Origin of the sequence: Commensalibacter sp. M0268 (assembly GCF_016101925.1) — a bacterium.
Classification (GTDB): Bacteria; Pseudomonadota; Alphaproteobacteria; order Acetobacterales; family Acetobacteraceae; genus Commensalibacter; species Commensalibacter melissae.
Map to the genome: position 1 here is coordinate 519,042 of NZ_JACFPQ010000001.1, position 115,343 is coordinate 634,384.

The following is a 115,343-nucleotide window of genomic DNA, read 5'->3' on the forward strand; positions in this document are numbered from 1 at the left end:
GACAAAAACGTATTCAGCTAAGCAAGCAGCAAGCTGAAGCTTTTTATTCAGTTCATAAAGAACGTCCTTTTTTCAATGATCTGGTTGAATTTATGATAAGTGGTCCTGTCGTGGTTCAGGTTTTGGAGGGCGAAAACGCTGTTCAAAAAAATCGTGATATCATGGGTGCAACAGATCCTAAAAAAGCTCAGGCACATACGATTCGTGCTCAATTTGCTGAATCAATTGAGGCCAATTCAGTTCATGGTTCTGATTCTGCCGAAAATGCAGCTATTGAAATTCGTTTCTTTTTTTCAGACATTGAAATCTGCGTATAAAACCAAAGGTTGGAGATCTTTATCTCCAACCTTTTTAAATTTATCCATTAATCAGGGTATCAGAAGTCGAATCAGCTTCAAATCCCAATAGAAAATTCTTTAAAACTCTTGGATAAAGAAGATGTTCTTGGTCCAATACACGTTTTGCCAAGGTGTTTTCTGTATCATCGGGAAGAACAGGAATTGCTGCCTGACCTAGAATAGGACCATCATCCATTTTTTCTGTTACGATATGAATGGTGCAACCATGTATCTTTACCCCTTTTTTAAGGGCTTTTTTATGGGTATCTAAACCAGGAAAAGCTGGTAAGAGACTTGGGTGAATATTTAGGATTTTACCTTTCCATTCATTGATCAAAAACGGGCTTAAAAGTCGCATATAACCTGCAAGACAGACTGTTGCAACATGATGGGCTTGAAGGGCCGCATTAATTTGGCGTTCATGAGCTTGTCTGTTATTGCCAAAATCATAGTCATCAATGACTTGAGTGGAAATTCCCGATTTGCGGGCGATTTCCAATCCTTCTGCATCTGGGTTATTACTAATGATCAACTCAATTGATGCTGGGAAAGAGGGCTTGGCACATGCATCAATAAGGGAACGCATATTTGAACCACGTCCGCTTATCATGATCGCTATACGTTTTTTCTTCGACATTTAAAGGGTTCCCACCTTGTTAATCAATTTCAGGAATAAAGGTAAAATCGGGTAGGTCGCTGAAGAATACCTGTTGATCATTATCGAGTTCTGTTTTTGGTTCAATTTGGCCAATGATATAGGCTTGGACATCGGTATCATTAAGTAGTTTATTCACGGCTTCAAAATCTGATGTGATCAATATCATACCAATACCGCAATTAAATACTTTCAGCATTTCCTCTGGTTGAACGTTGCCAGCGTGGGCCAGCCATGAAAATACTGGTGGCATGGGCCAGCTTTGTCCGTCAACAACAGCCACAAGATTGTCTGGTAAAATACGTGGAAGATTGCCGACAATTCCACCGCCTGTAATATGGGCAGCCCCGTTTAGAAGACCAGCCTCATGAAGTTTTAGTACAGGTTTTACATAAAGCTGTGTCGGGGCGAGTAATGCCTCTCCAAGAAACTGGTTGGGATCGAAAGGTGCCACATCTTCCCATGACAGGTTTTGGGCTTTTACGATTGAGCGTACCAACGAAAATCCGTTAGAATGAACACCATTTGATGTCAAAGCGATAATTTTATCACCGCTAGTGATATTTTTGGGTAAAATCTGATCTCTTTCAACTGCTCCAACGGCGAATCCGGCTAGATCATAATGCTTTTCCTTGTACATCCCTGGCATTTCCGCTGTTTCGCCACCAATTAAGGCACAGCCACTTGCTTCACAGGCCTTACTGATACTTTGTATGATACGTTGTGCCTGATCAAGCTCTAATTTTCCGGTAGCAAAATAATCGAGAAAAAACAAAGGTCTTGCACCTTGCACAACGATATCATTCACACACATTCCAACTAGATCAAATCCGATATTGTCGCACAGCCCTGTTTCGATTGCGGGCAAAAGCTTTGTTCCAACCCCATCGGTTCCTGAAACAAGAATTGGATCTTGATAGCCGGTTGCTTTTAAGTCAAATAACGCACCAAATCCGCCCAGACTACCCATAACACCATTATTATGAGTTTGGGAGACAACCGGTTTTATAGCTTCGATCAATGCATCCCCTGTGGCAATACTGACACCAGCATTTTCATAGGTGATTTCATCCTGCTGGTTATTTAGTTCTGTATTCTCAGAAAAATCTGACTTCATTATTAAGCAGCCTCTATTCTTGCTTTATAGGTTTATCTTGAAATGGTTATAGGATAATTTTACACCATAATAGGGTTTATAGGATAGATTGAATTTTGGTAAAGTAGTAATGCAGGAAAAAAATAAACAAAATTGTTTTTTTAATACGTCAAGGCAGCTCGCTTTACCCTTTACCTATCAGCCTCGTTTTATTTCTTCAGATTTTATAAATTCACCTTCAAATTTTGCTGCACGGACCTGGCTTGGGATCAGTAAAACAACCTACAATGTGCCAGATTGGCCAGATCGACGTTTGGCAATATGGGGAGATTCAGGAACAGGTAAAACGCATTTATTGCAAATATGGGCGGAAAGGGAACAGGCATTATATATTCCAGCTTCTGCTTTACAACAAACCTCTTCTGTATATTGGTCGGAAAAATTACAAAATAAAGAAATAAAAGCCATTGTTATAGATGATGCTGATCTAGTCACTGATTTTCATTCATTGTTGCATATTTTAAACATGACCAAAGAGTTGCGGATCGTAACTGTTTTAGGAGGGCGTTCCCCACCAGCTCGATGGGAAGTTGAGTTGCCCGATTTGGCTAGCCGATTACGGTCGATCATAGCGATTAAAATTGAACAACCTGAAGAGGAATTATTACGGCTTTTATTTCTTCGGTTAGTAGCTGACAGGCAATTGGTTATTCCAACGTCCATTATGGATATTATTCAGTTACGATTACCAAGAACAGCTTTTGCTGTACGTCAGTTTATTGAACGGTTAGATGAAATAACCCTTGTTGAACAGGGGGGAATGACCAGAAATCTGGTCACGAAAATTCTTGATGAATTGTCAATTTCATAATGAAATGGAAATAATATGTTATAATTAAACGTGATTTTGAATTATTTGAAAAAACTAGAGAAAATTGTGTTAAAATTGATAAATTAATAAAATAATTTTTAATGCAAATAATTCAGTATAAAGTAATATTACATGATCCAAAAAAATCGTAAAAATATATCGAATATCAATCATTTGACACAAAATAAAATTGCTGTGAAACAGTCGGGTCGCAAAATTAAGCAGCGAAACAGTATTCAGATATCTAATAATATCAAAATGGATTATGAGCGTTTTATTAATCGGGAATTATCATGGCTTGATTTTAACCAAAGGGTCGTAGAGGAAGCCGAAAACAAACATAATCCACTTTTGGAAAGAGTACGTTTTTTATCCATTAGTGCAAGCAATCTTGATGAATTTTATTCCGTACGTGTTGCGGGACTGACCGGTCAAGTGAGAGAGGGGTTGATAGCACTTTCTCCTGATGGTTTAACACCTGCAGAACAATTAGTTGCCATTCAGGAAAGGGTTAAGGGACTATTTAGTGACCAGCAACGGATCTATCATGAACTTATAAAATTATTGAGTGACTCAGGTATCATTGTTTGTAAGGCAGAAGAGTTGAACAAGGAAGATCTGGCCTGGTTACATCAATTTTTTATGGAGCGTATTTTTCCAATCCTGACCCCTATTGCCTTGGATCCTGCCCATCCCATTCCATTTATACCGAATTTAAATCTCGCAATTGCTTTAAGATTGATTAGCCAAAATAGCAGCCGCAAATATGTGATGATTTTATTGCCGTCGCAGCTGTTGCGTTTTATACCTTTGCCTTTATCGTTATGTAGCAATAAAATTCAAAGGTTTGTTTTATTGGAGGATTTGGTTAGGATATTTATTTCATCGATCTTTCCTGGATACAAAATTGCGAATTATGGCTTGTTACGCGTTATTCGTGATACAGATGTCGAATTTGAAGAAGAAGCGGAGGATCTGGTGAGATCCTATGAAACAGCCTTGAAAAGAAGAAGACGCGGGGTTGTGATTCATTTGGATATCGATGAACATTTCCCTCCAAAACTTGGTGAAATAGTTGCCCATGCTCTTGAAGTGCCTCCGGAAGAGGTGACGGTTCATAAGGGAATACTGGGATTGGTGGATGTTAAGCAACTCATTGTTGATAACAGGCCAGATCTCCTTTTTCCATATTATTCACCTCATCTTCCCGCGCGTATTCGGGAAAGTGCCGGGGACTGTTTTGCCCTGTTACGCTCAAAAGATTTGTTGGCATACCATCCTTTCGAGAGTTTTGATGTTGTGATTCAGTTTTTGCGTCAGGCGGCTCAAGACCCTCAGGTTTTAGCCATTAAACAAACTTTATATCGAACATCCCGGGACAGTCCCATTGTCAAAGCTTTAATTGAGGCGGCAGAAAATGGAATTTCCGTAACAGCCATTGTTGAATTAAGGGCTCGTTTTGATGAAGAAGCCAATATTCGTCTTTCACGGGATTTGGAGGCAGCCGGTGTGCAGGTTGTTTTCGGTTTTGCCGATTGGAAGACCCATGCAAAATTGAGTCTTGTTGTTCGAAGAGAGGGGGGAAACATACGCTCTTATGCCCATTTTGGCACTGGCAATTATCATCCGATTACAGCAAAAATTTATACTGATTTATCCTATTTTACCTGTAATGCCGAATTAACGCGTGATGCGGCCAAATTATTTAATTATGTCACGGGATATGCACGTCCTGACAAAATGGAAAAAATTGCGTTTTCGCCTCTAACCATCCGTAAAACCTTAAATGAATTGATTGATGATGAAATTGCTTTCGTAAATGCAGGCAAACCGGGTGCGATTTGGCTTAAAATGAATTCTCTTGTGGATCCACAATTAATTGACAAATTATATGAGGCGTCTTGTGCAGGTGTAAAAATAAATATAATTGTTCGAGGAATTTGCTGTCTTCGTCCGGGTATCAAAAATCTTTCTGAAAATATATTTGTCAAATCAATTGTTGGCCGTTTTCTTGAACATGCCAGAGTTTTTGTATTTGGAAACGGGTACGAGCTTCCTTCAAGATCGGCTAAAGTCTATATGTCTTCTGCAGATTGGATGGAAAGAAATATGGATCGTCGGATCGAGGAAATGATACCTATCTTGCCAGAAGATATTCATTATAAAATTTTAAATCAGTTAATGGTTGCAAATCTGAAAGACAATATGCAGTCTTGGCAATTGGGGAGGGATAAAAAATGGAAACGTCTTGAATCTTCGGAACCTCCTTTTTCCGCACATAACTATTTTATGGAGAATCCCTCGTTGGATACAAGGCCTTTGGATTAGACTATAATCTATTATAATTTTTTGCCTCAAAGGAAATAATAATGATCCATTCCTCTTCCTCAATACGATCAGCAATTGTTGATTTGGGCTCGAATTCCGTTCGTTTAGTTGTTTTTGAAGGAAGGGAGCGTAATCCCGTAATTATCTTTAATGAAAAAGCCACACTTAGATTGGGAAGCGGGTTGGAAAAAACAGGTAAACTCAATCCGCAAGGTGTCTTGTTAGCTGAAGATGTTTTTAAAAGGTTTTATGCAATTGCCACGACAATGAAGGCATATCCATTTGTTGTCCTAGCGACTGCAGCGGTTAGAGATGCAGATGATGGACATGAATTTTTAAAAAAATTGCATAAATGGATGCCTTGTGTACCTGTTCAAATATTGACTGGCGAACAGGAGGCAGATTATGCCGCTGCGGGTGTAATGTGCAGTATTCCGAATGCGGACGGTGTTGTTGCGGATATTGGTGGTGGCTCTATGGAGCTGGTGCAAATTTCAAATCAGCAGCGATATAATGCACAAACCTTGTCTTTGGGTGTTATTCGCCTGATGGATCGTGCAGGCAAGAAAATTCCAAAAGCGAATGTTATTGCGGGTAGGGATATAAAATCGGTTAAATGGTTGCATGAATCCAAAAAGAAAAAATTATATTTGGTCGGTGGCGCTTTTCGAGCAATGGCACAATTATATATGGAATACACTTCTTATCCGATTTGTATCGTTCATTATTATACGCTTTCTTATAGTGAAGCAAAAATTCTTGTGGATTGGATTTTACTTAAGCTAAAAGATGGAAATTTAAATACACAGGCCTTAATTCATAAAAGGTTAAACGATTTACCATATGCCGCCACGGTGTTGAAACAGTTATTAATGATTTTGAAACCGTCAAAAATTATTTTTTGCGCAGAGGGGGTTCGGGAAGGTTGGTATATGCGAAATGTTATTGCCGAAAATAATCGTAATCAAAACCCACAAGAAGCTGCAGCTTTAGATATTTGTAAACGATTGGGTCGTGTACAGGAATTTCCTTCCGCTCTGATCAAGTGGACAGATTCACTTTTTAATAATGAAGATCAGGATATGCAGCAAAAACGTTGGGTAGCCTGTATGATTTCTGATTGTGGTTGTCATGACCATCCAGCCTATCGTAAAGAGCAGGCTTATTATCGTATTTTACGAATGGCCGGCATGGCGTTTGACCATCAGTTGCGAGCCTTCTTGGCTTTGACAATTGCGATACGTTATGATGCCACCATGAATGATAAATTCCTGTCTGCTTCCAAGAAAATTCTTTCTCCTAAACATTATGAACAGGCCGTGATATTGGGACTGGCATTTCGATTGGCATATACATTATCAGGAAATCTTCCCAACCTTTTGTTGAGAACACGGTTAAAAGTTGGGAAAAAGAAACTTACATTATATTATTATCATCATCTGGATGCTGTTATCAGTGAGACAGTCTCACGCCGTTTGTCCCGATTAGGTCAATTGATGGGTCTTGATACGAAATTACTGCCTGACCGTAAATGAATAAATTTATATAGATGCTTGCCTGACTATGAATCAAATATAGAATGAAATTTGTCATTCCATTTTAAAAAAAATTGAGGAAAGTAACTTATCACGATAGTGACCGCAAGCGCATTGATGGAAGTCAGGTTGACCCCAATTATCCAGCCTATCTTCCTCCAACATAAATGACAAAGTATAAAGCTGCAAAATATAAGCAACACACTGATAATTTTATAATAATATTTTATTTGTTCGTTTGAATACTGGTTTGGTAGTTTATCTTGAAATTTCTTCAGACTGCCAGCAAAAACGAATATGCCAAGAATATTTAACGTTATAATAAGTATGATCATGATAGATAAGATTTTTTATTTAAATATGAGCAAAACAATAATGAAACAATACCTAAAATAAAAACTGTGCCATCCATTTTTATAAAAAGGAAATTTCCATTCAGTAACGAGGCTTTTATCAGGATATTATTGAATAACAGATCCACAATAGGAAGAAGTAGACAGAGATAGCTGAATATTGTCATTAATTTTTTTAAGGCATGATTTGTATAGTTAAAATATGCTGATAAAAAACCGTAAATGCAGACAAGAAGACATATTGTGAAAAATAAAAAAATTTCATTATGGATTCTGTTTGGAAAATCAAAGGGAATAAATCGATTGATCCATAAAAGGGATATGAATCCTATAAGAGTTCCCATAATGACGCTAGTATTAATTCCTTCAATTGTTTTATATCCAATATAGGTTATTTTGTTTGTAAAAAGTTTATTTTTATGGCGATTAGAATAATATAAAAGACCAAAAGCTATGCAAAACGCACTGCCCAATCCTAATATAAAATTGATAGTTCTGAATATGGCTCCACCTGCCCTGGCCATATGAATGCCAAAAATAACTTTTTCAGGATAACCAAACATGGGGGATAAGGAAGAATGTGATGTTAATTTTCCTGTAGTTTTATCAAAACCGACTAGATTTTTAAAACTGGTTAGATGACTATTGTTCGCTTCACTTATTTTTATTTCTTTAGGAGTAAAAAAAATGAATCCTGCAGGATTATTAAAATAACGTTCAGTTTCATTAATTAAATTGAGTAAATTTTGTTTAGATAATGTGTTCAGATTGTCTTTATATATATTTTCAGGTTTTGATTGAGGATGAGGAGAAGGTAGATAATGAGGAATGATGAATAAAAAACCGCTTAATGCTATTATAAAAAGAAATGGCAAGAAAATTATTCCAATGGACGTATGATAATTAAGTTGTTGTCGAAGGGGGGCAGCCTTGACCTGAAGGTTAAAAAGCATTTTGATAAAGGGTTTATAATGTAAAATCACACCAGTAATGATTGAAAGAATAAAGAAAAAAGCGACAATAAGTAAAATAAATTGTCCATATCTAGGATTCATATATAGTTTTTTATGAATGGAAACGATAAATGAAGCGCCTGCTGTATTTCGGACTGGAATAATATTCCCTTCATGAGGGTCAAGAACAATATTGCGTTTTATATTGTCCTTTAAATAGGAAACATATAGATAGGGATCGCGAGAAGAGGGAAGTTTAATTAAATTTTTGGGCATATTTTGGCTATATGTCCAAATTTTGTAGGCATTATTCAGTGCCTTGGAGGAAAGGGGGGCCGGTTTGACCCGTGCAAGTTCTGGCCGCATCCATTGATTGATTTCACTATCAAATAAGGTTAGGCTGCCTGAAATAATAATTATAAAAAGAAACCATCCACCTGCCAGCCCTATCCAGCGATGAATGGATTTTATCAAGAATAAAGTTTTTTGATGCATAATATGATTTGTAACGCTTAATGATAATAATTATTATTATCAGAAATAATAAAAAAGCAATAGTCTTGACATTATTATAGAGGAATTTAAATTTTTTATATATAAATAATAATTATAATAATAATGAAACATTTATATATAAAAAAGAATTCAGATGGCTGATAAGTAATAAGTTAGGTATTTTCAACAATTGTGATGGAAGCCTCGGGAACTCTTTGCAATTGGATAATATCCTTGTCTATATTTTCAAGAGATGTTGTGTCTGTATTATTGATTTGTCTTATGGCATGAAAATTGATGCGTGAATTTTTAAGGGAATATCTTATTTTTATGACCTTCCATAGTTGATCAAGATAAAAAATGATATTTCCACAATTAATGTTTTGTACGGGGATATCTCTTACATTTATTTTAGAAGGCATAGTATTTCCTATCATAGTGTAAGTATAAGATTTGTGTTTTGTTTTATAAAGGTTGTTTGTAGTTTTAATTTAGTTATATTTGTTTTCTTTTAATAAAGGTATTTATTTAATAAAATTAAAGAGTATATTTGAATATTTTAAATAAAATGAGTAGATAAAAATATCAGCAAAATCTATTGTAATTTTTAGAAACAAAATTTTTTATTTTAATTGAAATGGGTTATTTTATTTAGAAAATATTATAACTTGTAAAAAACTGTAGAATTTAAGTTATGACAGTAGAGATGGCTCTTGGAATATTCCCGTTATTTGTTTATGGATTATTAGTCGTAATAATGATCTTGATAATTATTTTTCAATTTTTTTTAAAAAGGAGAAAGTAATCCTAATCAAGTTTGACGTGAATAGATTCTATTAAATTTTCAAACATTTCCGTCGTTAATAATCTGGTACTCGTATTATATTTTGATACATGATAGCTGTCGACCAGCGATATTTTTTCATTTAGTTGAATATATTGTCCATGCTTGAATTTCACTTTAGAATTTGAAATGTTAAAACATGACAAAATATTTTTATGTGCAATTACACCCAACGCCAAAATAATTTTTAAATTCATCATATTTTCAATTGCTGATTTCAAATAAGGGCGACAGTTTTTTTCCTCTTGCGTTGTGGGTTTATTTTGAGGTGGCACGCAACGAACGGCATTCAAGATTTTACAATTGATCAGGGTCAAACTATCATTGGGATCAGCCTGATAGGTTCCAGAGGCAAATTTGTATTTGATAAGAGTATTGTAGAGTAAAATGCCTGCATAATCTCCTGTGAAAGGACGCCCGGTTAAGTTCGCCCCTTTTAATCCCGGAGCTAGACCAACAACAAGTAATTCTGAATCAATATTCCCCCAGGTTGGAACAGGTGCATTCCAGCCAGTGGGAAATTTTTCTTTATTTTCTTCTCTAAAATTTTTAAGACGAGGACAAATGCTACAATTTATGTCAGGTGTTAAATTTATCATGAAATTAAATATTTTTTGAAAAAATAGACTGTAATAAAATTGGATATAAAGATTATGTATAGTTATTGTTGGGCTTCATTTGGCCGTCGAGTGAACTCGGGTGCAATGCTTGTTAATTCAATAAATTGATCGGCTTGTCTTCTTAATTCATCACCAATCATGGGTGGGTTGGTTTTGATAGAAGATACGACAGAAACACGTACCCCCTGTCGTTGAACGGATTCAACAAGGCGTCGTAAATCGGCATCACCACTGAATAATATGGCATGATCAATTTTTGGAGCAATTTCCATCATATCGACAGCCAATTCAATATCCATGCTTCCTTTTACCCTTCGCCGACCATTTTGGTCTGTAAATTCACGGGCATTCTTGGTAACCAGAAGAAACCCATTATAGGCTAACCAGTCAGTCAGGGGTTTTAATGGAGAATATTCTTCTGTATCTAGGACGGCAGAATAATAATAGGCACGAATGACGTTACATTGTTTTTTAAAAAAATTGAGTAAATTTCTGTAATCGACATCAAAATTCAGATTACGTGATGCGGAATAAAGGTTTGCTCCATCGATAAATAAGCAGACCTTTTCATTATTTTTAAGAAACATTTATAAGCACCTTAAAATTTTTGAAAGCAGGAGTTAAATAAGAATAAAAATCGTTATACATAATTTGTTTTATCAGTTATATCAACATTTTATAGGTTATATCAATTTTACATTAAAAGGCGAGATATTTTGTATCCTTTTGATGTAAATTTATTTATTTAGGTAATTATTACAAAACTATGATTATTATTTCAGTAGGTAGCAACCTTCCAGGAGCATGGGGAGACAACCCTTATGAAATGTGTCAAAAAGCATTTTATTATTTGGGTAAAAAACTTAATGATACCTCCATGATCGTTTCTCCAATGTACCAAACTACACCAATTCCGCCGTCATCTCAACCTTTATATATAAATGGTGTCATATTATTTGATAGTCAAATTCCATGCAAAGATTTACTTTCAATTTTAAATGAATTGGAGGACAAAGCAGGTAGAATACGTCAAAAGATAAATGAATCTCGCCCGCTTGACCTCGATATAATTGCATATCATGACAAAATCATCAAAGATTCATCACGATTGATCGTGCCGCATCCCCGGGCACATTTAAGGGCTTTTGTTTTATATCCCTTAAGAGATGTATTGCCAAATTGGGTTCATCCCGAAAGCAAGAAATCACTTGATGAATTAATATCAGAACTACCACCTGATCAGGGTATTGAACCTTACATTTGATTTCTTGATAAAAATATGATATTGGTGAAATCCTTTTGAATCTGGAGATTAATTTGAATGGCACGCGTTACTGTAGAAGATTGTGTTGAAAAAATTCCTAATCGTTTTGAATTGGTGCTTTATGCTTCACAACGAGCACGCAACATTTCAAGAGGTGAGGCGTTAACTATAGATCGTGACAATGATAAAAATCCAGTGGTTGCCCTAAGAGAAATTGCAGATGAAAAAATTGATCTTGCAACAATTAAAAATGATATTATCCGTACCCTGACTCGTGCTCCTGAACCTGAACCGGTGGAGGAAGAGGTTGCAGATCTGATCCCAGCGGAAAAAAATATCTTTGGCCTTCAAGATGTTTCAATCGAGGAAGAACAGGCCAAACCGACAAATTCCTTTGAGAACATTAATCAGATCATGCATGAATTGGATCGTCGTCGTATGGCTTCTGAAAATAAAGAGGAATAATTTAATTTTATTTTTCAGTTTTATAATCTATAAAATTAAATAAGAGTGTCATTTAATTTTTGGATTATAAGTGGAAAATATCAGCTTTCCCATAGCCTTGAGTGAAAGCAATCAAATTGATTGCTCTGGATTAATTGATCGTATTCGGAAATATGAGCCGGAGGCGAATGTTGCTTGTGTAGAGAAAGCTTTTAGAATTTCTGTTCAAGCACACGAGAAACAGTATCGTGACAACGGGGCTCCATATATTACACATCCTTTGGCTGTGGCAAATATTTTGGCTCATATGAAAGTTGACATTGCCTCTATCGTAACAGGTCTTTTGCATGATACGATAGAAGATACAGAAATTACCCGAGAATTTATAGAAAAAGAATTCAGCAAGGTTGTTGCAGATTTGGTGGATGGCGTTACCAAACTGACAAGGCTTGAATTACAATCTGATAAGACAAAACAAGCTGAAAATTTTCGTAAACTTGTCTTGGCGATGTCCAAGGATATACGTGTATTGATTGTCAAGCTTGCTGATCGTCTGCATAACATGCGTACTTTACACTATGTTCAAAGACTGGATCGTAGGCAGCGTATTGCTCGTGAAACAATGGATATTTACGCGCCATTGGCTGAACGTATCGGAATGGATAATGTGAAAAGGGAATTGCAAAATATTGCATTTTCTGTTTTGGAACCTGAGGCAGATGCTTCTATTAAAGCGCGTTTAAATTTCTTGCGTGGACAGGGTGCAGATATTATTGAGGAAGTCTGTGCCGAGCTTAAGGCAATCTGCCAAAAGGGTGGGTTGAGGCAGGTCGAGGTAACGGGAAGGGAAAAATCTTGTTACTCTATCTGGGAAAAAATGCAGCGAAGGCAGGTTACCTTTGAACAGCTTTCCGACATAATGGCATTTCGAATTGTGGTTGAAACCAAAGAGGATTGTTATACTGCCCTTGGTATAGTGCATAGTCATTACCCTGTTGTAGCCGGACGTTTTAAAGACTATATTTCAGCGCCCAAGGCCAATGGTTATCAGAGTATTCATACGGGGGTAACCTTGCGTTTTCCCCGCAATCAGAAAATTGAAATTCAAATCCGTACAAGAGAGATGCATGATATTGCTGAAAATGGTGTTGCGTCTCATTGGATATATAAACAGTTGCCGATTATTAACAAAAACAGTAAAAATAATGACCAGGTTATTGGCATTGCTGCCAAGATGAAAAAATTACGCTGGGTTCAGGATCTTCTTGAAATTCTTGAAGATTCAACAGCCCCAGATGAATTTTTGGAAAATACGAAGCTGGAATTATATCAGGATCTCGTTTTTTGTTTCACACCGAAAGGGGAATTGATCCAGCTACCAAGAGGAGCGACACCTGTCGACTTTGCCTATGCGGTTCATAGTCAGGTTGGGGATCGTTGTGTTGGTGCAAAAGTGAATGGACGACTTATCCCCTTGCGCCAAAAATTAAAAAATGGCGATCAAGTGGAAATTATGACTGCACGGGAAGGTAACCCTTCTCCATCCTGGGAAAGATTTGTAGTTACTGGAAAAGCGAGAGCTCGAATTCGTCATTTTGTCAGTAATCAACAAAAAGAATTGAAAATGGAAGCTGGACGCGTTGCGTTGGCTAAGGCTTTTCGGCAGGAAGGTGTTGATGGATCACAAAAAATTCTTGAAACTGTTTTAAAGAATTTTAAACAAACCTCTCTTGATGAATTATATATAGCGGTGGGTAGCGATAATATTTCTGCCAAAGATATAGTATATGTTGCTTACCCAGAATTAAAACCTATTAAACGTGCCCCTCGTTTTGTGCCCGGGTTAAGCGATAAAGGCCGTATTAGCCAAAATAAAAATAAAGACGATCATAAATTCTCTTCCCCATTGAAAGGTATGGATAAGGGAATTGTGGTTCATTTTGCGGGTTGCTGTCATCCAATTCCCGATGATGCCATTGTTGGTATTGTTGCAACAGGCAAGGGGATCACTATTCATCGCAAGGAATGTTCAACATTAAACAGTTTTTCTGCTACCCCAGAACGTTTTATGAGTCTGGATTGGGACTATGATATATTAAACCAGGTGAATAGACAGAAAAATTATACAGCGCGTATTAAAATTGTAGCGGAAAACGACAACGTCATTCTGGCAACTATTGCCAATCGTATTGTTCAGTATGATGGCTCTTTGATAAATTTGAAAATTGTTAACCGACATATGGATTTCATCGAAATTCTTTTGGATGTGGAAGTTAAAGACCTTACACATTTAAATCAGGTTATCAATGGTTTGCAAATGGTCAAGGGGATTGTCCATGTTGAACGATCATGTTCATGATTAATGGAGAAATAAAGTGATTATTGGTATTGGGTCAGATTTATGTGACATTCGTCGTATCGAAAAAGTCATTACACACCATAAGGAACGTTTTCTTCATCGTATATTTACTGATAAAGAGATAAAAAAGGCTGAAATGCTATCAGACAAACTTAAGTCTGGAACTTATGCCAAACGGTGGGCAGCAAAGGAGGCCTGTGCCAAGGCATTGGGTACGGGATTTACAGAAGAGGTTTTTTACAAGGATATTGAAATTGTCAATAACGAAAAAGGTAAACCGACATTAAGATTATATAATGGCGCTTTCAGATCTTTACAAAAATTAATTGATAAAAATAAAAAAACGAATATTTTACTGACCATGAGTGATGAATATCCTTATGCATTTGCGCAAGTTATTATTGAAATGCTTCCAATAAATACCGTAAATGAACAGTGATCGTGAAACTTTGAAATACCGCATCTAAATCGGGCACCTATTAGGAATTTAACAAGATAGATTGTTTATATGGAAAATAATCAGGATAAGATAAATAAACCTGTAAAAGATACAGGAAATAATGAAAAACATGTTTCAATATGGCATCAGATCAAGGAATTGATTTATACTATCTTTTGGGGTGGTCTTATTATTCTTGTTATACGCATTTTACTATTCGAGCCCTGCAATATCCCATCTGGTTCAATGATCCCGACCCTTTTGGTTGGGGATTATATTTTTGTTAGTAAATACAGTTATGGGTATTCTCGCTATTCCTTACCTTTCTATCATCCGGATCTTAAAGGCAGGCTATGGTATAAAGCTCCGAAAAGAGGAGATGTAGCTGTTTTCAGAAGTACTAAGCCTCCCTACGATTATTACGTAAAAAGAATTATCGGTTTGCCGGGAGACACTGTTCAGGTAAAAAATAGTGTTTTATACGTAAATGGCAAGGCCGTTGAACGTCAATTTAGAGGAGAATATCACTATAAAGAGAATTCTTCTGTTCCTGTTGAAGTGGATCATCGATTTACTGAATTCCTACCAGCCAATAGTAAAATTGTTAAACACGATATTCTGCAAAAAGATTTTGATGAATATGAACAATCTCCCTATTTATGGAATGGGGAATTAAACGTAAATAATACTGTTATCTACAAGGTGCCTCAGGGACATTTTTTCGCTATGGGTGATAATCGTGAACATAGTGCGGACAGTCGATTCACAGATCCTAATTCGCCAGATTATCTTGGATATGTCCCAATTGATCACTTAATCGGGAAAGTGCAGTTTATTTTTTATTCTTATGATAGTCAGCATCCAGTTTGGCAATTTTGGTATTGGCCAGTTGAAATACGTTGGGATAGATTGTTTAAAGCGGTAAAATGACAAAAATAACTATTAACTCCCTGAATTCTTCTGAAAAAGAACTTGAAAATAAACTGGGATATGAATTTGTAAAAAAGTCATTGTTCCGAAAGGCTTTAACCCATCGTTCCGCAGTGTATGAACAAAAATATGCACATAAAAAAAGGAAAAGAGCCCGGTCAAATGAACGGTTAGAGTTTATTGGTGACCGTGTTTTAGGATTGGTGATGGCGGAATGGTTATTGGAACGTTTTCCGGATGAGCAGGAAGGTGATCTTGGACCTCGTCATGCCAATCTTGTGTCCAAAACAGTTTTGGCAAAAATAGCATCAAAACTTGAAATTCATAACAGTATTCATGTTGCGTCACATGAAGAAAAAGCCGGGGTCAATTATACCGAAAGTGTTCTGGCTGATGCTGTAGAGGCTATTTTGGGGGCGATGTATCTTGATGGAGGACTTGAACCTGTCAGAAAATTCGTCCGTAAATTATGGGTTGATATTATGAAAGCGCAGGCGCTGCCTCCCAAAGATTCAAAAACAGCATTGCAAGAATGGCTGTTGACAAGAGGATTGCCTTTACCAGTATATGAATTGGTTTCCCAGGAGGGTCCGTCCCATACGCCTGTATTTATTATAAACGTCAAGGCACAAAATATGGAGGGACAAGGTAAAGGGGGAAGCAAAAGAAGTGCACAGAGTGCGGCAGCCAAGGATTTGCTGGGCAAACTAAATAAGGTTAATAAAATCAAGAGACAGGGTAATAAGTGATGCGTTGCGGTTTTGTTGCATTAATAGGCGCACCAAATGCTGGTAAATCAACTTTGTTAAATCAAATGGTAGGGGCGAAATTGTCAATTGTCAGCCCCAAGGCACAAACAACAAGAATGAGGATATTGGGAATTGTTATGCATCAGCAATCTCAAATTCTTTTGGTCGATACACCAGGTATATTTAAGCCTAAAAGACGTCTGGACGAATTGATGGTTTCAAATGCCTGGACCGGTGCGGTGGATTCAGATATAACCCTTTTTATTCTGGATGCACATAATGGATTAAATGAAGAGATTAACCTTATAATTCAAAAATTGAAGGAAACTAGCCGCCGTATTTGGTTGGTATTAAATAAAATTGATAAAATTATCCCCCAGAAACTGTTACCTCTTGCAGATCAGGTTAATAGTTTACTTTCAATAGAACGTAGTTTTATGGTGAGTGCGAAAAAGGGGAATGGTGTAAATGATTTAATGGAAGCACTGGCAAAAGAGGTTCCTGAAGGGCCATGGCTATATCCAGATGATGATTTGACCAATTTGCCAGACCGGTTGCTTGCTGCCGAGTTGGTGCGTGAACAAATTTTTATGAAGACTCATGAAGAAATTCCTTATGCAATAACCGTTGAAACAGAAAGTTTCAAAGAAAAATCTGATCATTCAATACGGGTTGATTTGGTAATATATGTCTCTAAACCCAATCACAAAGCGATTATAATTGGGCATCAAGGACAAAAAATACGAATGATCGGTGAACGAGCCCGAAAAGAACTTTCTCGTTTATTGGAACGGCCATGTCACGTTTTTTTAACAGTTAAGGAAAGAAAGAATTGGGATAGTGAAAATAATCGATTAAAAGCCATAGGGCTTGATCTTTCATAGGATAAGCATTGTTTGTTAATCAATTAAAATTTATTTTCATTCTTTCAAAATTTTAATGGCTGATATAATATCTTTAACCACTTAAAAAAACTTTATTTACAATGTGAATTTATAATGGTTTCTTCAGAAAAAATTGTTCCTAAACGAGTTTTATTGAAAATTTCAGGTGAGGCTTTACTGGGTGAAGGTAGTTATGGTATCGATCCCAAAGTTGCAAACGCTATTGTAAGCGATATCGCCAATGTTGTTAAGTCTGGTGTGGAAGTTTGTTTGGTAATCGGTGGTGGCAATATTTTTCGTGGCATGACTGCAGCCTCCAAGGGAATAGATCGTGTTCATGGTGATTATGCTGGAATGCTAGCTACAGTGATTAACGCAATTGTTTTGCATAATGTTTTGGAACAGCATCATATTGAAAGCTGTATCATGTCGGCGATTGATATTCCTCAGATTGCAGAAAATTATGTAAGAAACAAGGCTATTTCACATATAAAACAGGGACGGGTGGTTATTTTTGCGGCGGGTACGGGAAATCCCTATTTTACTACGGATACAGCTGCAGCGTTGCGAGCCATTGAGATGGGATGTGATATTATGCTGAAAGGGACACAGGTTGACGGTGTCTATGATAGCGACCCCAAGAACAATCCTGATGCCAAAAGATATGATACAATCACCTATTCTGAGGCTCTCATCAAGGAATTAAATATCATGGATGCGACGGCTTTCAGTCTGGCTCAGGATAATAAGTTGCCAATGATAGTGTTTAATGTACACAAAGAGGGCAATTTTGAAAATGTGTTGTTGGGTAATGGTGTTTGTACCAGAGTGGTTGCTTCTTCTTCAAATCATAAGTAAAAGATAAATTAAATAATCTTAATAATTTTAAAAGGTGTTGATGTGGTTGATGATATTAATAGTTTAAAGCAGGATCTGACACGACGTATGCAGAGCGCTATTGAATCTTTTAAGCATGATCTGGCAGGGTTGCGTTCGGGACGTGCAACTCCGGCCTTGCTGGAGCCTATTCGCGTTGATGCTTATGGAAGCATTACACCAATTACTCAGGTCGCTTCCATTACAGCGCCAGAATCACGAATGTTATCTGTTCAAGTATGGGACAAGACGCTAGCATCCGCTGTAGACAAGGCGATAAGGGAAAGTGGGTTGGGATTGAATCCTATTCCTGACGGGCAATTAATTAGAGTGCCTATTCCACAGTTAACCGAAGAGCGACGTAATGAAATGGTTAAGGCTGCAAGCCGGTATGCTGAAAATGCAAAAATTGCGGTGAGGGGTGTTCGTCGTGATGGAATGGACAAAACCAAAGCTGCTGAAAAAAAAGGTGAAATCAGCCAAGATGATGTAAAAGATTGGTCTGATGAAATTCAGAAAATAACAGATCAGTATGTTAATAAAATTGATGAGGTTTTTGCTGAAAAAGAACGTGACATTAAACAGGTATAGATCATAAACATCAGGTTGATAATTAATGGTTTTACCTACTGTTCATGATAATGTCAAAATATCATCAACAATGGATGATTGTGAAATACCCCAACATGTTGCGATCATTATGGATGGCAACAGTCGTTGGGCGGCTGCAAGAGGATTGCCGAGAATTGCCGGACATCGTGCAGGTGCACAGGCGGTTAAACGAAGTATAGAATTTGCTATTGAAAAAAAGATAAGATGGTTGACTCTTTATGCGTTTTCTTCTGAAAATTGGCAAAGAACACCAGAGGAAGTATCAGATTTAACCGGACTTTTGAAATTTTACCTTAAAAGCGAAGTTAAAAAGCTTCATAAGCAGAATATTCGTATTCGTATAATCGGTGATATTACACGTTTTGACCAAAATCTTCAAAACGATTTGCATGCAGTGGAATATTTGACAAAGAATAATGATGCGCTTGTCCTGACTTTGGCTCTTTCCTATGGAGGGAGAGGAGAAGTTATTCAGGCAGTTAAGAGAATTTGTCAGGATCGGGTTGATAAGTTGCTTGATTCACGGGACATAACAGAAGATTTATTTGCATCATATCTTTTTACGGCAGATATACCAGATCCAGATCTTATTTTACGAACAAGTGGTGAAAGCAGATTATCAAATTTTCTTTTATGGCAGGCCGCTTATGCTGAATTAATTTTCATTGATACGCTTTGGCCAGATTTTGACAAAAAGGATTTTGATAGGGTTATAGATATTTATATTCGTCGGGAACGACGTTTTGGTGCCAGACCGGGATTAGAAGATAGTGAATAATAATCAGCAAGCTTCCTGGCAGGATTTGCCTGTACGAATTGTTTCTGCAGTGATTATTGTTCCTGCTGCTTTGATTTGTATCGTATGGGGTGAATGGTATTACATCGGTATGATTTCCATTATAAGTATCGTAATGGTATATGAATGGGAAAATCTTTTTAAAATTAGTTATAAAAATTTTAAGGGGTGCCTGTTTTTATTTTGGCCTGTTATAGCCTATTGCGCCGCCCTTGAAGGAATGTGGACACAATCGCTTTATATCATATTGGGGTTTGCCTTTATTTTTGGACCACAATTATGGTTGGGATCAGTGATTATCGGTGGCGCTGGTTTATCTTTATTGTGGCTACGGTTTATGACAGGCTTTCAAACCTGGATGATCATCTGGATTGTTTCGGTTGTTATTGCAAGTGACAGTTGTGCCTATCTTGTTGGAAAGCTTGTTGGTGGACCCAAACTCATTCCTTCTGTCTCTCCTGGAAAAACCTGGTCGGGGGCTATAGGTGGATTGATTGGTGCCGGGTGCATCGGCGCCTGTATCATTGGATATTTGAATCAAGGAATAGGACATTCCTATCTTATCGGATGTGTTTTGAGTGTTCTTATCGGTATTATGGCGCAAATTGGTGATTTGCTTGAAAGTAAACTTAAACGTATTTTAGGTGTTAAAGATTCAGGCAAAATCATTCCCGGACATGGGGGGGTTCTGGATCGTTGCGATGCTTTGTTGACAGTATCAATTTTGGTCGCTCTTCTTACTTTTTTCCTGCCATCTGAAATAGAGGGTGTCAAATGGAATGGTGGATCACTAGCTAATAATCAATTAATATTTAATATAAAACCTAATATACCTTTATATTTGTTTAAATAATCAAGGGAGCATTCTGGTTTTGGACATGAAGAGGATTTTCAGGAAATGAAGACGGTTTCAATATTGGGTTGTACAGGAAGTATTGGGTGTTCGACAGTTGATCTCTTGTTGCAAGATCCCCAGGCGTTCAAAACGGTTGCCTTGATTGGAGGCAAGAATTTTAAAAGACTTGCTGAACAGGCAATTAGGCTTAATGCTGAATATGCTGTTATTGCAGATGATCAATTTTTACCAGAATTGAAAGAATTGCTGAATTCTTTCCCTGTAAAGGTAATGGGAGGACGTCAGGCTGTCTTGGAAGCGGCAGCTATTCCTGTTGATTGGACAATGGCGGCTATTACCGGTGCCATTGGCTTGGAACCAACTTTGGCCGCCGTTAAAAACGGTCGTTATGTTGCCTTGGCTAACAAAGAGGCCTTGGTTTCAGCTGGAGATGTGATGTTAAAGGCCGTGAAAGAGGCTGGCGCGACATTACTTCCTGTTGATTCCGAGCATAATGCCGTTTTTCAGTCAATGGCGGATAAACAATATAATGCAATCGAAAAAATCATTCTAACCGCTTCTGGTGGGCCATTTCGAAAATTTTCCCTTGAAGAGATGAAAAATGTTTCACTAGATCAGGCATTAAAACATCCGACATGGACGATGGGTGCCAAGATTACCATTGATTCAGCAACAATGTTTAATAAAGGGTTGGAAATTATTGAGGCGGCCAGGTTGTTTTCCGTAAGCGAGAATAAAATTGATGTTTTAATCCACCCCCAATCCATTGTACACAGTATGGTACAATATGAGGATGGAAGTATCTTGGCACAACTTGGTTCTCCAGATATGAGAATTCCAATTGCTCATACTCTGGCGTGGCCAAAGAGAATGTATTCAAATGTTGAACGATTGAATCTTGCCAAGGCAGGAAAGTTAGATTTTGAAGCACCTGACGAAACAAGATTTCCAGCTTTAAGATTGGCACGTGAATCTCTGAAAGCTGGTAAATGTGCGCCAACCATTCTATCAGCAGCCAATGAAGTGGCAGTTGATGCATTTCTTCATGAAAAAATTCGTTTTCTCCATATAGCGGTTCTAGTTGAAACCGTCATGCAAAAACTTGATGCACCGACGGCGAATTCACTAGAAGATGTGTTGCATTGGGATATGGAAGCTCGTCGTTGCGCAAAAGAGTGGCTGAACAATTACAATAACTAATCTAAGAAATATAGGGTAAGACTGGATGCATGCGTTTATAGTAACAATTATCTCTTTCATATTTGTATTAGGAGTGCTTGTATTCATTCATGAACTTGGTCATTATTTCGCTGCACGTTGGCGTGGGGTTCATGTCGACGTATTTTCAATTGGTTTTGGCAAACCGCTATATAAATGGCGTGATAAGGTTGGAACCGAATGGCGATTATGTCCTATTCCGTTGGGTGGTTACGTAAAACCGCATGGATTTGAAGATCCGGAAGATGCCACGGATGAACAAAAAGCAAATTGGATTCCGGGGAAGACATTTCATGCAAAACCTGTAATGGATCGTTCAATCGTTATTTTTGCAGGACCTTTTTTTAATTTTGTTTTAGCCGTGATCCTGTTTGCCGGTGTATTCGCAATTTCAGGTAAACCTTTTATTAAACCAGTGGTAGAAAATATTGTTCCCAATAGTGCTGCCAGCCAAGCTGGTATGAAGCCTAATGATATTATTATTCAAATTGACAGATATAAAAATCCTGATGCTCAATCCCTGGCTTTATTTGCGAAAAAGCATCCGGGAATGATGACAACGGTGATTGTGAAGAGAGAAGGTAAGGAAGTTTCATTACCGATCACAATTAGTTCAAAATTAATTGACCATAAATCAGTAGGGCAGTTGGGGATTGTCATGGGCAGAATTTTTGTTGAAAAACATCGATTGTCAATCGAAGATTCTGTCGTATATGCATTCCGAGAAACATGGAATATAACCGCTGACACTGTTATTGGACTGGGGCAGATGGTTACCAGACAACGTTCCTTGAGTGAACTGGGCGGACCAATAAAAATAGCCCAGATTTCTGGTCAAGTTGCTGAAAAAGGTTTTGATCAATTAATCTTAATGATGGCAGTCTTATCCATTAATTTAGGCCTTATAAATTTGTTTCCGATTCCAATGTTGGATGGAGGACGGTTATTATTTTATGTTATTGAAGCTGTATGTCGTAAACCTGTGCATAAAAAAATTCAGGCATGGGCATTTCAAATCGGTTTCGGATTGATTTTGTTGCTTTTTTTATTTTCAACATATAACGATATTTCACAATTAGGTTTGATAAGCTGGTTTACAAGCCACAGTAAATAAATTCTATTCAATTTCTGTAATCAAAAACTTGTAAAAAGGATTAAAAATCGTTACCCCTTTAGTTTAAGAAATAAAATTTGATTTAATTGTTGTATTTCTTGTGATATTGAATTGAATGGATTTGTTTTGGTAATAAAGGGTGGCTGATTTGTCCGGTAAACGTTCGGCGTTGTTTGCTTCTGTATGCATATTTCCTTTTATGTGCGTATCGTTACATGCTCAAACAACAAGTAAAACTTCTTATGCATCTCATCATAAAAAAGCGGATTATCGTCGAAGTTCTATAAAAAAATCCCGTAATAAAAAGCGTTCTGTTGATAATCAAATAACGAAACAGGGCGGCATTATCCAATCAATTGAAGTATATGGAAATGATCGAGTTGAAACCCCGACAGTTCTTTCTTATATGCTGGCTCAACCAGGTGATCCATTTAATAAGGATTTATTGGATCGTTCTTTAAAAACACTTTATGCCACAGGTTTATTCAAAGATATAAGTCTGCATCGTTCCGGCAGTACGTTACAAATCAAGGTTATAGAGAATCCGATTATCAATCGTGTAGCTTATGAGGGTAATTCCAAACTCAAGGATACGGATATTCAGAAATACACTTCCTTGAGGGCGCGTTCTGTTTATTCCCCTTCACTGATTGCTTCTGATCGTCAGCGTATCCTTGCCATGTATGGTGCAAAAGGACGTTATTCAGTAACTGTTACGCCACAAATTATCAACCTGTCTCATAATCGTATTGATGTTGTTTTTAGAATTGATGAGGGTCCTAAAACTTTAATTAAAAAACTTACTTTTGTTGGTAACCATGCATTCAGTGAGGCACGTTTAAGTCAGGTAACCTCTTCAAAAGAAGCTGCGTGGTATCGATTCTTTTCCTCTTCCGATCAGTATAATCCGGAACGTGTCCGTTATGATGCGGAATTGATTCGAAGATTTTATTTACGTAACGGTTATGTCGATTTCAAAATGATCAATGCTACGGGTGAATTATCACCTGACCATAAATCTTTTTATATCACCTATACAATGGAAGAGGGGCCTCAATATCGTCTGGGTAAGGTTGATGCCCGTTCAAATGTTGAAAATGTGACAGCTGAAAAAGTTCAACGGATGATTCCAATACGTAAAGGGCAAATCTATGATGGCAAGGAAATTGATGACTTAGCTAAAGATATTCAGGAGACATTGCAGTCACAGGGGCATCCTTTTGCCGTGGTAAGACCTGAAATTGCGCGTAACCCGGAAAAAAAGATTGTTGATCTGCTTTTTGATGTTATGGAAGGGCCGAGGGTTTATGTTGAGAGAATAGACATTAACGGTAATACGGTGACTCAGGATAAGGTTATCCGTCGTGAGTTGCCTATAGCTGAAAATGATCCTTTTACTGATACAACCGAAAAATATATAAAGCAATCAGTTGAGGATTTGGGATATTTCAAAACTGTCAAAGTAGAAAAAAGTAAAGGTTCCGCTCCTGATAAACGAATGGTTTCTGTAAATGTTCAGGAAAAACCAACAGGTGAATTCTCACTAGGGGGAGGATATTCCACGGATTCCGGTGTGTTGGGAAATATAGGGTTAAGGCAGCGTAATTTCCTTGGAACAGGGGTTGATGCGGGAATTAACGGTACGATGGCCTATTATGCTCGACAAGCTGATTTTTCGATAACAGATCCATATTTTCTGGGTAAAAATATGGTTGCGGGAATTGATATATTCTATCTTGAAAATAATTATCAGACTTATCAGAACTATGCCGAAAACAGGTATGGCGCAACTTTCCGTATCGGATACGCGTTTAATAACGTTCTGTCACAGCAATGGACATATTCGATTATGGAAAGAAGGGTTCATGATATTTGGAGCCATTCATCTTTCTATATTCTTGATCAAAAAGGCTATTCATTCTTGTCGCAAATTGGTACGACGATTACTTATGACACGAGAGATTCGAGAATGAATCCTCACAGTGGAACCTTGGTTCGCCTGGGTGGTGATTTTGCTGGTGTCGGTGGTGACACGAAATATGTTCGCGGTAAAATTGATGCTGCCCAGTATTTCCCCCTGGATGATTTTACCGGTAATCGTGATTGGACATTGAGTATCAGTGGTGGTGCAGGGTATATAAGCGATATTTCAGGACATAATCATAGAAGTGTTATTGATAACTTTTATCTTGGTGGTAACAATCTGCGTGGTTTCTATGATGGTGGAGTTGGACCAAGAACCCATCCAATCAGTCATGTGGTTGAGGGTAAATCCCATGGTGAGGAAGATTTCCTGGGAGGTCGTTTCATGTACACGGCTTCAGCACAAATTAATTTTCCCATGCCCGCTTCACGTGATCTGGGTTTAATGGGTCGTTATTTTGTGGATATGGGTGCTTTGGGAGGAATGCGTGTCAAACGTCGTTATACCAATAAAGCGACTGATGGAGATCGTTATACACCGATTTGGGGAAATTCAATGACACCGCGTGTAAGTACTGGTGCTGGTATCTCATGGAAAAGTCCTTTCGGTATGTTGAATGTTGATGTTGGTATACCTATTGTCAAACAGAGACGTGACCGGGTACAACTATTAAGGTTTGGTTTTGGACAACAGTTTTAAGGATTTATAATGGCAAAAAATTTAAAGCTTTTTTTGGCAGTGACAGGGTTAATGATTATTCCTTCATTTTCTGGATTTAATAATTCTGTTCATGCCGCAGACGAGAATAATGGATGGTTCATTCCTAAAGGGAGCCAGACAAAACCTGTTATCAATACGCCAAAAACAGTAAAGCATTCCACTGCTAATGTTAGTAAAGCTGTACCGGTTGCTTCTGTTCCTGACACGGATGATTCCGATGAAACCGATATGCAGAATCAAAATCAGCCTGTTTTGCCATTACCGCCAATTCCGACACCAGCTCCTATTGCAAAATCCAACCCACCACCACAGGCTGTAATTGGGGTAATCAGTGTTCCGGATGTTATGCGTCAATCAACCGCTTATCTTGAAGCCTCAAAATTATTGGAAGCCCGTAGGGACAATCTGCAACAGGATGTTCAAAAAGAACAAAAAGTTTGGCGTTCGGAACAGCAGCAAATTCAGGCAAAAGCTAGAACAATGACTTCTGAACAAATTCAATCGCGTGCACGTCAGTTACAGGCACGTGTTTTAAAGGCACAAAAGGATTTTCGCAATCGAAGCAGAATTATTCAAGAGGCGGCACAAGTTTCTTTTGGACAGATTGAACGTGAATTGATTCAGATTATTCAGAATGTGGCTTCCAGTCATAATATGAATTTGGTACTACATCGTGAGCAAGTCGCATTAAGCGTTAATGAGCTCGATATTACAAATGATGTTTTAAAAGAGCTTAATAAAAATCTACCATCTGTTTTTGTGCCTGCGGCAAATGTCGATCCTGAAGAATTGGCAAAAAGTGGAACAATGCCAACAACAGCGAATCCTGAACCTCAAAAACCTCAGACCAAAGCGGTTGAACCAAAGAAAACAACTAAATAATTAATAAAATCAGGTGTTATTATAAAGTGAATCTGAATACAATTAATAATTGTCCTGGTGATTCTCGTTTTTTTAAAAAATCTGCGCCTATTGCCCTGGAACAGATTATTGGGACTTCTGAAGCCAAATTTGTTCCGGCATACAATGGTCGAGATAAATCTTTTGATTTAATGGGAATTGCACCTTTGCAATCAGCCACGCAAAATGAGGTTAGTTTTCTTGATAATAAACGATATATTGACTTGCTATCTCAAACAAAAGCCGGATTAATAATTGTTTCACCTGCTTTTGCAGATAAAATACCCCATCATTCTCATGCATTGGTAACAAAAAACCCGTATTTGGAATGGGCGAGAATAGCATCTTTGTTTTATCCTAAAAGTTCGGTTCAAGCCGGTATTCATTCTTCTGCCTGTATTGACTCAACTGCCCAGATTGATGATGAAGTTGAAATCCAGGAATTTGTAGTGATAAAGGCAAACGTGAAAATTGGAAAGGGTTCAATTATTGGGTCACATACTGTCATTGAACAGGGTGTGGAAATTGGTGAAAACTGTCGAATTGGAAGTCATGTTTCTTTGAGCTGTGCAATTCTGGGGAATAGAATTACGTTATATCCAGGAGTTAGGATAGGACAGGATGGATTTGGTTTTGCCATTAGTGAACATGGTTTTTTAAGTGTACCTCAAATAGGTAAAGTTATCCTGAAAGACGATGTTGAAATTGGTTCTAACTCAACAATTGATCGGGGATCGGTAAGAGATACGGTTATTGGTGAGGGATCGAGAATAGATAATCTAGTTCAAATCGGGCATAATGTCCAAATGGGAAAGTGCTGCATTGTGGTAGCCCAGGCTGGAATATCCGGCTCGACCCGATTGGAGGATTTCGTTACAATTGCTGCACAGGCAGGTTTGATTGGACATATCCATATTGGGGAACATGCCCGAATAGGTGCACAATGTGGTGTAATGTCGGATATTGATGCTAAATCCGATGTAATTGGTAGTCCGGCAATGCCTTTTCGAGAGTTTTTCAGAAATGTTGCTTTTTTAAGGCGTCTTGTTAAGTCGTCTTCAAAAGAAAAAGAATGAACATTCTTGTTTTGCAATAATAATTAATTTTTTCGTTCTTATAATGGTTTGAAAACGTGAATAAAAATCTAGAAAATTCTACAGTTCAATCAGATACAATAAATAGTGAAATCGATATATCTGTTATTGATATCGAGGGAATAATGAAGGCTATTCCGCATCGATATCCATTTTTGCTTATTGATCGTGTAGTTGATGTAAAATTGGGAAGCTCTGCAACAGGAATTAAGAATGTTACGGTAAATGATCAGTTTTTTATTGGGCATTTTCCGGGACATCCTGTTATGCCTGGTGTTTTAATAATTGAAGCTATGGCTCAGACGGCAGCGGTTTTGGTTGTAAAAACACTTGGAAGTGAATTCGAAGGTAAACTTGTATATTTTATGACTGTGGATAGCGCGAAATTCAGAAAGCCCGTTGTTCCAGGGGATCAATTGCATATTCATGTGGAAAAAGAACGTAACCGTGCAAATGTCTGGAAATTTCGCGGTATAGCAAAAGTTAATGGAGTTTCAGTGGCTGAGGCAATTTTCAGTGCCATGATTGTTGGCTAAAAATTCATTTATGGAAATATTTAAAATATAAACTTAATTTTATCATAATTATAGATATTGAGTTATTTTTAAAGTATTTTAAGGGGATGGAGGAAACTCTGACAAAAAATATACAAAAAAATCGTTCCTCTCGTGATTGTTATATCCATCCATCGGCAATTGTGTCTGAAAAAGCTAAGTTGGGACAGGGAATACATATTGGTCCATGGTGTATTGTTGGTGATGATGTTGTTGTTGAAGATGGTGCAAAACTTATAGCAAATGTCATTGTCGAGGGAAAAACTGTTTTGGGTAAAGATTCAGTCTATTATCCATTCTCTACAATTGGTCTGGCCCCGCAAGATTTGAAATATAAAGGTGAGTTGACAAGCTGTATCATTGGTGCCCGTACCATTGTTCGGGAACAAGTGACAATTCATCGCGGAACAGCTATCGGAAATGGGGTGACCCGCGTAGGTTCCGATTGTCTGATAATGGTTAACTCTCATATTGCACATGATTGCTATTTAGGAGATAGAGTGATCATTGTGAACAATGTTGTCCTAGGGGGGCATGTTCACATAGATGATGATGCCCGAATTATGGGATGTGCAGCTATTCATCAATTCGTAAGAATTGGTAGAGGGGCCCTGGTAGGGGGTGTAACAGGAGTTGAATCTGATGTCATACCCTATGGTAGTGTAATAGGTAATCGGGCCCGTTTGGTGGGAATGCATTGGATTTGGCTGAAACGAAATGGGGTTAAAAATCAGGAGTTGCATGCTTTAAGAGGCGTTTATCGAATTCTTTTCCCGAAAGAAAATGAACAAGAAATGGTTTTTGATGAACGGTTGAAATTAGTGCACGAAAAATATGGACATATTGAGCGTGTAAAGGAAATACTGGATTTTATTCAGAATCCGAGCCGACGTGGATTGGTTAAAGTTGGACGCATGATTTCCTCTTCTGAAAATGATGATTAAATATTAGATGGATAAAAACCGACAACAGCCTGTTTTAGGTATCTTGGCAGGAGGAGGACCTTTGCCAGGAAAGGTTGCAGAAGCTGCAAAGAAAAAAGGATATTCTATTTTTATTGTGGCTTTTAAGGATTTTGCAGAACCTCATATTGTCAGCTCTTGGCCACATGAATATGTAAGATTAGCCGCTGCAGGACATATTCTAAATATTTTACGCCAGAATAATTGTAAAGAGCTTGTCTTGATTGGACCAGTAAAACGACCATCATTTTTTGATCTTCGTCCAGACTCGGAAGGGGTAAGAATATTAGGAAAAATAGGTAAGGCCCTTTTTGCTGGAGATGATGGATTGCTTGCCTCCCTTGTTCGTGTGCTAAATGAGGAAGGGTTTACAGTACGAGGAGCTCATGAATTTTTACAGCCTGTATATGAGGGAATTTTAGGAGATGTTATTCCAGATAAATTGGCTTTACAGGATATTGCTAAAGGAATTAAAATTAATAAAGTTATAGGAGAGCTTGATATTGGACAGGCATGTATTGTTCAAAATGAATTGGTTATTGCTGTAGAAGCCATGGAAGGAACTGATGCCATGTTAAAACGGGCGAAAGACTGTCAGCAACCAGGTTTGGGCGGCATTTTGATCAAACAGGTCAAACCGAATCAGGAACGAAAAGCCGATATGCCAACCATTGGTCCAAAAACGGTATATAATGCCCATTATTCCGGATTAAGAGGTATCGCCTTCGAGGCAGAGGGAACATTATTAATCCACAAAGACGAAATGGTTGCAATTGCAAATCAAAAAGGCCTGTTTCTGTTAAGCTATAATCCTGTGACATTTGAACAAAAATATTTGCGTAAGGAAAATTGAATGTCAATGTTTTTACATACAATGCTTCGGGTTTTCGATCTTGACAAGTCCATTTCATTTTATAAAAAGCTGGGGCTTCATGAAGTGCGTCGTAAGGATGTGCCAGAGGGTAAGTATACATTGGTTTATATGGCCTATCAAGGTAATGACAAAGGTGAGGCAGAACTCGAACTGACCTATAATTGGGGATGTGAAACGCCCTATAATGTGGGAACAGGATTTGGTCATCTTGCTTTTGGTGTTGATGATGTTACCCAATTGGTTGAGAAAATTAGACAATCGGGTGGCAAAATTACTCGTGAACCAGGACCCGTTAAATTTGGGAAAACATTCATAGCTTTTGTGGAGGATCCAGACGGTTACAAAATTGAACTCATTCAAAATGATTAGAATAAATTATCAATCTTTTTTGTGGAATTTAGATAATCAGAAGTTTTTTCAATAGAACTGGCGATTGATTCTGCTGATTGAATAATTTTTTTATCAGCAGACTTATTGAGGATGATGCGATCGGCCTGTAATAAGGCTGGTGATAACAAGCCCTTAACATCATGTCTTAAAAGTGAAAGTTGTCGATAATGATTGTTTTTAACTTTATATATTTGCGATTGAAACAAGAAATTCATTAGAAAAAGAGTTGCACAAAAAATCAGGCAACCAGATAGCAAAATCAGCTTTATATCTAAATTGTATTTATAGAGTAACATTAAAATTAAATAAACAAAAACGCCTTCAAGCAAATAGACAACATAATTTAATAAATTTTTGCATAAATGGAATTGATTTTTATGAAATGTCATTTTCAAGCATTATATATATTGATTAATTCTCTTAAAATATCATAAAAAACATTTTATGGCTATTGAGTTTGATTGACGATTTCCCATAATCAGATTATAAACAGCTTTTTAAGAGTTATTATTCTGTTGACCTTTAATGGCTTATTCTGGAATAAATACAATTTGTAATATTTTTAAGGAGAAATTTCGTGAAGCGTACCTATCAACCTTCCAAAATTGTTCGTAAACATCGCCACGGTTTTCGTGCACGTATGGCTACTGTTGGCGGTCGCAAGGTTATTTCAAGTCGTAGGGCCAAAGGTCGTAAACGTCTTTCTGCGTAAGATCTGCTTTGTCAGAACGACTTTTTAGAAAGATAAGGTTACAAAGGGTTCAGTCAATTCAATCAGATTTTAAGCTTTTACACTTGAAAAAAAGAGTGCACTTTTTGAAAGTGGCTGCTCAAGGGCAAAAAATCCCTACATCCAGTTTGGTATTACAATTCTTGAACAGGCATGATAATCAACCGGGAAGGGTAGGGTTTACCGTGACAAAAAAAGTAGGAAACGCGGTTGTACGAAACCGTATAAAACGCCGATTGCGAGCCGTGATTTATCAAGCTGGAAAAGAAATATGTCTATGTGGGGTTGATTTGGTTCTAATAGGACGTAACAAAACTTTTTCAAAACCTTATCCCCATATCGTCCACGATTTTTACCATGCTTTAAAGAAGGCTGGCATGAAATTTGATGCGTAAATGAAAAAATTGCTTATTCATTCAATTGATTTTTATCGGTTGTGTATAAGCCCATTTTTGGGACATAATTGTCGTTTTAATCCAAGTTGTAGTGAATATATGAAGATAGCTATAGAACAACATGGTGTTGTAAAGGGCATTTTATTTGGTGGATGGCGCATTTTGCGATGTAACCCTTGGAATGCGGGTGGAAATGACCCTGTTCCTCCAAAAAAAACAAGTTATTAGTTTTCTAAAACAAAGAATGATTGGCTGGCTTTGAATGGATAATAAGCGCTTTTTTCTGGCGACTTTACTTTCTGTTTTAATTCTTTTTGCATTTGAATATTTTACGCCTCAAACGTCTTCAGTGCATGAAAATGAAAAACAGGTGACTCAACAAACTGGAACCGGACAGTCCCAGTCCAATATTCCTCATGAAATTAAAACAATAGCAAAAGTGACTGGTCCTGAAGTGAGAATTCCTTTTGAGGCAAACGCTGTAAAAGGATCAATCAATCTTCGGGGTGCTGTTTTCGATGATTTGGTTTTAAAAAACTATCATGAAACGGTTAAAGCTGATTCACCATTGGTTAGAGTCCTTGACAAGGCAGATAGTAAAAAACCCAATTATATTGAAACAGGTTGGTTTAATACGGATAATACGTCTGTTAAATTTCCTGATTCAACTTCTGTATGGAAGGCGGATGAAGAAAAATTAACTCCTGGCCACCCTTTAACCCTGACTTGGGATAATGGTGCAGGAATTGAATTCCAGAAAATTATTTCACTTGATAAGGAATATCTTTTTCATATTGAGCAAAAGGTTAAGAATAAATCAAGTCAACCCGTTCATTTTGTTTTTTACGGACGTGTTAATCGTGGATATGCACCAAAAGAGGTTGGTGGCTATTTAATGCATGAAGGGCCATTAGGAATTATAAATGATCGTCTGGAACAAAATTCCTATAAATATCTGCGGGAAAATTCCAAAGGGGAACATCATATTGCCTGGAGTCAGAACAGTAAAGGGGGCTGGGCGGGTATAACCGATAAATACTGGTTAAATGCCATTGTTCCACAACAGGATAAGAATGTAACAGTTCATTATGGATTTGTTCCAGAAGATCATGCGAATAATTCAGGAGATTCAGAAAATCAAAAAGGGACATACCAGGTTGGTTTCACTTCACAACAGCCAATTTCTGTAGGACCTGGTGAGGTTGTCGTAACGGATGGAAATGTATTTTCTGGTGCGAAGGAACTTCACCTTCTTAACCGCTATGAAAAAGAATATCATATTCCCAATTTCTGGAAATCTGTTGATTTCGGGTGGTTTTCATTTCTTACCTATCCAATTTTTATCGTTCTGGATTGGTTAAATGGTTTATGGGGTAATTTCGGTCTTGCTTTATTAACATTTACCTTGATTGTAAAGCTTGTTTTTTATCCTTTGGCTTCAAAACAATTTCATTCGATGGGCAAGATGAAAGATTTGCAGCCAAAAATGAAAGAAATTCGTGAACGCTATAAAGGCGACCAGGCACAGATGAATCAGCAGATGATGCTATTATACAAGGAGCAGGGGGTAAATCCTGCCAGTGGTTGTTTGCCGATGTTAATTCAGATTCCGATTTTCTGGTGTTTGTATAAGGATTTGTACGTCACAATTGAAATGCGACATGCGCCGTTTTTTGGATGGATTCATGATTTGTCAGCACCGGATCCAACGAATATACTGAATTTATTTGGTCTTATTCCTTTTGATCCTTCTGTTATTTCACCTTTGTTGCATGTCGGTATCTGGCCTTTGTTATTCGGGGCAACAATGTTCTTGCAGCAAAAATTGAATCCTGCAGTAATTGATCCTGTCCAGAAGAAAATGTTTCAATTGATGCCAGTTATTTTTACGGTAGTACTGGCTACGCAACCTGTTGGATTAGTAATTTATTATAGTTGGAACAACCTGTTAACAGCAATTCAGCAGCTTGTTATTCAAAAACATATGGCAATCAAGGAAAAGCAAGCCATTTCTAAATCAAAAAAAGGATAGGTGGCCATGTTTTCAAAAGATGGCATATCCACTCATCAAAATGATGAAAATGCCCAGTTTATTGAAGCTGGGCGGCTTCTTTTTTCTCGAGAAGCAAAATTTTTCTTTGGTGCACAACGGTTAAATCAGCTTGAACCCTCCTTATTACCGGAAGTTGCTTTTGCCGGACGTTCAAATGTAGGTAAATCGAGTTTGATTAATGCGTTAACAGGACAAAAAATGCTGGCAAGAGCTTCTTCAGAGCCAGGAAGAACTCAACAATTGAATTTTTTCAATATTGGTGGTTGTTTGGTCTTTGTTGATATGCCAGGCTATGGTTATGCCAAGGCCTCTCAATCCGTTAAAAAAGATTGGCAAAAGATGATGTTTTCCTTTTTAAGGGGAAGACCAACGCTTTTAAGGGTTATGCTTTTGCTTGACGCTCGTATAGAGCTTAAAGAAAGTGATCATCAGATTATGAATTTATTGGATAGAGCGGCTGTTACATTTCAGATTGTAATGACAAAATGTGATGGTTTGAGCTCGGTTCAATTTTCACAAAAAGAACAAGAGATAAAGGACTTGATTGCAAAACATACTGCTGCCTATCCTTATATACGTTTTACAAGCAGTCTAAAAAATATAGGTATTCAAGAACTTCGGGCTGATTTGGCTCAGCTTATCTAAGAGAATCATCAGGATTTAACTATTATGGGTAATCATCAATCGTTAGAGTCAGTTAAGGAAGCTGCCAAAGAGGCGCATGAACAAGCCAAGACGCTTGCAAGAGCCTTGCCATATTTAAGACGCTATACGGGTGATACGATTGTTATCAAATATGGTGGTCATGCCATGGTTGACAATCACTTGTCAAACGATTTCGGTCATGATATTGCGCTTTTGAAACAGGTTGGAATCAATCCAATAATTGTTCATGGGGGAGGTCCCCAAATAAATCAAATGCTGAAGCGGATGGAAATTGAATCGAATTTCATTGATGGTTTGCGTATTACGAGTGAGGCTATAATTGATGTGATTGAAATGGTTCTGGCCGGGACAGTCAACAAGCAGGTTGCGACCCTCATTAATCAGGCTGGCGCTTTGGCAGTGGGTATATCAGGTAAAGACGGCGGCTTAATCGAGGCGCACAAGCTTGTTAAACATGTCTGGGATGAAACTCTCAAGTGTGAGAAAACAATTGACTTGGGACTGGTTGGTGAACCTGTTCATATTGATCCTAGGGTTTTATATGCTTTATCTGGTTCTGGACTAATTCCTGTTGTCGCACCTATTGGAACCGATAAACAGGGGCAAACCTATAATATTAATGCCGATATTGCCGCAGGGTCAATTGCCGGGGCAGTCAGGGCATCAAGATTATTTATGTTAACTGATGTACCGGGTGTCTTGGATAAAGGTGGAAATCTTATTTCTGAATTAACGGAAGAGGAAGCCAAGGAAGCAATAGCATCAGGAATTATAACAGGTGGAATGATTCCAAAGATTGAAACATGTTTAGAGGCAGTTAAAGCTGGCGCCCAAGCTGCAGTAATTATGGATGGACGAGTACCACATGCTTGTTTACTGGAATTATTTACTGAAGGTGGATCAGGGACCTTAATTCGTTCTGGTAGAGTATTATAATATAAATTATTTTATAATTGATAAGGGAAAAAATTTATGACAGATATAGATGCCTTGCAAAATGAAATTGATAAATTATGGGAAAATCGGGCCCAATTATCGCCCACAACACAGGGAGTTGCAAGGGAAACGGTCGATCAAGTATTAAATCTTCTTGATATTGGCAAGTTACGGGTTGCAACACAAGCCGATCAAAAATGGACAATACATGAATGGATTAAAAAGGCGGTACTCTTGTCTTTTCGTCTTTACGATAATCATGCCATGAAAAGTGAAATTGGCATTGCCGCTTATGATAAAGTTTCATTAAAATTCAACAACTGGGGGGATGCCGATTTTGCAAAAGCCGGTTTTCGTGCTGTTCCAGGATCAATTGTACGTCGTTCAGCCTATATTGCTTCAAATGTTGTTTTGATGCCAAGTTTTGTCAATGTGGGTGCCTATGTGGATAGTGGAACCATGATTGACACTTGGGTAACGGTTGGGAGCTGTGCACAAATCGGTAAAAACTGTCATATCAGTGGTGGTGTGGGTATTGGTGGAGTATTGGAACCCCTGCAGGCTGCTCCAGTCATTATTGAAGATGATTGTTTTATCGGAGCCCGCTGTGAAGTGGCAGAGGGAGTTATTGTTGAAAAAGGCAGTGTCCTTTCAATGGGTGTATTTTTAGGTGCGTCAACGAAAGTAATTGATCGTAATACCGGAGAAGTGTTCATGGGACGGGTACCAGCTTATTCAGTTGTTGTTCCCGGAACCCTTCCGCCTAAAAAAGCGGTAAGTGAAGACGGCAATACTTTACCTGGATTGGCTTGCGCGGTTATTATCAAACGTGTAGATGAAAGGACACGCTCAAAAACTTCAATCAATGAGCTGTTAAGAAGTTAAATACTGAAAAAGATTGGTTCCATTTAATATGCACGATCCCGTGAAGCTATTGCAAGATCTGATTCGTTGTCCGTCAGTTACACCACAAGATCTTGGAGCGCAGGATATTTTAAAAACAAGACTGAAAAAGATCGGTTTTGAAATATATGATTTGCCTTATGGTGAAGGTAATGACAACGTTTTGAATTTTTTTGCGCGTTACGGGACAGGAAAGCCACATTTATGTTTTGCTGGTCATACAGATGTTGTTCCTGCGGGGAATAATTATTGGCAACATAATCCTTTTCAAGGCGTTATTGAAGATAATATCATTTACGGACGTGGTGCCTGTGATATGAAAGGTGGCATTGCTGCATTTGTGACAGCTGTTGAGAATTTTCTATCTCTTCAAGCTAATTTTACTGGGTCATTAAGTTTTTTGATTACTGGAGATGAAGAAGGGCCCGGTGTTAATGGTACTGTTAAAGTGCTTGAGTGGATGAAGGAAAAAAAACATATTCCTGATTTTTGTCTGGTGGGTGAACCAACATCAGCACAGGAGTTGGGTGATGTAATTAAAGTTGGGCGTCGGGGTAGTTTGAATGCGGTTATTACTGTTGAAGGTATCCAAGGACATGTCGCCTATCCTCATCTTGCAGATAATCCAATTCATAAATTGATGGAAATATTATCCTCTTTAACAACATTACCTTTGGATAAGGGGAATAAATGGTTTCAGCCTTCATCTGTTCAAGTGACATCTATTGATGTAGGGAATAAAACGACAAATTTAATCCCTGCCACTGCGACGGCGCGGTTAAATATTCGTTTTAATCATTTACATAATGGGAATTCTTTAATAGGCTGGATTGAAACTCAAGCCAGACGTGTTGCAGAACATTGTCAAATAGATATAGTTGTATCTGGTGAGGCTTTTTTGACTGAACCAGGAAATGAAGTGCAGGCAATTCGTTTGGCAATTGAAGAAATATCATCTGTCAAACCACGTCTGGATACAGGGGGGGGAACCTCCGATGCTCGGTTTATTTCAAATTATTGTAATGTTGCTGAATTTGGTCTTGTCGGGCAAACTATGCATAAAGCGAATGAATCTGTAACTACTGAAGATTTAAAAAAATTAAGTTCAATTTACACACAGTTTTTGAAAAATTATTTCCTATGACACTTAATTCAAATAATCAAAAAAAATCTTCTGATTCAAAGCTCAAAGATATTTTCAAGGGAATGCTTGCTCTGGGTGGTGGTAAGGAAGAAGGGATAAATTTGTTTCCCTCTTCAACAGATGGAGTGTTAAGTGCTCTGGCACCGTGGATAGCATTATTAGTGGTCATTGATGGTTTTAATATATTAAGTGTTGTTCAGGCAAAAAAAGCATATTTATTTATTTTTACCATATCATTATTTTTATATAAATTATGTACAGTATTACTTATACCGATTTTGATTCATTCTTTTTCTGTTCTTTGGCATAAGGAAAGATTTTGGAAAAGAACAGTTTCAAGTTATTGTTGGTGTCAATGGATGCCAATTTTAGATTTGATTATAGGTATGATGATTGTATCGTTACCTGGTTTTACGCCATCAATTATATTGGGCTTTATGGCGGTTTTAATGATTTTATATCTGGCTTACATGATCTGGATATCATGGATGACGATTAAAGTGGGATTACAGATTAACAATAAACAATCTCTAATCGTTGTTATCAGTTTGTTTTTTTCAGAAGTAATATTGTTGTTTATTTTGTCAATTTGTAACAGTGATACACTTGTCAGATTATCACATGAATTGTCAGCTGTTCACTGAAAAGGGTCATCTGGATAGGTTATTTCCTTGAGGAACAAACCTGTTGCAGGAGCTTTGATTCCTGCCAATTTTCTATCTCTACCCTGTAAAATTGCATAGGCCTGTTTTATTGGCCAATATCCGTCTCCAATCATTTTAAGGGTTCCTACCATATTACGTACTTGATGATGTAAAAATGAACGGGCCTGTGTTTCAAAATAAATTTTATCATCAATTTGATAAACGTTAAATTTGTCCAAAATACGGATTGGTGACTTTGCCTGACATGCAGCAGCTCTGAATGATGTAAAATCATGGCTTCCCAATAAGGTTTGAGCAGCTTCGTTCATAGCATCGACATTTAATTTCTTTCGTACATGCCATACATGATTAATATCCAAAGCAGGACGGCTCTGACGGTTGAGGATAACATAAATATATTTTCGTTTTATTGCAGAAAAACGTGCATTCCACTCTGCATCAACCAGCCCTGATTGCAAGATTGTAACGGCATGAGGTTTCATATAGTAATTTAAGCCATCGCGAATTTTTTTTGCTGTTAAGGGTATATGTGCCGGAAAATCAAGATGGGCCACTTGTCCCAAGGCATGAACACCCGCATCTGTCCGACCGGCTGTAATGCTGGCTATTTTAAACTGACCGTTGCATAGTTTGCAGGCAGCCTCTTCTAATATTTGCTGTACAGAAAGGCCGTTATCCTGCCGTTGCCATCCAACAAGACCTGTACCATCATATTCGATTTTGACGGCCCATCTTTGTATGGTGGAATTCATTAGACAAGTTTTGTATTCAATTTGAGATGATAACCTTTGAGAAATTCATTGATTGGCATTTTTTTCTTTCCAGCCAATTGTAATTCCAGAATTTTAAGGACCTGATTTTCACCACATGCCACATAAAAATCAGGATGTATAATTGTTCCAGATTCTGCCATGCTTGATTGAGAGCTGAGCTCAGCTTTAAGAATCTTAAGTAATTTTCCTTCTAGAAAGCAGAATGTCCCAGGCCAGGGTGTCAAGGCACGAATTTGTCGATCAATAGATTCAGCTGATTGATTCCAATCAATTTTGCCATCCTCTTTTGTCAATTGCCTAGCGTAGGTTGCGAGCCCTGATAATTGTGGAGCGGGTTTTGAATTTGGATTTTCTGTCAATTGTGAAAGGGTTTCAAGTATGAGTTCACCCCCTAATTGCGCAAGTTGATCGTGAAGAATTTGAGTTGTCGTTTTTTTTGTAATTGGAATAGACTTTTCAATATAAACGGCTCCTGTGTCAAGCCCTTTGTCCATCTGCATTATGCTGACACCTGATTTTTGGTCACCTGACCAGATTGCCGTCTGAATGGGCGAGGCTCCTCGCCAGCGTGGAAGAAGACTTGCATGGATATTGATACAGCCTAATTTAGGTAGTGTAAGTATTTCCTCAGGTAGAATAAGTCCGTAAGCTGCAACTATGGCTATATCAGGATTAAAAGAAGTGAACTGTTCAAATTCTCTTGGCTGGTTTTTTAATTTGATTGGTGAAAAGACGGGAATATGCAATTGCTCGGCAATATTTTGCACGGCACAGGGGGTCATTTTCCTCCCCCTGCCAGCAGGGCGGGGAGGTTGACAATATACGGCAACAATTTCATGTCCGGCTTGATAAAGTGCCTGTAAAGCGGGAACAGCAAAATCCGGTGTTCCCATGAAGACAATACGCATCCTAGCTTCTCGTATATATAATTAGCGGTGTCTTTTTTGCTCTTTGATAATTTTACGCATAATAATGTTACGTTTAAGGCTTGAAATATGATCCACAAACAATATTCCATCAAGATGATCTGTTTCATGTTGAATACAACGTGCAAGCAATCCATCAGCCTCCATTTCTTGGCGACTTCCATTGATATCCATATAGCTGATTTTAATTTTTTCAGGGCGAATTACATCGGAATATTGATCTGGAAAAGACAGGCAACCTTCTTTATAACTTTCCAATTCTTCTGATTTCTCAATAATTTCAGGATTTATAATGACAATTTTTTCTGACTGATTATTCTGCATGAGATCAATAACGAAAAATCTCAGCCCAATTCCAACCTGAGGAGCAGCCAAACCGATACCACCTGCCTTGTACATGGTTTCAAACATCATGGGTAAAAGTCCTTTTACGTCTTTCAAATCCTCTTTTTCAACGATTTTGGTTTTTTTACGTAAAAAAGGGTTGGTTGCAAGTAAAACAGGTCTTGTTTCAATATCGTCATTCATTTTCTAAATTTGTGCCATAGTTTAAATTATTCTATCATTGTCTATATAAAGATTTAATATATTAATACAATATTTTGTTATGGTGCGAAATCTAATTTTAAAAGATATAATACTTGTAGTCCTTGGCGATTATTCCATATAATAAAATAGATAGGTGCCATTTTGGGCCTAGTTATATGTCTCGCTTCAATATATTAAAGGAGGGGGCTTTCATGTCAGGAAGGCTTTTTACATCGCCTATGTTCCTGGGCTTTGATCATTTGGAACAGATTTTAGAACGAGCGGCAAAATCGACTTCTGATGGTTATCCGCCCTATAATATAGAACAAATTGGATCTTCCAGTTTACGGATTACCTTGGCTGTAGCTGGTTTCATGATGGAAGATTTGCAAATAACGCAGGAAGATAATCAGCTGGTCATTCGTGGCAGGCAGCTTGAAGATAATGAAGAGCGTGTATTTCTTTATCGAGGAATTGCGGCAAGGCAATTTCAAAGAGCTTTTATTTTGGCTGAGGGTATCAAGGTTGAACGAGCATGGCTGGATAATGGGTTGCTTCATATTGATATTATCCGTCCCAAACCGGAGACAAGAATTCGCCATATTGAAATAGTGCAAAATTCCAATGCAAGGCGTAAATCATATAATAAAGTTATGTCACAGAAAGTTGGCACATCAGATGCCTGTCGCTCTGGTGCGATACGAAGTTTGCAACTTACAGAAAAAGAATGATATTATATTGAAAGATGCAGGATTATCTTGCCATCTGTTTTTAAAGGAGGTCTTGATCAATTATGAAAGATTTCGACATTAAAGAAAAATCTAAATTAATTGCGACCAAGGAAGGTAGTGACGTTGTTGATGTTCGTCATTTAACAGACAATCAGCTAAAAGCCTTGGGTGTGTCCCAACTGGCTTACGTAAAGGAAATCACGATCAATGGTGAACAGGCATTTGCCATTCATGCGGCTGATGGGACACCTATGGCAGTGACAGATAATGCCAAGACAGCATATGCTGCGATCTTGCAGCAGGAAATGATGCCTATCATGGTTCATTAATTGATAATAACAAGATAATATTCAATATAAAAAACAGGGATAACTCCCTGTTTTTTGTTCAAGATATCATTCCGGAATCCAGTAGAATTATCCTATCTTCATTTTGCTTATATATGACATTGATACGGTTATTATCCAGATTTTTAAACATCAATACCGGTCTTTCTGATAAATCTAGAACCATGATGGCATCTTGAAGCGATAATGTGTCTATATGAGTCGTTTTTTTATCAATGATTTTTGCATCTTTTTGAGATTCCACCGATGTTTCCAAGGGGATATCATTATCAATAATATATTGGTTACCTTCGAATAATTCATGAGCGGGAGGGGCATGATCTCTTTTTGTAATCAACCTTCCCTTATATTTTTTTAGTCTGTTATGTAAATGTTCAAGGGCAATATTAAAAGATTCTTGTACATTATCTGCATTTGCCTCTCCACGTAATGAAAGGGATCGAGAAGCATGGATATGTATCTGACAATGATAATCGGATGGGGATTTGTTAAATGTTACTGAACAATCAACGATATTTTTAAAATATTTTTGCGTGATTTCTTGAAGATTTTGATTAATCTTGTTTCTAAACCAATCAGGAATATCAATTTTATTACCAAAGATGGAAATATCCATTACGGTTCTCCCTTAGTTATATTCCTTACTATTCTAGTATCTAATTTTTCAAAATTAAAGCTTTATCAACGCGTGGGGGGTAATTGTTCTATTATTTTGATTAACGGTAAGATCTATAGTTAACTTTTAACCGTTAAGGTGAATTATAATGTGAATTTTTCCCCCAAATAAACTCTACGTACATCTTCATGAGCGACCACTTCTTCAGGACGTCCTTCCATAAGAAGCTGGCCACTGTTCATGATATATGCCCTATCAATAATTTCCAGGGTTTCTCTTACATTATGATCCGTAATTAACACACCAATTTCACGATCCTTGAGATGGGAAACAAGATCACGAATTTCTCCGACAGCAATTGGATCAATTCCAGCTAATGGCTCATCCAGAAGAATGTAATTCGGATCGCTGGCAAGCGCTCGGGCTATTTCCAAACGGCGTCTTTCTCCACCAGATAGGGAAAGGGAGGGGGAATGTCGTAAATGTGAAATTCCGAATTCCGCCAATAATCCATCAAGCGTTTCATGTCTTTTATCGGCATTGGATTCAACAACTTCCAGAACTGCCATAATATTTTGTTCTACATTCAACCCTCTAAATATACTTGCCTCTTGAGGCAGATAACCAATGCCAAGTCTTGCTCGCCGATACATTGGCAGTTTCGTAATATCTGTGTTATCAAGGCGAATTGATCCTGTATCTGGCTGAACTAACCCAACAATCATATAAAAACTTGTAGTCTTGCCCGCACCATTTGGACCCAAAAGACCGACAGCTTCTCCTCGATGAACGCGTAATGACACGTTTTTGACAACCTGTCGTTTTTTATAGGTTTTTCCTATGTTGTCTGCAAATAGCCCTTCATTATCAGGTAAATTTTTGGTTGATGATGTATTATTGGAAGCAGATTCGGTTTCATGCATGGAATTTGAAACTCACTTATAAAAATTAAAAACTATTTTTTATCGCTTGGTTGATTATTTTGATTTGCTTGGTTTGGAACGACCAGTCCCTGGACTCTTTGACCAGGCATTTCTGTCATGTGAGCAATACCGGTATGCATGTTGATAATGGCAGCATGACCATTTAGCTGGTTTTGGCCTCTTGTGATATGAACATTGCCCACGATGCGGGCGATTCCTGTATTGGGAACATAAACACCGCGGTCTCCACGAACAGTTTCAGATTGGGTTCGCACGACAACGTTACCAAATGCGTTGACTTTTTCCAACTTTCCGGATTTGGTAAGGTCATCAGATTTTTTATTGTCAGTCACGTTATTTTTTTGTTCAGGTTTTTTTTGATCATCAGGGCTGCTATAGCCAACCAGTACATCCGCATTGATTTGTCGACCATCTTTGATATTAATTACGGTTGCATCACCCCGACCAACTGACATTCTGGTTTGGGAGTGATATTCCATGGCATCTTTTGCGGTCATGACATTTTGAGGGGTGGTTAATTTCATATGTTTACCCGTTAAAACCAGGGTTGCCTGATCAATATCATAAACTGCTTTATCTCCCCAGGCCTGATCGGTATTCGTATAAATATGAACATGACCATAAGCGTACAGACGATATATTTCATTTGAACCTGAATCGCTTTGAGTTATATCACCGCTTTTTTGTTGAGGATTGGGGTTTTGAGAGGACTTTGATTCTGTATCACCAGCTTTTTTTCGATAATAGGCGATAAGTCTGTCTGCTGTGACCGTTACATTTTCACGAACTGCCTTGGCTTGATTATAGGCGGTCACTTTTTTGGCGTTTTGATCCCAGTCAAATCCTCCAAGAGCTGTAACCGTAATCTGTCCACCATGTGATAGATCTATACTTTGACCATGGACAGTATGGATGTTGAAAAAACCATAAAAGATACTTGAAATGGCAAAAGGTAATAAATTGCGTTTATTCATCAATTTTATTCCGATGATTTAGCTTGAGTAGGATTGGAGGAATTATTTTTTTTATCATCATTCAAGACCAATCGGCCTGGTCCCTTAAATTGGGCAATTCCGGCATGCAAGTCAAGGAAATAGGTTTGGGCATCCAAGATGCCAAAGGGTCCTTCAGCATGAATCCAGTTGTTGCCAGTCACAACAGAGGACTTTAAAGCAACGTCTGCCATATCGCTATACATGAAAACTCCATCATTTCGGTATAAAACAACATGTTTAATCAATCCTAAATCCTGTTCATGCTGTGTATAATTTCCCTTGTCCGCCGTGACCATCATCCAAACATTGTCCTGCAATAAAATATCAGCTTTTGGATTGCCTAGATGGATAAGATTGCTATTGTTAGATTTCTGAACAACTTTCTCAGATGTTATGGTATAGGGTCGATTATGTGTATCCAAGCCATGAAAAGTAGCATCGATCATGGTTCCACTTTCAATCTTGATACGGGAAAGCTGTTTCATCACTTCCTTGTTGGTATGCAAAGCCCGATCAATCTCCGGCCAGACAGCAATGGAACTTAACAAAACAAGGGCTGTAATTGGTAGGCCCCATTTAACCCACTTCATAATGGTGTTCCGGCGTTCCATTTCTGCGGGTTTAGGAATATGCCGTCTTTCAATGATATTTTGTGATCTATGACTTAAATATTTTTCCTTGTCCTGAAAATCGGTTCTTTCAATTTTGTTTTTTGAACTAGATTCTTCATTCGGTTGACTGTTTGTTGACATATTCATGCAATGCCCGCTCGTAAAAGGTCATGAATGTGCAAAACCCCTATTGGATGATTTCTGGAATCCACGACAAATAAACAGGTAATGGGATGATTATCATTATTCATGAGTTTCAGCGCTTCAGCAGCCAGCATATCGGATTTAATGGTAAGAGGCGAGGGATTCATGATTTCTTGAGTTGTCAATTTTCTTATATCCTTGTTGAATGCTCGCCTTAGATCGCCATCTGTTATCAGCCCGATCAACCTCCCATTTTCAGAAATAATACCAATGCAACCCAGGGCTTTTTGAGTCATTTCCATGATTGCATCGGTGATAGGCATCCTTGAATGCCCCAAGGGGATATCCTTGTCTGTGTGCATTAAATCTTCAACAATCTTAAGTCTGCTGCCCAATCTACCACCGGGATGATAAATACCGAAATCTGATGCGGTGAAGTGCCTCATTTTCAATAATGTTATTGCCAGGGCATCTCCTATTGCCAGTTGCATTAACGTGCTGGTCGTTGGTGCCAAACCCAGTGGGCATGCCTCCCTTGAATGGGGAAGTGAGAGAATTATGCTGGAATTTTTTGCCAAGGTCGATTGTGGATTGGTTGTTATGCTAATCAATGGGATGCTGAATCGTTTTGAATGAATAATTATATTGAATAATTCCTGGGTTTCACCAGAAGCGGATACAGCCAGAATGATGTCATCTTTTTGAATCATTCCCAGATCTCCATGGGAAGCCTCAGAAGGATGAACAAAGAGAGATGGTGTACCAGTGGAGGCCAGTGTTGATTGAATTTTTTTTGCAATATGCCCAGATTTGCCAATTCCGGTTAATACCACCCGACCATTAATTTCAGATATGAGATTGGCGGTTTCCAAGAAAGATTGAGTAAGTTCGGTTTTGTCTCGAAGTGCATTAATCAAATCCAGGATGCCATTAGATTCTATAGATAGAGCTTCAAGAGCTGTATCAATCTCTGATGAGGCAATTTTGGTCATTTCAATGCACTTGATTAAATTTAATTATTATTAAAACAGATATAATAATATATATAGAGTTTCAAAATGAAATGAAACTGTTAAATTCTTAACCGCGATGATCGAATATATCAGGATCTAGATATCCGAGCTGATCCAGGGTGGCTCTTGTTGGTAAAAATGAAAAACAGGCTTCTGCAATTTCCAAACGATTTTCCCTGATTAATAAAACTTTCAAGATTTCCCACAATTGGTGAAGATAAAGAACATCTGCAGCTGCATAGGTCAATTGTTCAATGCTCAGGGTTGGTGAACCCCAATCTGAAGTTTGTTGCTGTTTACTTAATTCAATATCAAGTAATTCTCTGCATAGAACAGCCAGTCCGTGTTTATCCGTAAATGTTCTGACCAATTTAGCTGCAATTTTTGTACAAATTACGGATTTCATACTTATTTGAAAGGTTTTTTGTAATATCCCGACATCAAATCGGGCAAAGTGCATTAATTTTGCAATGGAGGGATCAGTAAGTAATTTTTTTAGATTGGGGCAGGAATTGAACCCTTTACCACCAAGCCGTTCGGGTACAAACTGGACAATATGAACCTGTCCATCCCCTTTGCTTAACTGAATCAAACAAAGCCGGTCTCGATCATGATTTAATCCCATGGTCTCAGTGTCAATTGCGACTATTTTTCCAAGATCTAGCCCGGAAGGTATGTCATGCTGGTAAAGATGAATATGATCGGGAATTTGTTTATTGTTGTTTTTCATAACTTGTCCAAGTGTTTATTAAATTTTAGCAAGGAAAATGAATTTACTTATAATTTCACATCTCCAAGATCACATAAAATTTGCCAATGTTCTGAACTGATTGGCATTACTGACAATCTGGATTGTTTAATAAGTGCTATATCTTCCAGTTCAGGAATGGATTTGATTTTTTTTAGGGTAATGGGTACAGGTACCGAACATATTGTCTCTACATTAACACAAAACCATCTGTGTTCTGTATCGGTCGGATCGGGATAGGCCTCTTTATCAATTCTGACAATACCAACAATTTCCTTACCTTCATTGGAATGGTAGAAAAAAGCCAGATCATTTTTTTTCATTAGTTGTAGATTTTTTTTTGCCTGATGATTTCTCACCCCTGTCCAGGGTTCGATTTTGTTTCTCAATTGTTCCTGCCATGAAAAAGCAGAAGGTTCCGATTTAATTAACCAATAATTTGTCATATTTATAAAACATTTATTTTTTATACCTATTGTATTATTATCACATATTTTGAAAATTTGAATTAAAATTCAGTCAATCTCAAACGGATGAAATTTATTATAACTCTTTAAAAATATGTAAAAAACAATTTTACAATTTTTGTTGTCCATTTATTCATTTGCAAACCATCATGATTTATTTGATTTCCGCCAGTTGCAATTGTATCTGTATACTGATAATGATTCTCAATATCTCATGTTATTAATTATCATTATCAGTATTTTATTGGATGGATTTTTAAATTGTCAGGAATAAAAAGGACGCTTCAACCTGTATCATTGGCAGTAATGGTCGGATTATTAGGGAATACCGCCATCACCAAATCTGCAAATGCAGAAAAATCGAACAATGCTGTTGCATCATCAGCAAATAAAGTAAATCAACAAATAACAAAAGATCAAACAACAGATAACCAGTCAACAACGAATGAGCATATTCTTGTTCGTGGAAAAAAGAATGATAATATTCTGACGCAGAATACAGGTGTCAGTTTGATGCCACAGGATATCATGCATACCCCTCAGAATATCAATCTTGTTCCGGCCAAAATTATGGAAGAGCAAAATGTCAAATCTCTTGATGAAGCATTAAAAAATGTACCGGGGGTAACCTCTTCCGTTGGGGAAGGACGTGGCGGCATGTCCGGAAATCAGTTTCTCATCCGCGGTTTTCAGGCCCAGAATGATATTTATGAAGATGGCCTGAGAGATTTCGGTGTCTATAGCCGTGACAGTTTCAATTATGAAAATGTTGTGGTTATTAAGGGGCCATCTTCATCTGTATTTGGGAATGGAACTACGGGTGGTGCCATTAATGTTGTAACAAAAAAACCAATTTTGAAAGATCAATATAAAGCTGAATTTACTGGTGGAAACGGTGATTATTACCGTGGCACTTTTGATTTGAACAAGCAGATTAATGATAATATTGCTGTTCGTATGGAAGGTATGGCCAACAGCAATAATGTTGTGGGAAGAGATAATTTATATTCCCATCGTTGGGGTCTGGCGCCATCCATAGCTTTTGGTCTGGGAACAGATTTAAGTTATGTTTTGCAATTTGTACATCAACAGGATGATCGCATTCCCGATTATGGTGTTCCTGTAATTACAAAACCTGGTCATACAATTGGTAGACCTGCGACCGAATATGGAATAAGAAGGGGAAATTGGTATGGTAACAAAATGGATAAGGACCAAACCCAGGATAACCAGGTTACGGGACGCTTAACCTATAACATCACTCCTGATATTGTTATCCATAACGATACTCGATATGGTAATTATCAACGTCAGTTTTCTGTTACACGACCTAAATGTACGCCAGCAAATTGTAGTGACCCATATTTTGATGGTCGTCCTCAGGATGCTATTATTCAAACGGCAGGTCCAAGTCCATATGAACAGAGCACTTGGTCGTTCCAAAACGTTTTATCAACAATTGCCAATTTCAATACAAGTTTTATCAAACATCAATTAACGGCTGGTGTTGATATTGCCTATGCTCATGAAAGCCGTCATTACGGGCAATTTTCCGCATCCCTGCCAAACAACAATCTTGTTCATCCAACGGATGCGATTGATTATCCAATACATATCATGCCTGGTGATCCCAACAGTAAAGTAGGGGATCCATCCCGTAGATATGGGCATTCCCGTGATGTTGGTGTTTTCTTGTATGACCAGATATGGTTCACCAAAGCCTGGTCAATTAAGGGTGGTTTCCGTTATGACAACTGGGAAGCGTTTTATAATACCCAAGGGGGCAAATCCTTTACAACGCACCGTATGTCGACGAACGATAATGTGTTCAATCCGACAGTAAGTTTGCTCTTCAATCCTGATGAAAATCAGGCCTACTATTTCACATGGTCATCCTCTACAACGCCATTGGGTATGTATTTGACAAATTCGTATGCACCGATGAAGGATGGTCAAAACGGAATGAAACCGGAAAAAAGCCATTTATATGAACTGGGTGGAAAATGGAGTCTTTTGAATCAGCGGCTGGGACTGACAGCATCTTTGTTCCATCTTGAAAAAAGCAACCAGATGGTTAGTGATCCATTGTCAGGAGCGGTGACAAGTACGGGTGACAAAGGTTACAATCAGGGAATTGAATTGGGTATATCCGGTAATATTACGAATAATTGGAGCGTTTATGGTGCCTTTGCTGCATATCATAGTAAAGTTACAGGTTCTTTAACGCCTAATGTCAAGGGAAATCGCATGTTCTATGTTCCCTCTCATCAGGGAAATTTATGGACAACGTATAATATAATGCCCAATACACCATACAACCTGTTGATTGGTGGAGGTGTAACATGGCGTGGACCAGTTTATTTGAATAACAGAAACAATGCAAAAGTACCATCAAATGTAACGATTGATGCCATGCTTTCTCATAAATTCGACGATCATTGGAAAGTGTCGTTCAATATTTACAATCTGACCAACCGTTTGAACTATGACTCTTTATTCAGTAATCGTGTGACACCATCTAATGGTAGAGCATTCATGTTCAGTTTGAACATGTTAGAATAACTTCAAAATATAATTAGGTTAGTTTGATGATCATTCATATTCCTCAAGTTTTAAATAAAGAAGAGTTGGCTTACGTTCAGTCTGTTTATAGACGGGCACCTTTTGTAGATGGTAAGGTAACGGCAGGTGAACAATCTGCCCAGGTCAAGCGTAATATACAAATTGACCAGAAATCATCCGAAAGTAAAGAATTGGGAGAAATTATATTGAAAGCTCTAGGACGTAATCCGATTTTCAATTCAGCAGTTGTTCCTTATCGGGTTTGCCCGCCTTTATTCAACCGTTATGATGAAGGCATGGAGTTCCCTGATCATGTGGATAATGCGTTACGTCCAATTCATGAAGCCAATATGCGTATCAGAACGGATGTATCCTCGACTTTGTTTTTAAATAATCCTGAGGATTATGATGGTGGAGAGCTGATCATGCATGATCCAAGTGGTGCGCAATCAATCAAGCTTCCTGCTGGCGACATGATTGTTTACCCAACCTACAGCTTGCATTCTGTCAGCAAAATAACGCGTGGCAGTCGTTGGGCATCTTTTTTCTGGACCCAGTCAATGATTCGAGATTCTGACAAGAGGCGGGTTTTATTTGATCTGGATATGTCGATTATTAAGTTAAGAACCAGAATGGATGATAATGATCCTCAGATTTTAGAGTTGACAAATGTTTATCATAATTTGATGCGATTATGGTGTGAGCTATAGATTGAAATAATTTTTAAAAAAGCACTAAAAAAATAAAGTGCTTTTTTTGATTAAAACCTAATGAAATAAAAACATATTTATTAAATATATTTTTATTTATTGACCTTTATAAATAAAAGAAAACCAATCTGAATGTCATAATGACTGTGCTTACATGTTCGGTATAATATAAATCAATTATCCGTTGGGTATAGTTTCATTATTCCATAAGGATTCAAATGTTTGTCGTGGTTTGATAACAAATAATCTTTTATCCTTGATCATCAATTGTAAAGCTTGGGGACGGGCATTATAAGAGGAACTCATGACGTGTCCATAGGCACCGGCATCCAGAATGGCAATTTCATCATTTTCCCTTAATTGGGGAAGTAACCGTTGGCGAGCAAAAATATCACTGGATTCGCATATTGGACCGTCAATATTCTGTTTTTCCAAGGGACGCTTATATATTTCAGCCTGTATAGGCAAGATACCGTGCCACGCATCGTACATTGCTGGACGCAAAAGGTCGTTCATGGCAGCATCAAGAATAATGAAAGGGGCAGCCTCAGGCCCATTGTTTTTTCTTCTGACTACTTTGCTGATCAGGATGCCTGCCGGACCAACCAGCCAGCGGCCAGGTTCAATGCAAATACGGATATTAAGGGAAGAGAAAATTCCTTGCATTAAATTAGCTAGAGCATATGGGTCGGACTCTTTTTCGTCATAGTAAGAAATGCCAAAACCACCTCCACAGTCTAGAACAGAGACCTCTAATCCTTCTTTACGTGCTTGTTTAACAAGTTTCGCCATTTTTAAAAAAGCTTTTTTATAGGGCTCTACAGATGAAATCTGACTACCAATATGGACATCAAATCCCAATGGGAGAATATTATCCAGTTGGCTTGCTTCTTTGTAGACCTGAAGAGCTTGCTCATAAGCGATACCAAATTTGTTTTCCGCCAAACCTGTAGTAATTTTATGATGCGTTCTGGCATCGACATCAGGATTGATTCTTAAACAAATTGCGACTTTTTTTCCTGTATCCATTGCTATTTTAGAAATAAGATGAAGCTCTTCACGGCTCTCAACATTGATTTGGCCTATTTCTAATTGAATGGCGGCTTTTAATTCTTCCTCTGTTTTTCCCACTCCTGAAAAACAAATTTTTCGTGGGTTGATATTGACTTTTAGTGCTCTCTTTAATTCACCCAGACTGACAATGTCAACTCCCGCTCCTTCTTTTGCCAAAAGATCAAGTATGGCCAGATGATCATTTGCTTTCACGGCATAATGAATAGAAACGTCCATTTTGTTTTGCAGAAATGCTTTAGAAAGTTTTTGAAAACGTGATGTTAATATATCTGCATTGATTACCCATACAGGACTACCATAATGATCAGTAAGAGATTGAAGTGAGACTTTACCAAAACAGAGTCCCTTCTTTTCATCAATAATAAAGTCTGGATGCGTTTGTAAAAGGGTTTGATAATTTGTTTCAGGTTCGGTTTTAGAAGATGACATTAATCAAAAAGCCTTTAGTCGGAAAAAAATAATATTATACTGATTTTATAACAATCTATAAAAAAACAGTAGGATAGAATAATATAATTATTCTTTATTAAGGAAAAAAGAAATAGCGATAAGGGAAGGAAAATTGAATATTTTTATCAGGATATTTGCTTGTACGATATTTATATTGATTTCGACCTTATCCTATTCCGTTCCCGCAAAAGATTTGCCAGGCATTAGCCAAAAAAACAATCATCGACAATTGGTAAATGCTGCAGAGAAACCTTGGCAAATTTTGGGACGTGTACAAACAGAGCTTGGTACGCATTGTACGGGATTTCTTGTCAGTTCAAGATTGGTGATAACTGCAGCTCATTGTTTATGGATTAGAAAAACCAATCATTTTGTCAATCCACATTCTGTTCATTTTCTTCTGGGATACCAGCGACAAACTTACCGATCAGCTTATAATGTCCTTAATATTATTAAATCAGAAAATTATAAGGGAGAGGGTTCGGAAAAAGCCACATTGGACAATATTCATCATGACTGGGCCTATCTTGTGCTTAATGATGGAAAAACAAATCAAGAGGATTTTTTCGGTTTTAATAAAGATCAACCTTATATCGGTATGAATATATATCTGGCTGGTTATGATCAGGACCGTCAGGAAGTCTTATATGCTGATCAAGAATGTCATGTAACCGATATATTAAAAAATAATGAGGGTAAAACCATTCTTGCGCATGATTGTCAAGCCACATATGGAAGTAGTGGTGCCCCTTTGTTTACAGTAAATAAAAACAAGGAATGGGTTATAACAGCCATTCAGATTGCCGCTTATTCAGATCGTCCTGGTGGCGTGGCGGTATTACTCACCAACCCACCCAGGGATTAATGGATTAGTCTTGAGGTGGATAGGCTCGGGGATAAATTACTTTTTCAGGGGGACCAACCGGTTTAGGAGATGACTTTTTGCCACATCCAGACAGGGTGATTGTGAGGATTGCAAGACTACCAAGAGCGAAAAAAAGAGAAAAAAAACGTTTCATGACATATCCTTTAATTTATCGATCCATATTTTTGCAGATTTTCTTACGTTTTTGGGAGCGGTGCCGCCTTCACTGGTTCGAGAGGCAAGTGAGGACTGAACTCCTAAAACTGAATATATATCATTGTTAATCAAAGGTTCGATTTCCTGCATTTTTTGTAAAGGCACATTCTCAAGAGCAAGATTATGTGTTTCGGCATAGCTGACAATTTTTCCTGTAACATGATGAGCTGTTCTGAAGGGTAATTTTAATTCTTTAACCAGCCAGTCTGCGAGATCTGTGGCTGTAGAGAAACCGGACCCTGCCCAATAGGCCATATTGTCTTGATTGGCCTTTAAATCTGCAATCATTCCTGAGCAAGCGGCTAAACACAGAATAATAGTTTCGGTTGCAGCAAAAACCTGTTCCTTGTCTTCTTGCATATCTTTAGCATATGCGAGAGGAAGACCCTTCATAACGGTCAAAAGTCCTGTAAGTGCCCCTGAAATTCGTCCAACTTTGGCCCGAACCAGTTCGGCGGCATCTGGATTTCGTTTTTGTGGCATGATGGATGAACCTGTAGTATAGGCATCTGAAAGCTGGATAAAAGAAAAAGGAGGTGAACACCAAATTACAAGTTCTTCCGCCATGCGTGAAAGATGAATCGACATGATGGAAAGAGCGGAAAGATATTCCAGGGCAAAATCACGATCAGAGACCGCGTCAAGTGAATTTGCCATGGGACGGTCAAATCCCAATAATTTAGAAGTCAATTGGCGGTCAATTGGGAATGAGGTGCCAGCTAAAGCCGCTGCACCCAAGGGATTTTCATTTAGTCGTCTGCGTGTATCTATCAATCGTCCCCGATCCCGATTCAACATTTCTGTATAAGCCAGTAAATGATGACCGAACGTCACCGGTTGGGCAGATTGCAAATGAGTGAAACCGGGCATAGCTGTTTCCGCATATTCTAGAGCTCGGGAAGCAAGGGTCAGCATCAGATGATTTATTATTGGAATTAATTCATCGATATTTTGTCTGATCCATAAACGAAAATCTGTCGCAACTTGGTCATTTCTTGAACGTGCTGTATGAAGCCTTTTTCCTGCCTCACCGATACGTTCTGCCAAACGGGCTTCGATATTCATATGAATATCCTCAAGGGCTCTGCTAAATTCGAATTGACCAGATTGAATTTCTCGCTCAATTTCCCTAAGGCCTTGATGAATACTGTTTTTATCCGTTTCGGAAATTATTTTCTGTTTGGCCAGCATTTCTGCATGAGCTATTGACCCTTGTATATCCTGTTTCCATAAGTTTTTATCAAAGCCGATAGAGGCATTTATTTGCTCCATAATGGCTGAAGGTCCAGAGGTGAAACGTCCTCCCCACTGTTTGTTGGCAGTTTTTTGGTTCAAGAATTCAATCTCCTAATTTGTTGGTATTTAATCTTACGTAATTAATATTTAATCTGTATTAATGAAGAACTTATCCTATTCGAACATAAAGAATCAATATTTTGAGAATTGAGGATATTTTCAATATGAAAATGCACAGTTTTATGAAAGAAAAACAAGATAATATAAAATCTGATTCACAATATTTAACTTTGTTATCCCAATGGATGAAATTTGAACAACATAATGAAAATTGGCAAGAAAATATTTTAACAAAACTTGGATCTTTTCCGCATCTTTTTACCTATGACAAAAATCAGTTAATTGAGGAATTCAATTTATCTGAAAAGGATATAGCGTTTATTTCCCTTATTTATGCAGCAAGTATACGTATTTTGAAATCAGAAATTTATAATAAAAACATTCTACAGTTTAAAAAATATTTAACCGATTATCTAATTGCTTTCTTATCAAGAGAAACGATTGAACATTTCTATATTATTCTTCTCGATAGGAATGCCCATATCATTTCAATCAGTCATCAAGCTTCAGGAACCGTGAGTAGCACATCCATCCATATCCGTGAAATAGCGAAATATGCTCTTAAATTCGATGTTAAATCCTTGATTCTGGTACATAATCATCCCAGTGGAATAGCGTTACCTTCGGAAGCGGATAAAAAGTTAACATATATATTAGTTGAAGCCTTGGAAGCAGTTAATATTGATATCGCCGATCATATAATAATCGGGAATGGTATCTATTTTTCTTTTGTGGAAAGTGGATTGCTTAATCCCCAGAACAAAGAAATGATAATGCCGCTTTAATTCCGAATTCTCCGGGTAAACCATTATATGGAAAATTTATATTGACATGTCCCATTTTTCGACCCGGTTTTGCTTCCTTTTTTCCATATAAATGTCCTATCATTCGATCATTTTCTAAAATCTTTGGCCAATATTCCAGTGTTTGGGGGCCTATAAGATTTTTCATGATGGCATCCGAATGTCGAGCTAAAGGCGGTAAGGGAAGATTTGCGACAGCACGAATATGCATTTCAAATTGGTCAAAGGGACAGGCATTCATTGTCCAATGTCCTGAATTGTGAGGACGGGGTGCTATTTCATTGACAAGAATATTATCCTGATCATCAATGAACATTTCAACTCCCAAGATACCAACAAGTTTGAGAGCCTGGGCTATCTTAACTGCGATCTCTTTGGCTTTATTTTGCAATGCTGAGGTAATTCGGGCTGGTGCGATACTGAGGTCAAGAATTCCATTTTTATGTCGGTTTTCAGTAACATCGAATGTTTGTAATTCATCATGTTCATTCTGAACAACCATCACGCTAATTTCTTTATAAAAGTTTACTTTTTTTTCAGCAATTAGAGGATGAGGATTCAAATTTTTAAAGGCTTTTTTGAATTCTTCGTCGGTACGGATAACGGCCTGACCTTTACCATCATATCCCAATCTAGTGGTTTTAAGGATAAAAGGAAATCCCAGTTTTTCTGCCGCATTTATGCCATCTTCTAACTGAAAAATAGAAATCCATTGAGTGGTTGGAATATCATGTTGATTTAAAAAGTCTTTTTCAAGAAACCTGTCTTGGCTGATTTTTAAGACATTGCTGGAAGGATGAACAGGTCGTACGGTGGCAAGATATTCTATTCCTTCTATATTTATATTTTCAAATTCAAATGTTATTACATCAACCTGTTCAGCAAATTGTTTTAAAATTGATTGATCATGATAAGATCCAACCGTAATGCCAGAAGCCATTTGAGCGGCAGGGGCATCCATAATGTCAGATAAAATATGTGTTCTAAATCCAAGACGTGCCGCCGCTACAGCAGACATTCTGCCTAATTGTCCGCCTCCAACGATTCCTATGGTTGAATTAGGTAAGAGCATAAGTCCCTCTTATTAATAATGTATAATTAAAGTGGAGAAATAGCGACAGAATCTGTTTGTGCTTTGCGCCAGGAAACTAAGCGTTGGGCGATTGATTGATCAGCGATAGATAGGATAGATATTGCCAAAAGTGCCGCATTAATGGCCCCAGCTTTTCCGATGGCCAGGGTGCCAACCGGAATACCTGCAGGCATTTGCACAATTGATAACAAGCTGTCCTTACCGTTTAGGGCATGGGTTTGCATTGGTACACCAAGAACTGGCAAATGTGTCCAGGCGGCAACCATACCGGGAAGATGTGCAGCGCCACCTGCGCCTGCAATAATAACCCTGATCCCCCGTTCAACAGCGGATATTGCATATTCCCTTAATCGATCAGGTGTACGATGAGCCGATACAATTTTTACTTCATGTGATATATCAAGTTTTTTTAATATATCAGCACTGTGTCTCATAATATCCCAGTCCGACTGGCTGCCCATAATAACACCAACAGCAAGGGAGATATTTGATGAAGAGGGATGGGGTAATGGCATAATTAATTTAGATCGTCGGATTGATTGTTTTTTTCAGAATAATTGGAAAATATATGATTGATATCTAGCTCTTCTTTCTTTGTTTCTGAAGATTCCTGATGTTCTGTTGTTTCTGAGGGATTAAGGGAAGAGATATCCGTCTCATCCTTCTCAACACGTCTGTTCGCTTCGGCAACAGCACTGTTTAAATCCATTTGACTGCATAATCCCAGTATGATTGGATCACGTGGTTTAATATTGGCGGAATTCCAATGCTGTTTATCTCTTACTTTGGCAATTGTATCTTTAGTCGTTCCCAAAAGCTTGGCAATTTGCTGATCTAGCAATTGGGGATAGTTTCTTAACAGGAAGGCAATTGCATCAGGACGATCATTTCTCTTTGAAATGGGAGTATATCTTGCGCCTTTTGATCGCTTGACGATTTGCATGCGATTTGCTGATAGTTTTAGCTTTCGATCTGGATCAGCCTCACAGCGATTAATCTCTTCTTGGGTTAACTGGCCATTAGCAACAGGATCATAGCCAATGATACTTTGAGCTACCTCGCCATCGGCAATTGCCTGGACTTCCAAAGGATGCATGCCACAAAATTCTGCAATTTGATTAAAGGTTAAAGCAGTTTTTTCAATAAGCCATACTGCGGTAGCCTTAGGCATAAGAGGTAAGGTCATGACAATCCTGTATGATAAAAATAGAGTAAATTATTATTAAAAACTTAAAACTGTAAATTTTAAGTTAAAACAATATAGACTATTTTAAAAGCTGTAATTTAGTAATTTTATTTGATTGAGATAAGGGTGATGAAGTCACCCTTATCTCAATAAGGTTAATAAAATAATCTAATTATTTAAATCTTTTTTTGTCCGATACCAGCAAAACGCTTGTTAAATTTCGCAACTTGACCTCGTGTATCATTGATACGCTGAACTCCGGTCCATGCAGGATGAGATTTGGGATCTACGTCAAGACGCAATGTATCGCCATTAGAGCCATAACAGGAACGGGTTTTGAATTCAGTACCGTCTGTCATGACGACTGTAATTTCGTGATAATCTGGATGGATATCGTTTTTCATGATTTTCTCTTAACAGATTGTAAAAAAAACTCCGTTAACAGACGGAGAAAGAAAATGTATTTATAGTCATTTTACTGCTCGAAATCAATCTCTTCTTTGTTATTTTTTACTGTTTGACATTTTTTTCTTATTTAAAATTCTTTTTTCAAATATAATTGATACGTAACTATTTTTTAGAGCAATTGAATGGAAATGAAAATGAGTAATGAAAATATGGCTAAAAAAAGTAGGAGCATTAAATGGATTCATGAATTTGAATCCTTTATCATGCGGGGTAATGTTGTTGATCTGGCTGTGGGTATTATCGTTGGTGCAGCTTTTACAAGTGTGGTTAAAAGTTTGGTGAATGATATTTTCAATCCCATCATTGGTTTGTTTCTAGGTGGTGTCGATTTCAGTAATTTCTTTATCACCTTAAAGGGACCTCATGTTAAAACATTGGCCGAGGCACAAAGAATAGGTGCGGTAACTTTAAACTTTGGAGTTTTTCTCAACACGATTATTCAGTTTCTAATTATCGGATTTGTTGTTTTCCTGATTGTCAGAGGGTTGAATGATATCTATAATCGTATCAAGACGCAGCAAGAAGTTAAAGCCGCACAACCAACAAAACAGGAAGTTTTACTGCAGGAAATAAGAGACATTCTTTCAAACAGAAAACAATCCTAGATCAATTTTTGATAAATTGGTTACAAGTCTATGGGAACAAAGAAGTTTTAAATGTTTAAGCGATATGTTTTATTAGGATTAACCCTTTTTTTGTTTCCCTTGAGTGCCTGTCAATCACAAGAAAATTCATTAAAGTCATCTGAACGCTTAACCCCACATTCCATTGCCTACAATTACATATTTACTCATGGTATGTGTATTGGTTATCTAGGTAGTTTATCTTCTGTTTCATTGACTGATTTTCAGGATATTTTTTTAAAGGATCAAAATGCAAAACATTACGTTATGATGGCATTATCGAAACCGAATAATCATAATTTGAAAAATGCAAAAAATTCTGTGGAAATACTGATACAGTCTTTGAATAAAAATAATATTCGTTAAAAATTGAGCAGTTCTTTTAAACTGCTCATAAAATAATTCTAGGATGATCTTTTGGTTTTTCTTCTCAAGCTTCCCTCTTCCATAAATAGAAGCAGGGGAGCGGCAATGAAGATGGAGGAAGACGTTCCCACAACAATACCAAATAACATTACCCACGCAAAACCGGAAAGAGATGCACCACCGAACAGAGCAAGAGGTAAGGCGGCTAAAAACACGGTAAACGAAGTGGCAAGGGTTCTGCTTAACGTTTCATTAATTGATAGGTCAAGCAATTCTTGAAATGGCATGGAATGATATTTTCTTAGATTTTCCCTTACTCGATCATATACGACAACTTTATCGTTTGTTGAATAGCCTAGAATTGTCAAGATGGCAGCCACCATGACCAGATCGAATTCAAAATGTGTGATTACAAGAAATCCGATTGTTTTTGTTAAATCAAGAAGCAAGGTTATAATGGCGCTAAGTGCAAATTCCCATTCAAATCGAAACCAGATATAAATCATAATCATAAAAAGACTTATTCCAAGTGCCAAAAGCCCATTTCTGAATAATTCAGAGGAAACAGAGGCACCAACAGCATCGGCTCGTACAATTTTTGTACCAGTTTCATAATTTGTAACGGCTGATCTGACTTTTTTGATCAAGATCTGGGTTGCATCGTCATTATTTTCTTTGGGTGCGTCAAGCCGGATCAGGACATTATTTTTCCCACCAAATTGTTGTAATCCAGCTGCTGTAATGTCGGCATCAGATAAAAATTTGCGCAATTTGCTAAAATCAGCAGGTTCAGGAGTTTGCGCTTCAACCACAATACCGCCACGGAAATCCAGTCCCAATGTCAAGCCGGGATGAAAGAAAAGAATAATTGATGCAACAGATAAAACCGCTGATGTTATCAGGCCGGCAAAGCGTCCACGCATAAAATGAATTTTTGTGCCATGTGGGACGAGATGTAATAAAGGACGACCAAGCATATTCTTTCTTTCAAATCGGAAGTTCTTTAGGGCGGGTGACAGCATACCAGCGAATTGTCAGCATCCAGGAGAGGCATAAGGTGGTGAAAAGGGTCGTAACAATACCAATGGTGATAGTCAATGCAAATCCCTTGACCGCACCCGTTCCAAATATGAATAACATGACGTGTGCAATGAAAGCGGTGACGTTACTGTCGATGATTGTATTGAGAGCACGATCAAATCCAGTTTGTAAAGCGTTAAGGGGCGTACGGCCATTACGTGTTTCTTCGCGAATGCGTTCATTGATAAGAATATTTGCGTCAACTGCCATTCCAAGGGTTAGAAGCATTCCCGCCATACCTGGCAAGGTTAGTGTCGCTTCGAAAAGAGATAAAATGGCACTCATCAATACGAGATTTGCAAATAAAGCGATGTTCGCATAGAGACCAAAACGACCGTAAAATAGAAGCATAAAAATAATGACAAGGACAAAACCGCTTACCAGACTCAATCCTCCAGCCCTGATAGCATCAGCCCCCAGTGATGGACCAATTGAACGTTCTTCCATCACTTTTAGCGGAGCAGGCAAGGCACCCGCTCGTAAAAGTAAGGCAAGATCAGTGGCTTTTTGCGCATCAAATCCGCCTGTAATTTGACCATTCCCGCCTGTGATTGGAGTCCGAATGACAGGTGCCTCTATAACCTTATTATCCAACACTATAGCGAAACGTTTGTTGATATTGGCACGAGTAACATTTGCGAAAGCTTGTGCGCCTGCATTGTCAAAACTGAAATTTACTGCATATTCACCACTTTGCTGATCAAATCCAGCACTTGCTCCTGTTAGGTCGGCACCGTCAACTTCAATATGATCACGTATTGGTAATTTTTCATTTTCATTTCCAGCTGTTGGGAGAAATGTTACACCGGGTGGAGGTAGGTTTGGGTTTGCATTTTCATCCAATAAGTGAAATGTCATTTTAGCTGTTGTACCAAGTAATTGCTTAATTCGGTTCGGATCACTGACGCCCGGTAGCTGAATAATGATTCTGTCTGTACCCTGACGGGTTATGGATGGATCGACAGCACCTGTTGCATCGATACGTTTGCGAACAATTTCAATGGATTGAGTTACCGCCTCGCTTGCGCGGTGCTGCATTGCATCAGTTGAAAGTTCCATTCTAATTTGATCATTGTTATTACTAACCTCAAATTCATTGGGAACCGCTTTTGGCATTGATCTCAATGCAGATATAACACCCTCTTTTTCACTTGGATCACGCAAATTAAAAACAATGGTATGATCTTTGGGAACCATATGTAAATTGCGATAACCCAGATTTTTGGAAATAAGGGTTTGCCGAACATTGTCACTCAACGTCTGTAAACGGTTTTTGCTGATGGTCTCCACATCCACCTGCATCAGTAAATAGGATCCTCCTTTTAAATCAAGGCCAAGATGGATCTGATGCCAAGGTATCTTAAAAGATGGATGTTTAACAAAATTGGGTAAACATAATAATAGCCCCATGAAACAAGTGGCGAAAACCAGGGCAAGTTTTGTTCGACTGTAATACATCATCGCAGTAACGACTAAATCCTTTTTGTCCCGATGGACTGAAAATGGTTAAAGGGAACGTTTAACAACAGGGTCGTTGTCATGTTATTCGATGCAATATGTTTTGGTTATAATACTATTATATGGCAAGGTATATATAGCATTATAAATAAAAACAATGTTTAAATAAGTTTAAGAATATTTTATTTTCTATCCAAATTTAAGAAAAATTGTAAGTTTAAATTTAATATAAAGCGAGAAAACAAATGGCAGAACAGTCGATTTTGCGTGTGGGTATTGCTGGGGCGGGATATTTTGGTCGTTTTCATGCTTTAAAATCTTTTAAAGCAGAACGGGAAAATCTGATCGGTATCTATGATCCAGTAATTGGCAATGCAATAAAAGTTGGAAAAGAAGCCGGTAATGTTCCCTATATGCCATTTGACCAGCTGTTACAATCTTGTGATGCCTTGATTATTGCCGCACCTGCAGAATTTCATTATGAATTGGCCCTTGAGGCCCTTGAAAAAGGTAGGCATGTTCTAATAGAAAAACCGATTGCCTCAACGCTTGATCAGGCTGATCATCTCATTGATCTGGCAAATAGTCGTGGACTTGTCTTGCAAGTTGGGCATCTTTTACGTTATTCAGCGGAACAGAAAGTTATACATGAACGTATAAAGAAGCCTTTATATATTGAAACCATGCGAATTGCACCTTTCAAGCCGAGAGGGGTTGATGTTTCTGTTATTCTTGATCTAATGATCCATGATCTCGATCTTGTTCTAGCTATCGTACCATCTCATATACGAAAAGTGGATGCGTTGGGTGCATCCGTGACATCAGAATTCGAAGACATAGCAAATGCTCGGGTTACTTTTGAAAATGGATGCGTTGCGACCATTGCAGCCAGTCGTATTTCCTTAAAAACTGAGCGTAAAATGCGAATTTTTTCCGAAGAAGGGTATTTATCGGCTGATTTTGTGGAAAATCAATTGGTCATGATTGGAAAAGAAAAGGGTATGCCTTTACCTGGTACCAATGGATTTAGAAGAGAAGTGGTGAAATGGAAAGATCATGATAATATGGAGGCTGAGCATAATGCTTTTGTAAAATCCTGTCTTGATGGAATACCAGTTCTCGTGGATGGGGTTGCGGGGCGAAGGGCTTTGAATGCAGCATTGGCGGTGATCAAAAGTATAAAAGAATCAAGAGAGCGAATGCAGGTTTCTGGATTATTGAATTCTAAAACAAATAGCTTTTAATATTAATATATCTTTAAAGGGATATAGTTCTGTAATTTATCATGATGTAACAAAGCAGTTTTGATGATTTGTGCTAATTGTTATGAAGAAATGGTAAATAATCCTTTTTTCACATCGACGAAAATGATCAGCATGATAAAAAGTTTTGCAGTATTAATTTTTGAAGTTTCACAATTAATTTTCCATAAAAATTAATATTGATGTGAAAATGATATGATTTAGTGGCAAATGATTTCATGCTATTTAGGATTATATTTTAAGATTTTTAAACAGGATAATATTACATAACCATTTATTAAAAAATGAACTGTGTAATCGTCATAATATAGATTAAATGACATTTATAATAATACAGGGTTGTTGTTTTTGAAATAAATGAAAAATTAGCAGGAGAATCCATTAAATCAAGTTATCGAAAATATTCTTATTTTGATAACTTGATTTAATGTAAAAAATTATTGAAGCGCCTTTTTTATTTGTAATGCTAGCGCAGGATTCCACATTGCACCGGTTGCACTCATGACAGCATCAGCACCCAGGGAAAGATATGTTCGATAATGTTCAGGACTATTAACTCCCCCAACACCTATAATGACAAATTTTTCATTATGATTGGCTCTCCATTCATATAGGCGGGAAACCATTTCTTCACCGGCCCAACGAATTGCATCACCACAAACTCCTCCTGTTGGACGGTCCTCTCCCAAAGCCTGTTTACCTTGAGAGGTCACAGGTCTTGCCGAAAGGGTGTTGATTGCGCAGAAGCCGTCAACGATAGGAGCCAATCTTTCAAGAAAAGAATAAAGAAGTTTGTTATCTTTAAAATAAGCCAATTTAAGCATCAATGGTTTATCTGGTACGGCATTCTTGATCGCGTGGGTAATTCGTTCAACCTTATCAATATCAAAACATAAAAGGTTATTTACCCCTTCATTGGGACAGCTCAAATTTGCCTCTAGAAGAGGAACACCTGTCTCATCGACCAAACGGGCCGCTTCTGCATAATTTTCCTCGATATGATTGGTAACACCCAATGTGCCCTGGAAACTGCCGATTACAACCTGTCCCGGTTTCGCATAATTAACTGCGTCCTCCATGTCAGGTTGCCATATATCTGGATCAAAAGAGGGGACACCAAAAGAGTTTGTTATGGATAAAGGCAAATCATAATTTTGATCAGCTAATACTGTATCAACATTTTCTGAAAGTCTATGTTCCGGATGGACAGCCAAGACATTGGGAAGGGGATGGCATTTATATTTTTTTGTTCTGACCGTCTTATAGACGCACAAATCATATCCCCAGTCCAGTGCCGCCTTTACATATTTGCCATTGAGTAAAGGTCCGGCGGGAATACCGAATGGTAGATTAATCTTATTTCCCAGAAAATGAACAGAAGGTTGGTTTACAATAGAAATTTCCGGTTTTTGTGTAAAATCTCCAAAAGGGCCTTTCTGGTAGTTTTCCTCATAACTTAACCTTGGATTGTAAAATGGATGGTTATGATTTTCCATGAACAGGGTTCCTCCTTATGATTATACGTGATTTTCAAATTGTTGATATTTAAAGCCGGCAGTTGCTTGAAATTTCATGTCATTCCTATTAACATATTACAAAATATATGGCTGTCATGACAGACAATTCAATCAGGTAAAACTAATAATTTAAAATTACAGGATTTACTGATTAGATGAATTACTTAATTCATCATTTGACTTCAAATTCTCCTGCAAGATTTCCAATTCAAGCCATCTTTCCTCAAGTTTTTCTTGTTCTTTTTGTTTATCCAGTAATTGCCGTGTGAATTTTTCAAATAAATCAGGGTCTTCCTGATATAATCCTGGATCATTGAGAAGTTGATTCAGCTGCATTATAGAGATTTGAAGTTTCTGAAGCTTTTCTGGTAAATGATCCAGTTCATACTGGTCTTTGTATGAAAGTTTTTTAGGTTTTGGTTTAATGGGTATTTTTGAATATGTTGATTTTTGCGATTTATTTTGTGTTTTCCTGATAAGATTTTCCTGTTTATATTCACGAAGTGCCATCATGTCAGAATATCCACCGGCATATTCTGTCCAGATACCATCACCTTCAGCTACAAGAACTGAAGTGGCAATTCGATCAAGAAAATCTCGATCATGACTGACCAGAATAAGGGTCCCTTTATAAGTGGACAACACTTCCTGTAACAAATCAAGCGTTTCCAAATCAAAATCATTCGTAGGTTCATCCAGAATCATCAGGTTTGAAGGTTGGCTCAAAGCACAAGCAAGCAATAATCGAGCTTTTTCTCCACCAGATAAAACCTTTACGGGTGTTTTTGCTTGTTCTGGTTGAAAAAGATACTGTTTCATATATCCGATAACGTGTTTTTTTTCCCCTCCGACATCTACATAATCTCCACGTCCACGTGTCAGCGTTTCTGCCAATGTTTTTTCAGGATCAAGAATCTGTCTGTGTTGATCTAGATAATTGATCTCAAGTTTGCTTCCAAGTTTGATTTCTCCCTGATCAGGCTGTTCCTGCTCTGTCAATAATTTCAGCAACGTACTTTTGCCGGCACCATTTGGACCAATAATGCCAAGCCGATCTCCACGTACAATACGTAAATTTAAATTATTTATGATTGTTCTTGAATTATAGGATTTGGTTATGTTTTTTGCATCTATGACAATTTTACCGGAATTTTCTGCATCACTTGATTGTAGGGTGTCCAAGGAAGGATTCTGTATATGGTTTTTTCTTTTTAGACGAAGTTCTGAAAGTTCCGCCATTCGTCTAACATTACGTTTGCGTCGGGCGGTAACGCCGTAACGCACCCAATCCTCCTCTCTTGCAATTTGACGATTTAACTTATGATACTCCAGCGCTTCCTGTTCGAAAAAATTCTCCCTCCATAATTCAAATTCGGAAAATCTCATGGAAAGTTGCCTTGCCTGTCCTCTATCCAGCCAGATAATGCCTTTTGCCATATTATCCAGAAATCGACGGTCATGGCTGATCACTAAAATCGCAGAAGATAAAGATTTTAATTCAGATTCCAGCCATTCTATTGTTGGAAGATCCAGATGATTTGTGGGTTCATCCAACAGTAATAGATCTGGTCTTGGAGCTAAAACCTTGGCCAGTGCACAGCGTCTTGTTTCACCCCCTGATAGATGTGCAGGATTTTCATTACCAGTTAATCCCAGTGCCTCAAGCAGAATTCGCCCACGAAAATGATCATCAGGGTTGGGTAATTCTGAACAAACATAATCAATGGTTTTTGTGAAATAAGAAAGATCAGGTTCTTGGGATAGGCATTGAATGGTTGTGCCAGGCTGTATAAAAAGATTTCCTGAATCTCTTTTTTGCAATCCCATTATAATTTTGAATAAGGTGGATTTTCCTGATCCATTTCTACCAACCAGACATAATTTTTCATTATTTGCAATATTGAAATTCAGGTCGGTAAAAAGGGGGTGACCTCCAAAACTGTAAGAAAGATTTTGTATAAGCAAAAGTGGGGATGACATATAATGAGATAATGTGGTTTACAGAATGTTTGCTATATAAGTAAATTTGTATATTAGAACATATTTATTAAATATGAAGATGTAAATATTTTTATTAAATAGACAAAATTTTGATAATAAATTGATTTTGTTTTTAAAAATTTGGGAATAAATAAAATTACTGAAATTTTGAATAATCTGATAATTTTTTTATTTTACTTTTTAAATTGTAAATTACCCAGATTGAATTGCCAATGCATCTTTTTATCGTGATAAAGAGTGGATTATATGCCTGATAAAAAAACAAAAATTAAAAACTGGACAAGATTACAAACGAAAATTGGCAAAAAGGCAATTTTCCCTCTTGTAATTTTAGGATTGCTTTCAAGTTTGATTGCTGTCGGTATGGCATGGGTGATTGCTGAAATTATCGGAAAAATCTTGGTCCCATCCATACCAATACAATTTCCAATTTTAATACTGATATTATTTTATCTGTTACTATCGTTTCTCAAAGGATGCGTATTTTTTTTGGAAGGTGACTTTACGATCAAAATCGGTCTTAAAGCACGACATCGCCTACGTAATTTGATTATCAATCATATTATGCAAATCGGTCCTTCAATATTAAGGCGACAATCAAGTGGCGCTTTGACAGCATTGGCGGTTGATCAGGTTGAATCTTTGGATGGTTATTTTTCACGATGGTTGCCGGCATCGGTTTTATGGATTGCCTCACCACTACTTATTCTTTTTTTCGTGTATTTGGTTCAACCATGGTCAGCATTGATTATGGGTTTGTGTGGTTTGATGGTTCCTATTGCACAGGCAATTTTTGGAATTGGAGCAGCCATGGCTGCAAGAAAGCAATTTTTGGCAATGACCCGTTTGCAGGCTCAATTTCTTGATAGAGTAAGAGGGATTGCAACGATTGTATTGGCTGGTCGATCAGATGACATGGCCAATAGACTTGCATTATCAGCAGATGAATTGCGTAAGAGAACGATGAAAATATTACGGGTTGCTTTTTTGTCGTCTGCCTCTATTGATTGTGCGATGATTATCGCGATTATTCTGGTAGTGTTGATGGATGGAAGTCAATTTGTCCAAATTCATTCAATACAATCTATTCCTGTCACGCATATTCTCTTTACTTTATTGATTATTCCGGAGTTTTTTGGTCCTCTACGCAGTTTGGCTTTGGCCTATCAGGACAGGGCACGACTTGGCGGAACGGCTGCATCTATTGTTGAATTGCCTGTCAAAAATGAATTTTCAACCAATGTAAAGGATATTCCTTTCAATGATAAAGTGGAAATAAGCTTTAAAAATGTTTCCTATCATTGGGACGCTCAAAGAGGTCGTATATTACATTCCCTGAATTTCGACATCAAGGCAGGGGAAAGAGCTTTATTGATAGGTCAGTCTGGTGCAGGAAAATCAACCATTATCGAAATGATTCTCGGATTTATAAAGCCGAATGAGGGGCAGGTTTTGGTAAATGGATTGGATATTACCGAATATTCGGCTGCTTCATTGTCAAAATTAATGGCATGGATCGGACAAAAACCTGTTATTTTTTGCGGTACTATTCGTGAGAATATTATGTTTGCCAGACCCTCCGCAACCGAGCAAGAATTTCAACAAGCCATTGAAGCGGCGGCGATAGATCGATATTTGTTAGATTTACCGCATGGGCTTGATACGGTGATTGGTGAAAACGGTTATGGGTTATCGGGTGGACAGGCCCAAAGAATTGCTATTGCACGAGCATATCTGAAAAACGCTCCATTATTATTGCTTGACGAACCTACAGCTCATCTTGATCCCGAAACGGAGAGGGATATCTTTAATCAATTGTTGAAACTGACTGAAAATAGAACAGTCATTATGGCCACCCATTCGGAACAGGGGCAAAAATTGCCTGGTATACACATCAATTTAAATCATGGATTTATAATTTCCTGTCAGAAGGAAGGATAATATGCAAAATATTCAAGATATTACCAGATCTGAAAAATCCTCCGTGACGGCAGCGTTTAAAACAATATTTTCGATATGGTATAAACGGTTGCCCGCTTTACTTTTTGGAATTTTTATCTCCTTGATAGCCGTATTATTGGGATTGGCTTTAATGAGCTTTGCCGGGGGCAAGGTTGCCTTGACAGCTATGGGTGCAATCATAACCAGCTCGCTGTTTTTAAAAATCGTCGGGGTTTCCCGCATGATTATGCGATATGTGGAAAGATTGTTTACCCATAATGCCATGTTTCATGCTTTAGCAGACTTAAGGATATGGTTTTTCCATACACTTGCTATGGGAAGTGCGGCAGGATTGGGTTTCCGTCATAGTGGGGATATATTATCCCGATTGGTTTCTGATATTGAAACATTGGACGGATTATATTTGCGTCTTATTTTACCGTTTTTCGGTTCCATATTGACATCTTTTGTGCTTTTTACAGTCATAGCCCATTATAATTTGGCATTGGCTGTATCAATCGTGATTTGTTATGGAATTTCTGCATTTTTATGCCCATTTGGTGCGGGCTTCATAACCCGGAAAAGAGGGAAAAAACTTGTTCAGGGTACGGCACAGCTGAGAATAACAGTTCTGGATTTTATTCATGGTTTAAGGGAAATAAGAGCCTTTGGAGCAGAACATCGAGTTTCCATATTAATGAAAAAAAACGAGAATGAACTTTTTGATCAACAATATATTCAGGCAAGGGAAGTAGCGTTAATAGGAGTCATCGCATATTTTTTTGGTCAAGTTGCTGTTTTATTTGTATTGATGAGCGGATTAAACATTGGTTTTCATGGATTGAACGCTTTTCACACGGTTTTCTGTCTTTTTCTGACTATTACAGCATTTGAATTGGTCGTTCCTTTGAGCAAGGCAGGAGGTTTGGCAGGTCAAATCGTCAATGCCGCCATAAGAGTTGTGAATATTAATGACAATAAAAAAGTTGAAGACAATTCTAAATCTAGTAAAGTTCCACCTGAAACCGGGGATATCAAGTTTCGGGATGTATCGTTTCGTTGGGGAGAGTCACAACCATGGCTTTATCAGAATTTGAACCTGACGATTGCACAAGGAAAAAAAATTGCCATTATAGGATCATCCGGTGTGGGAAAATCCACTCTGGCGGCCTTGTTATTAAAGGTCATTCAGCCAATAAAGGGCTCAATAACATTGGCTGATCAAAATCTTGACTGGTTTGATAATGAATCAGTCCGCAAACGAATAGCATGGCTTTCTCAAAACACCCATTTATTTGATGATACAATTCGTCAGAATCTTTTGCTTGGGAACCCTGATGCGACAGAGGAAGATTTGTGGCAAGCCCTTTCTGATGCTGCAGTGGCAAATGTTGTTCGTGAAATGCCGGATGCACTGGATACCTGGCTTGGAGAGGGTGGTGTAAAGGTTTCCGGAGGACAGGGAAGAAGGATTGCATTGGCACGTACATTGTTACTAAAAGCCCCGATTTTACTTTTGGATGAACCAACATCAGGATTAGACGGTGATACTGAAAAAGCGTTTTTTCAAACCCTAAATCAGATAACAGGCAACCGAACGGTGATTTTGATAATGCACCGTTTAACGGGTGTTGAAAACATAGATGAGGTATGGCGGTTATCTAATGGACAACTAGTTGCGGAATAAAAGAAAATTATATATTTTATTACTTGTTGATATTATATATTGATTTGAAAATGTTGCCTTGAAAGAAAGTAATTAAATGCGTCGATTTGTTCCTGTTTTACTAGCATCCATTTTGTTGGGGGCATGTTCCCAATCCGGTTCTTTAACGCAAAAGAATGATAGAACCTATGTTGTATTTTTTCCATTTGCTTCCACGGATCTGGATGATTCGGCTAACAAAACCATTTCTCAAGCTGCTACTTATGCGAAAAAATTTCCTGAAAAACAGGTTTATGTCAAAGGTTATGCAGCAATTTATGGCGATTTATCCAAAGATGAAATGATGGCAATTCAGCGTGCCAAAATTGTTGCGCAAAAGGTTGTGGATGATGGAATTCTGTCAAATCGTGTTCATGATATTCCCCGTCCGCCAGAAAATCGTAAAAGTCAAGTGGCGGCAAGACGTGTGGAAATTATAGTTCAATAAATTCTATCTGGATAATCTTTTTTAACTTGTTTGATAAAGTTAGATTGCATGATGAGAGAGACCCCCAAAAAATACTAGAAACAGTTTTTGGGTATCAATGTTTTCGTGGTTTGCAAAAACAGGCGATTGATCTTGTAATGCAAAATCAGGATGTTTTGTTATTGATGCCCACCGGGGGAGGTAAAAGTATCTGTTATCAAATCCCGGCTTTGTGTCGTCCTGGAATGGGCTTGGTTATTTCACCATTAATTGCATTGATGGATGATCAGGTAGCAGCTTTAAGGCAATTAGGTGTGAGTGCAGGTGCATTACACTCAGAATTGGAAAATGAGGAAGCATACAATATCCGTCATGATATTGCTTCAAAAAAACTCAAACTCTTATATGTTTCCCCAGAACGCTTACTCCAAAACGATACATTGAAATTTTTGGAAAAAATTCAAATTTCCATGATTGCAATTGATGAAGCCCATTGTATATCCGTATGGGGGCATGATTTTCGTCCGGAATATCGCCTTTTATGTGATTTACCTTGGATATTTCCCTCTGTTCCAAGAATTGCCCTTACAGCAACAGCTGATCCAGTCACGCAAAAAGATATCATTCAGGCTTTGGATATGCCTGAAGCCAAAATTCTGCGATCCAGTTTTCATCGGTCTAATTTATTTATACGTGTAATACAAAAAAATACCGAATCCAAACAGCTAAGGGAATTATTAAAAAAATATCGGGATGCGGCTTGTATCGTGTATTGTGGAAGTCGTAATAAATCTGAACGGATAGCTCATAATCTTGTTCGTTATGGTTTTACCGCTGTGGCTTATCATGCCGGTTTATCCGCACTTGAAAAAAGAGGTATCCTATTAAGGTTTCGATCAGGAGAGCCTTTAATTATCGTTGCGACGGTTGCTTTTGGAATGGGAGTCGATCGTCCGGATGTCAGATTGGTTGTACATTTGGATATGCCCAGGGGACCAGAAGATTATTATCAACAAATAGGTCGAGCTGGACGGGATGGTGATCTTGCCGAAACCGTTTTATTCTATAATGGTGCTGATGTTGCTAAGGCGCGATATTTTCTTGAACATTCTACGATTACAGATGAACAGAAGAAAATCGCGTGTTCAAGACTTGATATGATGGTGGCATTATCTGAAACGGCTGAATGCCGAACAAAACTTTTGTTGCATTGTTTTGGAGAAAACCTGGATAAGTCTTGTAATCACTGTGATAATTGTAAAAATCCTGTAAGACTGTTAAATGGAACTATAGCGGCTCAGAAAGTGATTTCTGCAGTATACCGCACTGGACAACGTTTTGGAGCAATGCATATTATTAATGTATTGCGAGGCAAATATAATATTCAAGTTGAAAATTTCCAGCATGATCGACTTTCTTTATTTGGTATTGGGAAAGATAAGTCACACAATTTTTGGCGTTCTGTTATTCACCAATTGATGGCCCGCGATGTTTTGCGTCAGGGAGAGGAATTTTCAAATTTGTTTCTAAACCAAGAAAAAGCCCGTCCGTTGCTAAGGGGGAAAAAGAGTTTATTTCTGCGTGAAGATATTGAAAAATCTGAAATATATAAATGTCAAAATAGAGACGATACATTGCTAATAACACAAAACCGGCATAAATTATTTGATGAATTAAAAAAATGGCGATCAGATGAGGCGCGTAAACAACAGGTTCCTCCATATATCATTTTTCATGATTCGGTGTTAAGGGAAATAGCTCTTTGTAATCCCCAAACCTTGAAAGATTTTAAGGATATAAAAGGTGTAGGGAATATGAAATTGGAACATTATGGATTGAAATTATTAGAAATAATCAAGGAGTTTCAAAATAATAGATAATGATTATTTATATTGGATGATTTTACGCATAAGACTAAACGATAATGAAGTCATTTATTTTACACTAACTATTCATTATTTTTTTTGATAATCAAGAATAAAGAAATTTAAAAAATGTTTTCATAAAGATCAATATTTTTGCATATGTTTCTTTATTAAAGATTCACTTGAATTTTTATCAAAAATCTATCATATACGATATGATCGAAATTGTTCGACAATTCACACGTAAAGGTTCGACCGCTGGTGCTTGAAAAAGGTAATCGGTACTTTACGGAGGTTTAACCAGTTATAAGGATAATATTTATGGCAATGCCAGATTTTACTTTGCGTCAGTTATTGGAAGCGGGTGTTCATTTCGGACATCATACACGTCGCTGGAACCCCAAAATGGCACCTTTCTTATTTGGTGTCCGTAACCAGGTTCATATTATTGATCTTCAACAAACGGTTCCTATGCTGGATCGCGCATTACATGCCGTTCGTGATACAGTTGCCAATGGTGGAAGAGTATTGTTTGTTGGCACAAAACGTACAGCTTCTGAGATTGTTGCGGAAACGGCCAAACGTTGTGGGCAGTACTATGTCAATCACCGTTGGCTAGGGGGTATGCTGACAAACTGGAAGACCATTACCAATTCTATCAAGCGTTTACGCCAGATCGAAGAAACGCTTGATGGCGATACAATTGGGTTGACCAAGAAAGAGATTCTTCAGTTGACCCGTGAACGTGATAAATTGGAACGTTCACTTGGCGGTATCAAGGAAATGGGTGGTTTGCCGGACATACTCTTTATCATTGATACGAATAAGGAAAAATTGGCTGTACAGGAAGCTAACAAATTGGGTATTCCTGTTGTAGCTGTCCTGGATAGCAATTCAGATCCTGATGGAATTACCTATCCAATTCCAGGAAATGATGATGCATTACGTTCAATCAATTTATATTGTGATTTGGTTGCCGGTGCTGTGTTGGATGGTATTTCCAAGGAATTAGGTGCCGCAGGTGAAGATATTGGTGCGGCAGAGGAATTGCCTCCTGAAATTATTATGGAATCTGTTTCTGTACAAGAGACACCAGACGTTCCAGCTTAATTGCCAATAAGTTTTCTGATTGTTGACGATTTAATATGAAATTCGTCAAAAAATCAATTTATATTAAATGATACAAGCATAACGTCTCGATATTGATCGAGACGTTCGTGTGTTAAGAAAAGGGAAAAATGATGGCAGAGATTACAGCTGCATTAGTAAAAGAATTACGTGAAAAAACCGGTGCCGGCATGATGGATTGCAAAAAGGCGCTTAATCAGACAGCTGGCAATATCGAGGAAGCTATTGATTGGTTACGTAAAAAGGGATTGGCCACTGCTGCAAAAAAATCCGGACGTGTGGCTGCTGAGGGATTGGTAGGAATTGCGACAGCGGGTAACAAGGCCGCCATGGTCGAAATTAATGCTGAAACCGATTTTGTCGCCAGAAATGAACAGTTTCAACAATTTGTTGAGGATGTCGCCAAAGTTGCATTGACAGTGGGTGAAGATGTCGAGGCCTTGAAAAATGCCACAATGGAAAATGGAAAAACTGTTGCAGAAAATCTAACCAACTTGATTGCCACAATTGGTGAAAACATGACCATTCGACGTGTGCGTGTTTTTGAAGTTTCTTCTGGTGTTGTTGCAAGCTATGTTCATTCCGCCTTGCGTCCAGGTTTAGGAAAAATTGGTGTACTGGTTGCTTTGGAGGCACCTGAAGCATCTGATGAAATTGAGGACCTCGGTCGTAAAATTGGTATGCAGGTAGCCGCTGTACGTCCAATTGCATTAAGTGTTGAAGAAATTGATCCTGTCGCTGTTGAACGTGAAAAAAGCATTTTTATTGAACAGGCGCGTGCATCAGGTAAACCGGACAATATCATTGAAAAAATGGTTGAGGGTCGCTTACGTAAATTCTATGAAGAAGTTGTTCTTTTGGAACAAACCTGGATTCATGATGGTGAAAGCAAAGTCAAGGCTGTTGTTGACAAAAATGGAGCAAAACTTGTTGCCTTTGAACGTTTCCATCTGGGTGAAGGCATTGAAAAAGAAGAAAGCGATTTTGCTGCTGAAGTTGCCCAAGCTGCCAAGGGTTGATTACAATTAACAGGGTGGGGGAGATAGAATGCAGGAATGGTCTTCCCCGGTTATTGTTTTGAATACACGCCCTTATGGAGAAACTGATGGAATAGTGTCTGTTCTTTCGCTAGAGCAGGGATTATTCAGGGGGCTTGTCAAGGGTATGATTTCCCGTCGTCAAATTTCCATTTGGCAGACGGGAAATTTTGTCAATGTCGATTGGTCAGCGAAACTATCAGATCAGTTGGGATATTTCAAAGGCGAATTGATACGTTCGAATTTTGCAATTCTATCGCCTTGTCCATTGGCATTTTCAGCCATGCTGTCCTTATGTGCTGTAGCCGAAAGTGGATTACTCGAGCGTCAACCGGTGGAATATATTGCAAAATCATCTTTTCAATATCTTGATTTTGTCGCGGAAAACCCTACAGATTCAAATAAAGAAATTGTTCCTCGGCTATTACGATGGGAATTAAATTTTATTGCGGCACTGGGGTATGCGTTGGATATATCAATCTGTTATGAATCTGACAAGTGTCAATCTTTTTTTGTGTCTCCACGTACGGGAAAAGTGGTTACGGAAGTTATGGCAGGAAAGTGGAAACCAAAATTATTCCCTTTTCCATCTTTTTTTCTGAATGAGGAAGAAAATGGCAATCAGAAAGATTGGATGAATGGTTTGAAATTATCGCGTTATTTTCTAGAGAAAAATGTGTTTTCCTTAATAAATAAAGACTTGCCCAGAGCAAGAAAAAATTTTGAAGAAAGAGTGGCAGCAAATATTGACAATTTTTGATATTCAATTTCATTTTTCCTGGATTTATGAAATAAAAAATGTAAAGAATTTGCATGTAATATCAAATTATTTGTAATCTCTGCAAAATTAAAACCATATACAGTTTTAGAAAAATAAAATATAACTGTCATATAATGACATTTTTAAGGAGATTGATATGGTTTTCCGAATTTGGAGCCATTCCTATAAAGAGGGTGATGAAATGCCCAATGCCCAACGTTATCATGGCATGGGACAGAATGGAGGTAATCTTTCCCCCTCTTTATTTTGGGAGGATGCTCCAGATAATACAAAAAGCTTTGTTATAACCATGTACGATCCTGATGCTCCAACCGGGTCTGGATGGTGGCATTGGGTTGTTGTCAATATATCACCCAACATAACACATCTGGTTGAAGGGGCTTCCTCCAATAAATTGCTGCCTGAAGGTGCAATCGAGATTCGAAATGATTTTGGTCAAAAGGAATACGGGGGTGGAGCACCACCACCTGGAAAACCGCATCATTATATAATTACGATTCATGCATTGAATATAGCAAGAATAGATGTGACACCTTCCTCAACCCCAGCTTTTGTCGGTTTTAACGTGCATCATCATTCATTGGCTTCTGCACAATTGATCTGTCATTTAAAAGGTTGAATGAATTATCACAATCATTGTTTTACAGATTGTGATAATTTTATCAATATATCGCTAATTTAAAAGCTACTCTTCAAAACCGTTGGGATTTTTACTTTGCCAGTTCCAAGAATCCTGTACCATATCATGCAGATTCAATTTCGTTTCCCAATTCAATAATTTTTTGGCGCGATCAGCATTAGCCCAATATGCCGGTAGATCTCCATCACGGCGTGGGGCAAAATGATATGGCAATTTTTTTCTGAACACATTTTCAAAAGTGGCTATAACCTCCAGTACACTATTTCCCTGACCGGAACCCAAATTGAAAATATTCACTCCTGATTGGGTATCATTATAGTTGAGTGCGGCCAAGTGTCCCTCAGCCAAATCCATAACATGAATAAAATCCCTGATACACGTTCCATCTCTGGTTTCATAATCATTGCCGAATACTGCAAGGGAGGCCAATTTTCCAATAGCTACCTGAGTGATATAAGGCATGAGATTATTGGGAATACCCTGAGGATCCTCGCCAATCAATCCTGATGGATGCGCTCCTACGGGATTAAAATATCTTAATATTGTAATTGACCAGTCCTGGTCCGCGATTGATAGATCCTGAAGAATTTTCTCAATGAAGAGCTTGCTGCGACCGTATGGTTGGGTTGGCTCTCCGGTTTCCATGGTTTCGATATATGGAATAATCGGCTGGGTTCCGTAAACAGTTGCGGATGAACTGAAAATAAATTTTTTGATGTTGGCCTTTTTCATGGCATCAAGCAAATTGATAGTACCATAAACATTGACATCATAATATTCCAATGGTTTGCGTACCGATTCACCAACGGCTTTCAGTCCTGCAAAATGAATAACTCCATCTATATTGTTTTCTTTGAATATGGTGTCTAAAAGATCTTTGTTTCTAATATCCCCTTGATAAAATCTTGGTCGTTTTCCAGTAATCTTTTTAATGCGATCAAGAACGATTTCCTTGCCGTTATAAAGATTGTCAATGATAACTGGATCAATACCTTGTTTTATTAGTTGAATACAAGTATGGCTTCCAATATAACCGCAACCACCTGTAACTAATATTGTCATGAATATGGCCCTATATTTAAAAATTAAATTATATTACTATTCAAATTAAATCGGTCAGCATATTACTGTACTGGGATTTGTAAATAAAGAAATTAATTAGTCCCATGAAATGTTACAATTCAAAAAAGAATAAAATTTTTTAATGATATTTTAATATATTCTAGGCTAAAAAATGCTAACTAATTTTTTGATATGATCGATTATTAAATTTTTTACATATTTATCAATAATATATATGTATTATTCACATATTATTTTTGTTTAGGATTATTTACGTTTTCAAAACGTCATGAATTTGTTAAATTTATACTGAATTTGTCCGATTTACCTATATAAATTTAAGTTGAATTTTAATTCTGAATAAAATCAGTATCTTAAAAATAATTATTATGTTAATAATTTCATTAATTACATCATAATTATAATTGTGGTAAAATTATAATTATATATTGAAAATTGGTTTCATATTGCTTAAGTGAAATATTAAACAATTGGAAAGATTGATTTAGATTATTTAATTTTTTATTTTATAGGGATAAAACTGTTATGGCTGGTAATAATATTATTTCAAGTGATACGGATTTTAGGCATCTTGTTATTAAGAATGATTATCCAATATTATCCGGTGGCCGTTGGACCGCAAAACTAGATGATGCCGGGAATACTGTCTATGTAAGCAGTGGTATCAGTGTCAAGGGGCCAGTAAACATGATTCATGGCATATTGGATATTGAAAGTGGTGCTGTCGTAAGTGGGTTAAATGAAATAGCGAATATGAGTGGATTCAATGGTGATCATGCTAATCCATTAATTAATGTTAAGTCAGGTGGTGTGATTAAAGATTCCAATCTTATAAATGGTGATATTCATATTTATAATGGCGGTATCTCATCCGATAACTCTATGGTATCAGAAAAAGTGACGATAGATAATGGCGGAATTTCAAATAATGATACATTCTACAATCCAGGTGATACAGCAGAAAGTGGCGGTACATTAATTAATAGCAATTTTAAGGGGGGATCAAGCTCTTTCAGAACTGCGGCAAACAGGTCAGACATTTACTACGCGTCAGGTGCCGTTATGACCGATCATCATATGCCTGATATTACCTCCATTAATTCAGGCGCTCAAAATGTTAAATTACATATAGCAAGTGGGGCTGTATATAATGAACCTGAAGACTATGTCCCGCCTGATTTTACAAATTATCCGATAGAAAATGACTATCCTCTGTTAACAGGTGGCAACTGGATCGCGGATGTGGATGAAGAAGGTAAAACCTATTTTCAACGGGAAGGACAGCCCAACTCCGAAAAGATTTATGGTCCTGTAGATATGATTCATGGCATATTGACTATTCATAGTGGGGCAGTCGTGGATGGTCTCAATCAAATAGCTAATATGAGTGGCTTTAGTGGTGATGCTAATCCAACTATAAATATTCAGTCGGGTGGTAAACTGACAAACTCCACGGTTTTTAATGGTTATCTTAATATATCCAGTGGGGGAATTTCACAACACAATAAATATATATCAGAAGTATCCAAAATTGAAAATGGTGGAATATCTGATGATGACACTTTTTATAATCCTACCACAAGTAAGGATGTTAAAGATGAAAATTATAGAAACGGAGGTATATTAAGAAATCCCAATTTGAAGGGGGGATCAAGCTCTTTTCGTACAACAGATGGTGCAGGTCAATATACTATAGCAAATGGCGCAGGGTTTGTTAATCCTCATATTGATAATTCAGCAAATGCAAATGGAACAGATATAACATTACCCGTTAAAGGTGATGAAACATATCCATGCTTTTTAGCCGGAACTTTAATCAAAACTGATAGGGGTGATATCGCGGTTGAAAATCTTGTGGTGAATGACAGGGTTTATATTCACACAGAAAACGGGTTGCAATTACAGCCCATAACCTCCATAGTCAGTGATACACATTTTGTTAACACGCATTTGCCCGATGATGAGGGTGGATATCCTGTCTGTATTCTGAAAGATGCCATTTCCGAGAATATTCCGTATCAAGATACTTATGTAACACCTGAACATTGCCTGTTTATTGATGGTAAATTTATACCCGTGCGTATGTTGGTCAATAATCATTCCATTTATTACGATCATTCACAAAAAATGTACAGATACTATCATATTGAAACAGGAGAACATTCTGTCATCACGGCGAATGGGATGCTTACTGAAAGTTATTTGAATACCAGGGACACCATCAAGGATGTTGAAAATAATGTTATCCGGTTGCCTAAAAATTGGGTAAATGATGCCGCGGCTCCATTAAACGTTGATCGTGATAGTGTGGAAAAAGTATATAATTCCCTCTTGGATCAGGCTTTGGCCAAACATATTGATAGAAAAGGCAGAAACCCCCTAATTACAAATGATCATGATATTTGCCTTATAGCCGATAATGGCAATGTTATCGAAAAGCGAATTGATAATGGAAAAGTAACCTTCATTATTCCAAAAAATACCAAGAATGTCCGGATTGTTTCCCGTGCAAGCCGACCAAGTGATGTTGTTGGTCCATTTGTTGATGATAGACGCTATCTCGGTCTTTTGATCAAGAGCATCAAGCTTTTCAATAAAAATAAGAGTTTTGATATTGATGTTCATCTCAGTGAAGAAAATCTTGATGGATGGCATACACTGGACAGTGATTCAGTCAGATGGACAAATGGCAATGCCTTTCTACCTTTGGAGGATTATTGCAAAGACGATAAATGTGTTCTCGTTCTGGAAATCGTTTCTGCAGGTCCCTATGTTCTTGAGGAAAATGAAGAACACAGAAAAGCGGTACAACAGTAAAATCGGATTTACATGACGTCTGCATCATCAAAGGATAAAAAATCCTATGTAAATGTGACACCAGTACCTACTCAGTCGGCACCCAAAGAAATCCGATACGATTTCAATTTGGGTGCCAGAGTGATGCTTCCCAAAAGAGAAAAGGGATTATGGAAAGTTACATTGCAAGATCTTGATACCGGCAATATCCTGTTCCAAGGTCAAGTCGCTGGGGGAACGGTCAGTTCCTCCAAACGTTTTTATGTCAATTTTAAAATTACTGTGGAGGAAATAGAAAATAACGTAACCAGACAATTGTTCAATCATCAACTTGATCTAAAAGATAAAAAGGTTGTCATTCAATGTCCGGTTGGAACAATCGGTGATACTTTTGCCTGGTTACCCTACGCCATTGAATTCAAGAAAAAACATTCGTGTAAGCTGCACTGTATAATTGATGAAAAATTTATTGATCTTTTAAAAAGATCATATCCAGAAATCAATTTTACAACAATGAAAAAGGCCGAGGAAAATAACATATTTTCTGATAGTTATGCCTGTTATTATTTTGGTCTGTTTTTCAAGGACGAGCAAAATTTATATCAGCCATGTGATTTCAGGTTGGTGGGGTTGCATAAAACTGCAGCTTACATTTTGGGGTTGTCGACAGAAAAAGATGAGAAACTAACCCTTAGATTACCTGATGAATCCAGGCCTATCAAAGAAAAATATGTATGTATTGCCGTTCAAGCAAGCTCTCAATGTAAATATTGGAACAATCCCAAAGGTTGGGAACTTGTTGTTGATTATTTGAAAAGTCAAAACTACAGGGTGATCTGCATTGATCAGAATACCATCTCGGGACATGGTATAATATTTAATTCCATACCTTACAATGCGGAAAATGAAACAGGAAACCGGCCTTTATCAGAACGCGCAAGATGGTTGAAACATGCCGAATTTTTTGTTGGATTGAGTTCAGGATTGTCCTGGATGGCGTGGACAATGAATATTCCTGTTGTCATGATTTCCGGATTTACCCATCCCATGAACGAATTCTATACGCCATATCGGATTATAAATTGGCATGTCTGTAATTCCTGCTGGAATGATATGAAATATGAATTCGAACATGATAATTATACGTGGTGTCCGCGACATCGTGATACGCCAAGACATTATGAATGTACGAAATCAATAACTTCTACTTTTGTTATTCAAGTCATTCAAAAACTGATTTCAAATATAAATAAAGAATGATTCTACCAGAATATAAATTTATTATCATGGAAGTATAAAAATTCCCTGATAATAAATTTTAAAAACAATTAAATTGTTCCTAATTATATATAATAAATTAATTAAAATATTTCCCTAATATCAATAATAAAAAATTACATAAATATCTTGTTAAATAATTTTTTAACATTACATCAGTTTTATTAAGTAATTCACATTTTATATTTTTTAAAATGCTAATAATTGTTTTCTTATTGCAATAAGATGTTAGGTTGTATGTATTTGTTCCCAGATTTCAGATAATCAGGCAATTCTTTTTGAATATACAGGTCTGGTTAAACATCCATATGAATGCATTGTTATAAACTTTTATGAATAAATTTGATATTTTAATATAAACAGTTGCTATTAATTTTTATTTGCATATAAAATTGATTTCTATTCTCATTTTATGCTCTAACTCATTGATTCGATCACATATTTGATTAAGGAAAGTAATTTATAATGTTTAAGAAATATCTTTTGATAGGTTGTACAATCCTATTGTCAACACCAGCCTTTGCCGTAGAATATCCCATTGGCAAACCACAGATATGTGGAAATATGGAAATTGCTGCAGTCTATCTGCAGCCAATTGAAATGGAGCCTGACGGTATCATGTTGTCAGCGGCAAAATCTGATGTTCATCTTGAAGCGGATATTCATGCAACAGCCAATAATAAAAATGGTTTTCAAGAAGGCAGCTGGATGCCTTATCTACAAGTATCTTATGAGTTAACCAAAATTGGTGATGAGAAAAAATTACAAGGTATACTTCATCCAATGGTTGCAAATGATGGACCTCATTATGGCGAGAATATCAAACTTCTGGGAGCGGGAAAATATCATTTAAAACTCACGCTTCTTCCACCGGCCAGAGAATCCATGTTTGGTCGTCATGTTGACAAGGAAACGGGTGTTGCACCCTGGTTTGGGGAATGTGTCACACAATATGACTTTACATATGCCGGAACTGGTAAAAAGGGTGGATATTAATATTTAAACCAGCGATTAAATATAAATTATTAAGACGTTCAACATATTTATAAATAAATATTACATCTTAATAATTTGAGATTGTTTATTGATAATCCAATCATTAAAAGCATATTTTCGGATATTCAGAATGAAAAAATTTTATGCTGTTTTGTCATTGTTTTCCATTTGGCCAGTACACGTTTTCGGTGCACCACTTCAAAATTATGATATCACCATCACGGATGGTGTTTTTAAACCCTCATCAATAGAAGTGCCGGCAAACCAGCGTTTTAAAATTACCATTAAAAATACAGGTAAAGTACCGGCTGAATTTGAAAATCTTTCTTTAAGGGTTGAAAAGGTCTTGGGGCCTGATGTGACCTCTTTCGTGGTTATACATCCCCTTAAAACGGGGAAATATCATTTTATCGATGATTTTCACGTCAATATGCCAGGCTTTGACATTATTTCCAAATAGGAGTTTTTATTATGGGTGCGCCTTTGTTTATTGTATGGCGTGAGAGCGTTGAGGCATTACTGGTTATAGGCATTTTATATGCATGGCTGAGAAGGGAAAATCTGGTATCCCTGACAAGAAAGCTATGGATTGGGACGGGACTTGGTCTGGCGCTTGCAGGATTATTGGCTGTTGCATTTTGGATCGCCAGCACTTGGTTTGCCGGTGCAGGTGGAGAATGGTTTTTTACCATTATGATGTTTGTCGCGGCATGTTTGATATTGCAAATGGTAATCTGGATGCATCATCATGGTAGAGGTATGAAAAAGCATCTTGAACAGGAGGCAGCCGAAAGTGTACAGAAATCCGGAAGTGGAATAGGGATTCTTCTTTTATCCATGCTGGCAGTCGCAAGAGAGGGATCAGAAACAGTTGTATTTTTGGCAGGTATTGGTGCGGAACAAAAGGGATCTTCATTGGGATTATTTATACTTGGCGGTTTTTTGGGATTAATCTTGGCATTGCTAACATTTTGGTGTTTACAGAAATCATTTAAATTCATTTCATGGAAATGGTTTTTCATTGTCAGTGAATTTCTTTTGCTTCTAATTGGTGGTGGACTTTTTATAAGCGCCATTGATAAAGCCTCTGTCCAGATTGCCGCTTATGATATTCCGGAATGGATTTATAATTTTATGGATAATCCTGTATGGAGTACCGCAGGGTTTATTCCTGACAACAGTACCTTAACAGGTTTGACAGGTTATCATGCGGAACCTTCATTAATGCAAATTTCAGCTCTTGTTATTTACTGGTTCATTGCCATTTTATTGTGCAACGTAACTTTTAAAAAAACTTATTAATACAATAAATAACATTGGAACAAATAATGAGGGTTTTGCTGAAAAAGGCAATTAATCAAACGGGAATTGCTATGCAACGTCATCAAACCATTATTCAGGGAATTAAATGGTTTGTTGTTGCAATTTATTTTTTGCTTCTGATTATTCCCGCCTTAATGCATTTACCCCCAAAACATTCGCACATTTTTAACAATATTGTTTTATTTGCCCAATTTGTTTTTTGGGGGATCTGGTGGCCCTTTGTAATATTGTCAATGTTATTTATAGGACGAATTTGGTGTGGTGTATTTTGTCCAGAGGGAACTTTGACGGAATGGACATCCAAAAATTTCGGACGAAACAAGAAAATCCCCCGTTTACTCAAATGGAGAGGTTGGCCGGCGATTGCTTTTATATTAACCACTTTGTATGGACAACTTATAAGTGTTTATGATTATGCGATACCTGCATTATTGATACTGGGAGGTTCAACAGCAGCAGCAATAGTTATAGGCTATCTATATGGAAATGGTAACCGTGTCTGGTGTCGTTATCTGTGCCCGGTTAATGGTGTGTTTAATCTTCTTTCTCGGCTTTCTCCTTTTACTTTTAAGACAGATCAGCAAAAATGGTCAGAATTTCAAGAAAAAGAAAATTCAAATCCGCATTGCCCACCAATGATTAATATTCGACAGCTTCATGGCGTTTCAGCTTGCCATATGTGTGGACGTTGTGCAGGCTATAGAAATGCGGTCAGTTTGCAGACGAGGTCCGTGAATGAAGAAATTCTTGTTTACGGTAATGAACAGCAAAATATTTGGCAGATCAGACTATTGTTATTCGGTATGATTGGCGTTGCTATTGGAGCATTTACGTGGACGGTTTCGCCTTGGTTCGTTTATTTTAAACAATATTTGGCAGAATGGTTGGTTAATCATGAAATATTTTGGCCATTGAATGCAACGGCTCCCTGGTGGATTTTAACGAATTACCCTGCCAACAATGATAGTTTCAATTTGCTGGATGGCTTTTGTGTCAGTTTCTACATTCTTGGATCCGGAATTCTTTATGGCGTGTGGTTAACATTGATCTACAAATTTTTGGCCAGACTTTATCATAAACCTGATTTTTATCTATATTTTTCCCAAGCACTCATACCTTTGGCAGCGGCAGGTCTTTTTCTCGGTCTCAACGCAACAAGTGTCAAATTACTTCAATATGAGGGAGTTGTCTTTTGGTGGCTAAAGGATATGCGTGCGATTATTCTGGGGGGTGCCAGTATTTGGAGTTTATACTTGGGCTATAAAATTCTTCGGAAATATAATAAATATTTTTATCAAATGTTTTTATCGTTTACCCTTTATACTGTATCTGTAATACCCGTTGTTGGGGCATGGGTTTTAATGTTTTGGATATGGTAAATAATTGAAAACATTAATAAATGAAAACCCTATCTTTTTTATTCTGTAAATAGGGTCGGTCTTTATTGAACCCTTATTATATAAAATAAAAAGGGTTTGTGTTTTATAAATCAAAATTGATATTAATCTATTGTCATTAAAGAGGCATTTCCCCCTGCAGCAGTCGTGTTATTGCTTATGGAGATCTCTTCCATGAGAAGATCCGTATTTTCGAAATTTTCATCTACATCTAGTGCAGAAATAATTCCATTGTCTGAAAATGCCATATTCTGACGAGCCTCTTCAAATTCGGGAACATCTTTTTCACCCAGAATGATCGTGCAAGGTTGCTCATTCATTGATTTTACCTTTCTGATGTGTAATGACAATTCATGGGGCAATTGTGAATACCATTCTGTGATCTGATCAGGTGCAAAAATCAGGACTGAATTTCCACATTTCAGGGATAAGGAAATTTGTCTCAATAAGATATCTCGTGTTTTAGCGATACATAATACTGTTCCTCGTGGTGAGAGAGAATAAATATTTTTTTCACCTACTGGTCCATTTAATTCAATATTTGAATTTACTATTGTATGGGATAACAGATTTTTTGCTGTAGAAACAAAATTCTTTTGATTGCTTGTCAACCAGTCCAGCCACTGCTGTGCAATGGGGGGTAGAGATTGTTTGGGGAATTCATCGAAAACGGGGCTTTGTTGCAACATCCTTCTTAGAATGAAGGGTGCACCTGCCTTTGGACCTGTTCCGGAAAGACCTTTTCCCCCAAAAGGTTGTACGCCAACAATCGCCCCGATGATATTACGGTTAATGTATATATTACCGGCATTAATTTTTTTTGTTACATCCTCAATGGTTTCATCAATACGGGAATGAATACCAAACGTTAACCCAAAACCTGTTTGGTTTATCGATTTAATTATATTGTCAATCTGATCTCGTCTAAATCGAACAACATGAAGGACAGGACCAAAAACTTCATCAGGAATATCGGATATCTGATTGATTTCGATTATGGTCGGCATCATAAATGTACCATTTTCTGTTTTTTCAGGTAAAGGTAGGGACCAGATCTTAAATCCTTTCTTTTTCATATATTCGACATGATTATTTAGACGATTTAATGCATCCTGATTGATTACAGGACCTATGTCGGTTTTGAGAGAAAGAGGATTATCTATAATAAGCTCCTTGGTTGCACCCCGTAACATGGTAATAACCCGATCTGCGCAATCTTCCTGAACGTACAATACCCTTAGGGCAGAGCATCGTTGACCGGCACTGTCAAATGCAGAACTGATGATATCAACAACAACTTGTTCGGCGAGGGCAGAGGAATCAACGATAAGTGCATTTTGTCCGCCTGTTTCAGCCACAAAAGGAATAATGTTGCCTGATGGAGATCTTCTGCTGGCAAGATTTTTAGAAATTTCACGGGCAACTGCTGTTGATCCTGTAAACATTACTCCATGGACTTCCTTATTTGAAATAAGAGATGCCCCAATATCTCCCTTACCGGGTAATAATTGAAGAATTTCTTCCGGTATACCCGCTTCATGCATAATTTGAACTGCCTTAGTGGCAATTAAAGGCGTTTCCTCGGCTGGTTTGGCAATAACAGGATTTCCGGCAGCAAGAGCTGCAGAAATTTGCCCGATAAAAATGGCCAGTGGAAAATTCCATGGGCTGATGCAAACAACGGGTCCACTCAATGGTGTGTGTGTATTATTATTAAAAGTTCTGGCAACTGTTGAACCATAGTATCTGAGAAAGTCAATCGCTTCTCTTACTTCAGCCAGGGCATTGGGAAAAGATTTTCCCGCTTCACGAATAATCAATCCCAATAAAGGATACAATTGCTCTTCCAAAAGATCTGCAGCTTTCAACAAGGGAACAGCCCTTTTATCAGGATCCAATCCAGCCCAGTCCTTGGCACCCTTTACTGCCGATTTGAACGCACGATCAATTTCCGCTTGTGATGCCTCGATAACTGTCCCTACCTTATCGTTATGATCAGCAGGATTTAAAACATCCAATGGTTTGTTTTTGAACTTAGTTTTCTTTCCTGCAAGAATTGGAAATGCTTCCCAAGATGCTGGAGAATCTTTAAGGGCCTTAGAAAGATCATGTAGAATAAATTCATTGTTGAAATCAATGCCTCTTGAATTCAGTCTTTCCTGACCATAAATGGAGCGTGGTAAACGGATGGCTGGATGAGGACTGCCAACAGGATTTACTTTCAGAGCTTCATCCACAGGGTTTGCAATCAGTTGATCAATTGAAATGTCACTGTTGCCAATCTGGTTTACAAATGAAGAATTAGCTCCATTCTCCAATAATCTGCGAACAAGATAAGCAAGCAAAGTTTCATGTGTTCCTACAGGGGCGTATATACGACATGGTCGTGAAAGATCACCCGCTTGTACGATTTTGCTATATAACTGTTCACCCATACCATGGAGACACTGAAATTCATATTGTTCAATATCATAATCTTTTCCTGCAAGTGCATAAATTGTTGCAAGTGTTCGAACATTATGTGTGGCAAACTGTGGAAAAATTGCGTCTCTATTGGCCAATAATTTTTTCGCGCATGCAATATAACTAATATCTGTATGAATTTTGCGGGTATAGACAGGAAAATCGGATTGACCTTCAACCTGCGCTTTTTTAATTTCACTGTCCCAATAGGCACCCTTTACCAAACGCACCATCAATCTGCGGTTTGTTCGACGAGCCAGATCAATCAAATAATCCAGGACATAGGGAGCCCTGCGGCCATATGCTTGGACAACAAAACCAATACCGTTCCAGTTTTTCAGATCTGGGTGATTACATAAGGCTTCCATCAAATCAAGAGAGATTTCAAGGCGTTCACTCTCTTCTGCATCAATATTGATGCCAATATTATATTGGCGTGCAAGAAGAACCAAATTCGTTAAAGTCGGAAGGAGTTCTTTCATGACTCGGTCATATTGGGAACGAGAATAACGGGGATGTAAAGCGGATAATTTAATGGATAATCCAGCACGTTCATAAACCGAGTTACCATGTGTTGAACGGCCGATTGCATGCAAAGCATTTTCATAATCAACCCTGTAACGTTCCGCATCTTCTTCTGTTATCGCAGCCTCGCCAAGCATATCGTACGAATAACGAAATCCGATATCCTCCATTTTTCTGCTTTGGTTTAAAGCCTCTTCCATTGTTTGGCCAAGAACAAATTGTTCACCCATCATGCGCATAGCTCGATCAAGGGCGATACGGATTATGCTTTCACCCTGCCGCTGAACCAATTTTGTAAGGGTTGCTGCAAGATTTTTTTCCTTTACAGGTGTAACGAGTTTTCCTGTCAAAGCAAGTCCCCATGCGGCGGCATTGGTGAAAATAGGTTTCTTGAAACCTGCATGTGATATCCAGTCACCAGTGCTGATCTTATCCCTGATTAATGCATCACGTGTTTCAGTATCAGGAATGCGTAAAAGAGCTTCGGCAAGGCACATAAGTGCAACGCCTTCGGCGGAAGATAATGAAAATTCCTGAACAAGAGTCTCGACACCCTTCAGGTTGCGATGTTCTCTTAAATATTGTGTTAATGATCTTGCATGTTCCGATATCTGTCTGTTCATTTCATCAGATAGGGTAGCTTGTGGAAGTAGGGTTTTGACACATTCCGTTTCTGGAAGTCGTATTGTCGCCGTAATTTTATCTCTTAAAGAGTTCTGAGTGCGTATATTATTGTCAAATTGAGAAAAAACAGACATAAAAATCCTCGAAACTGAAAATATAATATTTAAGATTATGTCGCTTCTTACATAATTTATCCATTGAATAAAACAAGAATTATATAAATATGATAATTTTATTATAAATTTTATGTTTATTTATTGCGATATTGTTCTAATTTAATAATGAAAAAAACAGGATATGAATTATGTTTACGTAATTATGTATTTAACTGCAACGAAATTATTATATTGTAATTTAATCGGAGATGGTTAGCTTTACCTTAGGGAAATAATTGAAAATATTACATATTATTTGAGATACTTATTAAAAGTGGCAGCTTAATGAATCGTATATTTGGTGATACGTTATTATTGTATTTTTATAGTAAAAATTGTTTTCGATTCTGTTTGAGAATATGGTGTTCATCAAAAATGGATATTGAATAATTTGTTTAATTTATTTTCAAAAAAAATCATTCCATTAATAGGTTGTTTATTTTTTTCAAGTTGTAATCATTCACAAAAATCAATTTTGTATCACTGGCAAAAAAAACAGCAAATGATCGTTGTTATAACTGATGGATGGTATAGTAATAGGGGAAAGTTATACAAATTTGAATATTTGCATTCAAAATGGCACAAAAAAGGAAATGGTGTTTCTGTATCTCTAGGTAGTCAAGGATTGGCTTGGGGCAGGGGATTGCATCCATTTATGCAAGAAGGTCTGTACAAAAAAGAGGGTGATAAGCGCAGTCCAGTTGGAATGTTCAAAATAGGTTTTGCATTTGGTTATAGGAATAATCTTTCTATAAATTATCCTTACCATGTCATGACACAATATGACTACTGTATTGATGATCCTACATCGTCTCAATACAATCAAATTATTGATAAACAAAATTTTTCTTTAAAAAAAATATTTATTTTGTCTGAACCTATGCGTAGGGATATTCATTTTAAAGGGGACCAACTTTATAAATTAGGTTTTGTCATTGAGCATAATGAGAAGAATATTCCTCATTATGGAAGCTGTATCTTTGCACATTTAAGAAAAAATGCGAATGCGGTGACTTCAGGTTGTACAGCAATGGATGAAAAGGATATGACACAAATTCTTAGATGGCTTAATCCTGATTATCATCCAATTTATGTATTATTACCTAAAGTTGTTTATCATCAGAAACAACAGGTTTGGAATTTGCCATCTATGAAAAATGATTAAACAGTTTTGCGAAAAATTGGAAATGCGCCCTGCTGGATTCGAACCAGCGGCCCACAGCTTAGAAGGCTGTTGCTCTATCCAGCTGAGCTAAGGGCGCAAAATATAATTTCAGTGAGTCCAGTTCATTTTCCGATTGTTGTGAAAATTATCTTCATAATTTTTGACAACATAATGATGACTACCTGGTTCTTCTAAATCATAAGCAATAAAATTCTTTTCTGCATATTGAATTGCTTGATCTTTTGTAGGGAAACTGAGTTTTACTTCAGTTTGTGTGTCTCTACATCCTACCCATCCAGTTAAGGAATCGTGTGATCGAGAGGAGGCTTGTCCATAATCAAGAATCCATCTATGACTGCGAATTTTACCAGATTGTGTAGCCTTTTGAGGGCATTTATAAATTCGCGCCCGCGTCATGAAAACCTCTTTTGCTTATTAAAAAATACCCAAGGATTTTAACCCAAGGTCTTTATTAATGGTCGGGGAGCCCGGATTCGAACCGGGGGCCTCTTGTACCCAAAACAAGCGCGCTAGCCAGGCTGCGCCACACCCCGAATGGCCTTATAGCTATCCTGTTCTGCGCTATAAGGCAAGTTATTTTTTTATAAAATATGCTTTTTTTATTTTTTTTGGGATTTGATAAGAGGGGGTGCAAAGGCAGGGGCCATATCCCATGGAAACAGGATCCACATATCCTGTTGAACTTCCATGATAAATTCGTCAGTATATTCCTTGCCGGCAGGTTTGGCATAAAGGCAGGCAAAATAAGCTTTTGGTAACAACTTACGAATAGCTTTGGCAGTAATTCCCGAATCAACAAGGTCGTCAATAATTAGAAAACCTTTACCATCTTCGGTAATGGATGGATTTTTAATGATATTTAATTCACCTCTTTTTTCTTCATCATAAGTGACAACTGATATTGTATCAATCAAACGAAGTTCCAATTCACGTGCAATAATTCCTGCGGGAATTAACCCACCACGGGTTATCGCGATAATTCCTCTGAAATTAAAATTGCTCAAGCGTTCAGATAATATACGGGCATCTTTGTGTAATTGATCCCAGGAAACGGTCATATATTTGGTAGCCATTAAAATAAAGAACCTCCATTTGGAATTGAGTAATATGGCAGAATAGGAATGTAATAACTTTTGGAATCAGGCATACAAAGCACTATCGTGTCGAATGCAGTTGATCCCTGATGGTTGAAAGGTAAATTAATAATGGCACAAACATGTTTTTCCAAGAGGGATTCTGGCAAAAGAGTGGGTTAATTAAGTAAAAAAAGTATTTTTGGAACCAATGACTGAATCAAAATCAATTTTTAAAGGAAAACTTCCCTGCTTATTGCTAAGAGTTACCCTTTTGTTTGAACCTGCCCTGATGTTTGATTTATCACTCATAAAGAATCCATGGTAAAACGGTAAAGAATTTATAACGAAACGATCCAAACAAATATATCTTGTTTATTTTAATATGGGAAAATATTAATGTAGAATGAAACTGTATATTTTATGATTACAATATTTGTTACAGATATTAAATATAGGCTTTTAAATATTGGAAATTCGTTTCAAGATTTCAGAAGTCAAGACGGATTATGTGAATATGGATAAGAAAAAACTAATTTCTTATTGTCTAGACAGTTTGGTTGTCATCTTAATTTTTTTAAGTGCATGTTCAGCTTCTGATACACCTCCTCAAAATAGTATGAGGTTAACCTCAGACAGGGTCGCTCGTTTTTCGATGCAAAGCAGGGGTTTCGATATAACTGATAGATCAGAGCTTATGCGTGCTGTAATGAATGTTGTCCAAGATCAGCATTATGTTATAAGAGAGGTGAATGCGGGGGTTGGCACCTTATATGCAGACCAGACATATGATATTGGTCAGCCTTTGAGTTTTTTTGGAATTCCGATCACTCATTTTCATCAAAAACCGTGGGCGGGTGGAAATTTGGCAATTCAGCTGGGACCGTTTGAACTGGCTGGTGGACAGAATAGTTTATATGTTGCCAAGAAAAACAGTTCTGTTTCTGTTGTGCTTTTGCCTTTGGAAAATAATAAAAAAGGATTTCAAATTCATGTTTCAATTGAAATGCGTGATTTTTACAATGACGGACATGTCGGTGAAATCTGGTTAGTCCGGGATCCAAAAATTTATCAGAATTTCTTTGATGCTTTGTCAAAAGCAATTTATTTACAGGCTCAATCCTAATGAAAATTTTTCATTTATTTTCTGTGGTAGTGGTTTTATTGTTGGCAGGATGTAATGGGAATTCCATACCAACAAACCTGAGATTAACTGATTTACCGACAGGTCAGCTTCGTAATATGCAAATGCGGCAATTTGATCAGTTAGATATAAATAGGGTTAATCAAGCCGTAATTAAAACACTGGTCAGTCTGGATTTTCAAATTGTCAGGGTGGATGATCTGAGCCATCTGATTGAAGTCATACGTATGGAAAACGGACATATTATGCAGGCAAATATAATGTCAATATCAACGGTGAACCATGGTACGACAGTTCGTATAGCTTTGCGCTACAATCAATATCCCGTAACGTCACCCCAAGTTTATCAGGAATTTTTTGATACGTTGTCACGTAATTTATCCTGATCTCTAATAAATGGCGTTGGCGTTCAAGAATGTGGCTTGAGACAACTGATTGAAAAAATTTTGATAGAATTCAGGGTTTTTGTCCAATGGCAAGTTATTCATACGAGCCGTAGCCCTGACGATAATATGATATTTATTGGGTTGTGTCGTAACGGTAATTTCAATTATGTCATCTGTAAAATGGGTTGCCGTGACAAAACCGATCTGATCATTTGATCTCACAATGATATATCCCATGTCTTGCAGCGTAGATGAAATGGCCTGGATCATTTTTTGCTGATCCGTAGTTTCAAATGATCGACTCTGAACAGCCCTTAGTGCAAGAGTCTGTTGCGGTTTTGCCAAAACAGTTTGAAGCGGATTTAATAAAACCATGATCCCAATGAAGATTTGGCCCCAAAGGGATATAGAAATATATATACGAGAAAATATTTGCATTCCTAGAAATTGCTATATCTATAAGAATAATCTCTAACTTTTTGATTATGGTCAAATTTCACAATCAAGGTGAGTGTTCGTTGTGACGTGCTGGATGTATTGGCTTTGTTTCCCAACCCGAGGATAACAATGGTTGCCCATCCTCCCGAACTGGAATGTGTACGCATGGTTGAAATTCGATCATACACCCATACTTCCTGATGTTGATCATCGGAAGTTACAATATTGGGTGGCCCAAAAATTTCAACAACCGAGGCATTACTCATACCTTTATGAAGTTGGCTTTCAATGGTTCCAAGAGTCAGATGGGCATCTGTATTTTGAGCCGTCTGAGCATTTTGGGCCTGTTTTGATGCTGATTCACAACCAGCCATGAGTAAAACTGTGGTGGGAATAATCACATATTTGAGAAAGCGCATGATGTTTGTCCATTATTAAATAGAAAAGCCATTATTTACAGTAAGGTTAAAATGGATGATTTTGCAAGAATAGTGACCGGGATAGTGGTTCAAAAAAATTCTTTTGATAAAAAACAGGGTCTGCTATATTTTCATATCCGGTTGAGGAAGCGCTGAAATTATTGTAAATTTGTCCATTGACTCTTACAGCAAATTTATTTCTATCAATGGAATATGTCATTACACTCAAAATTATATTGCTGTTTTGTTGTGCCGTTACCTCAGAACTGTCCAAATTGACTTTTACAATATTAAAACCTTGATCCTGCAGTGTTATAATAATGGTTTTCAATAAAATATCTCGATTTGGTGCCTCGAATGTACGCGTTTCATTTACACGTTTTTGAGTGGCGGGAAGCACAGATTCATTATTGTTTGAACAAGCTGTCAGTGAGAAACATGACAACCCCAATATGCAAAGAAAAAATTTAAGTGTCATTTTCATCGGGATGTGTAATTTTGATGAAGGGATAGTGAATAGGAAAAGGCATCAAAAAACTGTTGATATGTTACAGGGGATCGAATGATTTCAGATTGTCTTGGAGGACCACCGTTTAAATTTGCACCTTCTTCACCATTATAAAGTGGATAGGCACTTAAGGATAGGCGTGCAATGATTGTATGAACAGAATCATTTTTTGGACTTAAAGTTAAAGTTGCCAAAATAACCTGATTTAAATCAGGGTGAGTCTGGTTGGCTGCGATAAGCCCCATGGCAGGTGAAGTTTCTGTAATAATAAATCCAAGATCCTGAAAGGTAGACAAAGCAATTTGATAGGCTTGAGAAGAAGATAAATTCGGGAATTCCCTTGTCTGTAAAGTCCGAATTTCCATTGTTGTCAAAGACTTGTCATTTTTTGCATGAACAGATAAGGGGATTAATGCCAATGTAATTCCGATAATGATATTCAAATTCAAATAATTTTTGATAGTTAGCATTGGTGTATCCGATTTGGAAAATCATTCCGTTATTTTTTTACATTCGAAATTATTATAATATAGCTTGGTAAAAAGGTTTATTTAAAAATCCCAATTTGATTTTTTCAATTATCTTAAATTATTTTTTGTTTTTTGTCTTTAAAAATGAATAGTTTTGGCAAGTTTTGCCTGATTTTATTTTATTGATAATTACTTGTTATACGGGACTCAAAGCTTGGCTTTACTATGCCATACTTGGCAAGAATATAACATTGGATTACTATCATTAATTTTAAAAGATATTTCATAAAATTTGCGAGCAAATATGACATTATTTCTTCTTGACAAACAGAATCTAAAAAAATCAGAAATAATGACTATTAATGATCAAATTATTTATGAAAAATACGATTTGATCATCAAAATTTTTTCTCAGTATTGTCCAGATATACAATTGGCTGAACCTGTTGTTACAGAAAATCAAAATAAAGATACGTTATTGATTTCCTGGTATGTGGATACCTTTGAAGAGCCAAAAATAATAACTGGGCCGCAAAAGCAGCAAATTTATCAGAAAATGGCTATTTCATTTAAAAATTTGTTTGAAAATATATCCAGGGACAGTTCGAGCGGAAAAATTGTTGAAGCTGTTTTACATATTACGGATTTTAGGGATATTCTTATAAGCGGGGATAAGATAATTATTAAGAATTGGGGAGGAAATTCTTTTCAGGACAATAAAAAATCAGGAATATATTTACCATCCTTGTTTCAATTTTCATCTGAGCCCAAACCTGCAAAAGATGTCATTTCACATTTCTTTGATGAAAAAAAGGTAAATGGACAAATAAAGCCATCTATTAAATCACGAGAAAATTCTACGGTAAATCCTAAAATATCATCACGTTTTCGGTTTTTGACAAATTTCAATAATCAATTTGTTTTATCTCGATTAATAGCGGCGATTTTGTTTTTTTTTATAGGTTTATTGTTGGGTTGGCGAATAATTTTTGCTGAACATCCAATCAAGATTAATGGAATTACATTTCGGGAAGCTCATAATCTTGTTAAACAATATCCGCAAATAGAGAAATCCAATCATGATCTGGAAACAGAAATTAAGATTTTGAAGGATAGGTTAAAAAATCCACCCTGTAACATAAGGGAATCTCGTGCAGATCCATCATTAAATAAAAGTTTAGAACATCCATTTACACCAATGACTTCAACCGGAAAAATTTTTGAAGGTAGTTTACCGGAACTGCTTGAAAGAAGTACTGTTTTTATAATGGTGTTAAAGGACGATGATGTATCTGCCGCTTCGGGTACAGGATTTTTCGTCACATCCGACACAATCGTGACTAATCGACATGTGGTTGAAAATGCCAAGAACAATTCTGTAATGGTTACCAATAAATCCTTGGGACAGTTGAAACTTGCTCATGTTGTTTCTGTAAGTCAGACTACAGAAAATGGAGGACTGGACCTGGCAATTCTTAAGGTTGAAAATGCGCCACCGCAACAACCTCTGAGTTTTTCATTAGATGCACGACCCTTACAGGATGTTGTCGCTGCAGGTTATCCGGCAATCATGATAAGCCAGGATGATGCGATGCAAAGACTGATGAAGGGTGATCTACAAGCAATTCCTGGTGTTATATTGACCAAGGGACAGATTAACGGAATTCAGAATAATCACAATGGCGAAAAAATAATGCCTCATAGCGCAATGGTTTCCCCGGGTAATTCTGGAGGTCCACTGGTTGATCTGTGTGGAAGGGTAGTTGGAGTAAACACGTTTGTAACGATGGATCAGTATACATCCTCCCATGGTAATTATGCCCAAAAATCCGACATGATTGTTAGAGTCTTACAATCCTTAAATCTTCCTATCCAGGTTCAATCGGGAGCCTGTCAGCCTGAACCGGTTGAAAAGCAAGACCAATCGACTGACAAGCCCGCATCTAAATCTGATAAATCTGAGCAAGATAATAATAAATCATCTTCTGATCCTATTGAATCTAAAAAGGATAATTCAAAATGAAATTGCAATTTATTCCAGGAAGACCGATTACTACAACCAATTTCAATAAGGCAAAACCCCTTGGAATGAATGGTCAATTAATATTGGAAAACTGGCATATTCTGCATGATCTTTTGAAGAAGAATGTCAGTCCTGAATGTGCCGCTTTATTGCTTGAACCTCAATTGGATCGGGGACGAGGAGAGGTTGATTGGTATTTGCCTGTCGACAGCCAAAATCTCCCTGTCAAACATTTATCAAAAGAGGAGAATTTAAAAGAGGCGTATGATTATATCGAAGAAGGGAAAAAATACGCTCAGTGTTTGATAAACTCTCCAGATTCATTGCAAAAGCAAAAAGGCAAGCTTCTTTTGGATGCATTACAATTTCCCAATGACGAATTCATAATCGCAACCCCTCATGGACCAGCCATATTGGAATGGGGACATGAATCAAATCAGCCTTATTCAAAAAAGGAAGTTTTGTTCGCCAAGGGAAAGGAGAGGAATATGAAAGTTATGACAATTCTCCCTCCTCCAGTTTCACCATTTAATAATCGCATTGAGAACAAAAATTTTTGGCCATGGATAATAAGTGGTCTCATTTTACTATTATTGATGATATTGCCATGGTGGAAAGGAATCATATCAATAAATTATTGTCGTTATTATTGGCTTTTACCTTTGGTGTTGTTTTTTTTGACATTGCTTGTTGTTGGCGTGATGCTAAAAAAACAAAATGATCTTCATTCTTTGGTCAATAAGGAATGAACCTGATGGTTTTGGTATTAAGTCGACAAAAAATCAATCGGTTAAAACCTCTTTTTAATCGGCAACAGAATTTTTATCGTCAGATATATAATGAAATATTAACCTATAGTGATGCGGATCACGCAAGAATTTTTGCTCAGCCAGAATTCAATAACGATATCGTTCGTTGGAATGCGGAGGGACAAACAAGTTTTTCATGGAAAGAACTTGATCAAAATCAGCAGCAAAAATTATTACAGGCAACACGTTCAATTTTGCTGGATATTGAGGAAATCATTCAACGTTATCCTGGTCTCACGCTTTCAAGATTTTTCAATCAATGCCGTCAATTTCCTGGCTTGGATTTTTTGTATGCTGTTGATGGAAAACCTGTAATCACTGCATGGGGTTTTTCATGTGACCAGAAAACCTATGATCCATTGATGGGTATTGAGAGAAAAAAGAGAAATCATTTGTTTTTTTGGAACAGATTTCCTTGGATTACAGCATTGAGTGCTTTTGCATTAGGTTTATTAACGTCAATATTTTGGACGGATGAAGATTTAAATGGAAAAAAATGTGAAATCATTTATCCTTCGGAAAATAAAGTCAGGCATGTAATGAATGACAAAAAACGTCAGGATCAATTGGCGGATGAACGAAATAAATTACTTGAACAGTGGAATATTTTACAAAATCAATGTCGAATTCCTTCGGTAAAACCCTTAGTACCTATTGATCCAATAAAAATTGACCCTTTACCATCTCCTGAACCATTACCTGAAATACCACCCCTGAAAGATAATCCGAATTTACCTGATATAGACAATTTACAGAAAAAAAATGTTCCAAAACCTCCCGTAAATTCAACTGTTCCACCAAAAACAGATGTTAAATCCAATAACAAGGTTGATCTTCCAAAAGAATCCTGGAACAAGAAAGACACGACAATGTTAAAGGGATGTTGGCATTTGACAACACATCTAGAATTATATACGCACGGTTTATTTTTCAATTCTCATCAACCTGTAACCAACTGGTCCTTGTGTTTTAATCCGAACGCGGCGGGTCATCAGGTTTTAACAAGGCGAGATGGTGGGACATGTCAGGGACCTTTATATGCCGGGTTTCAGGGCGAACAACTTGTACTGAATCAACCAGAGGACTGTCAGGGGGATTTTCATCTTATCAGTGGTAAAAATGTTTGTACAAGATTGAATGATCGCGAAGCAAGATGTACATATATAGACGCAAATGGTCATCAGTCCACAGGTATATTTAAACGATAATCAAGATGATTTTTCGTAATTATTTATTTTTAATTTACAGTTTATTTTTATTTTGCTTGCAAGTGAATGCTGCGGAACAAACATATTATTTGGATGGACATGAAGGAAATTGGACAGCGTTTCATTATTCACATATGAAACAGCAAATTGATTCATGTCATGTTCTTTCAAATGATCTGGTTCTTGGGTTTGAAAGGGATGCAAATAATGTTGGTTTGATTTTATGGGATTCAAAAGGTAAGCAAATTCCGGGTAAAAATAAAAATATAGCCTTGACAATTAATAAGGAACATTTTTTGTTCACGATGAAAGCGATGGATAAGAATATGTTGATGAATCGTTTGAATTTAAGGGATTTCAACTATTTGTTGCAAAAATTATCCTATGCAGATTTGGTTGTTGTTGAATATGGTCAGCAACCCGTAAATATTGTTGATTTGCTTGGATTGCCATCCATGTTAAGCAAGTTTAATTATTGTATAAGCCAGGCTAAATTCGGATTTTCAGAAAAATGAAAACCATTTTCCCTAAAATATATATATATATTTAGTTTGGAAAATGGTCATTAAAGATAAGAAAAACAAAAAGTTTTTATTTTACTACTTTTACCCATTGATAGGGATCAATGACATTTCCGAATTGAATGTCAATCAAACTTTTACGAAGGTCTTGGGTAATTTTTCCTGATTTACCTTCATTTATAATATATTCGCCTTTTGAGTTTTTTATTTTTCCAATAGGCGTAATGACAGCGGCAGTGCCACAGGCAAAGATTTCAGAGATTTTTTTTGATTGAATATCGTCAATCAATTGATGGATTGAATATTTTTCCTGTTTAATGGTCAGTCCCTTATCTTTTGCTAAGGTAATAAGAGAATCACGGGTTACCCCAGGTAGAATGGTTCCACTTAAGGGGGGGGTTAGTAAAGTTCCATCTTTGAATACAAAAAAGATATTCATCCCTCCCATTTCCTCAATCCATTTATGCTCTATAGAATCAAGAAAAATAAGTTGGTCGCACTGATTTTTTGTAGCTTCCTGTTGGGCGGCAAGGCTGGCGGCATAATTTCCGCCACATTTAACCTCTCCAGTTCCACCGGGGGCCGCCCTTGTATAGAATTCAGAAACCCATACAGATACAGATTGCGCATCTTTGGAAAAATAGGAACCGGCTGGCGAGGCAATCAGCATAAACAGATATTCCGGAGAAGGTTTAACACCAAGATAAGGTTTGCTGGCAATCATGAAAGGACGGAGATATAGAGAACCTATCTCTTGGTCTGGGATCCAGTTCTTTTCCGCTTTAACAAATTCATTAATGGCTTGTAAATAGAGTGATTCAGGAAGTTGGGCCATGGCAAGCCTTTTGGCCGAATTGGCAAAACGTTTGGCGTTGGCTTCGGGTCTGAATAAAAGAATACGACCATCATTTGCCTTATAGGCCTTCATGCCTTCGAATATTTCTTGTGCATAATGAAAAACGCAAACAGCAGGATCCAAACTAATTGGTCCGTAAGCCTTGATTTCCGCATCATGCCATTTTTTTTCATCATTATAATGAATTACCAACATATGGTCTGTGAATTTTTGCCCAAAACCAGGTTTTTTTAAAATTGCCTCACGTTCCTTTTTTGACAGGCTGTTTGGATTTTGGGAGAATTTAATCGGAAATTGTTTTCCGGAATTCATTTTCTTATCTTTCTTTTATCTTTAGTTTTAAGTAATTTTGTTACAAAATATACAACAGCAAAATAGATTGTTATGCAAGTTGTTTTCAGTAAAATTTTAATATGGATCTATTATAAAATATAAATCAAAAACAATTCTTTGTTATGATAATGTAAATTATAACAAAACAGAATTCGCTTTGTTATAATCTCAATAACATTAATTATTCCATATGATAGAAAGCAACGGGTATGGTTCAAAAAAGTCTTGACGATTTAAAAAACAAGTCATTGTTCAAACAGCAATGTTTCATTGATGGTCAATGGTTGAATGCAGATAATGGTCAAGTAATTCAGGTTGTCAATCCTGCAACTGATGAAATTATTGGAACTGTTCCGAAAATGGGTGGTAACGAAACAGAAAAGGCTATTAAAGCCGCACAAACCGCCCAGATTGCGTGGCGAAAAAAAACCGCAAAAGAGCGGTCTGTCATTTTGCGTCGTTGGTATGAATTAATGGAAGAAAACAAGGATGATCTTGCATTAATTCTCACACTTGAACAGGGGAAACCCTTGGCGGAGGCTAAGGGGGAAATTCAATATGGCGCGTCTTATCTGGAATGGTTTGCCGAAGAGGCAAAAAGGGTTTATGGCGATACCATTCCCGGACACGCGGCAGATAAACGGATTTCGGTTATCAAACAACCAATTGGGGTTACGGCAGCAATTACTCCCTGGAATTTTCCCAACGCGATGATTACCCGCAAGGCTGGTCCAGCATTGGCAGTTGGATGTTCAATGGTACTTAAACCCGCAAGTATGACCCCTTACTCTGCCTTGGCCCTGGGTGTGCTTGCTGAAGAAGCTGGATTACCGCCAGGGGTTTTCAATATCATTACAGGATCCTCAGGGGAAATTGGTGGAGAGTTGACCACTAATCCAATAGTTCGTAAACTAACCTTTACAGGATCAACAGAAATTGGCGCTCAGTTAATACAGGAATCAGCCGGTACGGTAAAAAAATTATCGATGGAATTGGGGGGGAATGCACCCTTCATCGTTTTTGAAGACGCAGATATTGATGCGGCGGTGGAAGGGGCAATGATGTCCAAATATCGAAATGCGGGTCAAACTTGTGTCTGTGCAAATCGATTTTATGTTCATGATTCAGTTTATGATCAATTTATTGAAAAATTTAAACATGCCGTTACCAAACTCAAGGTTGGCAATGGATTGAATAAAGATGTAACCATTGGTCCCTTGATTGATCGAAATGCCTTGAAAAAGGTGAAAGAACATATTGATGATGCTGTAAATAAAGGCGCAACTGTTGTCATGGGTGGTAAAGCTCTTGAGGGATGTTTTTTCGAGCCGACAATTTTATCGAATGTACCATTTAATGCACTGGTTTCGAAAGAGGAAACTTTTGGACCTTTGGCGCCTGTATATCGCTTTGAAACTGAAGAAGAGGTTATTCATTTGGCCAATGATACGGAATTTGGTTTGGCATCCTATTTTTATGCCAATGATATTTCAAGAATAACACGTGTATCAGAAGCCTTGGAATACGGGATTGTGGGAATTAATACTGGTTTGATCTCAAATGAAATGGCACCTTTTGGCGGAATAAAGGCATCAGGTCTTGGAAGGGAAGGTTCCAAATATGGTATAGATGATTATCTTGAAATCAAATATTTATGTTTGGGTATTCACCTGTAAATCAGACTAGACAAGATTAAGGATTAACACGAATTCTAATCCTTAATTTTAGTTTTCTATAAATTATTCAAGGGTTTTGTGTGCAAGTGCGATTGCTGCCTCTTTTGATGTGGCAACAGCTATGAACAATCCCTTGTGAACGAATTTCGCTCCCAGAATTCCTGTTTCTTTTTCTAGATTTTCACCTTCTAGTCCTCCCCAGCTGGCAGGAAACAACTTACGTCGATCGTTTCCGTGCATACGGATCGGAACTGTTCCGACACGCCATTCATTTTCTGCAGGATAAATTACCAGTTGTGTATTCCAACCATTGGCAAAAATCGGATATATATGTGGCATCCAGCGAGGCAACATCAAAATACGGTTATCGGGGCTGTTCTTGTATGCTTCTTCACAACAGCTGATGGCTCTGTTACGAGCAAATTCAATATTGAGTTGATAAATCAAAACAGTTTGAACGATTTTACTTGCCTCAAAAAAACGTTCCAGCTGGTTTGACGGGTCGTCGCAATCCCACGCAGGATTGAAAATATTTATGATTGATGAAAAATTTAATCCGTTTTCAGGTTGCATTTTTCCATTATCGATTGCATCTATGGGAATGACTAGCGCTTTTTCAATTACACTATGCGCAACACGATGTGATTTCTCATCCAGGTCAGGGGCTAGTTTTTTAATGACATCCAGACCAAAAGCTGTCCATATAAGACCGGCAGAACTATAGGGAATAGTTCCTTCCATGTTTTTGGGTGTCTGTTTGATATCTCTTTCAGGAGCACCGATCTGGTGATGGTCAAAATAACGCTTGCCATCAAAAATTCCCCCAACATCAAAAACAATATCAGCTTTTTCAATGATTTCAGGGTTACGTGTTCTTTCCAGCCGAAAGGGTCTATTTTCTAAATCCAATGCAAGAAATAAGGTTGTAAAGGCGAAAACATCGTCAATATGAAAACGTCCGTTATGTGTGACGATTAAAAGTTCCTTTGAATAATCCATCAATCCTTCTGTAAGAGAATCAGAATGAATTGTAGGGGAGTTAGGCATGGGATCTCCTGATCAGTACAAATAAATTAATAACGAGAAAACATAATAAATAAAAACATCATTGGATGCGAGCGATTAATTAGGATTTCATACAGAATATTTTATGTGAATTCTAATTATGAAAATATTCAGACTATAAATCTTAATCAATTTTACAAAAACGATATTGGATCGATATCCACAGTTATTTTTACGTTTTTTTTGGGTTTAATTGGATCCAACCATTGATGTAGGATCGGCTGTATGGCGATGGATTTATGTGTTCTTAGCAATAAACGCTGTCGATAACGGTTACGAAGCAGAGATAGGGGAGCTGGGGCAGGTCCCAAAACGATGACACCATCTCGGCTGGGTGCATTTAGACCGAGTTCTTGAGCTGTTTCCAAAGCATCCTGATTTGTATCCGCACTTACGATTATGGCGGCCAATCGACCGTAAGGAGGCCAAAATCCGGCTTTACGCTCATGTGCCTCTTCGATCATGAATTGATTGAAATCACCTTTGATTAACGTCTCCATTACGGGATGATCTGTTAAAAAACTTTGAATTATAACTGTACCGGGAAATCTGGCTCGACCGGCTCTACCCCCGACCTGATGCAATAACTGTAATGTTTTTTCAGCCGCACGTAAATCTGCGCCGGTTAATCCCAAATCGGCATCTATAACCCCAACAAGAGTAAGATCAGGGAAATGCCATCCCTTGGCAACAATTTGGGTGCCGATAATAAGGTTGACTTCTTTTTGCATAATTTGGCGAACGGCTTCGGCTGTCATTTTGGGGCTGTTTAAACAGTCACTGGACATGACAAGAATTTTTGCGTCAGGAAAGGTAATTCTTGCCTCTTCGGTAATGCGTTCAATTCCAGGACCAATGGGAACCAGACTATTCTTGGTATTGCAATGGGGACATTCCAGCGGAACGGGTATAGAATAATCGCAATGATGACATACCAGTTTTCTAGTGCTGCGATGCTCAACCAACCATGCTGAACAATGTGGACATTCAAGACGGTAACCACAAGCACGGCATAAAGTTAAAGGGGCGTAACCGCGCCTGTTCAAAAAAAACAAGACCTGTTCGTTTTTGTCAAGTTTTTCCTGTGTTGCCTTTACAAGAGGTGGTGACAGGAAATGTCCTTTTTCAGGTGGATGTATTTTCATGTCAACCAGTTCGGTTCGTGGCATGATAGCCCCACCATGTCGTTTGGTTAAGGTGAGATGAAAATATTTTCCCTGATGCGCATTTATCAGGGTTTCCATTGAAGGGGTGGCGGAAACCAAAATAATAGGACACGAGGATAGTTTAGCCCTGACAATGGCCATATCCCTGGCATTATAGATAACACCTTCCTCCTGTTTGAAGGAAGATTCGTGTTCCTCGTCCACAATTATCAATCCCAGATCATAAAAAGGTAGAAATAGGGCGGATCTCGCGCCAACTAACACGAAAACTTCATTTTTTAATATAGCCATCCAGGTTTGTTTACGGTGTTTCAAACCTAGATCGGAATGCCATAGTGCAGGATTTACGCCAAAACGTTTGTAAAACCGGTTGGTCCATTGAGCTGACAAAGCGATTTCTGGCAATAAAACCAGAACTTGTTTATTCTGTTCGATGCAGGAAGCTATGGCTTGCATATAAACTTCTGTTTTTCCTGAACCGGTAATGCCTTGCAGTAAAGTAACAGAAAATTTTTTCTTATCGACTTGTTTCGTTAAAAAAGTTGTTGCTTTGGTTTGTTCTTCGGAAAGACTAGGTTGATGAAAATTGGGATCAGGTTTCGAAAATTGCGTAAAATTGGTAAGGGGTTGTTTGAAAATGCCCCCTGATTTTTCCAGTCCATAAATAACCGAAGGTTTTATATGTAAATTTTCTGTCAATTCCCTTGTTGTATAGGCTTGATCTGGAATATTCATGAAATCCAGAATTTTTTTTCTTTTTTCGGTAATTTTTAAGTTTGTTGGCAAAGGTGAAGTTTTTATCCATCCATATTCTTTTTTTAAGGGAACGGTGAGAGTTCTGATATTACGGATTGCCATTGCCAGAACGGAACCTGATTCCGTAAAATTGTAATTTGCCATCCAATCAATGAATTGCATTAAAACTCTCGGTAAGGGCTGAATGGGTAAAATGGAAATAATTTCTTTTAATTTTCTTTTTTCTTTTTTGGGGGTGGATAATAAAGACAAATTGCCTGATAGAACGTGATCTTGCCAGACAACCCCTATTTCCTTACGTTGATTGAGCGGTACAATAACCAGGGTACCAGGAATGATTTTTTCCACTTTTAGGTCGTGCGGAATTATATAATCAAAAGGTTCCTTGAATGGGTAAGGAAGAAGAACCGGGACTATTTTACGGTAAGATAGAGGCATATCAGATAAAATATCAGGATTCATTTGACAAACTCAATTGAAATTGAGGCAAAATCTTATTTTACGAGGATAGTATAGCATTGTTTGAAACTATATGTTCTGGATTTAAGATAAAATATATCTCTAGAATGAATTAAAACTATAATCATAAAATATTAGACATAAATTGGGATCTACATGATTAAAAATATTTTAACAATTGCTGGAACCGATCCAAGTGGAGGGGCGGGAATCCAGGCTGATATCAAAACTTTTTCCGCATTGGGAACCTATGCAATGTCAGTTATAACGGCGGTTGTTGCGCAAAATACCCAAGGGGTAAGATCTTTTCAAATTATGGATCCTAAAATGGTTGCAGATCAGATCGATGCGATTTTTCAGGATATCCATGTTGACGCTGTCAAAATCGGAATGCTTGGCAATGAGCTTATTGTCAGGATTGTAGCCCAGAAACTGAGAGAATATAATGTTGCCAAGGTCGTTATTGATCCTGTCATGGTGGCAAAAAGCGGTGATCATTTGATCAATGATGCGGCAGTTAATGCATTGAAGGACGAACTATTTCCTCTTGCCACCCTTATTACCCCAAATATCCCGGAGGCATGCGTTTTATTGAATAGAGATGATCCAATAACAATGCTGGAAATGAAAGAGGAGGCACAGAAATTACTTTCATTTGGATCTCATTGGGTTTTGTTAAAAGGGGGACATCTCGAGGGATTTAACTGTTTTGATGTATTATGTAACAAGAATGAAATTTTCGATTATGAAGATGAAAGAGTGCTGACAAATAATAATCACGGGACAGGATGCACGTTGTCTTCTGCCATAACAGCCTTGATTCCCGTTATGGAAATTCCTGATGCGGTCAGAGAGGCCAAGACTTATCTAGGGCATGCACTTAAGGCTGGCAATCAGCTGCAAGTGGGTAAGGGACATGGGCCGGTCAATCATTTTTACAGAATATGGAATTTATAATAAATTATCATTTCAGTAACAGAATCGCGTTGAAAAGGATCCAATCATGCTGGCAGAAGATTATTTAAAGCATTTCTTGAAATGGATGAGGGACAGTCAAAGAGCTTCATCTAATAGTATTATTGCCTATCAACAAGATTTAACCCTTTTTTTACAATTTTTTGCAAATTATAGGGGTAAAGAAATAACCGGGCATGATCTTGCCGATCTTTCATATAAGGATGTCAGGGCATGGATGGCGGATGAAAACAACAAAGCCCTTAAAAGTCATTATCTTGGTCAGGGTCGACATACGCAAGATGCCGCAATCCGTACACGTAAAAGACGTTTATCCGCATTGCGGTCATTTTATCGCTTTTTGGCAAGGTTTTATTATATTGGGAATAATATTGCTTCATTAATAAAGATTCCAAAGGTCAATCAACCTTTACCCCATCCATTGACGGAAAAAGAGGCTTCAGAGTTGACTAGGAATATTGCGATTGTTGATCAGTCCCCAATGACTCAAAATCGTGACATCGCTTTATTTACATTGTTGTATGGTTGTGGTTTGCGGTTGTCTGAAGCCTTATCCTTAAATTGGGGGGATCTCAGAAATGCAGACCTGACCCGTGAGGGTGCAACCCTAAGGATAACCGGTAAAGGAAACAAGGAACGACTTGTGCCGATTTTGTCCTATGTGGCTGAGGCATTAATAAAATGGGAAAAACATTACCCTTTTATGATAAAATCTCAATCACCAGTTTTTGTCGGTGTTAAAGGCAAAAGGTTAAATCCATCGATTGCCCAAAAAAATATGCGTGAATACAGACGCATGACAGGATTGTCAGAATTGGCAACACCTCATGCCCTACGTCACTCATTTGCCACCCATATTTTACAAAACGGAGGAGATTTAAGAACAATACAGATGTTGTTAGGACATGCAAGCCTGTCTACAACGCAGCGTTATACATTGATGGATGAATCTCATTTACTTGAAGTATGGAATAAAGCCCATCCCAAAGCGAATATAAATAGAAAAATATGAAAAAACTCATTCTGACATTTTATTTTTTTACAGGCTTATGGTCTTTTGATTCTGCCAAAGCCGAAAGGAATTTATGCAGTTATGAAAAAATTGCGCAAATTCCTCTCAGAAATATAGGAGGATATATAATAGGGGATTTTCAAATTAATGGACAAATGGTTTCCCTGATTATTGACACAGGTTCAGAAGGAAGTCTTATTTCTTTGGATGGAGCTTCAAGGCTGCATTTACCTGTGGATCCAGGCCAAAAAACAATAATACTGGGTTCAAAAGGGGGAAGTAAAACAGTACAAAATGTTTTTATCCGAAATATGCACATAGGAACGTACAATCTGGGCGCTTTATCTATACCAGTTGGTAATTTACCTCAATTTCCAAGAATTAAACCTGCCATTTCAGGATTGATCGGTGGAGATATATTATCAAATTTTGATGTTGAATTTTCATTAAAAACAGGAAAGCTAAATTTATGGGAGGTGAACAGCCATTCATTATTATGTATGGTACCACCTTTTTGGCAAGAAAAAGGTCATATTACTGATTTGGACAAAAAAGGTTTTCGTGTGTTTACAAAGGTAAGAATTGATCAGTTTCCCCTAGAAGCCCTAATTGACAGTGGTGCACGATCCCGAATAGTTGCCCTTCAAAAAGTAAAAGAAATGGGAATTCATGAAGATGAGCTGGCCACACGTCCGGGTGGACTGGCAAGCTCGATTGGTTCAAAAGAGGTTGTTTATCACTGGTATCAATTTAAGCGTTTCGAAATTGGTGGACAGGTTGAAATCAAACCTACATTGACCGTATCCCCATTGCATGATGAAGCAGATATGCTGATTGGTTCAGACTGGTTTGCACTAAATAAAATATGGATATCCTATAAACGGGAAAAATTGTATTTTATAAATAATAAAGAAGAATAATTATTTTCCTTTTGGCAAAAACCAAAAGATAAAAGAGCTGAAAAGTGTCGTTATACCCAACCAAAACCATGTAAAATGAAAATGCATTGCAGGAGCGGAATTGGGATGCAAAGATTGATCTACATTTAAAAGTATTGCAGAGACGGCAACACCAGAAGCCATGGAAAGTTGCATGACTGTGGATAATAGACCGCTTCCTGAAGGTTGTTTACGAAAAGATAGATCAATAACGGTAACTGTATTCATGGCTGTAAATTGAATGGAATTTATAAATCCAGTAATGAGCATGAGAACAACCAGTAATGTCCAGCTGGATGAACTTGTTACAGTTACATACGAAATATATGAAAAACTGAGCAATATAGTGTTGATAAACAGAAAACGTCGGTAACCGGTCTGTCTTATAATCTGATCGACGAAAGATTTTCCTACAAAAGAAGCAATGGCCAATGGTAACATCGCAAAACCACATTTTACGGGTGAAAGTCCCAATAGAATTTGTAACATCAATGGCAGCATGAATGGCACGGCGCCGCATCCGATACGTGCAACGATGTTACCGAAAATTCCAATTGTGAAGCTTCTTACTTTAAAAAGGTTGTGATGAAATAAGGGGTGTTTGTGATTATAGGATTTTATCCAGTAAAATATCATTAAAAGGATGCCCAGAATAAGAATCAGGGTTGGAATTTTAAATTGTTTTGTTTCACTAAATAGACTGAGTGCATAGGTAAGAAAGGCTATTGAAATGGCAAATATTCCATACCCTGTATAATCCATTTTAATTGATTTATCCTTGATATCGGGAAAAATTCGTAAGGCAAATATAATTCCAAGGATACCGAAGGGTATATTGATTAAAAATATTAGAGACCAATGAAAATAAGAAGTGATCATCCCCCCAACAATGGGACCGATCAAGGGACCAGTCAAAGCGGGAAGGGTTACCATACTTAATGCTTTTACCAGTTCGTCTTTGGAAAAGGTCTGGATAATTGCCAATCGACCGATCGGCAGCATAAGTGCTCCTCCAGAACCCTGAATAATCCTTGCGATTAACAATTCATTCAAGTTATGGGAAAGTCCGCATAAAAGAGAACCAGATGTAAAAATTGCCAGTGAAAGACAAAAAATTATGCGACATCCATGTTTTTGGCATAGATATCCCGTAAGGGGAATGAAAAGAGACCCAGCCACCATATAATAAATAATGATATTTTTTGTTTTGAATAAAGGTGTGTTAAAAAAATTGGATAAGTAGGGAATTATTGTATTGACGGCAGTTGAATCAAGTGCAGCCATGAAAAATGATATTGCTGCGACAATGGGTAAAAACCGTTTTTGATTGTTTTCAATCGGAATGTTCATGATTATTAATATACCTAGTTATTTAGGTACGGTATTTGATTTATATAGTCAAGATATGAAGCTCAATTAATATAGTGTTCAATCATACTCAGAATATTATTTATTTTTTAATTGGTTGAAATTTATATTTAAATAGATTTTCAAAATTATTTCATAAAAACTGGGTCGTTAAAACAATTCAATTATTTATTTTTTATTTTATAATAGCTGTTATAGTTTAATCTATCAATTTGTGTCCTAATATTTCTCAGGGGATTGAGAATCATATGTCTCGTATCATCACTTTAATTCCTGACAGTGGAATACAGTTTTGGTCTATTAAAATTCCTGTTGCGCAATTAAAAAATGTTCATTGCTGGTTTTGGGAAGAGCGTAATGGTGAATATGATGATGGTACACCACGTTATATCTTGCATTCCCTTAGGGAGGATCCCGAAACAGGTGTGTTGAGGGATGTTCAATCCGGTCAGGTTCCACCTGAAAATCAGATTTATGAGGTTTCCTGGAAAGGGATGATGCAAATGTTTCTGCATCAATGGATACCTCTGCCTTTTTTTGCGCTCATATCGGGTGAAGAAACAGGTGATGAGCATTTTCGAAATGGACCGGCAAATTGGGTACGTGGATATCTTACACAGATAAGGGAGGATTTGTATCAATTTGATCTTGTCTTTGATACAAGTTTGCAAACACAGGATAATAATGAAATTTATAATGCACCCACTATAGAAGATAGCCAAAGACAGGACTGTTATAAATTCGTTTCTAATTTTACTGATGTGGCATGGTTTTTGAATGAAGGATGGGTTGGTGATTGGCTTTTGAAAATCAAACAGGAAAATGTTGTCAATAGCTCTTTATATGAAGAACGATATTGTTGGCATTACGCCGTCTATCAGGCATTCCTACAGATTTTAACCTCCTTGCAAACCATACCATCAGTGCATTTGCTGGATGGTGGTAAGGGAATAACATCACAAGTTCCGGTTGAGGTAGACCTAATTCTGGATTTGGGAAATTCAAGGAGCTGTGGAATTTTAGTTGAGGATCATCCGGGACAGGATGTTAATTTTTCAAATAGCTATCCTTTGATTCTTAGAGATCTTTCACGTCCCAATCTTAAATATGACAAACCATTTCCAAGCTGTATAGAATTTGCTCGTGCAAATTTTGGCAGTGATCTTCTCTCCCGTCGTTCCGGAAGGGTGTCTGCATTTTATTGGCCAAGTCCGGTCAGGGTCGGTTATGAGGCAGCACATTTGGCAGGGACAAGAATTGGAAATGAAGGTATAACCGGTATCACATCTCCTAAAAGATATATATGGGATACGCGTTTATCTTTACAAAGCTGGCGTTACAATAGCCGTTCCATGGGTATTTCGGGCAGAATAATCGATCCTCCAGTTACGGGGGCATTTATGGCAATGATTTCACCGGATGGTCGTGTTTTGACTGAGGAGGAACGTTTAATAGGGGAGAATATCACCACACAACCAAATTTTTCACGGAGTTCATTATTTACCTTTATGCTTGTGGAAATTTTGTTTCAAGCGAGATTACAGATGAACTCGCCTCAAAATCGTGAACAAAGACAAAATAAAACTTTAATGAGACATCTTCGGTCTGTAACATTGACTCTACCTCCCGGTATGCCGGTAGCGGAACAGAAAATCTTACGTAATCGTGCGATTGCAGCCATTGATTTATATTGCGAAATGCTGGGTATATCTATAAATGAACGGCCAAAAATTCACACGCATCTTGATGAGGCAACAGCAACCCAAATCGTTTGGTTATATAACGAGATTACCGAACGTCTCGGTGGAAATGTGGATGAGTTCATGCAATTAAACGGTCATGTCGATAAAGATAGGGAAACTGATAACCGGATACCGAAAATTAGGATAGCAAGCTTGGATATTGGAGGTGGAACGACTGACTTGATGATAAGTTCCTATTCTGTGCCTGTGGGTGAGACAATTTGTCCACATCAGGAATTTAGGGAAAGCTTTAAAATAGCAGGGGATGATATTCTTGAACATATCATAACGCATATCATTTTACCCATAATGGAAAATTCCCTACGTAAAGCGGGCGTAATTGACACCCAGGCATTTTTTAGTTCCGCCATTGGACAGGACTGGGGAGGGCAATCAGAACAGGAGCGTCATTTAAGACAGCTTTTTGTCAATAATGTTTTGGAACCGGTTGCATTGGCAATATTGTCCCGTTATGAAAATTTAACTGATCGAACAATCGATATACTTGATGCATTCCATATTGGCGATGTTCTTGGTGAGGACAAGGAAAATATCGAGCGATCCCAAAATTACATTCAGACCCTTGCCAAAAAGGCAGGAGCAGAAAATTTTAAAATAACCGACTTGGAAATCATAGCCAAGGTGCAACAGGTTGAGGCCTCGATCACATATGTTATGGGTGATGTCATAGCGAAATTGTGCGAAGCAATTTGGACCTATGATTGTGATGTCTTGTTGATTTCAGGTAGACCTTCAAGATTACGCAGAATTGTTGATATGATTATGGCCGCCATGCCGGTTCCGGTTCACCGTATTATAGGTATGTACCATTATCGTGTTGGTGCATATTATCCTTTCCGTGATGCTCAGAACCGTATAAGTGATCCAAAAACCACCGTTGTAGTTGGTGCATCTTTATGTTTGCAAGCGGAAGGGAAGTTACAGAATTTTGTATTACGATCACGTGATTTGCATATGTATTCCACTGTGCGTTTTATTGGTCGTTTGGAAAAAAATGGTCAGTTGAGGAATAAAAATGTTTGGCTTTCAAATATAGATTTACCCGAAAGGAAGCCTCAAGAAGATGTAGGTTTCAAGATTGATGATTTTGAAAATACCACCAAGATTGGTTTTCGTCAGCTTGGAATTGAAAGATGGCCAGCGTCGCCATTATATGTTTTGGAAATAAATAATTTCAATGCTCTGAATAAAATTGCCCTGCCTTTGACGGTAACAATTAAGCGTCAGGATATCGATCAAGAAAAGGAAAATCTAAAAAATGATTATTCAGATCGCGAACAATTCAGGATTGTTGAAATAACAGATCGGAATGGCGAGCAATATCCCACCCGGCTTTTGGTCCTGAGATTGCAAACCATGATGAATTCCGAAGGTTATTGGCGTGATACAGGTCGCTTTACCTTAGCCTAGAGAAAGATTATTTAATATGCCAAACGATATTCAAGAAATGACCAGGCATCTACAAAAAAGAACCGGGAATGTATTATGTTCTGCTGATATGGCTTTACACTGGTTTGAAGATAATCCAAAAGCCATTAGGGGAGATGGGGATGCAGTCAAATATACCCTTAGGCGATTTCGTCGGCAGGCCAGACAACTTGACAATGCTGCTTACCAGCCACCTGCCGTGGCGGTTTTTGGAGCGTCTCAGGCAGGTAAATCCTATCTTGTTTCAAGTTTGGCGACAAAACCAGGACAGGCATTGATAGCGTATTATCAAAAAGAAAATCTTAATTTCTTAACGGATATGAATCCACAAGGGGGTAATGAGTCAACGGGGCTTGTATCTCGTTTTACGACGCGGAAAATTGACGTTATTGATGAAAATATGCCTGTTCCATTACGATTGTTGTCAGCGGTTGATGTCATAAAAATATTGACCAATACATCAATTGAGGATTTTAAGACAAAAGATGCCGAAATTGACGATCAGTCACTACAGAATTTGTTTCAGTCCATGAAACCTTTTATGCAAGACAAGATCATTAATTCAATTATAGATATTGATGATATAGAGGTTCTATATGAATATTTAAAAAAACAATATCCCGACCATCATAGATTTGAAAAATTAAGAGAAATTTACTGGCATCAACTGAGGGAAACCGTTCCGTATATTCCAGCTCATGAATCGGCTGTCTTGTTTTCACCATTATGGAACAATCTGGGGCAATTTACCAATTTAGGAAGAAATTTATTTACAGTTTTAGGAAATTTGGGAAAAACGGAAAATGTCTATTGCTCTACAGAAGCACTGAAGCCAAGAGAAAAAAGTATATTGAATGTTGAAACCCTATTCACGCTTGGAATGAATTCCCAGGATAAAATTACCGTTTTGACTTCAAAAGGGGAAAGACAATCAATTGATCGTTCAATTGTAACGGCATTGACGGCAGAATTAACCGTTCCAATAGGAAGTGATGCTCCATGGGCATTTCTCAAGGAAACGGATTTGCTTGATTTTCCTGGCGCAAGATCAAGAGAAATGATTTACGATCCACAAGCGTTTCTCCAGGCACCAGAAGCTTTGGGACGTTTATTTCTTCGGGGAAAGGTGGCCTATCTTTTTCAACGCTATGAAGCCGAACGTGAAATTTCGGCAATGTTATTGTGTATTGGTGATTCCATACAGAATGTTTCAACCCTGCCAGGTATGATTGATGGATGGGTAAGAAATAGTATTGGTGCAACGGAAGAAGAACGTAATAGACAAAGAGATAATTTGTTTGTTGTTTTGACAAAATTTGATCGGGAGTTTGAACAAAAAGCAGGAGAATCTCCTTCATCAAGCACAAGATGGACAGCCAGAATTAATGCAAGTCTAATTGACTTTTTTAAAACGTGCAGTTGGATTGAGAATTGGAGAGATAATCATCCTTTCAATAATCTTTACTGGTTACGCAGTCCCTCTATAAGTTTCCCAGCTGTTATGGATTATACGGTCGTTAACGGACATAAGGAAGAAGCTGGAATTGCTGAACAGGCAAAAAATTTAGTTGAAACAATGAAACAGGCTTATTTGAGTAATCCTGAAATCAAGCGTTATGTGGCTGATCCTGTAAAGGCATGGAATGCTGTTTTGCAGCCAAATGATGGAGGTATCACCTATCTTGCCGGTGCATTGGGAAAAGTATGTGACGCACGGTTAAAAGTTGAACAGATTAATGGCCAGATCGAACATCTTGCTGTTAACCTGGCACGTTTCATTTCACCTTATTATCATAGTGGCAATACGGAAGAAGCTATCAAAAAGGCTTCATCGGAGGCTCAATCAATAGCTCTTTCATTGATGCAATCCGTCAAATCGCAAATGTTTGGATCTTTGTTACGGTCACTCCAGGTTAGGCGAGAGGATATGATGGAAGCATGGCATAGTATGGAAATGCAGCTTTCCAATCAGAGATTGTTGATCGGTCGAACTAGTGATGTAGACGATCTTTTTCAGGATATGTTTCCAGATGCCGATTTATCGGATCAAAAACAGGAAAAAGAAGAAAATACGGGACAGGCAAAAGATCGTCATGAACAATATGCCGATTTAGTATTGTCCAAATGGAATCATATTATGGATGATTTTTCTCGTAATGATCAGGTTGAACAGCATTTTTATATTTCAACAGAACAATTAACCGCATTAACAGCAGAGATATCCTTGCTTGCAAGACGGTTAAATCTCAGGGATAGGCTCGCTGAACAATTAAGACGCAATGCGGCGCTTTTCACCAGTGGTTCATTAAAGGGGGAAACACAGGTTTTGTTGGCAGAAATGGAAATTGGTAATTTTGTTTATTATTTGGGTTATCATTCCGTACCGTTATCCGAAAGACCCATGACAAGAGGATTAAAGGGTGAGCATCATGTATTCGAACCAAGAGAGGCACCCAATGATATATTGATTTTACCTGAACATCCCGTTCCATATCACGAACGTTTTGTTCGAGATTGGATTTCAGCCATGGTACAGCGATTTGAAGAAAATGCTGGCGCGTCCAGTCTTGATGGAATTGATCCAGCTGCAAATGAAGCCCTGGGGCGTATCATAACCGTATTAAAAGGTTTATAAAATGAATTCGGTATTAAAAATTTCTGCATCAGGACCAGGTGAAGCCGCTATTACCGTAATAAGTAAGGCAAATTTGAAGGGACAGAATTTTAATATTACGTTTCCACAATTTCCCTCAATTCCTGTTCAAAAGGTTATACGTCAGGAACAACAAGTAAATGATCTAGTTTTATTTATTGAAGCTGACCGTTTATGTGATTTACTGGAGGCGGGGAGCCCATGCCAGATCAAGGTTCCGGAACTGGATCTTGTCCAAACCGTAATCTGGCCTCCCATTATCGGCAAACGAAGTATTTCCAGAAAAGTTGTTGAAAATAAAAAAATAGATGATGTCAGCAGTCCCGGGAAAGAGAAAGAAAATTTAGAAATAGTTGATAAAATAAATGGGCAACAAGAAGAACCCACTGTTTTCCTGGATCAATCGGGAGCTGAATCGGATATAGAAACTGTTGTAATGGATACTGAAAATAATCGAGTTAATCAAAATGAAAACAAACCTGATTTACCGGTCATAAATCCAGAGATACAAAAGAAACGCTCCTTTTTTCCACAGAAAGAGGATTTATTGAATAGTGAAAATCTGCATGGAGAATCAAACAAGACCAGAAGCAAACTACCTTGGATAATTTTAGGATCAGGTTTGGGTCTTTTGTCGTTATTCAGCATTGGAACAGGAATTTATATAAAAAAACATCATGTTCCCAATAAAAATCTTTCTGTTAAGGAAAAAACTATAGAAAACAAACCAGTAATAAAACAGAGTAATGATAAAAAGAATAATAATGATGGAAAACAATCTGAAAATTCCCAGAAGCAATCTTTTCCTGAATCAACCAAATCCAATTCCCAAAACAAGGCGGAAAATTTGGAAGTAATGCCATTACAGGATGTTCTTAGCAAAGCTCCCAGCACATTGGCTATTACTAAAGAGGGGGAAAGGCGGTTAGAAAATAAGCAGGCTGATGATGGAATTTTGTTATTGGAAAATGCAGCATCCAAGGGGGAAAGTGAAGCAATGGTCAAGTTGGGTTTACTTTACAGTCCTGTAAATTTCAAGGTGGATGGTCCCATTCCCAGTCCTGATATGCGTGA

General features: G+C 37.6%; 111 protein-coding genes and 2 tRNA genes (2 of these 113 cut by a window edge). 70 read left to right on the plus strand and 43 right to left on the minus strand.

Translation table 11 applies throughout. The features are described from left to right. On the plus strand, nt 1-317 hold the 3' portion of the coding sequence (gene ndk / locus H3R28_RS02295) for a nucleoside-diphosphate kinase (protein ID WP_110438175.1). 106 nt of this gene lie to the left of the window's left edge; 317 of the gene's 423 nt are visible here — the last part of the coding sequence; its start codon lies off the left edge, out of view; its stop codon occupies nt 315-317. Nucleotides 318-357: 40 nt separating this feature from the next. On the opposite strand, the gene purN is transcribed toward ndk, so the two are convergent. Further along, entirely contained in the window at nt 358-975 is a 618-nt protein-coding gene (purN, locus tag H3R28_RS02300) for a phosphoribosylglycinamide formyltransferase (protein ID WP_198209019.1), read from the minus strand. Between the two features lie 19 nt (nt 976-994). Beyond that, nucleotides 995-2,110: a phosphoribosylformylglycinamidine cyclo-ligase gene (gene purM, locus H3R28_RS02305; protein ID WP_198209017.1), complete on the minus strand. Its 1,116-nt coding sequence runs from the start codon at nt 2,108-2,110 to the stop codon at nt 995-997. Nucleotides 2,111-2,219: 109 nt separating this feature from the next. Here purM and H3R28_RS02310 point away from each other — a divergent pair, with 109 nt between their 5' ends. The 3 genes from H3R28_RS02310 (at nt 2,220) to H3R28_RS02320 (ending at nt 6,823) form a co-directional block, all read left to right on the plus strand. After that, nucleotides 2,220-2,960 carry a DnaA ATPase domain-containing protein gene (locus tag H3R28_RS02310; protein WP_198209015.1) on the plus strand — a complete coding sequence of 247 codons (741 nt, stop codon included), beginning with the start codon at nt 2,220-2,222 and terminating at the stop codon, nt 2,958-2,960. Between the two features lie 132 nt (nt 2,961-3,092). Further along, nucleotides 3,093-5,288, plus strand: a complete 2,196-nt coding sequence (locus tag H3R28_RS02315) for an RNA degradosome polyphosphate kinase (protein ID WP_198209013.1) — start codon at nt 3,093-3,095, stop codon at nt 5,286-5,288. A gap of 41 nt (nt 5,289-5,329) precedes the next feature. Continuing rightward, nucleotides 5,330-6,823: a Ppx/GppA family phosphatase gene (locus H3R28_RS02320; RefSeq protein WP_198209011.1), complete on the plus strand. Its 1,494-nt coding sequence runs from the start codon at nt 5,330-5,332 to the stop codon at nt 6,821-6,823. Nucleotides 6,824-7,154: 331 nt separating this feature from the next. Here the strand turns inward: H3R28_RS02320 and H3R28_RS02325 are convergent, their stop codons facing one another. From H3R28_RS02325 to H3R28_RS02340, 4 genes are all read right to left on the minus strand, one after another. Next, nucleotides 7,155-8,624 (minus strand): PepSY domain-containing protein, encoded by a 1,470-nt coding sequence (locus tag H3R28_RS02325; RefSeq protein ID WP_198209009.1) that lies wholly within the window; start codon nt 8,622-8,624, stop codon nt 7,155-7,157. Between the two features lie 173 nt (nt 8,625-8,797). Further along, a complete protein-coding gene (locus H3R28_RS02330; protein ID WP_198209007.1) occupies nt 8,798-9,046 on the minus strand; it encodes a hypothetical protein in 249 nt (82 codons plus the stop codon). Nucleotides 9,047-9,431: 385 nt separating this feature from the next. Then, nucleotides 9,432-10,067, minus strand: a complete 636-nt coding sequence (locus H3R28_RS02335; protein WP_198209005.1) for a uracil-DNA glycosylase — start codon at nt 10,065-10,067, stop codon at nt 9,432-9,434. Between the two features lie 62 nt (nt 10,068-10,129). Next, complete coding sequence (locus H3R28_RS02340; RefSeq protein WP_110438165.1) at nt 10,130-10,675, minus strand: NYN domain-containing protein; 546 nt, start codon at nt 10,673-10,675, stop codon at nt 10,130-10,132. A 179-nt stretch (nt 10,676-10,854) separates the two neighbouring features. Between H3R28_RS02340 and folK the strand changes: the two genes are divergently transcribed. The 20 genes from folK (at nt 10,855) to gloA (ending at nt 30,026) form a co-directional block, all read left to right on the plus strand. Then, nucleotides 10,855-11,352 (plus strand): 2-amino-4-hydroxy-6-hydroxymethyldihydropteridine diphosphokinase, encoded by a 498-nt coding sequence (folK, locus tag H3R28_RS02345; RefSeq protein WP_198209004.1) that lies wholly within the window; start codon nt 10,855-10,857, stop codon nt 11,350-11,352. Between the two features lie 57 nt (nt 11,353-11,409). Next, nucleotides 11,410-11,817 (plus strand): DNA-directed RNA polymerase subunit omega, encoded by a 408-nt coding sequence (rpoZ, locus tag H3R28_RS02350; protein ID WP_110438163.1) that lies wholly within the window; start codon nt 11,410-11,412, stop codon nt 11,815-11,817. Nucleotides 11,818-11,887: 70 nt separating this feature from the next. Beyond that, the gene (locus tag H3R28_RS02355) at nt 11,888-14,155 is read left to right on the plus strand and encodes a bifunctional (p)ppGpp synthetase/guanosine-3',5'-bis(diphosphate) 3'-pyrophosphohydrolase (protein WP_198209002.1); all 2,268 of its coding nucleotides are present in this window, start codon (nt 11,888-11,890) and stop codon (nt 14,153-14,155) included. 16 nt (nt 14,156-14,171) lie between these two features. Further along, on the plus strand, nt 14,172-14,594 hold the full coding sequence (acpS, locus tag H3R28_RS02360) for a holo-ACP synthase (protein WP_198209000.1): 423 nt from the start codon (nt 14,172-14,174) through the stop codon (nt 14,592-14,594). A gap of 69 nt (nt 14,595-14,663) precedes the next feature. Then, complete coding sequence (gene lepB / locus H3R28_RS02365; RefSeq protein ID WP_198208998.1) at nt 14,664-15,524, plus strand: signal peptidase I; 861 nt, start codon at nt 14,664-14,666, stop codon at nt 15,522-15,524. Then, nucleotides 15,521-16,273 (plus strand): ribonuclease III, encoded by a 753-nt coding sequence (rnc, locus tag H3R28_RS02370; protein ID WP_110438159.1) that lies wholly within the window; start codon nt 15,521-15,523, stop codon nt 16,271-16,273. The genes lepB and rnc overlap by 4 nt, the downstream gene beginning before the upstream one ends. Further along, nucleotides 16,273-17,157 (plus strand): GTPase Era, encoded by an 885-nt coding sequence (gene era, locus H3R28_RS02375; RefSeq protein WP_155565586.1) that lies wholly within the window; start codon nt 16,273-16,275, stop codon nt 17,155-17,157. Before rnc ends, era begins: the two co-directional genes overlap by 1 nt. 114 nt (nt 17,158-17,271) lie before the next feature. Next, entirely contained in the window at nt 17,272-18,015 is a 744-nt protein-coding gene (gene pyrH, locus H3R28_RS02380) for a UMP kinase (RefSeq protein WP_110438157.1), read from the plus strand. A gap of 87 nt (nt 18,016-18,102) precedes the next feature. After that, nucleotides 18,103-18,624, plus strand: a complete 522-nt coding sequence (frr, locus tag H3R28_RS02385) for a ribosome recycling factor (protein WP_155565942.1) — start codon at nt 18,103-18,105, stop codon at nt 18,622-18,624. Between the two features lie 25 nt (nt 18,625-18,649). Then, on the plus strand, nt 18,650-19,423 hold the full coding sequence (locus H3R28_RS02390; protein ID WP_232349711.1) for an isoprenyl transferase: 774 nt from the start codon (nt 18,650-18,652) through the stop codon (nt 19,421-19,423). Then, complete coding sequence (locus tag H3R28_RS02395; RefSeq protein ID WP_198185236.1) at nt 19,416-20,294, plus strand: phosphatidate cytidylyltransferase; 879 nt, start codon at nt 19,416-19,418, stop codon at nt 20,292-20,294. Before H3R28_RS02390 ends, H3R28_RS02395 begins: the two co-directional genes overlap by 8 nt. 45 nt (nt 20,295-20,339) lie before the next feature. Continuing rightward, nucleotides 20,340-21,497, plus strand: a complete 1,158-nt coding sequence (gene dxr, locus H3R28_RS02400; RefSeq protein ID WP_198208996.1) for a 1-deoxy-D-xylulose-5-phosphate reductoisomerase — start codon at nt 20,340-20,342, stop codon at nt 21,495-21,497. A gap of 25 nt (nt 21,498-21,522) precedes the next feature. Next, the gene (gene rseP / locus H3R28_RS02405) at nt 21,523-22,629 is read left to right on the plus strand and encodes an RIP metalloprotease RseP (RefSeq protein WP_198208994.1); all 1,107 of its coding nucleotides are present in this window, start codon (nt 21,523-21,525) and stop codon (nt 22,627-22,629) included. Nucleotides 22,630-22,828: 199 nt separating this feature from the next. Next, nucleotides 22,829-25,252: an outer membrane protein assembly factor BamA gene (bamA, locus tag H3R28_RS02410; protein ID WP_198196095.1), complete on the plus strand. Its 2,424-nt coding sequence runs from the start codon at nt 22,829-22,831 to the stop codon at nt 25,250-25,252. Nucleotides 25,253-25,303: 51 nt separating this feature from the next. Then, nucleotides 25,304-26,155: an OmpH family outer membrane protein gene (locus H3R28_RS02415; protein ID WP_122124277.1), complete on the plus strand. Its 852-nt coding sequence runs from the start codon at nt 25,304-25,306 to the stop codon at nt 26,153-26,155. Between the two features lie 26 nt (nt 26,156-26,181). Beyond that, on the plus strand, nt 26,182-27,249 hold the full coding sequence (gene lpxD / locus H3R28_RS02420) for a UDP-3-O-(3-hydroxymyristoyl)glucosamine N-acyltransferase (RefSeq protein ID WP_110438150.1): 1,068 nt from the start codon (nt 26,182-26,184) through the stop codon (nt 27,247-27,249). Between the two features lie 98 nt (nt 27,250-27,347). Continuing rightward, the gene (fabZ, locus tag H3R28_RS02425) at nt 27,348-27,803 is read left to right on the plus strand and encodes a 3-hydroxyacyl-ACP dehydratase FabZ (protein WP_347400847.1); all 456 of its coding nucleotides are present in this window, start codon (nt 27,348-27,350) and stop codon (nt 27,801-27,803) included. A gap of 86 nt (nt 27,804-27,889) precedes the next feature. Beyond that, nucleotides 27,890-28,765 (plus strand): acyl-ACP--UDP-N-acetylglucosamine O-acyltransferase, encoded by an 876-nt coding sequence (lpxA, locus tag H3R28_RS02430; RefSeq protein WP_198185239.1) that lies wholly within the window; start codon nt 27,890-27,892, stop codon nt 28,763-28,765. A 7-nt stretch (nt 28,766-28,772) separates the two neighbouring features. After that, the gene (locus tag H3R28_RS02435) at nt 28,773-29,636 is read left to right on the plus strand and encodes an LpxI family protein (protein ID WP_155568216.1); all 864 of its coding nucleotides are present in this window, start codon (nt 28,773-28,775) and stop codon (nt 29,634-29,636) included. After that, nucleotides 29,637-30,026, plus strand: a complete 390-nt coding sequence (gene gloA / locus H3R28_RS02440; protein ID WP_198208992.1) for a lactoylglutathione lyase — start codon at nt 29,637-29,639, stop codon at nt 30,024-30,026. Here the strand turns inward: gloA and H3R28_RS02445 are convergent. Further along, nucleotides 30,023-30,253 carry a hypothetical protein gene (locus H3R28_RS02445; RefSeq protein WP_155565578.1) on the minus strand — a complete coding sequence of 77 codons (231 nt, stop codon included), beginning with the start codon at nt 30,251-30,253 and terminating at the stop codon, nt 30,023-30,025. The genes gloA and H3R28_RS02445 overlap by 4 nt on opposite strands. Before the next feature lie 371 nt (nt 30,254-30,624). Here H3R28_RS02445 and rpmH point away from each other — a divergent pair, with 371 nt between their 5' ends. Genes rpmH through H3R28_RS02490 form a run of 9 tightly spaced genes read left to right on the plus strand, consistent with a single transcriptional unit; the run spans nt 30,625 to nt 37,518 of the window. Further along, entirely contained in the window at nt 30,625-30,759 is a 135-nt protein-coding gene (rpmH, locus tag H3R28_RS02450; RefSeq protein WP_110438144.1) for a 50S ribosomal protein L34, read from the plus strand. Nucleotides 30,760-30,815: 56 nt separating this feature from the next. Next, the gene (rnpA, locus tag H3R28_RS02455; RefSeq protein WP_198185369.1) at nt 30,816-31,172 is read left to right on the plus strand and encodes a ribonuclease P protein component; all 357 of its coding nucleotides are present in this window, start codon (nt 30,816-30,818) and stop codon (nt 31,170-31,172) included. Then, a complete protein-coding gene (gene yidD / locus H3R28_RS02460) occupies nt 31,173-31,400 on the plus strand; it encodes a membrane protein insertion efficiency factor YidD (RefSeq protein WP_155565576.1) in 228 nt (75 codons plus the stop codon). Nucleotides 31,401-31,434: 34 nt separating this feature from the next. Further along, entirely contained in the window at nt 31,435-33,204 is a 1,770-nt protein-coding gene (gene yidC / locus H3R28_RS02465; RefSeq protein ID WP_198208990.1) for a membrane protein insertase YidC, read from the plus strand. 6 nt (nt 33,205-33,210) lie between these two features. Beyond that, on the plus strand, nt 33,211-33,870 hold the full coding sequence (yihA, locus tag H3R28_RS02470; protein WP_198208988.1) for a ribosome biogenesis GTP-binding protein YihA/YsxC: 660 nt from the start codon (nt 33,211-33,213) through the stop codon (nt 33,868-33,870). Nucleotides 33,871-33,894: 24 nt separating this feature from the next. Then, complete coding sequence (gene argB, locus H3R28_RS02475; RefSeq protein ID WP_198208986.1) at nt 33,895-34,827, plus strand: acetylglutamate kinase; 933 nt, start codon at nt 33,895-33,897, stop codon at nt 34,825-34,827. A gap of 36 nt (nt 34,828-34,863) precedes the next feature. After that, nucleotides 34,864-35,712, plus strand: a complete 849-nt coding sequence (dapD, locus tag H3R28_RS02480) for a 2,3,4,5-tetrahydropyridine-2,6-dicarboxylate N-succinyltransferase (RefSeq protein WP_122123702.1) — start codon at nt 34,864-34,866, stop codon at nt 35,710-35,712. 28 nt (nt 35,713-35,740) lie between these two features. Next, entirely contained in the window at nt 35,741-36,874 is a 1,134-nt protein-coding gene (dapE, locus tag H3R28_RS02485) for a succinyl-diaminopimelate desuccinylase (protein WP_198208984.1), read from the plus strand. Then, the gene (locus tag H3R28_RS02490) at nt 36,871-37,518 is read left to right on the plus strand and encodes a hypothetical protein (RefSeq protein WP_155580516.1); all 648 of its coding nucleotides are present in this window, start codon (nt 36,871-36,873) and stop codon (nt 37,516-37,518) included. The genes dapE and H3R28_RS02490 overlap by 4 nt, the downstream gene beginning before the upstream one ends. Here the strand turns inward: H3R28_RS02490 and truA are convergent. The 3 genes from truA to def are packed head-to-tail and all read right to left on the minus strand — an operon-like array spanning nt 37,512 to nt 39,766. After that, complete coding sequence (gene truA, locus H3R28_RS02495) at nt 37,512-38,291, minus strand: tRNA pseudouridine(38-40) synthase TruA (protein ID WP_198208973.1); 780 nt, start codon at nt 38,289-38,291, stop codon at nt 37,512-37,514. The two genes, H3R28_RS02490 and truA, sit on opposite strands and share 7 nt — an antisense overlap. Continuing rightward, on the minus strand, nt 38,291-39,220 hold the full coding sequence (gene fmt / locus H3R28_RS02500) for a methionyl-tRNA formyltransferase (RefSeq protein ID WP_198208971.1): 930 nt from the start codon (nt 39,218-39,220) through the stop codon (nt 38,291-38,293). The genes truA and fmt overlap by 1 nt, the downstream gene beginning before the upstream one ends. Before the next feature lie 21 nt (nt 39,221-39,241). Then, a complete protein-coding gene (gene def / locus H3R28_RS02505) occupies nt 39,242-39,766 on the minus strand; it encodes a peptide deformylase (RefSeq protein WP_198208969.1) in 525 nt (174 codons plus the stop codon). A gap of 212 nt (nt 39,767-39,978) precedes the next feature. Here def and H3R28_RS02510 point away from each other — a divergent pair, with 212 nt between their 5' ends. Continuing rightward, on the plus strand, nt 39,979-40,497 hold the full coding sequence (locus H3R28_RS02510; protein WP_198208967.1) for an Hsp20 family protein: 519 nt from the start codon (nt 39,979-39,981) through the stop codon (nt 40,495-40,497). A 62-nt stretch (nt 40,498-40,559) separates the two neighbouring features. Further along, a complete protein-coding gene (locus H3R28_RS02515) occupies nt 40,560-40,826 on the plus strand; it encodes a DUF1150 family protein (RefSeq protein ID WP_110438132.1) in 267 nt (88 codons plus the stop codon). Between the two features lie 58 nt (nt 40,827-40,884). Here the strand turns inward: H3R28_RS02515 and hpf are convergent, their stop codons facing one another. The 7 genes from hpf to H3R28_RS02550 form a co-directional block, all read right to left on the minus strand. Next, nucleotides 40,885-41,460, minus strand: a complete 576-nt coding sequence (gene hpf, locus H3R28_RS02520; RefSeq protein WP_110438131.1) for a ribosome hibernation-promoting factor, HPF/YfiA family — start codon at nt 41,458-41,460, stop codon at nt 40,885-40,887. Between the two features lie 143 nt (nt 41,461-41,603). After that, complete coding sequence (gene lptB, locus H3R28_RS02525) at nt 41,604-42,383, minus strand: LPS export ABC transporter ATP-binding protein (RefSeq protein WP_232351174.1); 780 nt, start codon at nt 42,381-42,383, stop codon at nt 41,604-41,606. A gap of 32 nt (nt 42,384-42,415) precedes the next feature. After that, nucleotides 42,416-43,378, minus strand: coding sequence for an LptA/OstA family protein (locus H3R28_RS02530; RefSeq protein WP_198208965.1), 963 nt, complete (start codon nt 43,376-43,378; stop codon nt 42,416-42,418). 5 nt (nt 43,379-43,383) lie between these two features. Then, on the minus strand, nt 43,384-44,157 hold the full coding sequence (gene lptC / locus H3R28_RS02535) for an LPS export ABC transporter periplasmic protein LptC (protein ID WP_232347468.1): 774 nt from the start codon (nt 44,155-44,157) through the stop codon (nt 43,384-43,386). Next, entirely contained in the window at nt 44,154-45,146 is a 993-nt protein-coding gene (locus H3R28_RS02540) for an SIS domain-containing protein (protein ID WP_198208963.1), read from the minus strand. Before H3R28_RS02540 ends, lptC begins: the two co-directional genes overlap by 4 nt. An 88-nt stretch (nt 45,147-45,234) precedes the next feature. After that, nucleotides 45,235-45,897 (minus strand): ribonuclease D, encoded by a 663-nt coding sequence (locus H3R28_RS02545; protein ID WP_155566906.1) that lies wholly within the window; start codon nt 45,895-45,897, stop codon nt 45,235-45,237. A 47-nt stretch (nt 45,898-45,944) separates the two neighbouring features. Beyond that, on the minus strand, nt 45,945-46,361 hold the full coding sequence (locus H3R28_RS02550; RefSeq protein WP_198208961.1) for an EVE domain-containing protein: 417 nt from the start codon (nt 46,359-46,361) through the stop codon (nt 45,945-45,947). Nucleotides 46,362-46,643: 282 nt separating this feature from the next. On the opposite strand from H3R28_RS02550, the gene H3R28_RS02555 reads away from it, so the two are divergent. Together H3R28_RS02555 and H3R28_RS02560 are read left to right on the plus strand one after the other, a co-directional pair. Beyond that, complete coding sequence (locus H3R28_RS02555; protein ID WP_230873062.1) at nt 46,644-48,944, plus strand: TonB-dependent siderophore receptor; 2,301 nt, start codon at nt 46,644-46,646, stop codon at nt 48,942-48,944. A gap of 26 nt (nt 48,945-48,970) precedes the next feature. Continuing rightward, a complete protein-coding gene (locus tag H3R28_RS02560) occupies nt 48,971-49,654 on the plus strand; it encodes a Fe2+-dependent dioxygenase (RefSeq protein ID WP_110438124.1) in 684 nt (227 codons plus the stop codon). A gap of 177 nt (nt 49,655-49,831) precedes the next feature. Here the strand turns inward: H3R28_RS02560 and lysA are convergent, their stop codons facing one another. After that, nucleotides 49,832-51,157: a diaminopimelate decarboxylase gene (gene lysA, locus H3R28_RS02565; RefSeq protein WP_198208959.1), complete on the minus strand. Its 1,326-nt coding sequence runs from the start codon at nt 51,155-51,157 to the stop codon at nt 49,832-49,834. A gap of 133 nt (nt 51,158-51,290) precedes the next feature. Between lysA and H3R28_RS02570 the strand changes: the two genes are divergently transcribed. Next, nucleotides 51,291-52,043, plus strand: a complete 753-nt coding sequence (locus tag H3R28_RS02570) for a serine protease (protein ID WP_198208957.1) — start codon at nt 51,291-51,293, stop codon at nt 52,041-52,043. 4 nt (nt 52,044-52,047) lie between these two features. On the opposite strand, the gene H3R28_RS02575 is transcribed toward H3R28_RS02570, so the two are convergent. Continuing rightward, the gene (locus H3R28_RS02575; RefSeq protein ID WP_198193096.1) at nt 52,048-52,197 is read right to left on the minus strand and encodes a hypothetical protein; all 150 of its coding nucleotides are present in this window, start codon (nt 52,195-52,197) and stop codon (nt 52,048-52,050) included. Beyond that, nucleotides 52,194-53,594 carry an argininosuccinate lyase gene (gene argH / locus H3R28_RS02580; protein WP_232351173.1) on the minus strand — a complete coding sequence of 467 codons (1,401 nt, stop codon included), beginning with the start codon at nt 53,592-53,594 and terminating at the stop codon, nt 52,194-52,196. The genes H3R28_RS02575 and argH overlap by 4 nt, the downstream gene beginning before the upstream one ends. A gap of 143 nt (nt 53,595-53,737) precedes the next feature. Between argH and H3R28_RS02585 the strand changes: the two genes are divergently transcribed. Beyond that, on the plus strand, nt 53,738-54,400 hold the full coding sequence (locus H3R28_RS02585) for a RadC family protein (protein WP_198208955.1): 663 nt from the start codon (nt 53,738-53,740) through the stop codon (nt 54,398-54,400). Here H3R28_RS02585 and H3R28_RS02590 read toward each other — a convergent pair. The 4 genes from H3R28_RS02590 to rpmE all read right to left on the minus strand — a co-directional run bounded on the left by H3R28_RS02590 (nt 54,363) and on the right by rpmE (nt 57,101). Continuing rightward, the gene (locus H3R28_RS02590; protein WP_198208953.1) at nt 54,363-55,490 is read right to left on the minus strand and encodes a 5-(carboxyamino)imidazole ribonucleotide synthase; all 1,128 of its coding nucleotides are present in this window, start codon (nt 55,488-55,490) and stop codon (nt 54,363-54,365) included. The genes H3R28_RS02585 and H3R28_RS02590 overlap by 38 nt on opposite strands. 26 nt (nt 55,491-55,516) lie before the next feature. Beyond that, complete coding sequence (purE, locus tag H3R28_RS02595) at nt 55,517-56,026, minus strand: 5-(carboxyamino)imidazole ribonucleotide mutase (RefSeq protein ID WP_198208951.1); 510 nt, start codon at nt 56,024-56,026, stop codon at nt 55,517-55,519. Between the two features lie 2 nt (nt 56,027-56,028). Next, the gene (locus H3R28_RS02600) at nt 56,029-56,697 is read right to left on the minus strand and encodes a DUF1013 domain-containing protein (protein WP_198208949.1); all 669 of its coding nucleotides are present in this window, start codon (nt 56,695-56,697) and stop codon (nt 56,029-56,031) included. 176 nt (nt 56,698-56,873) lie between these two features. After that, nucleotides 56,874-57,101, minus strand: a complete 228-nt coding sequence (gene rpmE, locus H3R28_RS02605) for a 50S ribosomal protein L31 (RefSeq protein ID WP_198208947.1) — start codon at nt 57,099-57,101, stop codon at nt 56,874-56,876. A gap of 198 nt (nt 57,102-57,299) precedes the next feature. On the opposite strand from rpmE, the gene mscL reads away from it, so the two are divergent. Beyond that, nucleotides 57,300-57,770, plus strand: a complete 471-nt coding sequence (gene mscL / locus H3R28_RS02610) for a large-conductance mechanosensitive channel protein MscL (RefSeq protein ID WP_232351171.1) — start codon at nt 57,300-57,302, stop codon at nt 57,768-57,770. Nucleotides 57,771-57,821: 51 nt separating this feature from the next. After that, nucleotides 57,822-58,154, plus strand: coding sequence for a hypothetical protein (locus tag H3R28_RS02615; RefSeq protein WP_155565556.1), 333 nt, complete (start codon nt 57,822-57,824; stop codon nt 58,152-58,154). Nucleotides 58,155-58,192: 38 nt separating this feature from the next. On the opposite strand, the gene secF is transcribed toward H3R28_RS02615, so the two are convergent. Together secF and secD are read right to left on the minus strand one after the other, a co-directional pair. Then, complete coding sequence (gene secF, locus H3R28_RS02620; protein WP_198208945.1) at nt 58,193-59,131, minus strand: protein translocase subunit SecF; 939 nt, start codon at nt 59,129-59,131, stop codon at nt 58,193-58,195. A gap of 10 nt (nt 59,132-59,141) precedes the next feature. Continuing rightward, on the minus strand, nt 59,142-60,695 hold the full coding sequence (gene secD, locus H3R28_RS02625; RefSeq protein ID WP_198208944.1) for a protein translocase subunit SecD: 1,554 nt from the start codon (nt 60,693-60,695) through the stop codon (nt 59,142-59,144). A 242-nt stretch (nt 60,696-60,937) separates the two neighbouring features. Between secD and H3R28_RS02630 the strand changes: the two genes are divergently transcribed. Next, nucleotides 60,938-61,936, plus strand: a complete 999-nt coding sequence (locus H3R28_RS02630) for a Gfo/Idh/MocA family protein (protein WP_198208942.1) — start codon at nt 60,938-60,940, stop codon at nt 61,934-61,936. A 455-nt stretch (nt 61,937-62,391) separates the two neighbouring features. Here H3R28_RS02630 and H3R28_RS02635 read toward each other — a convergent pair whose 3' ends face one another. Continuing rightward, complete coding sequence (locus tag H3R28_RS02635; protein WP_198208940.1) at nt 62,392-63,450, minus strand: tRNA-dihydrouridine synthase; 1,059 nt, start codon at nt 63,448-63,450, stop codon at nt 62,392-62,394. A 165-nt stretch (nt 63,451-63,615) separates the two neighbouring features. Further along, complete coding sequence (locus tag H3R28_RS02640) at nt 63,616-65,451, minus strand: ABC-F family ATP-binding cassette domain-containing protein (protein ID WP_198208938.1); 1,836 nt, start codon at nt 65,449-65,451, stop codon at nt 63,616-63,618. A gap of 267 nt (nt 65,452-65,718) precedes the next feature. Between H3R28_RS02640 and cydD the strand changes: the two genes are divergently transcribed. The 8 genes from cydD to H3R28_RS02680 all read left to right on the plus strand — a co-directional run bounded on the left by cydD (nt 65,719) and on the right by H3R28_RS02680 (nt 74,975). Further along, a complete protein-coding gene (cydD, locus tag H3R28_RS02645; protein WP_198208936.1) occupies nt 65,719-67,413 on the plus strand; it encodes a thiol reductant ABC exporter subunit CydD in 1,695 nt (564 codons plus the stop codon). A gap of 1 nt (nt 67,414) precedes the next feature. Next, the gene (gene cydC / locus H3R28_RS02650; RefSeq protein WP_198208934.1) at nt 67,415-69,100 is read left to right on the plus strand and encodes a thiol reductant ABC exporter subunit CydC; all 1,686 of its coding nucleotides are present in this window, start codon (nt 67,415-67,417) and stop codon (nt 69,098-69,100) included. Nucleotides 69,101-69,176: 76 nt separating this feature from the next. Then, entirely contained in the window at nt 69,177-69,566 is a 390-nt protein-coding gene (locus H3R28_RS02655; RefSeq protein ID WP_198208933.1) for an OmpA family protein, read from the plus strand. A gap of 26 nt (nt 69,567-69,592) precedes the next feature. Next, the gene (gene recQ, locus H3R28_RS02660) at nt 69,593-71,425 is read left to right on the plus strand and encodes a DNA helicase RecQ (protein ID WP_198197290.1); all 1,833 of its coding nucleotides are present in this window, start codon (nt 69,593-69,595) and stop codon (nt 71,423-71,425) included. A gap of 306 nt (nt 71,426-71,731) precedes the next feature. Continuing rightward, the gene (gene rpsB, locus H3R28_RS02665) at nt 71,732-72,520 is read left to right on the plus strand and encodes a 30S ribosomal protein S2 (protein ID WP_110438106.1); all 789 of its coding nucleotides are present in this window, start codon (nt 71,732-71,734) and stop codon (nt 72,518-72,520) included. A 131-nt stretch (nt 72,521-72,651) separates the two neighbouring features. Further along, on the plus strand, nt 72,652-73,557 hold the full coding sequence (tsf, locus tag H3R28_RS02670) for a translation elongation factor Ts (RefSeq protein ID WP_198209504.1): 906 nt from the start codon (nt 72,652-72,654) through the stop codon (nt 73,555-73,557). A 28-nt stretch (nt 73,558-73,585) separates the two neighbouring features. After that, on the plus strand, nt 73,586-74,335 hold the full coding sequence (gene recO, locus H3R28_RS02675) for a DNA repair protein RecO (protein WP_198208932.1): 750 nt from the start codon (nt 73,586-73,588) through the stop codon (nt 74,333-74,335). Nucleotides 74,336-74,492: 157 nt separating this feature from the next. Further along, the gene (locus H3R28_RS02680) at nt 74,493-74,975 is read left to right on the plus strand and encodes a YbhB/YbcL family Raf kinase inhibitor-like protein (protein ID WP_198208931.1); all 483 of its coding nucleotides are present in this window, start codon (nt 74,493-74,495) and stop codon (nt 74,973-74,975) included. A gap of 66 nt (nt 74,976-75,041) precedes the next feature. On the opposite strand, the gene galE is transcribed toward H3R28_RS02680, so the two are convergent. Continuing rightward, nucleotides 75,042-76,058, minus strand: a complete 1,017-nt coding sequence (gene galE, locus H3R28_RS02685; RefSeq protein ID WP_198208930.1) for a UDP-glucose 4-epimerase GalE — start codon at nt 76,056-76,058, stop codon at nt 75,042-75,044. 546 nt (nt 76,059-76,604) lie between these two features. Here galE and H3R28_RS02690 point away from each other — a divergent pair. The 6 genes from H3R28_RS02690 to H3R28_RS02715 all read left to right on the plus strand — a co-directional run bounded on the left by H3R28_RS02690 (nt 76,605) and on the right by H3R28_RS02715 (nt 83,851). Next, nucleotides 76,605-78,896: a Hint domain-containing protein gene (locus H3R28_RS02690; RefSeq protein WP_198208929.1), complete on the plus strand. Its 2,292-nt coding sequence runs from the start codon at nt 76,605-76,607 to the stop codon at nt 78,894-78,896. A gap of 12 nt (nt 78,897-78,908) precedes the next feature. Continuing rightward, the gene (locus H3R28_RS02695) at nt 78,909-80,135 is read left to right on the plus strand and encodes an autotransporter strand-loop-strand O-heptosyltransferase (RefSeq protein ID WP_122123670.1); all 1,227 of its coding nucleotides are present in this window, start codon (nt 78,909-78,911) and stop codon (nt 80,133-80,135) included. A 483-nt stretch (nt 80,136-80,618) separates the two neighbouring features. Beyond that, on the plus strand, nt 80,619-81,149 hold the full coding sequence (locus H3R28_RS02700) for an iron transporter (protein WP_122123669.1): 531 nt from the start codon (nt 80,619-80,621) through the stop codon (nt 81,147-81,149). A 130-nt stretch (nt 81,150-81,279) separates the two neighbouring features. After that, on the plus strand, nt 81,280-81,609 hold the full coding sequence (locus H3R28_RS02705; RefSeq protein ID WP_155568187.1) for a cupredoxin domain-containing protein: 330 nt from the start codon (nt 81,280-81,282) through the stop codon (nt 81,607-81,609). 11 nt (nt 81,610-81,620) lie between these two features. Beyond that, nucleotides 81,621-82,451: an FTR1 family protein gene (locus tag H3R28_RS02710; RefSeq protein ID WP_198208928.1), complete on the plus strand. Its 831-nt coding sequence runs from the start codon at nt 81,621-81,623 to the stop codon at nt 82,449-82,451. Between the two features lie 26 nt (nt 82,452-82,477). Then, nucleotides 82,478-83,851 carry a 4Fe-4S binding protein gene (locus tag H3R28_RS02715; protein WP_198208927.1) on the plus strand — a complete coding sequence of 458 codons (1,374 nt, stop codon included), beginning with the start codon at nt 82,478-82,480 and terminating at the stop codon, nt 83,849-83,851. Between the two features lie 122 nt (nt 83,852-83,973). Here the strand turns inward: H3R28_RS02715 and putA are convergent, their stop codons facing one another. Next, on the minus strand, nt 83,974-87,615 hold the full coding sequence (putA, locus tag H3R28_RS02720) for a bifunctional proline dehydrogenase/L-glutamate gamma-semialdehyde dehydrogenase PutA (RefSeq protein ID WP_198208926.1): 3,642 nt from the start codon (nt 87,613-87,615) through the stop codon (nt 83,974-83,976). Between the two features lie 523 nt (nt 87,616-88,138). On the opposite strand from putA, the gene H3R28_RS02725 reads away from it, so the two are divergent. Further along, nucleotides 88,139-88,801, plus strand: a complete 663-nt coding sequence (locus H3R28_RS02725; RefSeq protein ID WP_198208924.1) for a L,D-transpeptidase — start codon at nt 88,139-88,141, stop codon at nt 88,799-88,801. A 23-nt stretch (nt 88,802-88,824) separates the two neighbouring features. Here the strand turns inward: H3R28_RS02725 and H3R28_RS02730 are convergent. The 5 genes from H3R28_RS02730 to H3R28_RS08990 form a co-directional block, all read right to left on the minus strand. Continuing rightward, nucleotides 88,825-88,898, minus strand: a tRNA-Arg gene (locus tag H3R28_RS02730). 11 nt (nt 88,899-88,909) lie between these two features. Continuing rightward, entirely contained in the window at nt 88,910-89,218 is a 309-nt protein-coding gene (locus tag H3R28_RS02735) for an NADH dehydrogenase ubiquinone Fe-S protein 4 (RefSeq protein WP_198208922.1), read from the minus strand. A gap of 59 nt (nt 89,219-89,277) precedes the next feature. Further along, nucleotides 89,278-89,355, minus strand: a tRNA-Pro gene (locus H3R28_RS02740). A 66-nt stretch (nt 89,356-89,421) separates the two neighbouring features. Further along, nucleotides 89,422-89,895, minus strand: coding sequence for a xanthine phosphoribosyltransferase (gpt, locus tag H3R28_RS02745; RefSeq protein ID WP_198208920.1), 474 nt, complete (start codon nt 89,893-89,895; stop codon nt 89,422-89,424). Between the two features lie 183 nt (nt 89,896-90,078). After that, nucleotides 90,079-90,207 carry a hypothetical protein gene (locus H3R28_RS08990; protein WP_255518684.1) on the minus strand — a complete coding sequence of 43 codons (129 nt, stop codon included), beginning with the start codon at nt 90,205-90,207 and terminating at the stop codon, nt 90,079-90,081. Nucleotides 90,208-90,364: 157 nt separating this feature from the next. Between H3R28_RS08990 and H3R28_RS02750 the strand changes: the two genes are divergently transcribed. Continuing rightward, complete coding sequence (locus H3R28_RS02750) at nt 90,365-91,021, plus strand: hypothetical protein (RefSeq protein WP_198208919.1); 657 nt, start codon at nt 90,365-90,367, stop codon at nt 91,019-91,021. Then, the gene (locus H3R28_RS02755) at nt 91,021-91,425 is read left to right on the plus strand and encodes a hypothetical protein (protein ID WP_198208918.1); all 405 of its coding nucleotides are present in this window, start codon (nt 91,021-91,023) and stop codon (nt 91,423-91,425) included. The genes H3R28_RS02750 and H3R28_RS02755 overlap by 1 nt, the downstream gene beginning before the upstream one ends. Nucleotides 91,426-91,428: 3 nt before the next feature. Here H3R28_RS02755 and H3R28_RS02760 read toward each other — a convergent pair whose 3' ends face one another. From H3R28_RS02760 to H3R28_RS02775, 4 genes are all read right to left on the minus strand, one after another. Next, complete coding sequence (locus tag H3R28_RS02760) at nt 91,429-91,800, minus strand: hypothetical protein (RefSeq protein ID WP_198208916.1); 372 nt, start codon at nt 91,798-91,800, stop codon at nt 91,429-91,431. 65 nt (nt 91,801-91,865) lie between these two features. Next, entirely contained in the window at nt 91,866-92,282 is a 417-nt protein-coding gene (locus tag H3R28_RS02765) for an outer membrane protein assembly factor BamE (RefSeq protein WP_198208914.1), read from the minus strand. A 46-nt stretch (nt 92,283-92,328) separates the two neighbouring features. Then, nucleotides 92,329-92,760 (minus strand): hypothetical protein, encoded by a 432-nt coding sequence (locus tag H3R28_RS02770; protein ID WP_198208912.1) that lies wholly within the window; start codon nt 92,758-92,760, stop codon nt 92,329-92,331. A gap of 2 nt (nt 92,761-92,762) precedes the next feature. Further along, nucleotides 92,763-93,260: a hypothetical protein gene (locus tag H3R28_RS02775; RefSeq protein WP_198208910.1), complete on the minus strand. Its 498-nt coding sequence runs from the start codon at nt 93,258-93,260 to the stop codon at nt 92,763-92,765. Between the two features lie 304 nt (nt 93,261-93,564). Here H3R28_RS02775 and H3R28_RS02780 point away from each other — a divergent pair, with 304 nt between their 5' ends. From H3R28_RS02780 to H3R28_RS02795, 4 genes are read left to right on the plus strand one after another with little or no spacing between them, the layout of a single operon-like run. Next, complete coding sequence (locus H3R28_RS02780) at nt 93,565-95,283, plus strand: S1C family serine protease (protein ID WP_198208908.1); 1,719 nt, start codon at nt 93,565-93,567, stop codon at nt 95,281-95,283. After that, complete coding sequence (locus tag H3R28_RS02785; protein ID WP_198208906.1) at nt 95,280-96,032, plus strand: hypothetical protein; 753 nt, start codon at nt 95,280-95,282, stop codon at nt 96,030-96,032. Before H3R28_RS02780 ends, H3R28_RS02785 begins: the two co-directional genes overlap by 4 nt. A 5-nt stretch (nt 96,033-96,037) precedes the next feature. Next, nucleotides 96,038-97,300 (plus strand): hypothetical protein, encoded by a 1,263-nt coding sequence (locus tag H3R28_RS02790; protein WP_198208904.1) that lies wholly within the window; start codon nt 96,038-96,040, stop codon nt 97,298-97,300. 5 nt (nt 97,301-97,305) lie between these two features. Beyond that, nucleotides 97,306-97,815 (plus strand): hypothetical protein, encoded by a 510-nt coding sequence (locus tag H3R28_RS02795; RefSeq protein WP_198208902.1) that lies wholly within the window; start codon nt 97,306-97,308, stop codon nt 97,813-97,815. 76 nt (nt 97,816-97,891) lie between these two features. On the opposite strand, the gene H3R28_RS02800 is transcribed toward H3R28_RS02795, so the two are convergent. Next, complete coding sequence (locus H3R28_RS02800; protein ID WP_198208900.1) at nt 97,892-98,989, minus strand: branched-chain amino acid aminotransferase; 1,098 nt, start codon at nt 98,987-98,989, stop codon at nt 97,892-97,894. A 230-nt stretch (nt 98,990-99,219) separates the two neighbouring features. Between H3R28_RS02800 and gabD the strand changes: the two genes are divergently transcribed. After that, on the plus strand, nt 99,220-100,686 hold the full coding sequence (gabD, locus tag H3R28_RS02805; RefSeq protein WP_198208898.1) for an NADP-dependent succinate-semialdehyde dehydrogenase: 1,467 nt from the start codon (nt 99,220-99,222) through the stop codon (nt 100,684-100,686). A gap of 63 nt (nt 100,687-100,749) precedes the next feature. Here the strand turns inward: gabD and H3R28_RS02810 are convergent, their stop codons facing one another. Together H3R28_RS02810 and H3R28_RS02815 are read right to left on the minus strand one after the other, a co-directional pair. Beyond that, the gene (locus tag H3R28_RS02810; protein WP_155580473.1) at nt 100,750-101,733 is read right to left on the minus strand and encodes an MYG1 family protein; all 984 of its coding nucleotides are present in this window, start codon (nt 101,731-101,733) and stop codon (nt 100,750-100,752) included. A gap of 152 nt (nt 101,734-101,885) precedes the next feature. Next, on the minus strand, nt 101,886-104,135 hold the full coding sequence (locus tag H3R28_RS02815; RefSeq protein ID WP_232351170.1) for a primosomal protein N': 2,250 nt from the start codon (nt 104,133-104,135) through the stop codon (nt 101,886-101,888). 153 nt (nt 104,136-104,288) lie between these two features. Between H3R28_RS02815 and thiD the strand changes: the two genes are divergently transcribed. The 3 genes from thiD to H3R28_RS02830 are packed head-to-tail and all read left to right on the plus strand — an operon-like array spanning nt 104,289 to nt 107,039. Continuing rightward, nucleotides 104,289-105,089: a bifunctional hydroxymethylpyrimidine kinase/phosphomethylpyrimidine kinase gene (gene thiD, locus H3R28_RS02820; protein WP_155580471.1), complete on the plus strand. Its 801-nt coding sequence runs from the start codon at nt 104,289-104,291 to the stop codon at nt 105,087-105,089. A 46-nt stretch (nt 105,090-105,135) separates the two neighbouring features. Beyond that, the gene (locus H3R28_RS02825; RefSeq protein WP_198208897.1) at nt 105,136-106,119 is read left to right on the plus strand and encodes a tyrosine recombinase XerC; all 984 of its coding nucleotides are present in this window, start codon (nt 105,136-105,138) and stop codon (nt 106,117-106,119) included. Continuing rightward, nucleotides 106,116-107,039, plus strand: coding sequence for a retroviral-like aspartic protease family protein (locus tag H3R28_RS02830; protein WP_198193125.1), 924 nt, complete (start codon nt 106,116-106,118; stop codon nt 107,037-107,039). The genes H3R28_RS02825 and H3R28_RS02830 overlap by 4 nt, the downstream gene beginning before the upstream one ends. On the opposite strand, the gene H3R28_RS02835 is transcribed toward H3R28_RS02830, so the two are convergent. Further along, a complete protein-coding gene (locus tag H3R28_RS02835) occupies nt 107,040-108,407 on the minus strand; it encodes an MFS transporter (RefSeq protein WP_122123649.1) in 1,368 nt (455 codons plus the stop codon). It abuts the gene before it with no gap. A 266-nt stretch (nt 108,408-108,673) separates the two neighbouring features. On the opposite strand from H3R28_RS02835, the gene H3R28_RS02840 reads away from it, so the two are divergent. The 3 genes in view from H3R28_RS02840 to H3R28_RS02850 are tightly spaced (at most 16 nt apart) and all read left to right on the plus strand, a layout consistent with a single transcriptional unit that may run on beyond the window. Further along, nucleotides 108,674-111,598, plus strand: a complete 2,925-nt coding sequence (locus tag H3R28_RS02840; RefSeq protein WP_198208895.1) for a virulence factor SrfB — start codon at nt 108,674-108,676, stop codon at nt 111,596-111,598. Between the two features lie 16 nt (nt 111,599-111,614). Next, nucleotides 111,615-114,251, plus strand: a complete 2,637-nt coding sequence (locus tag H3R28_RS02845; RefSeq protein ID WP_198208893.1) for a virulence factor SrfC family protein — start codon at nt 111,615-111,617, stop codon at nt 114,249-114,251. 1 nt (nt 114,252) lies between these two features. Further along, on the plus strand, nt 114,253-115,343 hold the 5' portion of the coding sequence (locus tag H3R28_RS02850; protein ID WP_198208891.1) for a sel1 repeat family protein. It continues 145 nt past the right edge of the window; the window shows 1,091 of its 1,236 coding nt (coding positions 1-1,091); the start codon lies at nt 114,253-114,255; the stop codon falls past the right edge of the window.

Excerpts from the sequence above, each read along its gene's own strand:
- purN (WP_198209019.1), bottom strand. The coding sequence starts at position 975 with ATGTCGAAGAAAAAACGTATAGCGATCATGATAAGCGGACGTGGTTCA.
- purM (WP_198209017.1), bottom strand. The coding sequence starts at position 2,110 with ATGAAGTCAGATTTTTCTGAGAATACAGAACTAAATAACCAGCAGGAT.
- H3R28_RS02310 (WP_198209015.1), top strand. The coding sequence starts at position 2,220 with ATGCAGGAAAAAAATAAACAAAATTGTTTTTTTAATACGTCAAGGCAG.
- H3R28_RS02315 (WP_198209013.1), top strand. The coding sequence starts at position 3,093 with ATGATCCAAAAAAATCGTAAAAATATATCGAATATCAATCATTTGACA.
- H3R28_RS02320 (WP_198209011.1), top strand. The coding sequence starts at position 5,330 with ATGATCCATTCCTCTTCCTCAATACGATCAGCAATTGTTGATTTGGGC.
- H3R28_RS02325 (WP_198209009.1), bottom strand. The coding sequence starts at position 8,624 with ATGCATCAAAAAACTTTATTCTTGATAAAATCCATTCATCGCTGGATA.
- H3R28_RS02330 (WP_198209007.1), bottom strand. The coding sequence starts at position 9,046 with ATGCCTTCTAAAATAAATGTAAGAGATATCCCCGTACAAAACATTAAT.
- H3R28_RS02335 (WP_198209005.1), bottom strand. The coding sequence starts at position 10,067 with ATGATAAATTTAACACCTGACATAAATTGTAGCATTTGTCCTCGTCTT.
- H3R28_RS02340 (WP_110438165.1), bottom strand. The coding sequence starts at position 10,675 with ATGTTTCTTAAAAATAATGAAAAGGTCTGCTTATTTATCGATGGAGCA.
- folK (WP_198209004.1), top strand. The coding sequence starts at position 10,855 with ATGATTATTATTTCAGTAGGTAGCAACCTTCCAGGAGCATGGGGAGAC.
- rpoZ (WP_110438163.1), top strand. The coding sequence starts at position 11,410 with ATGGCACGCGTTACTGTAGAAGATTGTGTTGAAAAAATTCCTAATCGT.
- lepB (WP_198208998.1), top strand. The coding sequence starts at position 14,664 with ATGGAAAATAATCAGGATAAGATAAATAAACCTGTAAAAGATACAGGA.
- rnc (WP_110438159.1), top strand. The coding sequence starts at position 15,521 with ATGACAAAAATAACTATTAACTCCCTGAATTCTTCTGAAAAAGAACTT.
- era (WP_155565586.1), top strand. The coding sequence starts at position 16,273 with ATGCGTTGCGGTTTTGTTGCATTAATAGGCGCACCAAATGCTGGTAAA.
- pyrH (WP_110438157.1), top strand. The coding sequence starts at position 17,272 with ATGGTTTCTTCAGAAAAAATTGTTCCTAAACGAGTTTTATTGAAAATT.
- frr (WP_155565942.1), top strand. The coding sequence starts at position 18,103 with ATGCAGAGCGCTATTGAATCTTTTAAGCATGATCTGGCAGGGTTGCGT.
- H3R28_RS02390 (WP_232349711.1), top strand. The coding sequence starts at position 18,650 with ATGGTTTTACCTACTGTTCATGATAATGTCAAAATATCATCAACAATG.
- dxr (WP_198208996.1), top strand. The coding sequence starts at position 20,340 with ATGAAGACGGTTTCAATATTGGGTTGTACAGGAAGTATTGGGTGTTCG.
- rseP (WP_198208994.1), top strand. The coding sequence starts at position 21,523 with ATGCATGCGTTTATAGTAACAATTATCTCTTTCATATTTGTATTAGGA.
- bamA (WP_198196095.1), top strand. The coding sequence starts at position 22,829 with ATGTGCGTATCGTTACATGCTCAAACAACAAGTAAAACTTCTTATGCA.
- H3R28_RS02415 (WP_122124277.1), top strand. The coding sequence starts at position 25,304 with ATGATTATTCCTTCATTTTCTGGATTTAATAATTCTGTTCATGCCGCA.
- lpxA (WP_198185239.1), top strand. The coding sequence starts at position 27,890 with ATGGAGGAAACTCTGACAAAAAATATACAAAAAAATCGTTCCTCTCGT.
- H3R28_RS02435 (WP_155568216.1), top strand. The coding sequence starts at position 28,773 with ATGGATAAAAACCGACAACAGCCTGTTTTAGGTATCTTGGCAGGAGGA.
- gloA (WP_198208992.1), top strand. The coding sequence starts at position 29,637 with ATGTCAATGTTTTTACATACAATGCTTCGGGTTTTCGATCTTGACAAG.
- yidD (WP_155565576.1), top strand. The coding sequence starts at position 31,173 with ATGAAAAAATTGCTTATTCATTCAATTGATTTTTATCGGTTGTGTATA.
- yidC (WP_198208990.1), top strand. The coding sequence starts at position 31,435 with ATGGATAATAAGCGCTTTTTTCTGGCGACTTTACTTTCTGTTTTAATT.
- yihA (WP_198208988.1), top strand. The coding sequence starts at position 33,211 with ATGTTTTCAAAAGATGGCATATCCACTCATCAAAATGATGAAAATGCC.
- argB (WP_198208986.1), top strand. The coding sequence starts at position 33,895 with ATGGGTAATCATCAATCGTTAGAGTCAGTTAAGGAAGCTGCCAAAGAG.
- dapD (WP_122123702.1), top strand. The coding sequence starts at position 34,864 with ATGACAGATATAGATGCCTTGCAAAATGAAATTGATAAATTATGGGAA.
- dapE (WP_198208984.1), top strand. The coding sequence starts at position 35,741 with ATGCACGATCCCGTGAAGCTATTGCAAGATCTGATTCGTTGTCCGTCA.
- H3R28_RS02490 (WP_155580516.1), top strand. The coding sequence starts at position 36,871 with ATGACACTTAATTCAAATAATCAAAAAAAATCTTCTGATTCAAAGCTC.
- truA (WP_198208973.1), bottom strand. The coding sequence starts at position 38,291 with ATGAATTCCACCATACAAAGATGGGCCGTCAAAATCGAATATGATGGT.
- fmt (WP_198208971.1), bottom strand. The coding sequence starts at position 39,220 with ATGCGTATTGTCTTCATGGGAACACCGGATTTTGCTGTTCCCGCTTTA.
- def (WP_198208969.1), bottom strand. The coding sequence starts at position 39,766 with ATGAATGACGATATTGAAACAAGACCTGTTTTACTTGCAACCAACCCT.
- H3R28_RS02510 (WP_198208967.1), top strand. The coding sequence starts at position 39,979 with ATGTCAGGAAGGCTTTTTACATCGCCTATGTTCCTGGGCTTTGATCAT.
- H3R28_RS02515 (WP_110438132.1), top strand. The coding sequence starts at position 40,560 with ATGAAAGATTTCGACATTAAAGAAAAATCTAAATTAATTGCGACCAAG.
- hpf (WP_110438131.1), bottom strand. The coding sequence starts at position 41,460 with ATGGATATTTCCATCTTTGGTAATAAAATTGATATTCCTGATTGGTTT.
- lptB (WP_232351174.1), bottom strand. The coding sequence starts at position 42,383 with ATGCATGAAACCGAATCTGCTTCCAATAATACATCATCAACCAAAAAT.
- H3R28_RS02530 (WP_198208965.1), bottom strand. The coding sequence starts at position 43,378 with ATGAATAAACGCAATTTATTACCTTTTGCCATTTCAAGTATCTTTTAT.
- lptC (WP_232347468.1), bottom strand. The coding sequence starts at position 44,157 with ATGAATATGTCAACAAACAGTCAACCGAATGAAGAATCTAGTTCAAAA.
- H3R28_RS02540 (WP_198208963.1), bottom strand. The coding sequence starts at position 45,146 with ATGACCAAAATTGCCTCATCAGAGATTGATACAGCTCTTGAAGCTCTA.
- H3R28_RS02545 (WP_155566906.1), bottom strand. The coding sequence starts at position 45,897 with ATGAAAAACAACAATAAACAAATTCCCGATCATATTCATCTTTACCAG.
- H3R28_RS02550 (WP_198208961.1), bottom strand. The coding sequence starts at position 46,361 with ATGACAAATTATTGGTTAATTAAATCGGAACCTTCTGCTTTTTCATGG.
- H3R28_RS02560 (WP_110438124.1), top strand. The coding sequence starts at position 48,971 with ATGATCATTCATATTCCTCAAGTTTTAAATAAAGAAGAGTTGGCTTAC.
- lysA (WP_198208959.1), bottom strand. The coding sequence starts at position 51,157 with ATGTCATCTTCTAAAACCGAACCTGAAACAAATTATCAAACCCTTTTA.
- H3R28_RS02575 (WP_198193096.1), bottom strand. The coding sequence starts at position 52,197 with ATGAAACGTTTTTTTTCTCTTTTTTTCGCTCTTGGTAGTCTTGCAATC.
- H3R28_RS02585 (WP_198208955.1), top strand. The coding sequence starts at position 53,738 with ATGAAAGAAAAACAAGATAATATAAAATCTGATTCACAATATTTAACT.
- H3R28_RS02590 (WP_198208953.1), bottom strand. The coding sequence starts at position 55,490 with ATGCTCTTACCTAATTCAACCATAGGAATCGTTGGAGGCGGACAATTA.
- purE (WP_198208951.1), bottom strand. The coding sequence starts at position 56,026 with ATGCCATTACCCCATCCCTCTTCATCAAATATCTCCCTTGCTGTTGGT.
- H3R28_RS02600 (WP_198208949.1), bottom strand. The coding sequence starts at position 56,697 with ATGACCTTACCTCTTATGCCTAAGGCTACCGCAGTATGGCTTATTGAA.
- rpmE (WP_198208947.1), bottom strand. The coding sequence starts at position 57,101 with ATGAAAAACGATATCCATCCAGATTATCACGAAATTACAGTCGTCATG.
- mscL (WP_232351171.1), top strand. The coding sequence starts at position 57,300 with ATGAGTAATGAAAATATGGCTAAAAAAAGTAGGAGCATTAAATGGATT.
- H3R28_RS02615 (WP_155565556.1), top strand. The coding sequence starts at position 57,822 with ATGTTTAAGCGATATGTTTTATTAGGATTAACCCTTTTTTTGTTTCCC.
- secF (WP_198208945.1), bottom strand. The coding sequence starts at position 59,131 with ATGCTTGGTCGTCCTTTATTACATCTCGTCCCACATGGCACAAAAATT.
- secD (WP_198208944.1), bottom strand. The coding sequence starts at position 60,695 with ATGATGTATTACAGTCGAACAAAACTTGCCCTGGTTTTCGCCACTTGT.
- H3R28_RS02630 (WP_198208942.1), top strand. The coding sequence starts at position 60,938 with ATGGCAGAACAGTCGATTTTGCGTGTGGGTATTGCTGGGGCGGGATAT.
- H3R28_RS02635 (WP_198208940.1), bottom strand. The coding sequence starts at position 63,450 with ATGGAAAATCATAACCATCCATTTTACAATCCAAGGTTAAGTTATGAG.
- H3R28_RS02640 (WP_198208938.1), bottom strand. The coding sequence starts at position 65,451 with ATGTCATCCCCACTTTTGCTTATACAAAATCTTTCTTACAGTTTTGGA.
- cydD (WP_198208936.1), top strand. The coding sequence starts at position 65,719 with ATGCCTGATAAAAAAACAAAAATTAAAAACTGGACAAGATTACAAACG.
- cydC (WP_198208934.1), top strand. The coding sequence starts at position 67,415 with ATGCAAAATATTCAAGATATTACCAGATCTGAAAAATCCTCCGTGACG.
- H3R28_RS02655 (WP_198208933.1), top strand. The coding sequence starts at position 69,177 with ATGCGTCGATTTGTTCCTGTTTTACTAGCATCCATTTTGTTGGGGGCA.
- rpsB (WP_110438106.1), top strand. The coding sequence starts at position 71,732 with ATGGCAATGCCAGATTTTACTTTGCGTCAGTTATTGGAAGCGGGTGTT.
- tsf (WP_198209504.1), top strand. The coding sequence starts at position 72,652 with ATGGCAGAGATTACAGCTGCATTAGTAAAAGAATTACGTGAAAAAACC.
- recO (WP_198208932.1), top strand. The coding sequence starts at position 73,586 with ATGCAGGAATGGTCTTCCCCGGTTATTGTTTTGAATACACGCCCTTAT.
- H3R28_RS02680 (WP_198208931.1), top strand. The coding sequence starts at position 74,493 with ATGGTTTTCCGAATTTGGAGCCATTCCTATAAAGAGGGTGATGAAATG.
- galE (WP_198208930.1), bottom strand. The coding sequence starts at position 76,058 with ATGACAATATTAGTTACAGGTGGTTGCGGTTATATTGGAAGCCATACT.
- H3R28_RS02690 (WP_198208929.1), top strand. The coding sequence starts at position 76,605 with ATGGCTGGTAATAATATTATTTCAAGTGATACGGATTTTAGGCATCTT.
- H3R28_RS02695 (WP_122123670.1), top strand. The coding sequence starts at position 78,909 with ATGACGTCTGCATCATCAAAGGATAAAAAATCCTATGTAAATGTGACA.
- H3R28_RS02700 (WP_122123669.1), top strand. The coding sequence starts at position 80,619 with ATGTTTAAGAAATATCTTTTGATAGGTTGTACAATCCTATTGTCAACA.
- H3R28_RS02705 (WP_155568187.1), top strand. The coding sequence starts at position 81,280 with ATGAAAAAATTTTATGCTGTTTTGTCATTGTTTTCCATTTGGCCAGTA.
- H3R28_RS02710 (WP_198208928.1), top strand. The coding sequence starts at position 81,621 with ATGGGTGCGCCTTTGTTTATTGTATGGCGTGAGAGCGTTGAGGCATTA.
- H3R28_RS02715 (WP_198208927.1), top strand. The coding sequence starts at position 82,478 with ATGAGGGTTTTGCTGAAAAAGGCAATTAATCAAACGGGAATTGCTATG.
- putA (WP_198208926.1), bottom strand. The coding sequence starts at position 87,615 with ATGTCTGTTTTTTCTCAATTTGACAATAATATACGCACTCAGAACTCT.
- H3R28_RS02725 (WP_198208924.1), top strand. The coding sequence starts at position 88,139 with ATGATCGTTGTTATAACTGATGGATGGTATAGTAATAGGGGAAAGTTA.
- H3R28_RS02735 (WP_198208922.1), bottom strand. The coding sequence starts at position 89,218 with ATGACGCGGGCGCGAATTTATAAATGCCCTCAAAAGGCTACACAATCT.
- gpt (WP_198208920.1), bottom strand. The coding sequence starts at position 89,895 with ATGGCTACCAAATATATGACCGTTTCCTGGGATCAATTACACAAAGAT.
- H3R28_RS08990 (WP_255518684.1), bottom strand. The coding sequence starts at position 90,207 with ATGAGTGATAAATCAAACATCAGGGCAGGTTCAAACAAAAGGGTAACT.
- H3R28_RS02755 (WP_198208918.1), top strand. The coding sequence starts at position 91,021 with ATGAAAATTTTTCATTTATTTTCTGTGGTAGTGGTTTTATTGTTGGCA.
- H3R28_RS02760 (WP_198208916.1), bottom strand. The coding sequence starts at position 91,800 with ATGGTTTTATTAAATCCGCTTCAAACTGTTTTGGCAAAACCGCAACAG.
- H3R28_RS02765 (WP_198208914.1), bottom strand. The coding sequence starts at position 92,282 with ATGCGCTTTCTCAAATATGTGATTATTCCCACCACAGTTTTACTCATG.
- H3R28_RS02770 (WP_198208912.1), bottom strand. The coding sequence starts at position 92,760 with ATGACACTTAAATTTTTTCTTTGCATATTGGGGTTGTCATGTTTCTCA.
- H3R28_RS02775 (WP_198208910.1), bottom strand. The coding sequence starts at position 93,260 with ATGCTAACTATCAAAAATTATTTGAATTTGAATATCATTATCGGAATT.
- H3R28_RS02780 (WP_198208908.1), top strand. The coding sequence starts at position 93,565 with ATGACATTATTTCTTCTTGACAAACAGAATCTAAAAAAATCAGAAATA.
- H3R28_RS02785 (WP_198208906.1), top strand. The coding sequence starts at position 95,280 with ATGAAATTGCAATTTATTCCAGGAAGACCGATTACTACAACCAATTTC.
- H3R28_RS02790 (WP_198208904.1), top strand. The coding sequence starts at position 96,038 with ATGGTTTTGGTATTAAGTCGACAAAAAATCAATCGGTTAAAACCTCTT.
- H3R28_RS02795 (WP_198208902.1), top strand. The coding sequence starts at position 97,306 with ATGATTTTTCGTAATTATTTATTTTTAATTTACAGTTTATTTTTATTT.
- H3R28_RS02800 (WP_198208900.1), bottom strand. The coding sequence starts at position 98,989 with ATGAATTCCGGAAAACAATTTCCGATTAAATTCTCCCAAAATCCAAAC.
- gabD (WP_198208898.1), top strand. The coding sequence starts at position 99,220 with ATGGTTCAAAAAAGTCTTGACGATTTAAAAAACAAGTCATTGTTCAAA.
- H3R28_RS02810 (WP_155580473.1), bottom strand. The coding sequence starts at position 101,733 with ATGCCTAACTCCCCTACAATTCATTCTGATTCTCTTACAGAAGGATTG.
- H3R28_RS02815 (WP_232351170.1), bottom strand. The coding sequence starts at position 104,135 with ATGAATCCTGATATTTTATCTGATATGCCTCTATCTTACCGTAAAATA.
- thiD (WP_155580471.1), top strand. The coding sequence starts at position 104,289 with ATGATTAAAAATATTTTAACAATTGCTGGAACCGATCCAAGTGGAGGG.
- H3R28_RS02825 (WP_198208897.1), top strand. The coding sequence starts at position 105,136 with ATGCTGGCAGAAGATTATTTAAAGCATTTCTTGAAATGGATGAGGGAC.
- H3R28_RS02830 (WP_198193125.1), top strand. The coding sequence starts at position 106,116 with ATGAAAAAACTCATTCTGACATTTTATTTTTTTACAGGCTTATGGTCT.
- H3R28_RS02835 (WP_122123649.1), bottom strand. The coding sequence starts at position 108,407 with ATGAACATTCCGATTGAAAACAATCAAAAACGGTTTTTACCCATTGTC.
- H3R28_RS02840 (WP_198208895.1), top strand. The coding sequence starts at position 108,674 with ATGTCTCGTATCATCACTTTAATTCCTGACAGTGGAATACAGTTTTGG.
- H3R28_RS02845 (WP_198208893.1), top strand. The coding sequence starts at position 111,615 with ATGCCAAACGATATTCAAGAAATGACCAGGCATCTACAAAAAAGAACC.